The organism is Paenibacillus mendelii (assembly GCF_024498075.1).
GTDB lineage: Bacteria > Bacillota > Bacilli > Paenibacillales > Paenibacillaceae > Paenibacillus_Z > Paenibacillus_Z mendelii.
Genome location: NZ_JANHOF010000011.1, coordinates 115343 through 219862, shown reverse-complemented (window position 1 = coordinate 219862; position 104520 = coordinate 115343). Strand labels below are relative to the sequence as shown.

Genomic DNA, 104520 nt, shown 5'->3' with positions numbered 1-104520 from the left:
GGAGAGCCACCTAAAGCTGCTGTAATTTAAGAGAAAATACGCAAAGACTGAAGTGAGGCTAGGAGAAATGATCCCCTAGCCTCACTTTGTCAACAGTCCCTTAATTGCGGCTTTCAACTTTATGGATCAAGTTCTTGTCATTGAACGAAATCAAGCTCGCTTTGCCTCTAAGTTGGGAGTTGACAGGTGATGAAAATGTATATATTATAATGTCAGTAACCACTGACAGACACGATGAGAAAGCGAGATGATCGGAACATGGACATCAGCAAGCAGGGAAGCAGTGACCGGCTGTTGCTGGCTGCGATTAATCTGGTCTCGGAAAGGGGCTACAATGGCGTTACCACGCAAGAGATCGCTGAGACTGCCGGCCTGAGCGAGAAGACATTGTTCCGGCACTTCGGCAGCAAGCAGAAGCTCCTTGAAGCCGCCTTCGACCGGTATCACTACGCCGAAGAGATGAGAAAGATTTTCGCGGAGAAACTGGTATGGGAGCTAGAGGAAGATCTCTTTACGATCAGCAGGACGTACCACGAGATTATGGGCCGCAACCGCAAATTGATCCAAATCAGCATCAAGGATGAAGGCCAGATGCCGGGCTTCAAAGAACGGATGCAGCAGCACCCTCTGCAGTTGCTTGAGTTTCTGACGAATTACTTCAACGTCATGAGCGAGAAGGGTAAACTGCGGTTGACGGATCCGAAGATGCAGGCTTTTACGTTTATGATGTCGCAGTATGGGGCGTTCGTGAACGACTTGGAAACCGGGAAGAACTACCCGGATATCGCACTTAAACCTTTTGTCGAGGAAAGTGTCAGACTATTCGCTAGGGCTTTAACCCCCTAGCTTTTTTTACAAATAGAATGTCAGTAAGTACTGACGAACAAAAGGAGTAGGATCGAAATGACAGGACTAGGCAACAAGTATGAAGCTGCAGTGATAGGCGGAGGACTCACAGGGTTGACTGCCGCCGTATATCTGGCAAGGTCGGGGAAATCCGTTGTGGTGCTTGAGAAAGATAGCCGTTTGGGCGGGCTTGCCCAAACGGCACGGATGAATGGTGCATTGTTCAATCTGGGGCCTCATGCGATGTATGAAGGTGGGACTGCGCTTCGCATTCTGAGAGAACTGGATTGCCTGCCTGACGGAGGATACGCATCCAAGAGCGGCTTGATCGGCATTTTACAAGGAAAGATCGTAAGGGTTCCTGCCGATTTAACGCCGGAGGAGAATGCGGAATGGAGCAAGCTGATGAGCGGATTGAGCCAAATCGATATTGAGTCGATTCGTTCGATTAGCCTTCAAGAGTGGGGGGTTCAACACATCCGACACGAACAGGTGCGCCTCTTCTTCCACGCCATGTGCCGGCAATGGTCCTATTGCGACGATATGAGAGTGTTAAGCGCCGGTTACGTGATTGAGCAGGGTCAGCTTGCCGGGCAAGGCGTCCGTTATGTGGAGGGTGGCTGGCAGACCGTTGTGGAGAACTTGCGACATGCGGCTATTCAGGCCGGAGCTGCTATCGTTACCGGTTACAGCGCCGAGCAAATCCTGCTAAAAGACGGTAGCGTTCATGGGCTGGCGCTGTCAGATGGGGCGGAAATCAGAGCGGATGCCGTTATCGCAGCAAGCGGTCTGAATGAGGTATGCCAGCTAGTCAAGGGTGCGGAAAGGATGTCGATCGGGAGATGGAAGAATGAATCGCGCCCTCTGTATGCTGCATGTCTGGACATTGCGCTGAGACAACTGCCTAATCCGGAGCGTATTTTTGCACTTGGACTGGATCAACCTTTATATTTCTCCAAACATTCGGGGGCTGTCCAATTGAGCGATAACGGTGCACACGTACTCCATGTAATGAGATATAACGACAACGAGGCTGCAAGAGACGGCAAGGCAGATGAAAGAGAGCTCACTCGCCTCCTTGATCTGCTGGAGCCTGGCTGGGAGCGGGAAGTCGTTGCCGTTCGTTTCTCGCCGAATGTCCTTGTCGCCCATGATTCACGCACGATCCGTCATCATGGGGTGGGGCCGGCCCCCGACCCGATCGTGCCGGAAGTCCGCGGTTTGTACGTCGCAGGCGACTGGGTCGGTTCGGAAGGTCGGCTCGCTGATGCAGGCATGGCAAGCGCCAAGCAGGCTGCTCAGGAGGTGCTGCGCTATATCTGAATACACTTCGACGATCTCGTCGAAAGGGGTAAGGCTCGCCTACTCGCTAGCTGTCGTCAACGCCGTCGTAATCGGGATATCGTTCTTATTTATCAAAATGTCGCTTGACTACGCAAGCCCAATCGATACCCTGACGTTCCGCTTTGCCGCAGCATTCGCCATCCTATCCATCATGGCAGCGTCTGGCCTGGTCAAGCTGAACTACCGCGGCAAACCGCTATATAAATTGCTGATGCTGTCCAGTATGTATCCGCTCGGATTTTTCACCTTGCAAACGTACGGACTGCAGTACGCAACTTCCGCAGAGGGAGGTATTATCAATGCGCTAGCGCCGCTCGCAACGATGATTCTGGCTACCGTATTTTTGAAAGAAGCGACGTCCCAGTTGCAGAAGCTATCTATTGCAGTGTCTGTGTTCGGCGTTGTCTTTATTTTCGTCATGAAGGGAAACGGCATCGGCATTTCCAATATGAAAGGTGTTCTGCTGTTGCTGCTGGCTTGCTCGGCTTTCGCCGGGTACAGCGTGCTTGCCCGTGCCGTTTCGAAATATTTTAGCCCGGGGGAAATCAGTTATTTCATGGTAGGGATCGGATTTGCCGCATCGCTGATATTCTCCCTCACCTCCCATGTGTCAGATGGAACGCTAAGCAGCTTGACGGCGCCGTTTGCGAGCATGGCATTCGTGATGCTGATTCTTTACCTCGGAGCGGTTCAAGTCGCCACCGCGCTGATGGGAAACTATATCCTGTCCCGCATCGAAGCCTCGCGAATGAGTGTATTTATCAACTTATCAACGGTTGTCTCCATCGTCGCCGGCGCCTGGGTCCTCAGCGAGCCTGTTACCTGGTATCATGTGGTCGGTTTAGCGCTCATTATTGCCGGAGTCATTGGAACGAATCTACGGATACGGAAGGAAGGATTGAACTTATGGCCTGGTATGCGGGCCTGTGGCCAAAGCCGCCGAGGTGGGTCTTGGAAAAGGGCTTGGAAACGGCAGGTTCGGCCCTGATGGTAGATGTAGGTGAACGTGAGATTGTGATCATCCGTGTATTTGATGCTCCACGCGAGCTTGTGTTTGATGCTTGGACGAAAGAGGAGCACCTGTCGAAGTAGTGGGGACCTCGAGGTTTCAGGGGTCACCTCACGAAACGGAAAAAATCGTACGCTAAGCAATTTGTTACATGAAAAAACCGGTCCCTTTACACTACAAGGAATCCGGTTTTCGTAATTACGTACCTAGAGCGAAGTTGTTGAACTAACATTTCCGTTAGTGAAATGAGCAATTTAACTCAAATTATTAAAACTTACGTTTATGATAGGAGAGACCTTCACCCTCTTCACAATAGGATTTGAGACTATAAAGGAAAATAGCCCAGTTGTAGTTACAAGAGCGATAAAATGGCGTTACTTCTTTCCAGTTCATATGACGTAAAGTAATAAAAGATTTCCCGTTCTTCTCATCAATATCAAAGGAAATAATTGTACCAATCCATTCTGGATCTGAATCTATACACTGCCACACGACTTTTTTATTAGTGATCAATTCCTCTATTTTCATCTTAGTTATGTCATTGCTGCCGAATCGAAATTCATTAATAAAGCCAATCTGATTATTGATAATGAGTTCATTGGTCCATATTTCCGACAGTCCATCAGCGGTGGTTAAAGTTTCATACACCTTCGACGCTGGAACATGTACGGTTTGCAAGTGCTCGATATTTGCCATGTCTTACCCCTTTCTATACCTTGGATATGATACTAACAGTTGATATTTACCTGTCTGCAATAATTTATGCTTGATGCTTATGATAACATATGATGAATATAATAGTTTCTTTTGGATTGCTATGTCGCAATTATTGCAATTATTTGTTCAACCAACCTGCACGTTAATCCCCCACTGAGTCTGTTGACAAATTGCGTCTGTACTCCCGTATTGGACAGGCGCTTGTAAGTAGCCAAACAAAGTCGAAGTGGGACCCATTCGCAGCTATCGAATCAATCTTGCCATGGAGAAATTTACCGAAAGCGTCACCGAGACGGAGAAATTAGCGCAACCATCAAACTTCGACCACCTTCCGCTGATAGGTAACGGGTTCCCCCAACTTCGACGATATACCTCTTCGTTACTAGAATCGCTTCAACTCAAGGCAGCACCAACCGCACAAGACATTTTAGATGGAGTAGACACGATTAAGGGAATGAATCATCGACAGGCGCGTAAAGTGTCAGATGATGCGCCTACAAGTTTTGTTCGCAAACGTTGGGAAAGTGTTGTCTGGAATGAGGATGGTCTCGACCGGCGTTTTTATGAACTCTGTGTGTTATCAGAATTGAAGAATGTGCTTCGATCCAGTGACATCTGGGTGCAAGGATCGCGTCAGTTCAAGGATTTCGAAGAATATTTGATACCTAAACCACGCTTCACGGATTAACGTAATCGACAAGAACTTGACCTATCTGTAGAATCTGACTGCGATCGTTTCCTTAAAGAGCGGCTGACAGTATTAGAATGTGAATTGGAAAAAACGGAACATCTTGCTTCGCAAAACGAATTACCGGATGCAGCTATCACAGATAGCCGACTTAAAATCACTCCACTCTCTAACGCAGTTCCAAAGGAAGCGGACATACAGATGCGTCAAGCGTATTCTTTGCTTCCACACCCAGGACATTGATCAAAGTCGACTTCCCTGACCATGGCTAAACTGACTTCATAATTCAAGGTCAATGAGGACAGGACCCTGTCTGTGGTGTTCAGTGAAAATAAAGTGTCAGACTGAAAAATATAGTTGTAGACTGAGAAAATAAAGTATTAGACTCACGCGGCGGCGCTGAACTAAGGGCGGGGTGCTTGGAGAAACAGGAAAAGAAATTTACATTCTCAAAAGAGATTGCATTTTGCTCAATATACGGTAGTAGGGTATTCTAAAGAAGTGTGAGCAGTATGGATAGATAGCGAGAGGAGGTTGATAATATGGACATAATAAATCCATCTATAAATCAGTTTCTGGAACAGATGAAATTTGCTTATCGGACCAAGGATCAAACGGAGCAGATGAGATACAAGGGGTCAGCGGGTGATGGGTTCGTTATGCGATTGGTTCCCAGGCCTGATATGCTGATCATGATAACCAATTGCACATTAGCTGAGCATACGCAGGTCAACTTTTCTTTTGAAGAAGCGATGGTCGAGTTGATGATATGTTTTCAAGGTGAGGGAGCGGTTCAGGCAGCAGGAGTGCATGGCACAATGCGTCCCAATACGTTAACGCTTGGGCTTATGAACGGCATAAAGGGAAAGTACTTTTTTGCCGGAGAACGGTCGATGATTACGTTAGGCATTTATTTCAGCTGCTACATTCGATCGTTATCTTACAGGGTTAGACGGATCTCAATCGACGGATTTCAAACAATTGATCGGCAGTCGGCCGCTGCTTCAGCTCCAGCAATCTATTCTTGATACGCCGATCTTACAGTTGGCCAGTCGAATTATGAATATTCCCTACACCCATAATATCCGTAATATTGAGCTGGAGAGCCTAGCTCTGGAGATATTATCCTATTCTTTGCAGATCTTCGTATATGATTCGAATCGTACTAATCTGCCGGCTGCGATAACCAAAAGCGAATTCCAGAGGCTGCAGCATGCGAAAGAGGTGTTGCTGCAGCAGATGGATAATCCGCCCTCACTGCTGGAGTTGTCCCGCATCATTGGGATGAATGATTTCAAGCTGAAGCATCATTTCAAAGCAGTATTCGGAACGACAGTATTTGGTTATCTGCGAGATATACGGATGGAGAAGGCTATACTGCTGCTGCAAGATGGAATGACGAGTGTAAGTATGGCCGCGGCGCATGTAGGGTATACCAATGCGAGTTATTTTGCAAGTGCATTTCGTAAACGGTATGGGATGAATCCAAGCGAATTCCTTCATTACGCAAATAATATCCGCTGAGCATTGCTGCTATCCGTGAGGAGGTAGCATCCATGTTATCCGTATTCTACACTAAAGCAACAGGTAGAATATGCGTAGACAAGGATGGAATAAGATGGAGAAAATAATGGCTGACGATGCAGCGGTTTATAAACTTGACGGGAAGAAAGCTGTTCCATGGATTTTGTTCGTGATGTTCTTCGGCGTGTTAAATGAAACGGTGTTTAATATATCAACACCCAAGGTAGTGGCTCAATATGACTTGTCACCTACAGGAGTCAGTTGGATTATTACAGTCTTCTTTATTACCTTCGGTATCGGAACAGTCGTATACGGGAAGCTTGCCGATATGTACAGCGTACGTTCGTTAATTACGAATGGGCTTGTCATTTATGCTCTCGGCGCTTTGGTTGGATTTCTTATGCAGCAGTGGTATGCGGCTGTCATTATTGGAAGGGCTATTCAAGGTGTAGGAGCTTCGGCAATTCCGGCGTTGATTATGATTGTGACAGCCAGATATTTTACACCGTCGGATCGGAGCAAGTTGTTTGGCATTCTGGCTTCGACCTCATCTTTTGCCATCGGCATAGGTCCCGTTGTAGGCGGCATCATCTCAGCCTATATTCATTGGTCAGCTTTATTTCTTCTTTCGCTCATTCCGCTGTTATCCATCCCGTTCTTCCGCCGAACGTTTCCTGTTGAGGTGAAGCGAGCAGGAAGTATGGATATACCGGGACTTCTGATGCTTAGCGTGAGTGTGACCGCATTTGTATTCTGGTTCACAGATCCGTCATGGCTGTTGCTGCTGTTGGGAATAGCGGCACTAGGCGCCTTTATATGGCGGATACGCACAGCGGCAGAACCCTTCGTACAACCTGAACTTTTCAGAAGCCGTTCTTATCGCACGGGACTGCTGGCAGGAACGCTCTTGTTCGTTGTAATGACCGGAATGCCATTTGTTCTTCCGCTATTCTTAAGCGGAGTACATGGATTCAATACAGATCGGATCGGCCTCATGTTGTTCCCGGGTTCGATAAGTGCGGTCGTCTTTGGAACGATTGCCGGACGGTTGGCGGCGAGCAAGGGGGCCAACTATGTAGCGTATATCGGACTACTGCTTGTTGGAGCAGCACTGCTCGGAGTCATGTTTATGATGACACAATGGATTTGGTATATCGCGTTCATGTTGATCCCCCTATATATAGGTTTCGCATTCGTCCAAACCGGACTCTATGACAAGTTGGCCCAAGTTATTCCACTGGAGCTGATGGGTGTTGGAATGGGGCTCTTCGGGCTTGTTTCTCAAATATCTGGAGCGTTCGGAACGGCTGCGATTGCCCAGGTGTTGAACAAGGATTGGCTTGGCCACAGCATTGTTCCGATGTTTGAACTGGGAGCATCGACAGCCTACTGGAATTTGTTAATTGGATTTATAGTGCTGATTATCGTAGCCTGGCTGCTATATCGGTTGGCATTCGGTTACAAGAGGGATGTTAGTTGATTGTGTTTTCATTCTTACATCCCCAAAATGTATCTGATAAATAATGGTATTAAAGTAAACCTTAGAAACTGAATTTATAGATTTAGAGACAGATCACGATTGAGTCTCAAAAACGAAACAGGCTGATTGTCCACTATTTGTGGCCTCAGCCTGTTGTTTTTGTTGCTTCTCATTCCAGTTTCATATGTTCCACCGGGCTGTATCGATAATGCTGCTCTCTAATCTCGTTGCTAAAGAGCCATACATAGGTGTGAACCATTTCCAGCGAAGAGTGCCCCAAAATTTGTTGGAGCAAAACGGATCGCCGCCGTTTCGGATATATTTTTGCCATCGTGTGTCTGAAGGTATGAGGCGATACGCGAACGACAGCGATTCGGGCCATTTTTCCGTAATCCGTAATCCGATCCTGGATGCTGCGGATATGCAGTGGCCCATTTTCCAGCGAAACGAATGACCTGGCTGTACCACGTTCTGTAATGTATGATTGCAGCACTTTGGCGCATGTTTTTTTGAAAAGGTACGTTCCTCGCCTTGCCGCCCTTCCCTGGAGCAATTCGTAGTTCCCTCTCCTTGAAATTAATATCCTTAAGCGTCAGTGCAAGAAGTTCCCCGATTCGAATGCCCGTCTCCAGCAGCACGATGATTCGGCATACGCAGCAGCTGAAGAACTTGATCGTGCGTAAACGTATGAATCGTATCTTTCGGCGCTGTGAGCAAAGTCAGTTCTTCCGCGACGTTGACCACTACATAGTCATGTTACAACAGGAAGGAAAAGAAGGCTTTGCAGCTCTTCAAACGTCCATTGATGGTATGGGGAGTCAGTGCCTTGTCAATCATAGGACCAATAAAATAAGTTTGTAGATCTTGGAGCGATACAGAATAGGGATCGAGGGTTTGATTTTTCTCTACAAACCCTTTGTTCATTTGTTGAAGACTGCATTCATAAAACGCAATGGTTCTGCGGGACAGATTCCGATGCTTGCAGTCAAGCAAAAAGCATAGAGCAAATCATCAAACGAGGGACGAGTTTTTATTAAGAGATACCGCCAGCAAATCTGGATTGCTGGCGGTATCCCATGCCCATCAAGCTAAAAACAAAATAATCCCCCAAACCGAAAAAAACACACTTTTCTTTCTTTAGGGCCCAGTGACAGGGTTGCTGCTCTAGTCCGCAGGATTCATCAAGCTTTATTTGATACAGCATCGCTTTTTCGCCAAATCGGGGCACAACTAACCCCTGAAAATGCTTGCAAAATAATAATTAGCTTAAAAGTGATACGATTGGACAAAAAAAAGGGGCTATGATCTTCACTGATCATGGCTCCTTTACGCTTATTCCGGTTTTCTGTTCGACTGCTCCCTAAACCCCGAGTACGAAGTGGAAGGGAGAGAAGAGGAGAAGAAGCCATCCAATCCCAAGCAGGAGCGTGAGGCGATCCTCAAGATGATTGCCGAGGGGCGCATCACACCACCATCTCGGTATCCCCAGAAGCATCGATCCCATGTGCTAACAGATCGAGACCAGCCGTGACCATAGCGGAGAGACCAGCATGAATCTCCTCGGAAGATTCGCCTTTTAATCGCCGCCTCGCGTATTCCGCAAAGATCCTCGCATAAAGGGTCAGGATCAGATGCGCAACGAGGCGAGGCACGATATCATCCGATTCTGTGCCCATGTCTTCGGCAAAGGCATGGGCCAGATCCTCTTCAACAGACTCAGTCATTTGCCGACCCCGAGCTTGCAGGGTAGGGCTTTCCCGAATCACCCGGAAGACCTGCTCCCGCGTAGAATCTTGCTCTGGGGACGGTATCGCTTTCATAGGTTCGAGACTGCCGAGCAGCAATTGGCGAAGAAAAGTGAGCAATGATTCGCCTTTCTCACGCTGACGAACGATTCCGGCCAGGGAAGCCTCCATAGGTTGGTTGAGTCCAAAAAAGAGGTCCTCTTTAGTTGGAAAATAATTATAGACGGTATTTACCGACACATCAGCTGCTTCAGCCACTTCGGTCACTGTCACCTGCTCAAAGCCACGCTCAATAAAGAGCTCTAAAGCCACTCTTGCGATCTTCTCCCGTGTCTGCTGCTTTTTTCGTTCACGTCGTCCTAGTGTCTGTATCATAAACACATTGTAGTTCTTTTTGCAATGGACCGCAAGATTGGGGTTGACTTTATTTCTGCATCACGTATATTATTGGTGTAACTTAAATATTAAAGTTAATTCAAAAAATGTACGAAATGCAGAAAGGAAGAACAATAATGGAAGATGTCTCTGTTCCGGTTTTGATAGTTGGTGCCGGACCAACCGGCCTCTCGACCGCGCTCTTTCTGGCGCAGCAACAGATCCCGTATATACTCATTGAGAAACATCCAGGCACAGCGATCCATCCCCGACCGATTGGCCTGGGAGCGCGGACGATGGAGGTATTTCGGGCGCTAGGGCTGGAAGAGAGAGTCAGGAAAGCCGCCGAGCCGCTCAGCAGGAGCCGAGGTGAAATTTTTGTCGAGACCCTTGCCTCCGCCAACATGGCACAGGTCAAACGCCTGAACCTGGATGGGAAAGATCTTGAGACGTTCGATCAGATGAAAGAAGCAGAGAAGGCTATCAGTCCTGCCACAGGCTGTCTGATTAATCAAGCTGCTCTGGAGCCCGTGTTATTTGAGGCGGCGCGGGAACGAGGCGGGGATCTGCGCCTTCAGACTGAATTGGTGTCTTTTGAGCAAGATGAGACGGGTGTGACTGCTCTCGTTGTGGATCGCAAGACGGGAGTGCAGCAGCGTATCCGTGTTGACTACCTGGTTGCCGCGGATGGGGCTAATAGCCTTGCACTGCGCACTCTTGCAATCCCGACGAAAAGCTTTACGTTGTCAGAGATGCATACACTTGCAATTGACTTTCGTGCAGACCTGAGCGAGCTGGTACGAGGCCACGAGTTTATACTCTGTACGATAGAGACCCCTGAAGCTCAGGGCCTGCTCATGGCAGTCAATAATAGTGATCGCTGGCTTTTTCAGATGCCCGGGAATCTCGAAAATGGAGAGTTGAAGGCCCCATCTGTCAAACGCTGCCAGGATCTGGTGCGCAAGGCTATCGGGATACCTGACCTCGCGGTAGAAATCATGGGTATTCGCCACTGGAAGCCGCAGGAGAGGCTGGCTGAGCGCTACCAAGTTGGGCGAGTTTTCCTGGCTGGCGACGCGGCTCATGTCATCCTGCCCACAGGCGGCGTGGGTGCGAATCTGGGCATCCAGGATGGACAGAACCTTGCCTGGAAGCTGGGCGCCGTCCTCCAGGGTTACGCTGATTCCACCTTGCTCTCGACCTACGAGACGGAAAGGCGTCACGTGGCTGGCTTTGCTGCAGAGCAGGAAGAGGCCACCGACCGAGAAAAAACGACGGATAACGAACTACAGGCTCTCTTTGGATTCTACGCCTCGTCAGCTGTGCTCTCAAATGAAGAAGGAATCACACCAGACTACACGGAGCTGAAAGGGCAGTCCGGCTCACGTGTGCCTCACCTGTGGGTAGAGTATCAGGACCGATGCATCTCAACTCTTGATATTACCAGTCGTCATTTCGTCCTGCTGACAGGTCCAGAAGGGAGAAGCTGGCAACAGGCTGCGCGGGAATGTGCTGCTCACTTTGGCATCGAACTGCCCGTCTATAGTGTTGGTTCTGAAGGAGAGCTTTTAGCAAGCAAGGAGAGCTGGCAACGGGTTACCGGCCTGCCTGATCATGGCATGCTCCTGGTTCGGCCTGACGGCTTTGTGGCGGCTCGTGTGAGCGCCCTTGATGAGGATAGGGGTCGGCAGCTTATGGGGATACTCTCGGCGTTGCATTTGTGTCCGAGGGTGCACACTTAAAGAGGGATTGGAGAGCAACAAGGGAAGATGGGTGGAGGGGGCAAAACGGACTTGTAAACGGAACGTAGATAGTGTGGATCGTCAAGGGGGGGAGGTAGCTGGTCGCTGACGAAAAAACGAGTACAGCTTCTCCCCGCGCTGTGCCTGCGGCACAGCGCCCCGATGAGGCCAGAAGTCAAATCCATCTTCGATGGGAGTGATTTGTGTTTTTTCCTGTGAAAGCCTAAGACCCCGTTCTGTCAGAAATTCTTGAACGAGTGGTGTTACTTCTTTTTCCAAGATTTCTTTGGACTTTCCGGTGATGACGAAGTCATCACAATAGCGAACGAGATTCACTTTTGCTCCTTTTGTTATGGGAAACGGGGAGAACTTTATCAAAAATATCGAGAAGGACAAGAGGATCAGCTGGGAGCCTTGGGATTGGTGGTAAATGCTATTGTCGTTTGGAACACCAGATACATCGAGGCTATATTGACTCTTATTTCCGAAATGGGAGAACAGGTCGAAGAGTCGGACGTTCAACGTCTCTCTCCTCTCGGTCATGAACATATTAATAACGTGGGCAGATATTCTTTTACTTTGCCTGATGAGGTTGTGAATGGGAATCTACGCAGTCTGATACAGGACTAGAACAGTGATTTTACATTCGCTGTTCTTTTTTTATTGCCAGTAACGCTTATTCCGGTTTTTTTGTTCGGTTGCTCCCTAAACCCTTTTCTCCTCACGATCTACGACATTTCTTTTGCTCCAATGCATTAGAAAAGGGATTAAATGTACATGAAGTGGCATCCATCGCGGGACATAGTAACATCCATACCACTCTGCTTTATACTAATCCTAATCGGAAAGCCATGCTAGATAAGCTGAACCAGCTTTAAATAAAGGGCTGGTTCTTCGCTTTACATATTTAGTAAATAATCCTGCGGACTAGAGCAGCAACCCTGTCACTGGGCCTTTAGGATTATAAAAAAGAAAGGATGGCGTTTTTCTGTGAAGGTAACCACCAAAGAGGAACTTCATTTGTTTTCACAGGTATTGCAAAAATATCTTTCTCCTACAGAAGTCGAACGGTTGGCTAGAACAACTGAATTTGTAAGACGAACGAGCAAATATCGGGGACAAGAACTGGTGACCTTGTGTGTTTGGTTGAGTCACAATCTAGCGAGTACCTCGCTCACTCAACTATGTAGTGAACTAGAAGCCACAACAGAGATCAGCATGAGCCCCGAAGGGCTGAATCAACGTCTGAACGAAAAAGCAGTCGCCTTTCTTCGGGAACTTTTTGCCCGTCTACTGAAAATAGAATTAGGTTCATCCAGTAGCATCCCAAGTGTTTATCAGAACCACTTTTTACGGATTCGTATCTTGGATTCTACCACGTTTCAAGTTCCAGACTCTTTGACCGAACATTATCCGGGAGCAGGTGGCTGTGGCCATACGGCTGGAGTGAAAATCCAACTGGAATACGACTTACACAGTGGACAGTTCTTGAATATGGACATAGGGGCTGGGAAAAAGAACGACAAAACTTTTGGTACCACTTGCTTATCTACCCTTCGACCTGGAGACTTGTGCATACGAGACTTAGGCTACTTCTCGTTAGAAGACTTGGATCAGATGGATCAGCGAGGTGTTTCGTATGTCTCTCGTTTAAAGCTAAATAACCGAATCTATCAAAAAAATTCAGAACCTGCGTTTTTCCAAGATGGAACGATCAAGAAACAAACCGAATATCTTCCCCTGGATTTGGAGGAAATCATGCATGGCATGCAGCCTGGAGAAACGGTGGAGGTTCGGGATACGTATATCGGAAGATACCAAAAGCTACCCGCTCGAGTCATTTTGTATCGGCTTACCGAAGTTCAAGTAAAGAAAAGACGAAAAGATCAGGCTTACAAAGAGAAGAAAAAAGGGATGAAGTATTCGGATAAGAGCAAGCGGTTAACGGAAATCAACGTATATATCACCAATATTGCTTGGGAGATCGTTCCCAAAGAACATGTTCACGATCTCTATTCCTTGCGGTGGCAGGTGGAGATCGTATTCAAAACATGGAAATCTTTTTTTCAAATGGATCGATGCAAGGATGTGAAACGGGAGAGATTGGAATGTCATCTGTATGGACAACTCATTGCCATCCTTATTTGCTCGTCTACCTTGTTTCGGATGCGAGAGTTGTTGTTACGAGAAAAACAAAAAGAGTTAAGTGAATATAAAGCTTTTTATACGATCCAAACCTATTTTCCTCTGTTCCACCAAGCCATACAACAACAAAACACCCAAGCATATACAAAGATCCTCCTTCGCCTATTCCATCTGCTAGGAAAAAATGGGCGAAAATCTCATCGATACAAGAAAAAGACGATCTTTGACATATTGGGTGTTGTTTATGAGTATACCATTTCGAATGCAAAGGTAGCTTAATTTTTAAAAACAAGCCTATCTAGGCTTGTTTGGTGTGCCATCCTTTTCCACATACCAAGATTCCTCTATGTTATTACTCCCTTTTCATCTTTCGCTTTTCTTAGCTTGATGGGCATGTGAGGTGACCCCTTTCACGACGACTTTTCAGAAGTTTGAAATGAAACCGGGCGGTACATGGGAGTTGCGCTGAACATATCGCCATTCGATTACCTGAACCGGCTACGGATCGAGGAGGCTGTCGAGCTGCTCGGCGGCATCGCCTTGCCAATCATTCGTTTTACAGGAATTCTAAACATTCTTGAGAAAATATAACTTGCAAATTGCAAATATAAGCTGTATAACTAATAACGAGAGGTGAAAGCGATGGAACACGAACCTAGAGAATTACTACAAATCATGGCGCGGCGCTTTGGATTACTTAATAAAAACTGCTGCAGCATAGGGAACAACGATATTTCCTTGATTCAAAGTCATATTCTTTACGAAATCGCTCGTCAACATCAACCATCCATGCAGCAGGTTGCAGACACACTTGGAATGGATATCACAACATTCAGCAGACAAGTTCAAACATTAATTAAGAAGAAACTTGTTAAAAAGACACCTCTGCCTGAAGATCGAAGAGTATATATACTAAGCTTAACGGTTGAAGGTACATTTGTCACAGGTGCAATCGATCAAATGATGAACGATTATCTAGAAGAAGTTTTCTCATTTATGAATGATTTCGAAAAAGAAACTGTGATGCGATCCTTAAAGCTGCTCAACGATAGTATGCTGAAGTCCAAAATGTGCTGTACACCTATGGGGTGATGTCATCATTGCTCCAATTATTTTCTACATAACTTGCAAATTACAAGTAATGAGGAGCCGCAAAACATAAAATCACGATGGATTCATAAAGGAGAAATATCCGATGACGATAATGGATATAACGACAGATCAAATCGAGCTTATAACATTACATTGTTTTCAGACTAAAGATAAAGAAGAAAAAATAATAAGAATTGAAACTGGAGGAAATTATTATGAAAAAGATTGAACTTAAACAAACAAGCTCTTGTTGTGGATCGCCTCACCTTACGCAAGAAATAAATATGCAACCACAAGGCAAATCGAATCATTTACCTGTAGCAATCATTGGTGCCGGTCCGATAGGCTTAGCCGCAGCAGCAAATTTAACGGAACGCGGTGAGAATTTCATACTCTTAGAATCAGGCTCACAAGTAGGACATAACATTTCGGATTGGGGACATGTTCGATTGTTTTCACCATGGCAATACAATGTAGATAAAGCAGCGGAAAGATTATTAACCAAACATGGTTGGAGTGCGCCTGCTCCTGATGAATTGCCTTCGGGACAAGAGTTAATCGAGCAATATTTGCTTCCATTAGCTGATCTTCCGGAGATTAAATCCCATCTTATTTTAAATACTAAGGTACTAGCGATTAGCAGAAAAGACACAGACAAAATGAAATCAGATCTTCGAGAGCACAATCCTTTCGTTATTTATGCAGAAGTAAATAATACTACGCAGCGCTATGAAGCAAGAGCAGTAATCGATGCTTCTGGAACGTGGGGACACTCGAATCCCCTCTATGCAAGTGGTGTCCTGACGAATGAAGAACGATCACTGAGTGAACATATTTATTATGGTATCCCAAATATTCAAGGTAAAGACAAGGAAAGGTATCTAGGCAAAAGTATAGCTGTAGTCGGTGGAGGGCACTCTGCTTTAAATACATTGTTAGATCTTGCTCAGTTAAAAGAGACTGATCCTGATATGAATATCGTGTGGATCATGAGAAAGAACAGGGTAGAGGACGCCTATGGCGGAGAAGCGAATGATCAACTTGAAGCTAGGGGAGAGTTAGGCAGCCGTATTCACCAATTGGTTAACTCTAAACAAATTCAGGTTGTTACTCCATTTAAAATCCAAAAGATAAGTCGAACAGATGGGAAAATGATAATAAGCGGTAAAAATAGGGAGGGAAGTAGTGATTTACCAGGGATTGATGAAATTATAGTCAATACAGGAAGTCGACCGGATTTTTCATTCTTGCGAGAACTACGACTAAGCATTGATCAAGCCACAGAAAGCGTAGAGACTCTTGCTCCGCTTATCGACCCTAATGTTCATAGTTGTGGAACGGTTCGACCTCACGGAGAAAGGGAACTGCGGCATTCAGAAAAAGACCTTTACATCGTAGGGATGAAGAGTTATGGTCGCGCTCCAACATTCCTTATGGCAACCGGATATGAACAAGTAAGGTCTGTTGTTGCTTATCTTGCGGGTGATTATGAAGCTGCTCTTAAAGTTGAGCTTGATTTACCTGAAACTGGAGTATGTCGTATAAATAATTCGCCAATGAAGAAAGATGAAAGCTCCTGTTCAACCATTCCAACAACAAATTCTTCTTGCTGCAGCTAATAGAGATTTGAATGGGCGGGAAGAGAAGCTCTCTTCCTGACTGTTTTTCAAGCTAAGTTTCCGAGTATTCCTAGGATCATGCGAGGGTATACAACAAATGAAACGCCTGCTTAATTACCTTGATCATTGCTAATGGGCCGTTTGGGGATACAGAAAGCAGAATATAGAATACAGATTAAGGAACTAGGTCGACCCATTCATTCTGGTTGGCCTATTTTTTATAGTCCTATAGGTTCAACAGACGATCCATCTCTAGTTGAAAAGTAATAAACGAAGCCACAACTAGCCCAAACAATTATGGACCTCCGGCTGATATGCGTTACATTCATATCGTGGTAGGGTAAAGGCTAGGATAAGACACATGGTAAGTAGAAATAAACGATGCCGCCGTCCAATCCTCCTTTTATACCGTAAAATGACCATATTACGATATTGGTCAATTGGTACTGAGAAGAGAACCATCCCGCCCAAACGAAGGGCCGCTTACAGAGAAGACATGGATTATGGAGGGAGATCGCATGACACAAACGATGCAAGTGCCTCAACCTAAAACCTACGGGCCGCTGGGCAATCTGCCGCTACTGGATTCCGCAGCACCGATTCAATCGCTTGTGAAGGTCGCTTCGGAACTCGGGCCGATCTTTCAATTTCAATTTCCCGGCGGTCGCAGGGAGCTGTACCTCTCCGGCCATGAATACGTTAAGGACGCGTGTGACGAGAAGCGTTTTGATAAACGAATCTGGGCGCCGCTCCAGAATGTCCGTCCTTTCGCGGGTGACGGTTTGTTTACGAGTGCTACGCAGGAGCCAAACTGGAAAAAAGCCCATAACATCCTGCTCTCCAGCTTTAGCCAGCGTGCGATGCAAGGCTACCACACCAAAATGGTGGATATCGCGATACAGCTTATCCAGAAATGGGCTCGGCTCAATCCGGACGAAACCGTTGACGTTCCTGCCGACATGACGCGTCTGACACTGGATACTATCGGCCTGTGCGGATTTAATTACCGGTTTAACAGCTTCTATCGCGAAGACAATCATCCTTTTATCGGCAGCATGGTGCGGGCGCTCGATGAGGGCATGAACCAGCTTTACCGTCTGGGCATACAAGACATGTTTATGATTAAAAAGAAACGGCAGTTTCATGCGGACATACATGCCATGTTCTCCCTTGTGGATGAGCTCATTCAAGACCGCAAGAAGCATGGCGGTGAAGAAGGGGATTTGCTTGCGCTTATGCTGGAAGGTATCGATCCCGATACTGGCGAGCGTCTCGATCATGAGAACATCCGTTACCAGATGATCACGTTTCTTATCGCGGGGCATGAGACGACAAGCGGATTGCTTTCCTTTGCCATTTACTTTTTGATGAACAATCCGGAGACCTTACATAAGGCGGTCAGCGAAGTGGACCGCGTTCTGAAAGATCCCGTTCCGACCTACAATCAGGTGAGGGAACTCAAATACGTCCGCATGGTTCTCAGCGAGTCGCTGCGATTATGGCCAACGGCGCCTGCCTTCTCGTTATATGCAAAAGAAGATACGGCGATCGGCGGAACCTACCCGATCAAGAAAGGAGACAGCGTGACGGTCCTGATTCCGGGACTGCATAGAGACTCACGCGTGTGGGGAGACGACGTGGAGGCGTTCAGACCAGAGCGCTTCGAAGATCCGAGCAAGGTGCCACATGACGCGTACAAACCATTTGGTAATGGACAGCGCGCTTGCATCGGGCAGCAGTTTGCGCTGCAGGAGGCAACCTTGGTGCTTGGCCTGGTTCTCAAATATTTTGAACTGATCGATGACCAGCGCTATGAGCTGAAGGTTAAGGAGACGCTCACTTTGAAGCCGGAAGGGTTCCATATTAAAGTTCGAAGCCGTCAAGACGCGACCGCCCTCATGTTTCCGGGAGGAGGTAAGGCTGCATCAGCCGAATCGGAGAAGCGGGAATACGCCAAGTCCGATATTTCTGCGACAAATGCTCATCATACACCGCTGCTTGCTTTGTACGGGTCCAATTTGGGCACGGCTGAGGGAATTGCCAGAGAGGTGGCGGATGCTGCGAAGCGCCAAGGGTTCGACAGCCAGGTAGGCGCACTGGACGACTTTGCCGGAAGGCTTCCGAAGGAAGGGGCCGTAGTGATTGTTACTGCCTCGTACAACGGACAGCCGCCTTCCAATGCTAAAGCTTTTACGGAATGGCTGGAGACTGCGGATGAATCCGAAATCCAGGGCGTTCGTTATGCGGTATTCGGCTGCGGAGACCACAACTGGGCAAGCACGTATCAGCGCATTCCTCGCTTGATTGACGAGCAGCTTGCGGTGAAAGGGGCGCAGCGATTGCTTCCGAGGGGCGAAAGCGATGCGAGCGGCGACTTTGAGCGGGAAGTCGATGAGTGGACGGAGCATTTATGGCCGGATCTGATGCAAACGCTCGGATTGCCGGTCATGGCGGACAATCAGCCGAAGCTCAGTGCCTTGTCCGTCCAGTTCGTCCAGGGAGCGGCCGCCGTTCCGCTGGCCGAAACCTATCAAGCGGTGACCGGGCGCATCGTTCACAGCCGCAATCTGCAGCATGCGGACAGCGGAAGGATCACGCAGCATATTGAAATCTCGCTACCGGAGGGAACGGGTTACCGCGAAGGAGATCATCTGGGGGTCCTTCCGGTCAATTCGGCTGTGCTGGTTCGACGAGTACTCCATAGATTCAATCTGGATGCGGACGCCCACCTCATATTGTCTGCGGAAGGAAGAAGCGGTGCGCATTTGCCGACTGGCGTTCCTGTCCGTCTGGACGACCTGCTGTCCCGCAGCATAGAACTGCAGGAGCCGGCCACACGGGCTCAGATTCGGGAGATGGCCGCTTGTACGGTATGCCCTCCGCATGTCAAAGAACTGCAAGGTCTGCTTGCGGAAGCGACCTATCAGACCGGCGTGCGGGCCAAACGGATCACCATGCTTGACCTGCTGGAACAGTATGAAGCCTGCGAGCTGCCGTTTGAGAGATTTCTAGAGCTCCTGCCTCCGTTGAAGCCGAGATATTATTCGATTTCCAGCTCACCGAAAGTTAGCCGCAATACGGTAAGCATTACGGTCGGTGTCGTTCGGGACCGTGCATGGAGCGGTCAGGGAGAGTATCGGGGCGTTGCTTCCAACTATTTGGCCCAATTAGGGACAGGTGCGGAGGTATTGATGTTTATTCGTTCTTCTGAATCGGGCTTTGCACTGCCGGGGGATCCGGCAACACCAATAATTATGATCGGACCGGGTACGGGTGTCGCTCCGTTCAGGGGATTCATCCAAGCGAGACAAGCGCTTCGCGAGGCAGGGCAGGAGCTGGGTGCTGCTCATCTGTACTTCGGCTGCCGCAATCCGGAGCACGACTACCTCTACCGCGAGGAATTTGATGAGGCCGAGAAAGAGGGTCTGGTGACCCTGCATACCGCCTTCTCGAGATTGGTGGGTAAGGAGAAATGTTACGTCCAGCATTTGTTGAAGCAGGATGGGGAAATGCTGCTGACTCTGCTTGAGGCAGGAGCTCGAATGTACATTTGCGGCGATGGCTCCCGGATGGCGCCGGAGGTGGAACAAACGTTGATCGGCTCCTATCGGGATCGTCATGGCGTGAATACAGAAGATGCTGCCGCCTGGCTGTCCGGATTGGAATCAGCGGGACAATATGTGAAAGACGTCTGGGCCGGATGATTACTATCCCTGCGGGAATTCGTTCTCAAACTCTCTATTTAGGATTGTTTTTGTGATAAAATGATTCGTACACGAGTAACGAAACCGTTCAGAAGGAGAGTGGAGCTTGTGCGCGAAACCGAAACCTGTGTTCCGACAGGCGTAAACCCCCAAGACACCGGCTTTGGGTATACGTTATCCCTGATCGGAGGCAAGTATAAGATGATCATCCTGTACTGGCTGTCTGAAAATAAGGTGATGCGGCATAATGAGCTAAAACGAAGTATCGGCTCCATATCCTTTAAAACGCTAAGCATCATGTTGAAGGAGCTGGAGGCGGATGATCTTATCGTTCGCACGGAATATCCTCAAATTCCCCCCAAAGTCGAATACACCTTATCTGAACGCGGACTATCCCTCATTCCTGTCTTGCATCTATTGTGCGAGTGGGGAGAGAAGAACAGTATGAGCAAGCCGGCTCCGGAAGCGGTACTGCTGGAAGCGTGACGTCATGTTATATCCAAAGAAGTATTTCCTAAACAAGGGAATACTTCTTTTTTATACCTTCATTCATGTAGCCCATCACAGGCCGTCTATGAACTTCAAATAATCTTGCACATTTGTTTCCAATGCGCTAGGCCCTTGTTCCATACCGGGCACGTTTCCGCCGGGTTCATCCTCTTGGCCATAATAAGCATAAAATGATCGATAATCTGCACCGCAATAGAGGAAGGTCGTTTCAAACGGAGTTAGTATCTGTGCGAGCGTGTAGCGATACCTTCCGTCTTCCCGATAATCTTCTTTCTTAATGCCGGCTGATACCGCTAATGCAATTTTACGGTTCTTTAATTTATCGCCTCCATTTGAACCGTAAGCCCATCCATAAGCCAAAACATCGTCAAGCCATTTTTTTAGGAGCGGCGGACAATTAAACCAATAGACCGGGAATTGTAAGACAAGATTGCTGTGCAATTCAATGAGCTGCTGTTCTTTTTCCACATCAATGATTCCGTTCGGATACACCTTGTGCAATTCGTGAACGGTGTACTTATCCGGGTATTGCTTGAGTTCTTCTACCCATCGCTTGTTGATGACGGATGTTTCCAGGCTTGGGTGCGTAACGATTACAAGAGTATTCAAAGATTCGTCCTCCTTGAGCATGATTTATTTATTGAGTATAAAGTGGTCGCTGCGATATTGTAAGTATGCACTTTTAGTACAGGTACTTACCAAAAGGTGAGTGTAACGTGGAAATAGCACATTGTTGGTTCTCGCGATCACGCATTACATCATTTCGGATGCAGCACCAGCCCGCCGGCTTGACGGAAGAGCGGGAGCAACGGCATTCACCACGCACTCGAAAAAAGCGAACGAGCTCTGCAGGACCTATGCCGGCAGAGCTTTCTTCATAGGTCGGCATTCGCCACCCGGGATCGCAGTCGCCGGGCATGGCGGGTCAAACGCGAAAGCCGACGAAGCCGGTCTCCCATAACGATGGTCGGAATCCGCCACCTATTATCGTTCTCGGTATACTGCAAAAAAAGGGGACAGGTGATATCTTTAGGGGGCATTTATCTTAATCATAAACAGGAGGTCATGGGATGCGAGTAAAAATGAAAGCCGGGATGCTGGTTGCGCTGGTTTGCCTTGTCTTGAGCCTGATGGCGGGATGCGCGGGAGCGGCCGGAGGGAAGGCGGGCGACCCCGGCAGCACGACGAATCGGGCAGAAAATGAAAGCGCTTCGAAGGAGAGCTCGAAGGAAGCCGTCAAGATCAAGTTTTCCTACTGGGGCGGTCCCGAAGAGAAAAAGTCGATGGAAGCGATGCTCGACAAGTTCAACGGGGCGCACCCGGACATCCAGGTGGAGGGGATGCACATCGCGCAGGATTACGTGACGAAATTGAATACGATGGCATCCTACGATACGCTGCCCGATCTGGGCTATTTTCCATCCGGCAATTTGGCGGTTTGGGTGAAGAACGGCAAAATAGCCGATCTTTCCGATCTCTACAACGGCGGTAAAATCGGCAAAAAGCTCGATTCCGTCCTCTTCCGGAAAAGCGACGGATCGATTATCGGCGCCGGCGTCGCCAATGAAATTCTGATGCTGAACTACAACAAGGATCTGTTCGACGAAGCGACCGTTCCGTATCCTCCGGCAGCTGCGGATACCGCCTGGACCTGGGACGAATTCGTGGCGGCCGCTAAGAAGCTGACGACGGACCGGAACGGGAAGCACCCCGGCGCGATGACGGCTTCGATGCGGACAATATCCGGACGTTCGGCGTCAACATCCAGAACATCGGACAATTTTACCCGGCGGCCCTGTTCAGCAACGGCACCGGCGTCGTGTCGGACGACGTCTCGGCGTTCGGAATCGGCTCCCCCGAATCGATCGAGGCGCTACAGGCGATCGCCGATCTGATGTATGTTCACCAGGTGATGCCGAAGCCGTCCCAGATGTCCACGATTCCCTCGGAGGACACGGCGTTGCTGACGAAACGCATCGCAATGTCGATCAGCGGCCAATGGTCGCTCCAGGTGCTCGGTAAAGCGATGACGGACAAGAAGCTGAACCTCGGCATCGGCGTGCTGCCGAAGTTCAAGACGCCGGTCACGACGAATTTCGGCGAGCCGGTCATCGTCTTCGACACGGAACGGACGAAGAAATACAAGGCGCAAGTCGAAGAGGTGTACACCTACATCATGAATCCCGAGAACAGCATCGATTTGATCGCCGGGGGCTTATGGATGCCCAACGAGGAACAATGGTATACGGATGCGGAACGGATCAAGCGATGGATGGACAATCCTGTTCATCCCGACGAGTACAAAACGGCCGTCATCGACTATGGATTGAACCATACAAAACAAAATCACTCGTATTATTGGGAAGACATGGAGGCTTTCATGGTCATCAATCCGGAGCTTGATCAGCTGTGGCTGGGAAAGAAACGGGCGGAGGATATCGTCAAAAACGCCATCATCCCGAAGCTGAAGAAGGACAAGTACCTGTATGAATAAAGCGCCGAGGAGACCGCAGTTGAAGAAGAGGGAGGCCGTTGCCGGTTATTTGTTCGCCATGCCGGCCATTCTCGGCTTGCTCCTCTGGACGATTGGTCCGATGGTCGCCAGCTTGGCGATCAGCCTGACCGATTGGGAGATTATCGGCGGCGCGCAGTGGGTCGGCCTGGACAATTACCGGGAGATATTGACCGATGATCTGTTTTTCAAAAAATCGCTGCTCGTCACGGTCTATTTTGCCCTGGGCAGCGTCTTGGTCACAATGCTGGCTTCGATCGCCGTCGCCCTGCTGATGAATATGGAGATCAAAGGCCAGGCGATCTTCCGCACAGTATTTTATCTCCCAACCATCGTGCCCGCCGTCGCTGCCAGCATGTTGTGGGTATGGCTGTTCAACCCGGATTTCGGTTTGTTCAACGCCATCCTGAAGACCGTGGGGCTGCCTTCGTTAATGTGGATTTATGACGAAACGACCGTTATTCCCTCGTTGATCCTAATGGGGGTATGGGGCTGCGGGGGAGCGGCGCTCATTATACTCGCTGGCCTGCAGGACGTTCCGAAGCATTTGCTTGAGGCAGTGGACATCGATGGAGGCAACGCTTGGCATAAATTTCGCTTCGTGACGATTCCGATGATTTCACCGGTCATCTTCTTTAATCTGATCATGGGGTTGATCGGTTCTCTGCAGGCGTTCACGCAAGCGTTCGTCATGACCGGGGGAGGACCGAACAACGGAACGCTATTCTACGTTTATTTGATTTACAGGGAAGCCTTTCAAAGCAATCATTTCGGCTATGCGAGCGCCTTGGCCTGGATCCTGTTCCTGCTGATCGCCCTGCTGACGGCTGTCGTATTCAGAAGCTCGAACAGCTGGGTTTATTACGGAGGTGGCAAATAACGTGAAGCTCGGACGGATATTCGCCATGATTCTGCTCGTCCTGTTTGCCTTGCTTGCCGTCGTTCCGTTCTTCTGGCTGATCCGCAGCTCGCTGATGCGAACCGACGAAATGTTCCTGTTTCCTCCCAAGCTGCTGCCCGATCAATGGCTGTGGCAAAATTACGCCGACGTTTTCTCGATCATTCCGTTTGGCCGCTATTTGAAAAATACGGTCTTCATCCTGATTCCGGTCATGGCGGGCGTCGTCGTGACGAGCAGCATGTGCGGATACAGTTTCGCGCGTCTGCGGTTTCCGTTCAAGAACGTCTGGTTCGCGCTCATCTTGTCGACGATGATGCTGCCTTCCGCCGTCACGCTTATCCCGACCTTCATCCTGTGGTCCGAGCTGAAGGCGATCAATACGTTCTGGCCGTTAACGCTGCCGGCCTGGTTCGGGGGAGGGGCATTCAACATCTTTTTGATGCGGCAGTTTTTCATGGGCATTCCGAAGGAATTGGATGAGTCTGCGCTGATCGACGGGGCGGGTTTCACTCAAATTTATGTCAAAATCATGCTTCCGCTCGTCAAGCCGGCGCTTATCGTCATTTCGTTCTTTACGTTCATGAGCGTCTGGAACGATTTCTTCGGACCGCTTATTTTTCTGAACGAGGAAAGCAAATTTACGCTCGCGCTAGGCCTGCTTCAATTGCAGGGATTGTATTCGACGGATTGGAACCTGGTCATGGCTGCATCGGCTATAATGGTAGTGCCGGCCATCGTCGTCTTCTTTGTCGGCCAGAACTATTTTATCGAGGGCATCAGCTTGACGGGAATTAAGGGATAGGCCGCGCCTCAATGAGGGAGGGCGGATTCGATGAGGAGGACAACGCTTGTATACGATTGGTTATGATTTCGGCGACACGCTCGTCGCTTTGGGAGAGCTGCGGTTTGCCGTCCGGTTATACACGGAATCGAACGTCTACGCTCCCGATCCCGATCGCGTCGCGATCACCGGGGACGAGCGCCGGACCGTGATGAGGGCGGACGGCTTGTGCTGGGCGGGCAACCAACGGAAGGCGGACGGGGAAATCGAGCTGGAAATCGTTCGCGGCCGGGACGGACGCTATATCATAAGCGCCAGGGGCAAGCATGGCGGCGAAGTCTGCAAATCGATGCTGGTCGAGGTATTCGGCATCGATATCGCGGCATTGACCTACGACCAGGATAAGCGGGAAGCCATCGGACCCCATCGCGCCATTCGGGCGAAACGGTATCCCGGCTTCGGCATGAAGATGCCGCTTGTCTTCGCAGAAGAAGCGTCGGGCGCCGAATGGTACGCCATGACCAAGGACGACCGGGTGAGAGGAAAAGGTTTTGCCGTACATTACGATCCGTATCTGGAGACGTACGTGCTTGATCTGGCTCATGAGGAAGACAAGCGTTTCCGGAGCCAAGAGATCGTCTCGCCGCCCTGGCATATCGGCCGATGCGCCAATCGGGCCGCCGTCATCGCTGAACGATGCCGCGATCTGGAGGATCGCTTTCATCTGGTGCCGTTTGAAAGGCGTACCGACATTCCGGACTGGCTGGGCGGTATCCGCTTGATCGTGACGCTGCACGGCGAGCATTGGACAGGGCATGTGTTCAACACGTACGCCGATATGGAACGCGCGCTGGAATGGATCGCGGAGCGGATCCCCGGACGTGAGGTGCTCGCGTTTCTGCCGGCCTGGGACGGCCGTTATTATTATAATTATCCGCAATACGAACCGAGTCCGTTCATGGGCGGGGCGGAAGGATTCAAGCGTCTTACGGCCAAAGCCCGTCTCCTGGGCATCCGCGTCGTGCCCATGCTCGGAGCGAACGCGCTGAATTTGCGGTTCGCCGAGCAGCTGGGCTTGCAGGACGCGGCCGTGCGCGACGAATGGGGCCACGAATGCCGGATTAACTGGGTGGACTGGGATTACGACCTGGCCGTTGAGAACGACAGCGCGCTCGCCAATATGGGTCATCCCGACTTTCGGCGGCATATGATCGAGCGAGCCACTCAATTGGTGGACGAATACGGGGTCGACGGCATCTTTCTGGATATCTCGAGCTTCTGGGCGAACGATCCGCGGTATTCGCCTTACGAGGGGACGGTAGCGTGGGCAGACGAGATGAAAGCCCGCTACCCCGGCTTGCTGCTGTTCGGGGAGAACAGCTACGATGCGTTATGGGGAACGTTCGGCTTGTTCCATGAAGCCGGAGGTCCCGGAGCGTACGAGCAGGCGCTGTACCGATATGCGAGGCAATCGCATTATCTGGCCCATCCGGCCCCGGGCCGGGGATCGGCCGGCGTGCACGAGTGGTCCTGGCGCTGGGCTGTCGGGCTGCCCGAAGGGGAGTGTCCGGAATTGATCCCGACGCTGTCCATCGTTTCGGATACGATCGCGGAACATGCCGAGGCCGCGCAAGCGGTAATCGAGCAAGCGCGGAAGTGGAAGCAGGCGCTGCCCGGCATCGCCGGCCGGCCCAGCTTGTAAGTGCAAGAAACGAACAAGCGCCATCCCGTTCCATGAACGGGATGGCGCTTGTTTCTTAAGTAACGCGTTTGTTCTACCGAACTTTCAGCACGATGGAGACCCGTTCTCCCGAGCCGATCGCGAATGAAGCCTTCGCTTCATGATCGGCTATTTTACGCAAAAGTGTTCTCTGGCCGTTCACCGTCAGCTCCATGTGCAGAGGTATGGGGAGCATGAACGCGATTTCGTTGCGATATGCATACGAAGTGTCGTTATGCACGTCAATCTCTATCGTACCGGCTCGCCGGTTCCATAGCAGCCGCTCGATGAAGCCTGCCGTCAGAGCGACTCTGCCTCGACTTGCGCCGCCTTCCGCATCCGCAAGATGCCACGCGATCCGATTGCCCGCTCCGCTCGCCGGTCTAACGTCGAGCATGCCGCTTTCCGCGTCATCGCGCGCATCGCATAAGTAGCCTTGCGATGCCTCGCCTGCCGGTTGGTATACGTAGGCGCCGAAGTCGGTCAACGCCCCAAACAGTCCGAGACCGATATCCCCACTGAAGGCATGGAATCCGAAATTGGATGATTCCTGCTCCCAACAGTAGCTCATGCTCCCGGTCCCGTCGGCGTGGATTTTGCTGAAAGCTCCCAGCGTACCGCCGTGGATGGTGGATAGCGTCTCATGCCCGATCGGCAGAAGGCCGCGCTCCAGCGCCCGAAGGAGACCGCCGGAGTTGAGCGGAGACGTATAATGATGGCAGCACTCGCTAAAGTCCCGCTCCGCGTCCCACCAGCGGATATCGCTTCCGTGCCACCACCAGACGGGCTGTTCGCCGCGGACTGCTAGCATGATCTTGGCGAGCCGTTCCATCCAGGCGGTATCGTCATAGGCATCGGCCATCGTCATGGCCATCTCATAGCCGGTGTTGTCGTAGGCGCACTCAGAACCGAAGGGTACGTTGTGCTCGAACAGATTACGTTGAAATTCGTTGACCCGAAGCAGCAGCTCGTAATACTCCGCAACGTAGATATCCTCCATGGCGTGAAGCGTGCGGAACATGACATCTCCCCCCATGTTGCCGACGACAAGATCCATCTTCCGGGCCCGCTCGAACATCTTCATCAGCGTGGAGTAGGCCAGCAGCAAATACTCGTTCGAGTCGTATAATTCGGTCGCTTGATAAGTTTTGGCGATGACGTGCATGTAATAGTACAAATTCGCGACATGCATGTAATCGAAGGAGCGGACCGAGTTGAAATTGCCGCACCACCAGAACACTTCATTCGTCTCGGGGTTCTGCAAATAGCGCCGCACGTAGTCGCGAACATAGGCTTCAAGGACCGCGATCTCACCCGGCTCCGGGTCGGTCGCATTCTTGATCGCCACGAACATCGCTTCGGTAATGCCGCCCTCGTAGGAGCCACTGCCCCAAATATCGTCTTCCTGAGCCAGAATGCCCTGGGGATAGGGCCGATTGCCGATGAACTCCCGTCGGCTGTAGCATAGAATCGCGCCGTTCAGCGCGTCGCCTTCCTTACGGTAAACCTGATGACGGGCGATAAAGTCCGCGCGTCTACGAACAAGCTCCTTCACGGGCTCGGTAATGCGGATGAGGACCGGAGCGGAGCCGCCTTCAGCATGACGGATCGTTATCGCATGCTCGCCTGGCTCGTGGAATTCCAGCCTGAACGAATGCCGGTCGCCGCTGCTGCCTAAGAGAATGGCCGAGTAGCGGTCCGAAGGCTCCAGCGAGACGGTGGATCTCGACCGGACGAGAAGCGTGAAGGGACTGTCGATCGGCGATACCATCGCCGGAATGGCGGTCACGGCAAGCTTTCCCCGTTCGGCCAGAAGGGAGCGAAAGCTTTCCATGCCGTCGGTCATGCCGATCTCAATCAGATAGGACGCTTCTTCTCCGGGAAGGAGCAGCCGGCTTGTGGCGGTACCGCGTCCCATGATTTCCTGGAAGCCGTTCCTCTCCATATATCCTCCGGCATGCAAATAAATGACGCTGCTGCCCGGCCAGGAATGATTGGGAATGCCTTCCCTGACAAGCGCGGTCGTTCCGGGGAGATGCGCGGTATGCTCGAAAGAAGTTTCTTTCAACGGGATGGCGTACGCCAGCGGAGCTTCACCGTTTAAACGCTGCATAATCTGGTAGCCTGAGGTGCCGCCGGGATAAATATGCTCGTAAACTCTCTTCTCGTACATGTAAGAAGGCCTGTAGCGAAAATCGGTATAGTTGTTGTTCACGGGCACGGAAACGGCCAATTCATCGATGCGCAGCGCGGAGGATGAAGGATTGGAGAGGACGATTTCCATATAGAGCAGGTCATCCGATTGCCGAAAAGACTTGCGGACGGCAAGGCCGCCGTGATCGCTCGCATAATCGTCCGACTCACCGACGGGCCGGAAATCCAGCCATCGCGATTCGGAAGCGGCCGAGGCCAGGGATGATTGCTCTTGCCGACAGGCTACGAACACGGAGCCATAGCCCGGAACCGGCAAGGAACGGTCGCGATCGTCAACGACGCCGAGCTCCGTCGGACTGGCCACGAAATTGCAGGAATCATCGCCGGCATGGACGCCGAAGTAATACAGGTTGCCTGTAGCCCGGTCGATCAGGCGGGCGGTACGGTTCGGAGGGAACATGGGAAATCTCCTTCTCTCTTGGATTTCTAAGGTTCGAGTCCAAGATATCACCTTAACCGTTTGCCCGTCAGTATGCGGCCGGACAGAATAGGTGGACAATTCCGACCATCTTTACCGAATGTTCATATGCGTGCGGTAATAGGCGCTGCGATATTCGCTGGGCGTCAGGTTTTCATGCTTTTTGAACAGCTTCATGAAGTATTTCTCGTCCTGAAAGCCGAGAGCATAGGCGATTTCCTTGATGCTGAGCGAGGTCTGGTACAGCATTGCCTTCGCCTTCGAAACTTTCAGACGGTGAATGTATTCCTGCATGTTCATTCCCGTCTTCAGCTTGAACAGGCGGGTCAAGTAGTCCTTGTTGTATTTGAATTCCAGCGCCACGTCCTGCACGGAAATGTTTTTGTCGGAATGGATTCGGATCCATTCCAGCATTTTATTCAGCTTCTTGTCTGCCGTATCCAGAATCGCCTCGTTTCCCCCGCGGGCATTATAGTCGGCTAGCGTCTGTTCGGACAGCTCAATCAACAGGGAAGTGACCGCGTAATCCATCCCATGTCGGGTCGTATAGCGGGACTCCATAATATGGAGAAGCTGGTGGAATAAAATATGAATCCGCTCCATTTCCAGAGGCGAGGAATGAAGCGGGATATAGGCGTATGCGCCCAATTCGTTAAAATAGGTGTTGGCGTTCAGCCTGTGCAAATCAGCCTGGAATTCTTTCTCGTCCAACAGGACATAGTCGGTTTGGCAATAAAAGTGAAGCCAATGAAAAGAGCAGTTCTTATCGGAGTAAGCATAGCCGCGATGGGGGGAATTCGGCGGAACGATCAGCGTTTGCTTCGGTCTCATCACATACTTGCCGCCGTCGATATCCATATAGACGGCATCTCGAATGCCAATCATAATCTCGAAGCTGTTATTCGTCCGCTGTTGGTGAATCCACTGGCGGTCGGCGGTAAAGCTGCCCGCGGACGCGAACATGACCGGCTGTTCAATGCTGAGCTTGACGATTTTCAAGGCGATTCTCAACTCCCGGAACGGTTTGTCGAGGTATGGCTATTAGACCAAACACTCAACCAGCTTTAACGATGGGTGCCTTATTGGAACATAAGGATAAATAAGAAGCAGTGAAAAAGAAGACTGGGTATAAAGATTATTCCGGGGGACTAGAACTTGTATGCAAATGGAGTCACGCATTGTGCGACATTCCGCAAAGGGTAAGGGATAGAATTTCCCTGTCAGTTAATTATTTATCACGAGTGGTAGTTTTGTGTTTATTGCCTTGGCTGTCATAGGTGACCCATTCACCAGTAGGCTCGCCCATGTCAAAATAACCTGAACGCTTTATTGTTCCATCGGGACGATACCATTCCCAATAGCCGTCTGGCTTATCATCAATCATTTTTCCCTTTGACCATATTGTTTTCCCGTTTGCATGGTACTTGATCGTACAGCCATCAATAACTTCCAGCTTCTTTTCCTTGACACCGTTTGGGTGTATCAAATCACATTTTTCATTTTCCATGACTTGCCTCCGATAATCAGTTTTTGTTAATTATATCACATTTCAATAATTATGATTTTTCACCAATAGTCTTTGAATATGTTAATACGAACGGGAGGATAGTGAGAAAGCTAGCGGATAAATGTTATAATATGGACAAAATAATAGGAGGGATCATGATGCAGCAGCTCTTTAACGAAATGATTAAGCAGGATGTAAAGCCGTTCCTTTCTAAGCGTGGCTTCACAAAGAAGAGTTTGAATTTCTATACGATAACAGAAAGCCTCATCTATATGTTCAATTTCCAGAAATCCTCAGGCAATGCAGCGGACAATGTAATGTTTTATGTGAACTGCGGTATTTATGCAGCGGAGTTGGCCCAGATACAATCGAGAGAGATTCTGACAGCACCCCAAGAAGCGGAGTGTCACTTCAGAGCAAGAATTGGGGAAATTGCCCAGTCTGTTCCAGATCGATTTTCAATCACTCCTGATACGAATATGGATGATTTAAGAAAAACGCTGCTAAATGGATTAGAAGAGGTTATTCACTTCTATGATACTATGATCAGTGCCAGATCCCTTGTTGATTATTACACTTCAGGCCCATATTTACATCTGGGCGAAGAGAGCTTTCATTTGCTATTACAATCCAATGATGTAGCAGCGGCTAATCATTATTTGAAGGCTTTGCGGGAAAAGTACGGAACAGAAAAGCGATGGACCATATTCGAAAATAAATACAGTGCCATCTTCAATAAATACGGAGTGGAATTTGATAAGCAATAAGTCAGCATAATGAACGTAAGTGAGAAATGATGTGGTGGCAAAAAAACTGAAAGTTTAGCAGGAGGGATTACAATGCTGTTGAAAGATACCGATCAACTGGACGATCTAAAGGATTTTCTAATCAACTGGTACGGAAGGTACGATAGCTCCTACGGTGTGCCAGTGGACGAGATACCAGCATATCTGCCAAAAGCGTTGCATGAATTATATGCGTTTGCAGGACGCTGGAAAGATGGTTCGGACGATCACCTCGAGAACTCTCCAGAGATATTTCAACAGCAGGATTGTCTTTATTCGGTGGAGCGACTGAAGAAGGATGGGGATAAGGTTACGTTTCTTGAGGAAAATCAAGCAAACTGGACTTGCCAAGTGGAGGCAGGCAACAACGATTCTCCTGTCTACTGCGATGAGCGCTTGCTATGGGATGACAATGCAGAGGGATATCTCATCGTTAATGACTCTTTATATCATTTTCTGAAAAGTTTTTGTTTACAGGAGGTTGTTTTTGGCTGCAAACATCTTTATCTAATAGAAGGAAAACTAGATCATATACAGATGTTATTTGATAAGCCGATGGAAGATGTGTGGACAAAGGGGTACTATATTAGCCCCAAAGAAGAGGGGCCTACTCATACATTTTACCAGAGCGGGGACATACTGGTCATGGAGCGCTATGGTGACTTTTGGTTAGGTTCTAACTGTGATTTGCCTGCAGCATTGAATGATGATGTCCTGTCTTCAATCAAACGGAGAAAGATTAAACCAGATTGAGTCGGTCACGAAAATCGTAAGTTCTTGAGATTTTTATCATCGTCAACAATATACCGATGGTGCAACAATTGATGAACTCTCTGATCAAGTTAGGTTAATGAATCGATCATGTATGATGTATTGGCATTATAAAGCAGACCAGAATGAACAGAGTCTCATCGAGTCGATAGGGATGGACCAGGTTGAAACTGGGCTCCATCCCGATGGATTCGTGAAGGCTTTCTTTTTTTCAATAGAGCACTTTAAATAATAAGGGTTATAACCCGCGAAATTAATATAATCAATTGATAAATTAAATTTGTTGATTCTAAGCATTTCTACAGCGGATGGTCACATACGGGACACTGTGTGATGATGGGATGTTTCATGGTTAAGAGAAAAGAGCACGCTTTTACGATTCCGGACCCTTATGCCGTATCGCGCATGGGGAGCGGTATCATGACTTCCAATTTAATCCAGCGCATAGTGAAGGACTGGCTGAACAAGCACGGCGGACATGCGGGTGGGCACTCGAGCCAGAAGCATGATTACGATTCGGACAGCAGCCGGTTCGGGATTGAACTGATGCTGTCGATTCTCGAAAACCGAAGCACGAAGCAAGCGATCAGGCAGATCATCAAGGAGTTGCAACGTTGCAAAGGGACGGTTCTGGTCGATGTCCAGGCTCAGGACGGCACGGAAGTGTTGATTAAATTGTAGGCGAAGCTTTCATTTACAGCAAGATCAAGAGCAAGATAACGATAATCAAGATTCTCACCACATCCGCCGCAGCCCCTAGTCTAAATTTCATCGGACACCCCAATCAATGGACGAGCAAGCTCGAAGAAGCATGGATATGTTCGACATATCTTTTAGCTTCTTGGGAGAGATAGGTATCGTTACCTAGAGAAGCAGCATCATAGGTAACAAAAGCAGGAAGATAAATTCCATTACATTTGGTAATCGTTCTTTGGATAGGTTTTAAAAATTCACTGATCGTGAACCAATTGTCTCCGCCCGCTCGATAGCAATTTTCCGGACCTCCCGTTGTTGTTGCAAGGATAAACTCTTTACCTTTCAAATAATAACCTTCCGGTCCAAAGGCCCAGCCATAAGTAAATACATCATCGAACCATTTTTTTAATAGTGACGGACAGCTATACCAGTAAAACGGAAATTGAAAAACTATCCGATCATAGGCTAAGAGCAATTGCTGCTCCTTATCCACGTCAATATTCCAATTCGGATACTCTCGATACAGGTCTCGGACATCGATGTTTGCATGATTACTAATCTCAAGCATGAAAGCTCGATTAGCCCGGGATGTCTCTAGATTCGGATGGGCGACGATCACCATAATGTTCATTTCATGATCCTCCTAGAATTTATCAAGTTAGGTTAGTTACACCTCCAATTATTGAGTCGAATTAAATTTTTGAAAAGTACGCTTTTTATTCATACTTAGTCTGGAAAAACGTACGATAAAGGCTGATTCATTGTAGCGGGGTAGTACGTTTCACCATACTAAGTACGATAATAAATAGTACTGTTGAAATTCGCTATACTTTGGTAAATTGGAGTAAGAGATTCGGATATTGCGTAGTCAGGAGTTGAACTCATGGATGCGGGTGTAAACCAATCGTATCGAAGACAAGGGATATTGACCACATTGCAAGTCATAGGGGGGAAATGGAAACCCTTGATATTATTTATTTTGATGAAGGAGGGAACCAAACGGTTCGGTGAAATGAGACGCTTGCTCCCCAATGTTACACAAGGTATGCTTACCAATCAGCTCCGTGAGTTGGAGCGGGATGAACTCATCGTTCGGAAAGTTTTTCAGACGATCCCTCCAAAAGTCGAATATTCGCTATCTGACCATGGAAGAACACTATGTTCTATTTTGACCGACATGTGCGGGTGGGGGTTCCACCATATCGAATATATGAACAACACTACTGTCATTCATGAAAGTAAACGGTAAACCGTAAAAAAAGGGCGGCTCCGTGGCCGTTAGGGGAAAGGCGAACCGTATCACAGATGCGAGTTGAGGTCATTTCACTAAGGGAAACGATAACTCAATAAAGACAAGATGTTGTTGATGGACGAATATTAGATATCGAGTTTTGTCGCTGCTATTAGCGGCTTTTTTGTTTAAACGATTATGACTAAACTAAGACGACAAGAACATGAAGAGACTTTGACAACGCATAAAATACGGCTTTTAGCCAAGCGCGAGATCTCGGCGGAAGCAAGCGATCCGCCCCGAATGCCTTAGTGCCGGCCGAGGCGGTGTTCACGCGTGAATTGAGCCAAATACAAGTTCATTGGAGGGATTCGAATGGGAAAACAATATCCGGCCATGCTCCCCGAGCACACGGCCTTTATCCGAAAGCAGCACCTGTTCTTTGTCGGAACGGCGCCCATGTCGCGAGATGGGCATGTCAATCTGTCGCCGAAGGGATATGATACGTTCCGGATTTTATCCGAGCGTCAGGTCGCATATTTGGATTTGACCGGGAGCGGCAATGAGACCAGTGCCCATCTCGAAGAGAACGGTCGAATAACGATCATGTTCTGCGCATTCCAGGGGCCGCCGAATATCCTGCGCCTGTACGGAACCGGAACGGTAGTTCTCCCGGAGGACAGTGAGTGGGAGCGGTTGTATGGAATGTTCGATCCGCTGCCCGGAGTCCGGCAGATTATTGCGGTCGATATACATAAAGTCCAGACGTCCTGCGGCTATTCGGTGCCGTTCATGTCGTACGAGAAGGAGAGGGACACGCTCCAGCGGTGGGCGGATCAAAAAGGTGAAGAAGGTCTGCACAGTTACTGGCAGGAAAAGAACATGAACAGCCTCGACCAATTGCCGACGTCACTAGGGAAACGCATTGGGACATAGCCGCCACCTGCTGCCATAGGATCAATTCGTGTGGTTAGCTCATATTAACGGATAGCCAGTGGGCATTATCGAATTAGCGGTACCGGCTGCACATAAAAAGACGATCTTTAACGTTGCGAATACAATTGTAACCGGCGAGGACCGGAATTACGTGCACGTACAGCCACGGATTATGGCGCGGTCGTCGGAGTTCATCGATTTCATACCGTGTCCACAACTTTTGACGGTAAAGTCGGGGTAGTAATTCCGCCGCATCGTACGCTAAGTCCGCGTCGGCGTAATTCGGCGAGGCACTTTTCAGGACGCAGTCTGTTTGACCGGGATTCGACTTTATTGCTCCTCATGAGTCATTATTAGTAACAAGAGCCGAGTGTATTTTAGCGGTGATAGTGGGTATGGTCCGCATTTTCAAGAGATTGGCGAAAATACGGCCCATTTGATTTGACACTCATGGAATGCGGTCAATACGACAAGCGTTGGGCTAATATTCATATGATGCCTGAGGAGACAATCCAGGCTCATCTGGATGTGAAGGGGAAATTGTTGCTTCCCATCCATTGGGCAGGATTTATGTTAGCCCTGCATGATTGGAAAGAGCCAATCGAACGTGTGACGAGAGCGGCTAAGGAAGCGCAAGTGAAAATCGTTACTCCCTCAATTGGGGAGTCACTAAGAATACCTTCATTTGAATCTCTGGTATATGAAAATGTTACTTGGTGGAAGAAAAAAAACAGCGGCATTTTGGTGCTGTTTTTTTAGAGATACATTGGGGAACGTACCCAAAGGCAGCCGGCCGATGATTGGCTGCCTTTTCTCATTAAAGTAAGGGCAGTTATCTAGAACCGAGTGACATTAAACATGCAGTCCTGACACGCAACAAAACTTAGCCATGATCATAAGCTTCGGTATTTATCGTACTGAGGCTATTGAACACGTTGAGTTTAAAATGTTGTTGACACGACACCGAACGGTGTCCTATAATCAAATCGACACCACATGGTGTCCAATCAGGAGTTAATCATTTTGAACGTTTGGGATCAGAATAAGTTACACTAAAAACAATTATGAGGAGGAAACAAATGAATAAGATTATCGGTGCGGAAGCAATCGCGAAAGTAGAAACCCAGCCCCAAGTAAAAATGATTGCTTATTGGACAGTCACATCACTACTCGCAGCAGCTGTTATGTTAAGTGGTATCGGGCAATTGATGCAATATGGGGGAAACCTCGAGTTAGTAACGAATCTTGGTTACCCTATATACGTCATGACCATTCTCGGAATTTGGAAAGTGCTTGGAGCCATCGCTCTCGTCGTGCCAGGTTTTCCTCGGCTTAAAGAATGGGTTCACGCTGGCATCTTCTTTTTAATGACTGGTGCGGCTTTATCTCATGCGTTTGCTAACGATTATGGTGATAGCGGTTTTCATATTATCCTTCCGCTTTCATATGCTGCACTAAATATCGCCGCGTGGGCGCTGCGTCCAAAGAGCCGCAAGCTTTAAGGATGTGGTGAATTTAACGGATGTCCCTTCGTTCAATCTACTCCAGAAATTAATAATTTTGGAGGGAGGATGCTATGAGTGAGAATAACCCATTGCGGGATGTGTTTGACGCGATTGCAGATCCAACTAGGCGCCGATTGATTCGTCTGTTAGCAGAGGCAGAGGAGGTACCACTTCATGAATTGTCGGCACAGTTTCAAATGGGCCGTACAGCGGTATCCAAGCATCTGACAATCCTTAAAGAAGCCGGACTGGTACTTGACCGAAAAGTCGGCAGAGAAACGCGATTTAGGCTCAACGCCTCTCCACTCAGAGAAGTGCAAGATTGGTTGGCTTTCTACAGTAAGTTCTGGAGTATGAATATGTTGCGCTTGAACCAGCTATTAGAGGAGGAAGAAGAATGAGTTTAACATTATCTATGGATTTTCAGTTCACGACATCAATCAAGAAGCTTTGGTCTGCCTTAACCGATTCCAGCAAGCTTGCCAAGTGGGTGGCCAATATCCATACTGGTCAAGCGATGGAAAATGATTTTAAGCCCGTCGTAGGACATCGGTTTCAGTTTCGCACTCAGCCGTCCGAATATTGGGATGGCATTATTGACGGCGAAGTGCTTATCGTGGACGAACCAAACCGGGTGTCCTATACTTGGGCCAGCGGAGGAGAGAAGCACACGGTCACCTGGACGCTCCAGGATTTAGGGGACGGAAAGGTTAACCTACATCTCGAACAAACCGGACTCTCAAATGCTCATGCACTCAATGGAGCCAAGTATGGATGGAGTAAATGGTGCGGCGAGCTTGAAAAGTTGTTGGAACAATAACCGCATTTTACAGAAGGAATTGAAGAAATTGAAAGTGATCATTCTTGACTATAGCCGATGAGGAGTGTTCCTTTATGACAACAAGTAGAATGAATCCTAAGGTTGATGGATTTTTAAGAATGGCTAAAAATTGGAAGGAGGAATTTGAGGAATTGAGAAAAATTGTTCTTGACTGTGAGCTGACCGAAGATATTAAATGGATGCATCCTTGTTACACGTTTCAGGGTAAAAACATCGTGTTAATACATGGGTTTAAAGATTACTGTGCGCTTCTGTTTCACAAAGGCGCCTTGTTGAAAGATGACCATGGGATCCTAATCCAACAAACGGAGAATGTACAGGCGGCTCGCCAAATTCGGTTCACCAGTGTTCAAGAAATAGATGAGATGCAGCTGATCTTGAAAGCTTATATTGATGAAGCCATTGAAGTTGAAAAAGCCGGCCTGCAAGTGGACTTTAAGAAGAATACAGAATACATCATTCCTGAAGAATTACAAAATAAATTCGTAGAAATTCCTGACTTGAAAACTGCTTTTGAAGCATTGACGCCGGGACGGCAAAATGCGTACATTTTTCATTTTTCTGAACCCAAACAATCCAAAACTCGAGAGTCAAGGATTGAAAAATATTTGCCGCATATTCTCAATGGAAAGGGATTAAAAGATTAATAGAAAAGTTGAAGATTAGGAGAAATAAGGGACGAAGTTAGCTTCTATCGCTATAATATAACGCAGCCAGATAAGGCTGCGTTTTTTGCGCGCGGTTATTACAAAAGCATCATCGGGCTGATGGTAGCTGCTCTTCCGGTAGGGCATGTTTGGGAGATTGCACAGCAAATAACTTAAAGATAGTATGCAATTTATCGCTGCTAAGGCGGTCTGTTGTTGTGATAACGGGCAGAAGAGTTGAAAAACACGATTCAATCACACATCACCGCAACCTTATTTGTTGGCCTGGCGTCTATACCGACAATAAGATAATCAGGAGGAACGGAATGTTCAAGCTCATACTGTGCTGCTCCGTGGTTGTGAGTATGTTGACGGGTTGTGGCGTTAAATCTAAACCTTCAATAGTAGTTACAAATATTCATGCAAATACAGAAATCGATATTGAAGATCATGTTGCCTTTGAACGCAAGTACCTTCCGATCGTTCAAGAGCGATAAAGGAGATCTTTTATGATGGCTCAAGGTTTGAAACATTCGGCGCTTACTATATTGATGACTCAGAGAAGAGTTTGAAGATCGTTTTTCTTCTGGACCAACCCGACGCAAATGAAGTGAAAAAACTGAAGGCCGTTTTGGAAGCTGAAATGGGCGATTACGTGGAGTTTCGTGTATCTAAGTACTCACAAGAAAAACGAAATGACATCCAGAATGAAATTTCCAGCACATTAGAAGGTATGGAACTCCGCGGTGGGTGGAGCGTTGGCTATGTTATGAAGAAACAAAAAGTAGTGGTCGAGGCCCATTTAACGGAACAGCAGAGAACACAATTAATAAATCATTATGGCGCGGATTTAGTTGAGGTCAAGATCAGTGGGGTAGTAACGGCAATGGTTGGGTATGTTGTTAAGGAAAAAGACGGAAAAATTCTCGTTGTGGACCCGAATGTTCAAGACTATGGTGCACAAGGAGGCGAGAAATTTCACTATAATGCATCATGGTATTCGAATGTGCCTCCTGGAATTAGGATTGGTCAGAAAATTGAAGTTAAAGTAATTGAAGGGCCTACAACTGCACAATACCCTGGAGATAACTCAGCAGAGGAAGTAATCATTATCCCAGGCATTCAACCAGACAACGCTAAACTATTGGAAGAAGAAGCTATTAGAAAAGCAATGGCTTCCAACGAGTATGAACAATCTATCGCGGCTGCAGATGGTTGGCTGCCGGTTATTAAAGAAGCAAAATATAACGATAAGCAATCGTCTTGGTCTGTAGTTTTCACAAATGAAAGTACGGATCAAGTAGTATCGATCCATGTTGAAGACAAATAATATGACTATACTTGCGCTTCCTTCAGGTCCGTCCATTTTTCTGTGTGAAACGGAATTGCACCAGGGAATGATGTCTGTCATTATAGGTTTGAAGCAGATGATATTCGGAAGCTAGATTTTGACTTCTTTGATCCCAGCGGGGATAAGTTGGTGGCACATGGCACTCCAAAGTTCGTTGAGTAGTGCCAAGTCCAGCGAACTCTGGGTGCCGTGGCAGCTGTTCCAGATTAGCACAACAAAGAAAGGTGCAGGATTGTTTGATCATTTCTCGAATAATCTAGGTATGGAGTATTGCGAAGTTCGGAGTTAATGAAGACAGACTTCCAAATTGATGAAGAATCTTCGTATCAAGTAACAGTATAAGTCTATAATATGGTATTCTACTTACGAATCTAATCGGGACATGAAACCGTCGAGTCGGTTATGGAGGATCCTATGAACATTACAGGTATACAATCTGATTGGAAAGTGGAAAAAATTGAATTCGCCAAGTTAACGGGAGAACGAGCCAGAAGCGCAGGGGCCAATGGCCGTATCGGCATTCATGGCAAAAGCTGCACAGTGGATATCGCCAGAATTACGATCGATGGGCAAACGGGTTACGGCAGCTCGATTCATATGACGCCGGAATGGGCCGAAAACCTAATAGGCCGCCGATTGCTTGACTTATTCGACGACCGGGGCAGACTGCGCGGAGCATATCGTTTGCAATTGGAATATCCAATTTTCGATTGGTTAGGGCAGAGACAAGGCATACCAGTGTATGACTTGGTGTCGGGTGCCCACATGGAAAGGGGAGTCCCATTGGTTGTCCCCTGCTATGATACCTCTCTATACTTCGACGATTTACATTTGCCCGATGAGAGAACCGCGGTCGCGTTGATGCAAGAAGAAGCGATACAAGGTTACGCGAAGGGCCAGCGTCATTTTAAGATTAAGGTTGGCCGAGGCGGACGCCATATGCCACTCTGGGAAGGGACGAAACGAGATATCGCGATCGTACGTGGGATCTCGGAAGTAGCAGGTCCCACAGGCAAGATCATGATCGATGCGAATAATGCATATAATTTGAACTTAACCAAAGAGGTCTTGGCGGCTTTGGCGGATGTGAATCTCTATTGGCTGGAAGAAGCGTTCCATGAGGATGAAGCCTTGTACGAGGACCTGAAGGAATGGCTCCGGCAGCGTGGGCAGAATGTGCTTATCGCGGATGGGGAAGGGCTTGCCTCACCGCATCTTATTGAGTGGGCGACTCGCGGCCGTGTCGATGTGCTGCAGTACGATATCATCTGGCCCGGCTTCACGCATTGGTTGGAATTAGGCGAGAAGTTGGATGCGCATGGTTTGCGGTCTGCGCCTCATTGTTACGGCAATGCTTATGGCATTTACGCGTCGGGACATTTGTCAGCCGCGGTGCGGAACTTCGAATTTGTGGAATACGACGACATTACAATTGAAGGAATGGATGTATCTGGGTATCGAATCGAAAACGGAGAGATTCATATTCCAGCCACGCCGGGTTTCGGAATCGTCTTCGACGATGAACTTGTAACAAACCTTATAAAGCGATCCGGCTGGTCCCGGATAAGCCGATAATAAGCCAGAGAATTGAACGATTGCCTCATTGCTTGATTGTTTGAGAAAAGTTTCGGAAGCCAAGAACTTTGTCGCATAACAAGCCGCTTAATTAGCGGCTTTTTCTTATTATGGGATCAAGTTCTTGTCATCACTTGGTGTCAAGAACTTTGTCCCATTCCCGTTTTGTGACAAGAACATTGTCCCATTCCCGACGGCATCAACCAGAGTGGGGGAAGGGGGATTAAGCTAACGGACACTTAAAAACAATAAACTGGGGGGAACAACAATGAAAATTGATTCAAACAAGTTTGAGTTTGGAATCGAAAAGGAATATGCAATAATTTATAAGGAACGTGACTTCATAAGTTACTTATTAGCATCACAACAGATCGTAAATAATATAAAGTCTATGGCGGACGTTCATGAAAATATAGTAAAAAAAGTGAATGAACTGTTTACCAAAGGTTGGGAGATACATCCTGAGTATTCCAATGCCTTGATAGAAGTCGCGTCTCCTCCCTACACCTTAGATGATTTTGATGAAATTTTAGAAGGTTTTCAAGTATTTGAGGAAGTTATACGTTATTTATTGATTGACTTCAAAGTTAAAAACACAAATCTAAAAGGAGAGATTTTATTAACAGATAAATATAGTTCTTCGACAGATACGTTCATTAACTTCAAAAAAGAAAAAATCACTGATATTAAACAAATAATACTTACAAATGAAGTAGTTACTTTTCTAGGAAGTAAGGATCAAATTCCCAATTCCTTTAAGAAAATTAAAGATTTAAATTTACTATATGCGGGGTTTATTTCTACTCATGTTACACTACATCCTAAGTATTGTTCAAAATGGGATATTAAGCATGAGGCAGAATACTTCTGGAGCTTATTAACCCTTCTGTTTTTGTCTGAATACGATATAAATGACTGTACCTTTTATTATAAAGGTACAGATGAAATCAGGTGTTCAACAACACCCAGAAGCGAACTAATATCATGGGCGGATAGGACAAGTATCTTCTATGAAAGAAGTATTAAAGAAATAATGGAGAGCGATGTTCAAGAGAAAGTTGATAAATATAATCTTTATTTAGATGAACAAGACAAAGGCAACCGAACTTATTTAGCTAAAGTAAAACATATTGAAGAATATCCATTATTTGAAATTAGAAGGTTTCATAGTGGAATATCACTTAACCATATTAAAGAATTTTTGTTAAGAGCAAGTAAGATAAAATTGGATACATAAAATAATGTGGTACGACTGGAACTACCGGCTCAATGATACCAAATTTAGTGATTGGATCATGTGTGATGATGAAAGGATTGGCGGCGCAATTATCAACAATGGAACGGTTATGTATCCATTTTTGATATCGCCTTTCGCAGACAGAACTGTTTTTTGGGAAGCATTATTTAGTTGTTGCAATGATATTATACAGATTATTGGGGACTGGGATTATCGCTACAAGCAGGGGATACCAAGGGATGGCGGTTACGGATGAAGTAGTAATCCGTTTCATGTTCAAAACGGGAGTGAGCATATCCGAGATATTAGAACAAACCGGAACCATGGTTTTTGATGTGACTAATGATAGCGGGAAATCAAAAAAGAACCTGAGTAGTTTAATCAGGTTCTTTATATTGCATATAAACAGACACGATGATATAATCGGATTACGACTCCAAACAGTCACATGAACACAATCGTTTCATCTTACAATTTAATTGTACCATGCCGGAAAACTCTTGTCAAATGTTTTCTAAATTAATGGTTAGGAGAGATATTGAATGAGTTCTTTGGTTCTCGGTTTTCAGGAAATGGAAAAAACGCCGCTTTTGCTCGTAGGCGGAAAAGGGTTAAATTTAGGGGAATTATCAAAAATCAAAGGAATACAAGTACCAGAAGGATTTTGTGTTACAACAGTGGGATATCAAAAAGTCATCGAACAAAATGAAATGTATCATGCTTTGTTGGATCGTCTAACTATGCTAAAAGTAGAAGATCGAGATCAAATTGGTGAAATCAGCAGGAAGATTCGACAAATCATTATGGATGTAGAAATTCCTTCCGATGTTGTGAAAGCAGTTACTCACTATCTCTCCCAGTTTGGTGATGAACATGCTTATGCAGTGCGTTCCAGTGCGACTGCTGAAGATTTACCACATGCCTCTTTTGCTGGTCAACAAGACACCTATTTAAATATCATCGGCGTCGATGCCATCTTGCAGCATATCAGCAAATGCTGGGCTTCCCTATTTACGGATCGCGCGGTAATCTACCGTATGCAAAATGGATTTGACCATAGTCAAGTTTATTTATCCGTTATCGTTCAAAGGATGGTTTTCCCGCAGGCTTCAGGGATTGTATTTACCGCCGATCCGATTACCTCTAACCGAAAGCTGCTATCAATCGATGCCAGTTTTGGACTTGGAGAAGCACTCGTCTCTGGCTTGGTATCTGCCGATTGTTATAAAGTACAGGATGAGGAAATCGTCGATAAGAGGATAGGAACCAAAAAATTGGCTATCTATGGACGAAAAGAAGGCGGAACAGAGACACAGCAGATCGATCCTGATCAGCAAAAGACTCAAACACTTACTGAACAACAAATTTTACAACTGGCACGCATCGGAAGACAGATCGAGGCTTATTTTGGTTGCCCACAAGATATCGAATGGTGTTTGGTTGATGATACATTTTATATTGTCCAGAGTCGGCCAATCACTACTTTATACCCGATCCCTGAAGCGAATGATCAAGAAAATCACGTCTATGTATCTGTCGGTCATCAACAAATGATGACCGATCCCATGAAACCACTGGGATTGTCTTTTTACCTGTTAATTACTCCTGCACCTATGCGTAAAGCCGGTGGGAGGTTGTTTGTTGATGTTGCACCTAGGCTGACTACACCTGACAGCAGAAAAATGTTATTAGATGCCATGGGACAACACGATCCGCTCATGAAAGACGCACTTATGACCATAATAGAGCGAGGAGATTTCATAAAGCCTTTACCAAATGATAAGCAAGAACAGAGTTCCGGCAAAAGCAATAAAAGTGTGTCGTCTGCGGATTCTACGGTACAATTCGAAAACGATCCGACAATCGTTTCTGAATTGATTAAGCGTAGTCAAACATCGATAGAAGAGTTAAAACAAAGCATCCAAACGAAATCAGGATCGGATTTGTTTGATTTTATACTAGAAGATATCCAGGAATTAAAGAAGATCTTATTTGACCCAAAAAGTTCGAGTGTGTTTATGGCTGCTATGAATGCTTCATCATGGATCAATGAAAAAATGAACGAGTGGTTGGGTGAAAAGAACGCAGCAGATACGCTTTCTCAATCTGTACCCAACAATATTACTTCGGAAATGGGTCTGGCGCTATTGGATATCGCAGATGTGATTCGTCCTTATCCGAAAGTAATTGAATATTTACATCATGTAAAAGAGGATAACTTTTTGGATGAACTGGTTAAGCTTGATGGCGGGCAGGAAACCCAAGACGCTATCTATGATTATCTTAACAGATACGGAATGCGATGTGCCGGAGAAATCGATATTACTAAAACTCGTTGGAGTGAAAAACCAATTACACTTGTCCCGATGATTCTGGGTAACATCAAAAACAGTGAGCCTCATGCCGGCAATCGTAAATTTGAGCAAGGGCGACAGGAAGCTTTAGAAAAAGAACAAGAGTTATTAGATCGATTAAAGCAATTACCGGATGGTGAACAAAAAGCCAAAGAAACAAAAAGAATGATCGACCTCATCCGGAATTTCATCGGTTATCGGGAATATCCCAAATACGGCATGATTAATCGCTATTTCGTTTATAAGCAAGCTTTACTGAAAGAAGCCGAACAACTCGTACAAGCGGGCGTTATTCATGAAAAAGAAGATGTATACTATCTCACTTTTGAAGAACTTCGCGATGTCGTACGCCATAATAAGCTGGATTACCAAGTCATCACCAAACGAAAAGACGAGTACAAATTATATGAAAAACTAACTCCCCCACGTGTTATTACGTCTGATGGTGAAATCATTGTAGGTGAGTACAAACGAGAGAATCTCCCAGCCGAAGCTATCGTAGGTCTACCTGTTTCTTCCGGCGTGATTGAGGGACGAGCGCGTGTCATCTTAAGTATGGAAGATGCTGATCTAGAAGATGGAGATATATTAGTCACCCACTTTACTGACCCTGGCTGGACACCATTGTTTGTATCCATTAAAGGACTCGTCACCGAAGTTGGTGGACTGATGACCCATGGAGCAGTTATCGCACGTGAATATGGCTTGCCAGCAGTTGTCGGAGTGGAGAATGCTACCAAACGGATAACAGATGGGCAACGAATTCGCGTCCATGGAACAGAAGGGTATATCGAAATATTGTAATGGCTTTAAATACTTGGTGTCATGTATGGATCCGTCATTTTACCGATTATTTCGTGCCGAGCCAGACAGAGGCCGAGCACATTTTCGGGTCCCCAGACCCTGTTGGGATGACGAAAGCCATTCCTGAGAAGCGGGGGCTTATGGCTTTGAAGCGCGGGAGCGAGGGGCGTCTTTGTTGGAGCCTTCGGGGACATGGATTCATGCGGAAGCGTTACACGTAGCGCCGATTGATATGACAGGCGCGGGAGATTCCTTCAATGCCGGATTTCTGTATACAACCTTGCACGGAGTGTCGGCCGAGGAGTGTCTCCGTTTCGGGTCGGCTTGCGGCGCAATGGCGACTCTGCGGATAGGAGGCGTCAAGGGAGCGCCAACGACGGATGTAGTGCGGCAGTTTATGGCGGGGCAGCAGCGTTGATACTGCCCCCACGGAAGCGGGGAGATTGCACCGATATGGAAATATCTGTCCATTATTGGGACCTGTGATATAGACGGAGAATATGCCATTAGCTGAAAATACCTATAACTGGTAATTGAAGTTAAATAAGGAGGATGATGTCTCTAAGCTAAAAAAATCGCCTTTGCCACATGATGACAAGAAAAGCTGACGATCTGATCATAAACGGTTGTAAAAAACATCGCCCATATTGCTGGCGATGTTTTTTATGTTTGGTTCATTGTTCATTAAGCTCTTGTGAATTGGCGATGACAGAACTTTATCTCATTCCCGATTAAGACAAGGACATGATCCCATTACCGTCAGTTCACTGCTAATGGGAACGATAAGGTTAAACTGTTGCCGCTTTCGCCGCTAATACCGGTTTTGCTTGCGGAATTCGGACGGGCTCACGCCCATTACCTTGCGGAACACCCGGCTGAGATAGAAGCCGTTCTCGTAGCCGCATCTTCCCGCTATGACATCGAGCGTCCACTCCGTTACCAGCAACAGCCTGCATGCCTGTTTTACTCGAATCGACGTTAGATATTGCAGAGGGTTGACGCCGTAGGCGTTTTTGAATCTGCGGATAAGCTGCACGGGTGTCATGCCGAAGCGCTGCGCGACATCCCGGATTTCGATCGTTTCATGGGCATGGTGATTCAAATATATCGCGACATCGCGAATGAGTTCGTCATGCTCCAGTAAAGGTTCGGTATCGGGGGATTCCATCGCCTGCTGCGCAATCATCAGCCAAATGTCCGCCAAATAGTGCTGCTTCAGCCTTTGATTATCGAGGCTATAGGACATTTGCTGATCCGCCTGCCTTAAGCAGCTGTAGTTTTCGGACAATCGCCTGATCTGCGGCAGCCTTATTTTCCGCTGCGCTAGAAGGGGCTGAAGCTTTTGCGGTTCTCCTTCGGGGAGGAGGAACGTAATGGAATGAAAGCTTAAGGGCGTCAGCACGTTTCGATGAAAAGCGATCTGGGGCGGGCACACTACCACGTCTCCGAACTCGGCCACTCCGTAATTTTCTCCAATTTGGTACTCGAATGTCCCTTCCTCCACCGCAAAAAGAACCCAAGTCACGTAGATATCCTTCTCTAATAGAAATTTATTTTTTTTGAGCCAGTACATATGATAGACGAATTCGGGCAAACCTGCAGGCATCTCGCTTCACCTCGTCCGACGTGAAATTTTGGATATGAAAAAGAAATTTTATGAATTCTAATACGCAAATGTAAGATCGTAATATGTAATTAAAGATATCATAGAATGCAGAGGAGTCAATGGATGATGGGGAAGACTGATACGAAAATGTTGGACACGGACATTTTGATCGCCGGCGGAGGGATGACGGGGGTGGCGCATTGGCTGCGGCTCGCAACGGAGCCCGGGTCATTTTATGCCAGGACCGTTCCGTTCTTGGCGGAAACGCATCGTCGGAGATTCGCATGAATATATCTGGCTCATCCACAATCGGGAAGGAATTGGAGACGGAGCGCAGAGAAAGCGGCATAATCGAAGAAATCGTGCTCGAATGCTCGGTCAGAAATCCGCAGCGGAGCGCGAGCATGCTGGACTTGATCTTATATGAAAAGTGCCGCGCTGAACCGAATTTGACGCTGCTTCTGAACACGACGGTTGTCGAAGCCGATGTCGAGGGCTCATGTATTCGTTCCGCTTATGCGGTGAGAGAAAGTACGGAGGAAAGCTTTACGATTCGTGCTGACATTTTTGTGGATTGTACGGGCGACGGCAGACTGGGATTTGAAGCGGGGGCCGCTTTTACGACAGGCCGCGAAGCGACCCATGAGTTTAACGAGTCCGGCGCGAGCCTGAACAGGGACGCTTTTCGTCTCGGATCCTCCCTTTTGTTTACATCGAAGGATATGGGCCGCCCGATGCCGTTTACCCCGCCGAAATGGGCCCGCAAGTTTACGGAGGAAGATTTGAAGTTTAGAAACCACGACGCCTGGGAGTTCGGCTATTGGTGGGTGGAGTTCGGCGGCACGCTGGATACGATTAAGGATAACGAACATATCCGTGACGAGCTGCTTGCGATCATGCTGGGGGTGTGGGATCACATCAAAAATAGCGGCAATCACCCCGATTCCGAAAATTGGGCGTTGGACTGGTTCGGCTTCCTTCCGGGCAAAAGAGAGTCCAGACGATTTATCGGCGAGCACGTACTGACCCAAAACGATATTCAGCAGGCCGTCGATTTTGATGATGTAATCGCTTACGGCGGCTGGTCGATGGATACCCATCCTCCTCAAGGCATCGATGCGAAAGACGAGGAGCCGTGCAATCAGCCGTTTACGCCTTATCTTTACGGCATTCCGCTGCGTTCGATGATTAGCGGGAACATTTCGAATCTGATGTTCGCAGGCCGCAATTTATCGGCTACCCATATCGCGTTCTCCAGCACTAGGGTCATGGCGACTTGCGCGGTCATGGGGGAAGGGCTTGGAACGTTCGCGGCAACGGCGGTGAAGCGCAAGCTTCCGCTGGAACAAGCGTGGCGCGAAAGCGGCGTCGTTAAGGAGGCTCAGCAGCAATTGCTTCGGCAGGGGGTTTTTTTGCCCGGCATGAAGCTGGAAGGAAATCTCGCGAAGCTTGCCAGGATTTCCGCATCGTCCGAGCAAAAGCAAGGAAAATGTAGAAATGTTGTGGACGGGCATACTCGCGCGGTCCATGGGGAGAAGGGGGTACGTCCCGACCTTACGTCAGCCGGCACGCATCGCTGGATGACGGAGCCGGGAGACGGCAGTCCTTGGCTGGAGCTGGAGTGGGAGGAGCCGGTATCGGTTTCCCGGATTACGATCGTACTGGATACCGGGCTTCACCGTTTATTGATGCTATGTCATTTGGACGTGCTTCAGAATCATATGCAGTGGGGGCGGCCGCAAGCCGAAACGCTGAAGGAGTTTAAGCTGATTGCGCATGGTGAACAAGGGAGGACGGAAATCGCACATATCAAGGACAATTATCAACGAATGATTCATCTGCCGGCAACGCTGAAAAATCTGAAGACGCTCCGTCTGGAGATCATCTCTACGAACGGGTTGGACCATGTGCGAGTGGTCGAAATCGTTTGCGAGTAACCTGGCTTGCGATGCGCTCTCGGAGGCATCGTCATTGCGTTCCAGGATTTTAATTTGCTGAAGGCATATGGGGAAGCGAATGGGTTGGTTTCGAAAATTTCCGCTATCTTTTCCAGTCGGACGATTTCTTCACGATTTTACGAAATTCGTTAATTATAAGCTTCTATCAAGTCCTGTCGGATTTCCCGCACCGATCTTGCTGGCTATCCTGCTGAACGAAATTCGGAATCTGCTGTTCAAAAGAGTCGCCCAAACGGTGCTGTATTTGCCGCACTTCATATCGTGGGTCGTTATCGCCGGCATCATTATCAACACGCTGTCCCCATCGTCAGGCTGGGTTATCCGGCTGGTCGTCGATTTCGGCGGAGAGCCGATTCATTTCCTGCTTAAGCCCGAATATTTTCGGACAATACTGGTTTCCGCGGAAATATGGAAGGAGCTCGGATGGGGAACGATTATTTACCTGGCCGCGCTTACGTCCGTGGACCCGTCCCTTTATGAATCGGCCACGATCGACGGGGCCAACCGGCTGCAAAAAATATGGTATATTTCGCTTCCCAGCATTACTACGACGATCGTCATTTTTTTGGTTTTGCGGGTCGGCAGCGTTTTGGATATCGGCTTCGAACAAATCGAAGTAATGTTGAATGATTGTTCACACTCCCTTTATCGGGGGTGAAACAATAAAAATTCTGGCCATCAGGCCGAGCCTTCCGGAATGACCATTCCGGGAGGCATCAAAAAAAGGAGGAATCAATTTGATTTTGAAAGGAAAAAGGTTCGTTTTGCTGTTGATTTTTGTTTTGGCCGTAACCCCGCTGCTTATGGCGGCTGGACAGGCGAGCGCCAATAACCAGAGCTTGGCGGACGAGACAACAACGAAGCATGGGCAAGATGGCGCAGAACAAGGCGTTATGCTTGTGAGCGACGGCAACCCTTCAGCAACCGTTGTGACGACGGTATATGCTTCGGCATTGGAGAAGAAGGCGGCAACGGAGCTGGTGAATTACATCAAAAGCATATCCGGGGCCGAGCTTCCCATTGTAACGAATGAGGAAGAGGCAACCGGAACGAAAATTTATATCGGAGGGGCAACACCCGAAATCGACTTGAATACCATCAGTCAAGGCGGAGATGATCCCGCATCTTTCCGTTTAGCAGCGGCGGCGGATTCCATCCAATTGTATGGGCTCTCGGATCAAGGAACGTTATTCGCGGCCTTTGAGCTTCTTGAGCAAATTGGCGTACGATGGTTCATGCCCGGAGACATTGGCACGGTAATCCCGTCGAAGAAAACGATAGCGCTTCCAATGCAAGATACGATTCAGCACCCGGGTTTTTCGGTCAGGGCGATGCAAGCAACCGAAGCCTATCAGAAACCTCCCGGACTTCCGAACGGCGTCAATTTGAATGAAGGCAAGCCTTGGGTTGAGCATATGAGGCTGAATCAAAAGTTTTACGGAACGCATGGCATTCCGTGCACCATCAGCGCAAAGGATCGGCCCGATTTGTATCTGCCGAACGAGAACGGACAACCGACGAATCAATTTGACGTCACGAAGCCTGACGTTCTGGCCTGTGTCGTACAGAGCTCGCTAAAGAAATTGCAGCAAGATCCCAATCTTAAAGTGTTGAGTATGGGACCGAACGACGGTCTTGTAAAGGTGCTTCAGCCTCACCCTGAATGGGATGGGAATGACTTGGATGCAACGCACGACACCTTGTCGTTAACGGATCGGTACGTGAAATTTATCAATCTTGTTTTGGAGCAGCTTGAGCAGGCCGGATATTCGGATGTCAGCATCGGCTTTACCGCTTATGACACTTACTACCAACCGCCGGTTCGGTGGAAACCGCATCCCAGACTCATCCCGGTCATCGCTTCGATTACGGTAGACCGCTACCATGCCATAGACAATCCACTTTCTTGGGAGCGCGGTCACCTAAAAGAGATAATCGACGGCTGGCGGAAATTAGGGGTTGAACCGCAGATTTACCAGTATCTCTATAACCTTGCCGATCCGGGCCTTCCCTTTTCGATGGTCGATCAGGTGTCCAGCGAGTTTAAGTATTACAAGCAGAACGGCATCGCCGGCATTCGCGCCGAAAACTTGCCGGCTTGGGCCTATCATGGTCCAGGGCTTTATCTGGCGGCCAAGATGATGTGGAATCCGGATCTGGATGTCGAGGCTTTGCTGGACGATTACTATACGAACTTGTACGGTCCAGCGGCCGAGTCGATGCGGGAGCATTTTGAAACGCTTGAGCAGGCTTTTGCAAACGCCGATTACTTTGTCGGAAACATCTATGATTTCCCTCACATTTTGACGGACAAGGTCAGGAAGGAAATGGAGAAAACGCTAAGCATGGCCGAGAAGGAAGCGAATAAATCGAACGATCCGGTATACGGCAAACGCGTTGCGATGGTGCGGCTTGCTTACAGCTTCGGCGACAACTTCCTCGGCATGATGGATAACATCAATCGCTTGGATTTTGTGAAGGCCAAAGAGCAGTTTGACCGAATTTATGCGCTCCGGAATGAAGCCGTATTCCATTCGCCTGTCATTTTAAATCCGTGGGCATCATTTCTGTATACCGATATCTTTTGGAAGAATTTAGTGACGGAAGGAGAACAGCGCGTTACCGGAGGAAAGCGGGTAGTCGCCCAAATGCCCGACGAGTGGAATGTTATGCTGTTCCCGCACGATAACGGAGATCTGTTAGGTTTGTGGAAACCCGGCTTGGGAACGAAGTCGTGGATGAAGCTGAAGACGCATTCCGAAACCTGGTCCAGCCAAGGACTGCGCTATTACAAAGGCCACGCATGGTACCGGACGGAAGTACAGGTAGACAAGAATTTCGACAACGGCAATCCGATCCACCTTTGGTTCAGCAGCATCGACGAGACGGCCAGGGTTTGGATGAACGGGCAGGAGCTGCCGTTAGTGAAAAAGGGCAGCGGGTTAACGTCGCCATGGGAGTTTGATGCAACGAACGCTATCGAATTCGGAGAGTCCAATTTAGTCGTCGTTGATGTAGGCAATGCGATATTGGATGAATTGGGCACAGGCGGGATTACGGGACCGGCAATGCTTTGGGAGGTTGCATCCAACTAATCTGCCGTTAGCCGGTAATGAAACCCTGATAGGAAGCCCGTCAAGGTAATGAATACCATGGCGGGCTTTTCCTTGTACCGGATTGGCGGTTTTTCACCTTTTTGCCTGTAGTGGTCATATGCCGAGAGGCTATTCAGGGAGGAGTCGTCCGTCATGACAAAAAAAGTTTCCATTCATAATCAAAAAGAAGTACAGGAATGTCATAAATATAGAAATTCCTCCTACGTTACGTAGGAGGAATTTCGTTCCACTGCTCCAGGGAAACCTTCTTTTTCAATTGCCCCAGCGAATGCCGCAGGCCTATTTTATTAGTTAGAGGCGCTGTAGTTCTTAAAATAGTGCACCCCGTCGTGAGCGGTATCCCCCGGTTTCGTTCTTCGATTGGTGTTGAACCAGAGTTGATCCCCATTGGCGATTCCGACACCCTCAATCTCAAAAAGATCTGAGTATGCAGAGGACGTAATACGGAACGACAGATTATCATCCGCTTGGATCGTTCCCGATGCAGTAGATATATTACGATAAACAAGTACAATGCTGATGTTCTTATAGGTCATCGGTATGTATATGGTATTGTTATAATAACCGAAACCTTGGAATGCATACGAAGAGATGTTGGAGATCCTCTTGCCGTTTACCAGCGCATCTTCTATATTTAAGCTAAAGCTGTTAGTTACATTAATTGTGCCGCTGTTGGCAGTCAGTGGAAGGGTTCCTCTGTAAAGGGTTCGACCGGATTTGAAGAGAAAGCTGATGTTGCTAGTATTCTTGCTGGTAATTTTCACCCCTGACATTGCCTTGTTTGCACCATTGTATTTAATGGTGTAGTTACCAACTTTGTAATATTTCGTCCCAACATACTTCAATTTTACGAGACTCATGCTTCCGGCGTTCATGGTAACGATAAACATATAATAATCTCCGTCGATTGTGCTGAGTACCACATCGTTTGCATGGCCGAGATAGGTGGCGTATGTTTTTCCATTATCACCGTTTGTCATGAGCGTAGTGCTTCCGTCGCTCATTTTGGTGCGGTAAATAACTGCTTTCGTGTTGTCACTGTTAACTTTTACGGAATAAGTGTAGGAAGAACCTACGGCGAATCCCTGTGCTGCGTAAGCGCTATTTGCATTGTTGAGCTTTGCGACGTCGGTGTAAGTGTTGTAATATGCTGCACTGGCAATGACAGGCATCAACATTGACACACAGAGGAGATAAACGACAGATAGGGTCAAACGTTTTCCCAATCCCATGCTTGTAAACACACCTTTCATATAAGATACCTTCATAAATATACTTTACGGACCTTTATTTATTTAAACAAATTTAATAATGGTTCAAACAATTGTAAACATACGTATATTACATTTAATAGGAATCATTCACGAATTCCTGAATTTCGATGTTATCCTTTCCTCGTCATCCAGCTCTCTAAATACTTGAAAGTCAAGCAAACCTTCTTTTGCCCGTTCGGCGACGTTCCGGATATAGCTGAGCTTGTTCTTGGATCGTCCCGCTGAACGCAAGAGTTCCTCTTTGTTAGCTTTTGCCGACTAAACGAAACTCTTGCATTCAGGTCTCCAAACAACCATGGTATTCCGGAAAGACTTGATCTAGAACAGCCTGAAATTTCAGCTTCGCTTGCACATACATATCCGTGATCGAGTCGTGCTGCTTTGAGAAAAACCAGATAATCCCCAAGTTGGTAGGCGCGTCAGCGAACGTGATGTTCTACTTTATTGTCGATTACGATGAAGAGAAGGGCGGCGCTTCTTGTCGTAAACCCATAGCCTTTCTAAGTGTCCACTTATTTAGCAAAGGGTGGGTTGCCCGTTGTATGTTCACATAACGGCAACAAGCCTGGGAGAGATTTCAAGAGGAGTGCTTAGCAGACACAAGCTTTCGTAGTTTGCGTTTCTAATCCCTTACATGGGTAATAACTCATAATTAATCATATTATTTTAACGAAACACAAAATGAAGTTGCCGCAACAGTACTCAATGGACACTATTCGAAAGCAGATATCGTGAAAGCAGTGGTGATCTAATCATCGACTGCAATCATGAATTGTGCATGGACTAAAGAAAGAAAGGCGTGATCAAACATGAATCAAAAGGCTCCTGCTTTCACGAAAATCTCGATTTTCGTCATGGTTCTATCGCTTACAGCATGCTCAGGAGCAACTGAGCCTTCCGCCGGCCCTGAAACATTATCACCGACTAATGAGGCGGTCACGGCTCCTGCAATTGAGAACGAGCAAGCTCCCGCAGCAACACGTGCCCAGAGCGAAACCTTTGATTTGATGACTGGTGAGGGTAACCAGTCACACACGGCCGCTTTGCATCAAGGTGAAGGCTTTTCCTTATACGTATTCGAAAAGTTTTCTTTCGATACTGCCAAAGGACGTCTGTCTCTCAGCAGCAATCCGGAATACTATGTCGACATTGAATCGCTACCTGCAAATTATGATCTAACGCAGCTTGAAACTGCTGGAAAAGAGGAATTGGAAGAGCTCGGCGAAGTATCCGATTTTAGTGGAGAGCTTGTCGAGCATCCGCTGGGTTCCGCCGAGCTCTACCTTCACTTACCGCTCGATAGGCTTGAAGCTTCTTGGACGCGATTTGAGTAAGCGAGACGACTAGAACGATGGGCAGGAAAACAAAACAGGTTATTTGCACATCCACTAGCAGAAGAATAAAGATCGCGGTACCCGCAAACAGAGTCTTACCGATCAAGTCGAGCGTCCAGCTGATCGCATTCTCCGCTTGCTCCGCATCGTCTCGAAAGGATGTAATGGCTTCGCCGGGGGAGCAGGGAATCGCAGAAGCGGCCGGCTGCTGCAAAATCCAATGAAGCATATTCCGCCTGATTAAAGCGCTGATACTGTATCTGTGGATGGTATCTGTGAATGCTCCTGCATAGATGTTAATGATCCGCGCGGATGCTGTCACCATTAATAAAACAGCTAATCCGGCGGCACTGAATGACCAGGTTGCCTTGCCCGATAAAGTATCGAAAAACTGCTGAATGATCAATCCGGGAAGAAGCGGAATTAAATGTACACCCGCCCACAGAACAGCATTAGCGGAATAGAGTATGGGACGATAGCGAATGAGTCTCCATAAGTAGCGCCAGGTAGACAATTCCTTCATACTAGCACCTCCCCCGCACCAGTCTGGAGCAGCTTGTATAATCTTGATTCGGGACTAGCTGCAAGATCTGATCTCGGGCCGAATTCGACAGGTGCCCCTGCATCAAGAATGAGAATGTTATCCGCACGATTAATCGTCGACAGCCGATGAGCAATGATGATGGCCGTCCTCCCCGCTAGCAGCTTATCGATCGCCTGTTCGATTTGAGTCTCTGTGGCGGGGTCAAGCCTGGACGAAGCTTCATCGAGGATAACGAGGTCCGGTTCGCTAAGAAAGGCCCGTGCGAATGCAAGCAGCTGCGCTTCTCCTGCGGACAATCCTACCCCGGATACAAGCAGCGTATCAAGCCCTTCTTCAAGCGAATCGACCCAATAACGGAGTCCCAGCTCTGTTAGGATATCGTACAGCCGTTCATCCGAGACCGATTTGTCGTAGAGGGTTAGGTTATCGCGGACGGACGCTTGGAACAGCTGGATATTCTGTGTCACCATCGCGATTCGGCTCCTTAAGTCAGACAAAGCGACATCGCGGATGTCGGTTCCATTCAGGCTGATTGAGCCTGCACCTGTATCGTAAAATCTAACCAGCAGCCGAGCAAGCGTGCTCTTGCTGCTTCCTGTACGCCCAAGCAATCCGAGCACCTGACCTGGATGGAGCTCGAAATCGACATGCTGCAATACGTCTTCACGGTCATCGCCCTTATACGCGAATGAAACATCGGTGAACTTGACTGAGAGCGCACCTTCCGGGAGCCGTAAAGGAGCAGCGGGTTCTTTCAGTGCGGTTTGGGTTTCAAATAATTGATTTACCCTTATTATACTGGCGTCAGCGTTCTGTAGATCTTGAATCTGATTTCGAATTTGTTCTAGCGGATGATTGAGCAGCTCGGTATAGGTGAAGACCAGATAGATCGTACCAAGACTCATCGAACCGGTCGCCCACAAATAACCACAGAAAAGTAAGGCCATTGAACGTCCGAGTGAAAACATAAATATCGTGGACACCCACATGGAATATCCGCCTAACGAGGCTTTGAAAATGATAGGAAATCTCTTTTTCAACAGCTGATGAAAGCGGTGCATGACATATCCGCTTGCTCCATTCGCACGAGTGTCCTCCGTTCCAGCAAGGTGCTCGCCGAGAAAACCATAGAATTCAGCCTGTACCTCGCTTAACTTGACCCATACGGGTGTGTATTTCGCTCGAATTCGCTGTAAAACAAATAGGGACAGCAGAACAAATCCGCTCATTCCTATGCCCAGATACAGATTCTCGCGAAACAATAACGCAAGCACGCCCATAATCAGGAGAAGGTTGGCAATCAGAACAAAGACAAAGCTCGAGAAGAAATTAGATAGAGCGTTCACATCGCCGTCAATGCGCTGTATCATTTCACCGCTGGTTGTTTCTTTATGGAAGGATTGATCCAGGTTCAGGCAATGCTTGGCGAGATCGCTGCGAAGCCCATTCGTTGCTCCCCATCCAATCTGTTCGCCAAGATAGCTAGCCGATACAGAGGTGATCTGATTCATAAGTGCAATCACAATGAAAAGCAGGGCACTTCCGATTAGGTAGCTGACCGAGACGTCAGGTTGTAAGGCGCTGTCGATAAAGTTTCGTACGATTTGAGGATTCCACAGCTGCAGTGCAATTCCCAGCAGAAGAAGAAAAGCAAGCAGGACAAGCTTACGTCGCTGGTCTTGTAAATAGTTGCGCAGCAGCCGCCAATACTGTCGCAGAGGTATGTTCAATGCACTTCACTCCATAACCAGGCATATCATCCACTTATTTCTTGTTTCATCATAGGGGCAACAATCTGATAACAGCAAGGTAAAGAACAGCTATACTCTAGTCTTGCTGCACAGCTTCATAAGGCAGGCTAAAAATATATTGTATAAAAATACATATGTGAGTATAATAATGCATTATCGCGTACAGGAGTTGAAGGTGACATGGATATGAAGGGGAAAGTGGAGACGGCTCAGCTGCTCTCCGATGCAAAGAACACGATCTTATACACGGCCGTTCGGCCGGAGCTGGTAATGGAGCGCGGGGATGGCATGTATTTGTGGGATATGGAAGGCAACCGCTATTTGGATTTTATCGGGGGATGGGCAGTAACTTGTTTGGGACATTCTCCAGCGGTTATTCGCGATGCGTTGACTGCTCAATCATCTCTGCTGGTGAATGCAAGCCCGTCCTTCCTCAATAAACCGATGATCGAGCTGGCTAAGCTCTTGACCGATGTTTCTTGCTTCGACCGCGTGTTCTTCGCCAGCAGCGGTGCGGAAGCTAATGAAGGTGCTATTAAGCTCGCACGGAAGCACGGCTCCATCAACCTTGGCGGTGCCCATGAAATCATCACGACAGTCAACGGCTTTCATGGGCGTACGCTTGCCATGATGTCCGCGACCGGCAAGAAGCAATGGGAGAAGCTATATGAACCGAAGCTGCCTGGCTTCCGCCACGTTCCCTTGAATGATGTTGAAGCGGTTCTTGCTGCGATCAATCCGAACACGTGTGCCATCATGCTGGAGCTCGTGCAAGGCGAGGGCGGCGTACATGCTGTCGATGCGGATTACTTGGCCGCCTTGCGTCAAATATGTGATAAGCATGGTATTATGCTGATCTTCGATGAGATTCAGACAGGAATCGGAAGAACGGGTAAGCTGTTTGCCTACGAGCATTACGGTATTCAAGCTGACGTGATGACACTTGGCAAAGGCATCGGCGGCGGTTTCCCCTTGTCGGCTTTATTAGTGAAAGAAGCATTCAATCTATTCGAAGCCGGCGATCAGGGGGGGACTTACTCCGGACAGCCATTGGCAATGGCGGTGGGCCTTGCTGTCATGAAGGAAGTCATCGACAAGCAGCTGTCATTGAATGCGGACATTCAGGGTCAATATATCCTAGAACGGCTGCAGAACGTTGCCGATCAATACCGGCTGACGAATATCCGCGGCAAAGGTTTGCTGCTGGCCTTCGATATGGAAGATAGAAAGGCCCCCGAGATCGCGGCAGGCTGCTTGAAGGAAGGGCTGCTCATTAATGCGCCTAACCCCTCAACCATTCGGCTCATGCCGCCATTGATTGTCACCAAAGAGGATACCGATCTTATGATGGATCGACTGTGCCGGGTGTTGGATCATGAATTCTCTTTGCGGTAACAGGTTGGGCTGCTGCCGGTCACTTTTCGAAATACGTTGCAAAAATAGTTCTGGTCCTCATAACCGACCATTTGGGAAATGAGATTAATCCTTAGTGTCGTCGTTGCGAGCAAATCCTTGGATCGCTCGACACGTATCCGGGTCAAGTAATCATTGAAGCAGCTGCCGGTGATTTGTTTGAAGCGCCTGGAGAAATAATTCGGATGAATGAAGTAAGTGTCCGAGACCCACTGCAGGGTCAGTTCTTCAGCGTAATGCTGGCTAACGTACTGACGAACACTATCAATAATGGCATCGGATGAACGGTCTCCGAACCGGTCCGTTGTCAGCTCCGCCAGACCGTTCAGTTGATCTTCCAGGAGGGCTTTCACATCCAACCAGTCCGATGCAAACTCCAGATCGGCTAGTGGGGCGGAGAGAGCTGTTATCGGAAGCTGGACGCCGCTTTTATAGGCATGCTTTCGAATGATATGGATGACTTCTGTGTATAAATATTCAAAATGCTCATAGCGGTTATCCGAATCCAGCGATCCCCGCATAAGCTCTTCTACAGCATTCATAAACGTGATATGCTTACCGGCTTCTAGTAAACCAAGCAGCATTCGCCCGGTATGTTCATTCAGCAGGGGAGAAGCAGTGATGGGAGCCGGTCTCGCATCATCTGCACAGTACAGCTTGCCGTCTCCATCCAGGAGACGGTTCTTTAACATTTTCTGCGATTCCATATAGGCGAGTGGAAGAAGCTGGTATGATTCTTTGGCAGCTCCAATGCCAATGGATAGATGGATTCCGAGATTTTCTTGAATCCATTCCAAGAGAAGATGCAAATTCTTCTTCACCTTGTACATCGTCACTTCTTCTTCATACCCGAAGAAAAGGATGACCTCGTCGAGTTTATGAGCATGCTTAAAGACGGTGAGACTTGCTTCTTCAGGGGATGCAGCAGAGAGTCCATTCTGCATAACATTATGAACCGAGAAACGAGCTAACGAACAATCCTGCTCCCATTGATCCTGCTCATCCCGGCGGTAAGCAATCTTGGCTGTTGCAGCTGTGAAGTACCTTCGCTTAGTGAGGCTCGGCGGTAGACCTTCCAAGGAATGCTCCAGATCCGGATCGGTAAGGAAGCGGGTCAGTATGTGATCCGTTGATTGCAGGTTGCCGCGCAAATAAAGCTGGCCAAGCTCTTCTAGATGGATGCGGTTATGATCCTCGATTTGCTCCCTATGGAGCTCTTCGCGAAGCTCGAACAGCAGATGATTCAGCATCTCGCCATCAACAGGTTTGAGCAAATAATCCTTCACACTGTGCTTCATGGCCTCACGGACATAATCAAATTCGCCATAGCCGCTAATTATGACGAATTTGATGCGCGGATAGTCCTGACGAGCTCTCTGGATAAATTGCAGGCCATCGATGCCTGGCATCCTCACATCGGTTAACACGATATCCGGCTTACATTCTTCAAGCTTATGAAGAGCTTCAATCCCATCGCCGGCTTCACCCTCGAGCTGGAGGTTGAGGGACTGCCATTTGATTTTGCTTATCAGCCCTTGACGAAGCAAGGGTTCATCCTCGACGATCATGACCTTCATGTAGAACGCCTCCTGTCATTTCCTTCGGGATTCGAAAGCTAATGCTGGTGCCCACATCGGGTTTACTCCTGATTTGAACGAAGGGATCGCATCCGTAATACATCTTGATTCGGCTCATCACATTCGATAACCCTATCATCGTCCGGGAGGATGTGCGCGCCGGAATGAAATCGGTCGATGCCGTCAAACGCTGCTGCAGGGATTGAAGCGACACAGCATCGAGGCCAATGCCATTATCGCTGATCATGAACTCGATTCGATCATCATCCACATGCTGAATACGAATGCTGACCTGTTTATAGCCGATTTTCGGCTCTAATCCATGAATGATCGCATTCTCGATGAGCGGCTGAAGCAGAAATTTGGGAATCGTAAGCTCTTGGATCCCATCGTCGACCTGCATCTCATAGTGGAATTGATCAACGAAACGTATGCGGTATATGGATAAATATTGATTAAGCTGAAGGAGCTCTTCCCGTATCGTTGCGAAGCTCCCGCCATTGAGATTATAGCGGAGCATGCTGCCCAGAGACTGGCAAATATGGCCGATGCGCGTCTCGCCGTTGATGGCTGCAATGCTGTCAATCGTTCCGAGCGTATTATATAAGAAGTGGGGGTTGATCTGTGTTTGCAGCGCCTTGATCTCAGCTTCCTTCTTAAGCAATTCGGTTTCGTAGACCTTGGTGATAAGCGCCCTGATTTCGGAGGTCATCTTGTTGAAGCTATGCTGAATCGTTGCTAATTCATCGCTGCCCTTAACGGCGATAAACGCTCGGAGGTCGCCCATTTCAACTTGCTTCATTTTTTTGTTTAATAATTTTAAGGGACGGGTAACGCTTGCGGAAATGATCGACGCCAGCAGCATCGCGATCAGGAAACTGACGAATGCAATAAGAATGACAGTCTTGCCGAACGTGTTGACCTTCTGCATAATGCGATCGATCGGCGCTCGTCCTAGAACGATCCAGTCATCATAGTTTATTTTGCGATAAAAGCCAATATAGGTCTTGTTATGCTCCTGAAAACGGTAGTGGATTGTACCGCTTTGACCCGCGGACTTTCTGTAAGCTTGAAAAATCGGTTCTTGGGCAATCGATTGTCCAATAAGCGAATCATCTTCCGCAAAGATAACGATACCCTCGGAATCGGTTATGTAATACGTGCTTCCATCCGAATCGCTTAAGCCGGCTAATGCATTGCTTAATATAGCAGGGTTCATATCAATCTTTAGAATGCCTACGGGATGCTGGGAACGGGATGTGATCCGTTTCAGCTGCTGTACGTAGCTGACCGTCTTGACCGGTTTAAGCGAGCTTCTCGTTGTCGTGAGGGACACCATCCACAAGGGGACGCCATCCTGCTGATGTGCGAGCTCTCCGACTCGATTCAACTCTTCCTTCATGAGGGTGCGTAATTCGGGTTTGTAATAGTACGTGCTGGAATACTGCTCGCCGTCTAATCGGGCGACTGTAATGGATGAGATGAGCGGATTTTGAATAAGCTGTCCTTCGAGCTTATTGCGGTAATACTGCTGTTCTTCAAAGGTGGGCGGGCCTTCCAGAAACTTTTGCAAGGAAATATCCATGAAATAGCCCAGACCGATGTTGCCTACGGTCTTCAAGTGCAGGTTCAGTGTGTTAACGGCTTGCTCGGTCAGCCGTTCCAATCCTTGCAAGGTCGATGTCTTCCATTCATCGCTCATGATTTGATAATACGAATAGCCCATAATTGCGGCTGTTAGACTAATGACAACAAAGAAGGACAGAATCATTTTGCTCCGAAAACGCAAACGACACCTCCTAATCATTATGAAGCGATAGCTTACCGATACTGTACCATAAACCTCCACATTCGTGAATGCGCTTCCATTACATATTAAAATATTGCTAATCGAAGGTTTGAAATTTATATAGTAAGCGCTATCATTTATTTCTATACTGACGTTGTAGCTGCATGGAGCGGCTGCAGCGCGAGGTCAAAAGCAATCAATCACGAGGCGGAAATGCGAAAATCGAAAAACTTTAGCTTATGTTTCCGAGGCCAGTTTTCTTCTTTCGCTCCATCGGAAGCGAAAATCCAAAAACGAAGTGTATGCTTCCGAAGTAAGTTTTCTTCTTTCGCTCCTTCGGAAGCGCGAAAATCCAAAAACGAAGTATATGCTTCCGAAGTAAGTTTTCTTCTTTCGCTCCTTCGGAAGCGCGAAAATCCAAAAACTTTAGGAGGGATCGGTTTGAGAAGTAATTCTTGGCTTGGCAGACGGATGTTTATTGCTGTTGTTCTGGTATTTGTTCTCGTTATATCGGCTTGTTCGAGTGGAGGGGGGAATTCACCTTCCACATCGAATGGAGGCACAACACCGCGGGCAACGAATGACAAACCTGATGATACGAATAAAGAACCGGCGGGCAATTCCGGAGAAGGCAGCGGACCGATCGTCGAGTTGACGGTTTGGGATGCTCCAAAACCGGAGGACCCGCAGAAGTCGCTCACGGAAGAGGTCTTTAGCGAATTCGAGAAACAGAATCCGAATATTAAGGTGACGCATGAGCTTATGCCGCAGGGGACGAACGATCGTGAAGTATTCGTTACGGCAATGGCTGGCGGCAACGGGCCGGATGCCTACCATGCCGCGCATTTTCCGATTATCGGAGACTGGGTCGGACAGGGGCTTGCGCTTGATTTGACCTCTTACTGGGATAGTTATGCGGATAAAGATCAATTCATCGAATCCTCGCTGCAAGCCGGGACGATAGATGGCAAGGTATATGGATTTCCCAATGACATGTATGTTACCGGGCTGTTATGGAATAAGAAGCTGTTCGAGGCTGCCGGATTGGACCGCAACACGCCTCCTGCCAACTGGGATGAGGTCATCAGTTTCGGCAAGAAGCTAACCAATACGGACAAGAAGCAATATGCCTTGACGCTGCTGGGCATGGAATGGGCGGATTGGTGGTTTGAGTATTATGTCTGGCAAGCCGGAGGGGACCTGACGGAGCTCCAAGCAGACGGTACGGTGAAACTGACGTTTACCGATGAACCTACCGTTCAGGCGCTTCAATATTACAAGGACTTGAAGTGGACGCATAAGATTGTGCAGAACAACGTGCTGCAGAGCTACCAGGACAATATGAACGATCTCTTTCAAGGACGGGCCGCGATGACCAATGGAGCTTCGGGCAGCTTCGGCGAATATGCGGCGAACGGACTCGATCTGAATGATCTTGGCTTCGCACCATATCCGGCTGGTCCTTCGGGCAAAGGCCCATCTCAGATCGGCGGCGCGTACTGGATCCTCAATCCGAAGTCTTCCAAAGAGAAGCAGGATGCTGCATGGAAGTATGTGACCTATATGATGTCTAAGGAAGTACGGGAGAAGTATTACCAATTCCAGATGGATAACGGCATATTCCCGAACCTGTTATCCGTGCGTAAAGACGTTGACCCTGGACAATATACGACCAACGTCCCGCAGGACTTGATTGATGGCGTGACGAAGGCGGCAGCCGAAGCGCGGCTTGAGTATTATCTGAAGGAGCGATTAACGCCATATGTCGTGAAGGCGGTTCAACAAGCGTTGACGGAGGAGAAGTCTGACGTCAAGGTCCTTCTTCAGAAAGCGCAGGAAGCGGCTCAGAAGGAAGTTATCGATGCGTATAACGCATCGGTGAAGTGATTCGATGCAGGCGGGGGAGAGGGCAGACCAAGCAGGTTAAACGAAGCGGTTTCTCCCGCCTGCTTCAACGAAAGGATGCGGATCGATGAAACCGATTATGGAGCCGAAACCGCAGCTAAGGCCCGTCATTTCGTGGAGGATGAAGATTCCTTGGACGCCGATCCTCTTTCTGACGCCGGCTGTTATTGCTTTCTTGCTCTTTAAATATTATCCGTTGGTGCAAGCCATCTATATGAGCTTCTTTGATTATAAGGTTATTGATCCGCCAGGCCGGTTTGTCGGCTTAAGCAACTACAGCTACTTATTTCATTCATCCGAATTTTGGAATGCGCTGCGGAACACCTTTGCCTTCTTCCTCATTTATTTTATCCTGACGTTCTGGGTTCCGATCGTTCAAGCGATTCTACTCAATGAAATCCGTTTCGCGAACAAGACGATTCGCGTATTGTATTTGCTTCCCACAGCCGTACCTGCCGTAGCCGGATTTCTGTTATGGAAGTGGCTCTATAATCCGGACTATGGGCTGCTCAATTATTTGCTGGAATTTATCGGTCTTGGTTCGTTCGGCTGGTTGAACGATCCTGCGATGGCCAAATGGGCGATTGTCATACCGGGTATATTCGGTTCTGGGATGAGCATGCTGATCTATTACTCTGCTCTTCAAGGCATTCCGAGCGAGAATATCGAAGCTGCCAAAATCGACGGTGCCGGACCTTGGAAGCGAATGATCTCCATCGTGTTCCCGAGCCTGAAATTCGTCATCGGCATTCAATTCATCGCGTTTATATCGGGCGTCTTCCTAACCTTCGATCCGATGTACATCATGACCGGCGGCGGACCCGCGAATTCGACCCGGACGTTATCGATGCTGGTGTTCGACAGTTCCTTCAAGGAGTTCCGGTTCGGAGTGGCAGGGGCGATTTCATTCGTTATGTTCATTATCATCGCCGTCATCACTTATATACAAATTAGAGTATCCAGAACGGATTGACGCTGGAACAGGGAAAGGAGCTGCCCAAGTGGCTGCAAGAAGTCGAATACGGGAGCGTGGAGAGTTAACGGTTCGCATCGTCTCCTATTCCGTCGCTGCATTGTTCATTGTGGTATCCGTCATTCCTCTGATCTGGATGATCGGATCCTCGATGAAGGACAATATTTCGATTTACCGCTTTCCGCCTACTTGGATCCCCCAAACGCCGCAGGCGGTCACCGTCACACTGAACTATGATGACACGGATCTTAGCAAGCCCGATGAATATGAGCTGGATGCCATGAAGGCGATCTGGTTCACTTGGAAAAAAATGCAGAATGACGCCATCGGATCGCTTGCCATTACAGGCGTTAAAGAAGGGATCGTCGTCTATAAAGCCGACATGCCATCGTATAAATTTACGGCAGGCCGGCCAGAAATCGTGCCCACACAGCTGTTCAACGATACCACCATTCGCAATAAGCTTCCCATTATTCGCGAACGAGGATTAACGAATTTCGAGTGGATGGAGAAGGGGGAAAGCTACGACGGGAATACAGTGCTTTCACCTGAGCTTCCGGAACTCTCGACTGCTGTGCTCAGTAAATTCACCGATTCCTCCCATATTACCGGACAAGTGATGGACATTGCGGAGAAGAAGGATTGGCGTAGATTATTCGACAATTATCTCGTGCTGGCTCAATTTGCCGGAGGCAGCGAGGGCTCGTATGGGTTTCCGCACTTCCTGATGAATAGCGTCATCGTGACGTTCGCCTCTATTCTCAGCCACCTCATAATCGGCGGAATGGCAGGCTTCGCACTGGCACATCTGGTACGCGGACGCATAGGGAGCGGGCTCACGCTGTTCTTCGTTGCGACGATTATGATTCCGGAGATCGCGATTCTGGTTCCGCTATATTTAACGATGGATAAACTCCATCTGGTCAATACGCTGTGGGGGATTATTTTACCGCATACGGCGTGGGGAATCGTAATATTTTTATTTAAGGGCTTCTTCGAACAGCTGCCAGGCGAGCTGCTGCAGGCAGCAAGGATTGACGGAGCCTCGGAGTTCCGCATCTATTGGTGGCTGATCGTACCGATGTCCGCACCCATCTTCACTGTCGTTTCGGTCATGACCTTCATCGCGGTATGGAACGAGTTTCTATGGCCGCTGGTCATTGCCCGGTCGCCGTCCGTATGGACCTTTACCGTCGCGCTTAATGACTTCCAGAATCGACAGAGCATGGGGGCCAATGTCGTCATGTCCAGCCTCGTGATCGCCACCATTCCGTTAATGATCATCATCATTACATGCCAGAAGCTGATCGAGAAGGGCGTTTCATTCACAGGGCTAAAAGGCTGATCAGGCACGCATTTCCCGTATGTTACGGCAGATAGGAGCTGAGCAAATGGACAGGAAGGTTGCTCTCGTCACGGGGGCAGGAAGAGGGATTGGAAGAGGGATCGCACTTGCTTTCGCTCGAGCCGGCTATGACGTATGCGTACATTACAACCAAAGTGCGGTTATGGCAGAAGACACGGTGAGGCAAATCCAAGAGACCGGGGTGCATGCAGAAGCGCTTCAAGCGGATATATCCGTCATGGAGGGAATACAAGCCCTATTCCAACAGTTCTCCGAACGCTTCGATCGATTGGATATCCATGTCAATAATTCAGGCATCACGCGCATGAAGCCTTTTCTAGAGACGACGCCAGAGCTGTACGACGAGGTCATGAATACCGACTTGAAGGGGCTTTATTTCTGCTCTCAGCATGCCGCGAGGCTGATGGTGGAGCGGGGCACAAGGGGGGCGATTATTAACATCAGCTCCAATCATTCCATGGGCACATGGTCCAACTCGACCGTGTATGCGGCGGCCAAAGCAGCTGTTAACAAATTAACGATGAATATGGCGCTCGATCTGGCTGTCTATGGAATACGGGTTACTGGCATTGCGCCCGGCTATACGATGATCGAGAAGGTGGATCCCGTGAAGGCCAAGCCTTATATCGAGTCCGTCTCGTCACGAATACCAATGGGACGGTTCGCGACGCCGCTGGAGGTCGGAGAAGCAGCCGTGTATCTCGCTTCGGATAACGCCGGGTACATTACAGGAACCACCTTGTATATGGATGGCGGGGCGTTATTGCCCGTATGGGCGGAACGATCGTGATGGATTAAGGAGGAAGATTATCGTGAAAATAACCGATATGAAGCTGTATCATGTTAAGCCGCGGTGGTTGTTTCTGAAGATCGAGACCGATGAGGGCATTGTCGGCTGGGGCGAGCCGATCGTCGAAGGACGCGCGTTAACGGTAGCAACAGCAGTTGAAGAATTGAAGCGCTATTTAATTGGAGAGGATCCGCTGCGCATCGAGCATCACTGGCAGGTCATGTACCGGAGCACGTTCTATCGCGGCGGACCTGTATTGGTTAGTGCAATTAGCGGTATCGAACAAGCCATGTGGGACATCAAGGGGAAATATTACAATATGCCGGTCTACGAAATGCTAGGCGGACGCTGTCGTGATAAAATTCGCATGTACAGCCATTGCGGAGGCGCGACGCCAGAGGAAATGGCAGCCAATGCCGTCCGCAAGGTCGAAGCCGGATTTACGGCAATCAAGATCGGTGTCGATGCTCCGGTCAGAAACGTGGATACCCTCCGATTCGTCGAAGGCCAAGCGGCCAAGCTTGCTGCTATTCGGGAAGCCGCAGGCAATGAGCTTGATATTGCGATCGATTTTCACGGACGCGTGAGTCCAGCTATGGCAATACGGTTGGCACAGGCCTATGAGCCCTATTATCCGATGTTTATCGAGGAGCCGTGCTTGCCCGATAACGTCGACTCTCTGCTTCGCATTGCACAATCCACCTCGATACCGATTGCGACCGGTGAGCGATTGTTTACAAGGTGGGGCTTCCGGGAGGCACTTGAGAAGCAAGCGGTTGCAATTGTTCAGCCGGATTTATGCCATGCAGGCGGAATCTTTGAAGCGAAGAAAATTGCGGCTATGGCAGAGGTGTATTATGCATCCATCGCACCGCATAATCCCTTGGGGCCAATCTCACTCGCCTCTTGTCTGCAGCTCGACGCTTGCACACCCAATTTCTTAATTCAAGAGCATCCCTCTATGGCCGAGCGCTGGGATCTTGGAGAAGGGTACTTGAAACAGCCTTTTGTCATTCAGAATGGTTACGTGTCTCTGCCTGAGGGGCCAGGATTAGGCATTGAAATGAACGAGGAGGCCTTAATTGAACGGGCACACGCCGGCGACTGGGATACACCGAAGCTTTACTATGAAGATGGTTCGTTCGCTGAATGGTGAACGAATGAGAAGGGGCTGTCCTGAATGCCAATAAGGCAAAGGGACAGCCCCTTTGACGTGATGAAGAACCGATAGAGTGCCCGACAATAGACTTTATTAACTTAATTTATAAAAATAATTATGTATGGTATAATGTGATATTAAAACGTGGAGAGGATGGGCGGAGAATCATGAAGGCTAGTCCGTCGGAAATATCGGTATTGCAATGGATCCAGAACAGCGACGGAGTTTCGCGCAAGACGCTGGCTGAGAAGCTTCAGCTGTCACAAGCGTCCATCACGATAATTACAAAGACACTCATCGACAAGGCCTTTATCGTGGAGGGTGATCGAATCGGAAAAGGGTTGGGAAGAAAAGAAGTGATGCTCTATCCCAATCCTGATAAATTCAGGTTTCTTGGTATCGATATCGGGGGTTACCGGATTCGATTGGCATTATCGGATAACAGCTTGCAGCTCCTCCATCAAGTCGAATATTTAATGGAGGAGCTTGAAGAACGTTCAGACATGATGCAGGTTCTCCTTAATCACATCCATACGTTCTTTGCGCAATGCAATATCACTGCCGTCGATGCGATCGGCATCGGGGTAACCGGCATCATTGACAAGGAGCATAAGCGGGTAATGAATATTCCCAATGTAAACAATTGGGACGATCTCGATATCGTTGACCGGTTAAGTGCGCAATTTGAGTGCCCAGTTTATTTGGATGAAAGCGGCCGGGTTATGGCTCTCGCAGAGAAAGTGCTAGGCAAAGCTAAGGACGTGGATGATTTTATAGTCGTACATATTGCCTACGGCGTCGTGGCGGGGGTTATGATTAATGATGCGCCGCTAAGAGGTGCTAACAATGTGGGCGGATTGCTCGGACACATTACCGTTGACGAACGTGCAGGACGCTGCTTATGCGGCAACTACGGCTGCCTGGAGAATATCGTGACATATCCAATGATCGAAAAGGAATTTCGCAAGAGAGAACATCATGCTAATTCCATGGCAGCTAATTATGCGCTGAATAACAAAAACGCCATAGACGTTTGTATAGATGCTGGAAAGGCATTGGGAATTGCACTGAGCAACGTTGTTAATTTATTTAATCCGCAAATCGTTTATTTGGGAGGTCCTGTTTTTGATGATTTCCCGATCGTGTTTGAAGAGACGAAACGAACCATTCTATTGCGTGCCAATCGATTCGCAACGATAGGCATGAAGCTGGAGTATAGCTCCTTTGGCAATCAGCAAGGCATTCTAGGTGCGCTGACTCTGGCACGTGCTTCGTTTACTTCTTAACATATCGGATAACCAAATTTACTGCGACAATAGGAGCTGCAGAAGCATAAATAACGGTCAGCTCTGCTTGATAATCACTCGTGTACAAGCAGAGCCTCCTTTCTTTAATGTTCAATCTAACGAATTGGAATTTCGGATACAAAGGCCGTCGAGACAGACTCGAACGGCTATTTGTGCTGTAAAGCCAATGCAGTCTATTAATTAAATTAACGTCATAAATTAGTTTAACATACTGATAACATCATACATTAACCTTCAAAATAGAGGGTTTACAAACATGGATACTGCTGATATATTTTAATTGTTAAATTAAAAGGCCGTGAGCGTTGCCTGACAAGGTTACCGACAGAAGAAACAACCATGACTACGTTGAAGGAGTGAAACGATGTTGAATAACAGCCCAGTAAGAGTGAAGCCATGGGAATTCGGTCCTTTGAGCACGGAAGAATTCGGTGATGAAGAGAAAGAGCTGGTCATGCGGGTCTTGGACAAGAAGCGTGTATTTCGTTTCTACGACTCTGGTCTGGAGCAGTCGGAAACCCGGTTATTGGAGGACCTATACCGGGAGAGAATTGGAGTCAAGCATTGTCTTGCGGTTAATGCCGGAACATCCGCATTAATTGCCGCACTAATCGGCGCAGGAATCGGACCGGGAGATGAAGTTATTATTCCTGCCTATACCTACATCGCCACGGCATCCGCAGTTCTGGTCGCCCGCGCCGTTCCGGTCATCGTGGAGGTGGACGATAGTCTAACCATGGATCCGAAAGCTTTCGAATCGGCGATAACTCCTTATACGAAAGCCGTCATACCGGTCCATATGAGGGGAGTTCCTTCCCGGATGGATGAGATCATGGAAATTTCCCGGAGGCATCAATTGATCGTCATTGAAGATGTAGCCCAGGCCAATGGAGGATCCTACAAAGGAAAGCCGCTTGGATCAATCGGGCACGCGGGATGCTTCAGCTTTCAGCAATTCAAATTGATTACTGCCGGAGAAGGCGGGATGGTCGCTACCCAGGATGACAAGATCTTTGCCAGATGCAGTGTGTACCACGATTCCGCCTTTGCCTACTGGGGAGACAACATGAAGAATAATTACGAAGCGTTCCCGGGCGAAAATTTCCGTATGAGCGAATTGAACGCTGCTGTCGGGCTGGCCCAATCACGACGGATCAATGGGCTCGTAAGCAAATTGCAGAACGTGAAGAATAGGATCGTGGACGGTATACAAGATTTATCCCAGATTCAATTGCAGTCCATTCCGGATCCGCAAGGCGACGTATCGTACAGCCTAATCTTTTATTTGCCAACCATCGAGCAGTCGAAGAAGTTCTCGGCACTCTTATCCCATGAAGGGATTCCTAACGGGACCATAGATAACAACGGATTCGCAGACAGACATATCTATAAAAACTGGACCTACGTGATGGAAAAGAGAGGGGCCTCTGTTCATGATAATCCATGGAACTGCGCCAGTTATAAGGGCAATGTGGAATATTCAGCAGATATGTGTCCCACTACAATCAATTTGTTAAGCAGGGCGATAGCAATCGGGCTGCACCAGAATATGACGGAAGAAGATTGCGACGATGTAATTACCGCTATACGTAAAGTAGCATCCCGTCAATAAGAAGAGCAGGCGGCTGCGATCAGTCTGGCTGAAGAAAAACATGAGAAGGAGATGACGAAACATGGACTTCATAGGAAAAGTTGCCGTTCATGCAATCACATGGGGACAAGACCATCATAGGGCGTTGAAGGAAGCTTCAGAATTGGGCTATCAAGCCATCGAACCATGGGCAGCATTTGCTCTGCAATATGAGAACCGCGAAGAACAATTGTTGGAGGAGCTGGCCCGGTTCGGTCTGACCATCACCGGGTTGTATGGGGGAGCATCGGGAGAGCTGGGACGCCGTTTCGGTGATCCGACTAAAAAGGATGACATTATCGCATATAACATACGCTTGGCGAAGCTTTTATCAAGGTGTGGAGCAGATTCCAGCTATATTGTGCTTGGACCCGGCGGACCAAGGGAGAATCCGAGCAGCTTGGCTGACATTCAAGTGATGGCCGATACGATCAACGAAACAGCCAAACGCACATTGGAATATGGTGTTAAATCCTGCGTACATCCCCATTTGTGGACGGAGATTCAGGATGAGAATGAGCTGCATGCCTTGATGGAGTTAAGCGGTCCTGAAGTATACTTCGCACCTGATACCGCACATCTGACTGGTGCAGGCATGGATGCCGCTTCGATAATTAGCCAGTATAAAGACCGGGTGGCCTACGTGCATTTGAAGGATTTAACGCCAAAAGAAGCTAGAGTGGAAGACTTCCCTATGCTTCTGGGCAATGAAGCTCTGCCGGTTTTTTGCGAGCTCGGACTCGGTACAATCAATTTTCCGCCCATCCTTGAAGCATTGGTCAACATCGGTTATACAGGCTGGCTGACAGTAGAGATCGATCAATCCACGAGCACCCCTTATCAGAGTTTGCAAATATGTCGAGACTTCGTGGAGCAAAAACTGGGTATCGCGATCCGGGGAAACTAACACAGTATCAACAATGGAATCTTGGAGTTGGGATAACTCGCTGCGGATCGTGAATCGAATAATTGAAACCGGTTACATACAACAATGGACTAACCTCGCACACTCGCACAATTGAAGCATTCCACACAATCAAGATTCGAGCCCAACGCGCAAGACTGGATCAAAGCTTGTGAATGAGGTATCAAACTACCTATACGCATGGAGATAGTGGTTTGACATACAAATTTCGTTTGGGGGCGTGTACATGCTGAAGAAGTTAGGTTTGTTGATGCTAATGTGTGTTCTTGTCACGGGAGTAATTGCCGGCTGCAGCAGCAAGGGGGATGATGGTTCAAGCAATCAGGCATCGGACGGAAAAACGGATGGCGGCAAGAAGGTGAAGATCACGTTCTGGAAAGCGCCGCACATTAAGACGGAGAAGGATGTATGGTCGACCATAATCAAGAAGTTTGAAGCAGCTCACCCCAATATTCAGGTGGAGTTTCTAGAGACGCCATGGGATGGCTGGGATCAGAAGTACACCGCTGCATTTGCAGGCAGCAGTCCTCCGGATGTCTCCTATCTGTCCGAGTATTTCGTGAAATTTGCAAAAAACGGTAAACTTGCAGATCTAGGCCCGTACTTTACCAATGAAGAACGTACCAAGTACTCCCAAAGCGTTATGGACTATCTTACTGTAGATGGGAAAGTTTACACGATGCCGTTTCTAGCCGGTACTTCCGTCGTGCTTTACAACAAAGATTTGTTCGAGAAAGAAAACATTGAGATTCCGACAACCTGGGACGAGCTGCTGGAAGCGGCGAAGAAGCTTACGAAAGGGCCTGACCAGTGGGGAATCGGCGGGTTGGATACTTTAAATACGGTCGCATTCATGGGCCAAGCGGGCTCAGACTTATATGCCGGCAATAACAAAGATGTATCCAAGCTCGGCATTGATTCACCGGAGGGCATCAAAGGATTTACCTACTTGACCGAGCTGGTAACGAAATATAAAGTTGCGCCTTCCATCGATTATTACAGCAAGCCCGAGCAGGAGAATCAAGCCTTCTATGACGGCAAAATCGGCATGTATTTCGCACAGGTGAGTTTTACGGGAACCATCAAGACCAATGCGCCGAACCTGAACTATGGAGCTTTCATCAATCCGGCAGGACCGGCAGCCGATTCGGCTAAGCAGAGGGAAGCCTATGCAGGCATTGGGTCACTTGCCATTGCGGAAGCATCCAAGCATAAAGATGAGGCTTGGACGTTCATTCAATATGTGACATCACCGGAAAATGCGAAAATGTATCTCGAACCCGCAGGTTTCTTCTCACCGATGCCTGAGGCAAACGCGGATATGTACGTTGGCGACGAGGTCATGGCAGAAGCGAAAAAAACGATTGAAGGCATGATCCTCTGGACCCCTAATGATAAGTTCGGTAAATTGCTGGACATTATCAAGATGATGAGAGAATCGGCATTTCGGGGCGTTAAATCGCCTGAAGACGCGATTAAGGATGCAGTGAAAGAATACGAGGCCCAGTAAGCGCAATCGCAAATGCCGCAAGGTTGAGAAGCCCTCAACCTTGCAGCCATTTTATTCGTTGAAAACGAAGGAGATCACGTTTATGAATGCGAGGTTAAAAAGCCAGCTTATTTCCTATTCGTTCATTCTGCCCTATATGCTCATTGCGGTTGTATTTGCCTTCCTGCCCTTTCTGATCGTCATTATGTTGAGTTTCTATCAAGGGACACTCCTGGACCTGAACAACTTGAAGTTTGTCGGACTGGACAATTTCAAGAAGGTGTTTATGAATGCCGATTTGTACTTAAGCGCTTTTTACAATTCCCTCTTTTATGCAATCGTCATTATCCCAGTTGGTCAGATTACCGCGCTTACCCTTGCGCTCCTTATTCGTCGCAAGAGCAGAACGAATGCGATATTCGAAACGGTATTTTTCAGCCCAATTATTATTTCGATGACTGCGGCAGGCGTGATTCTCGCCTATGTACTGGATAAAATGGGTCCCCTGAATTACTTGCTGGCTTTATTCGGAATACCGGAAATCAACTGGTTCGGCGATAAAATCATGTCTAAATTGGGTGTGGGCATTCTCGAAATCTGGAAGGGCGCCACGTTCTACACCTTCATCTATATTGCGGCCTTGCGCAATATTCCTGCCGACTATCTCGATGCAGCCAAAATCGACGGAGTAACCTGGTGGCAGGAAATTTGGCATATTTTGCTGCCGCTTATTAAGAATGCGATTCTGTTAGGCGTTGTCATGACGACGATCTTTATGTTTCAAATCTATGATTCTATTTATATCCTAACAGGCGGCGGCCCGTTAAGAGGCAGTGAAAGCATCGCCTTCTTAATCTATCGGGTGACGCTCCTGGATGATCAGATCGGACTCGGTGCCGCACTTTCTATTCTATTCTTGCTCTTTGTCTTGCTCATTTCCTTCATACAAATGAAGCTTCTCAAATCAGAAACGGAATACTAGTGGGAGTAGAGGTGGATCATGGTGCGGGATAAGATTGGAATTCTTGCAATTGTAAAATATATCGTGCTTGTTGTTATTAGCGGCGGGATTGTAATCCCGATCTGGCTGTTGTTCGTATCATCTTTCCGGCAAACAACGAATGTGATGACTTATCCGCCGAAGCTGTGGCCAGATGACGGCGACTTTGCCAATTACATCGAATTGTTCTTCGGGACAACCTTTTCCTTTGGCAGGTGGTTTCTTAATAGTCTGATCGTAGCGGGGCTTAGTACGGGTCTTACACTCCTGGTATGTTCACTTGCCGGATATGCGTTTGCCAGAAGAGAGTTTCCCGGGAAGAACATCATGTTTGTACTCATTATCTCAACCATGATGGTGCCTTCAATTGTCAGCTTAATTCCTAGCTATCTCATCGTAGATAAGCTGGGCTGGACAAATTCCTATCTGGGGCTGATCATACCAACGGTCGCCAGCGCTTTCGGGGTTTTCTTGCTGAGGCAGTTTATACAAGTTCTGCCTAAGGAACTGGAGGAGTCTGCGAAATTAGACGGCTGCGGCGATTATGGGATTTTTTTTCGAATCATTTTTCCGATCATCGGTCCTTCGCTGGGCGTATTGGCGATCTTTCACTTTGTCGGGAACTGGGGCAGCTTGATCTGGCCCTTGATCATCACGACGGATGCCCAGATGCAAACCTTACCCGTAGGAATTGCCGGGATGAAAACATACGGCTCGAACACGTCGGGGGAAATCATGGCCGCTACCTTCCTATCCTTTATTCCATTATTCATCGTGTTTTTGTTCGCAAGGGAGAAATTTATTGAGGGTGTGACCGCCGGGGCTGTAAAAGGCTAATTGAACGTTGCTCGGTAGTGGTTGGACAGGCAGATGCAATGCCTTGTTCAACCGCTTTTTCCTATTTATAAGAGTTCACATGAAGCCTCCATCGCGCGAGGCTTCTTATGCTGAGCTATGTTTCCAGGTATTCTATGGCAAACAGCAGGATTTCACAGGTTCGTGTGGAATATCCCCGAGAGGATCACGGTATAAATCTGACAACGGGCTTAGCCTTAACGACGAGAGACAAGCAAAAGGAGGATTTTGCGATGAACGATCGTTTGGATTGGATTCAAGCTTGTACGTTGGAAGAACTTCAAGAGAAAGGCGTCACGGTCATCAAAGGCGCAATCGCTGTGTTTTATTATGAAGATCGAGTATATGCGGTTGACAATCGTTGTCCGCATCTGGGCTTTCCGCTGCACAAGGGCAGTTTATGCGACGGCATATTAACATGCCATTGGCATCATGCCCGGTTTGACATATGCAGTGGCGGTACGCTGGATCCATGGGCGGACGATGTACCCTCTCACGCTGTGAAGATCGTGAATGACGTGGTATGGGTGAACCCCAAACCGAGCACGGCAGGAGGCATTCAAACCTATAAAGACCGCTTGCATGCAGGTCTCGCGCAGAACATCGGAATCGTCATTGCTAAAGCGGTCGTCGGTTTGGTGGAAGCGGGTGTCCCGGAGTCTGATATTGCGCGTATCGGGATTGAGTTCGGCACTGCGAACGGACCTGGCTGGAATTCTGGCTTAACAATCCTGACTGCTATGGCTCGAATAGCTCCGAAGCTGGACAAATCCGGTAAGATCCTAGCCCTTTATCAAGGTCTGGTGCATGTGGCCAGGAACAGCTCGGGACGGGAAGCCCGGCATATGCTTGATGAATTGCCCTCATCGGGCGTTCCATATGAACGGCTGGCCAAATGGTATCGGAGCTGCATCGAGGTGCGGGATACCCAAGGTGCGGAGAAGGTGCTGTTAACGGCGGTCCATCAAGGATCCAGCATGGAGCAGCTGTCAGATCTGATGCTTATTGCCGCAACGGATCATTATTATTTGGACGGCGGTCATGTGTTCGACTTTCATAATAAAGCGTTCGAAGCCGTAGAGCTTGTGGGCGGGGAACATGCCAAGAGCGTACTATCGTCATTGGTGCCCATGATGGGGAGAGCCGCAAGAAGCGAGGAGCAGCATCAATGGCAGGCTCCCATTCAATTAGTCAAGCCCATTGAAGAAGCTTTAGAGGTATTGGCTAAGGGGCACCCTACGCAGTCTGACATCGCAGTGGATGAGGGAATTATTCTAGAACAGCTGCTTAGCGATGAGCCTCTTCAAACCATATCGATGTTGAAGGATTTATTGATTGGCGGAATGCGGCCCTCACAGCTGGCTCAGCTGATCGCCTTGGCAGCATCGGAACGCATTGTCCGGTTTCATGTACAGAACGACTTTGGTGATTGGGTTGCCGTGCTGCACACGTTTACGTATGCCCATGCGGTTCACACACGATTGGATAAGTCGAATGAGCCCTTAATTACGCGAGCCCTCTTTCATGGTGCCATGCGCATCTATCTCGACCGATTCTTGAATGTACCTGCGGCAGCACGGCCCAAACCGATATCCGCCTCGCCATCCTCGAATCTCGATGATTTGCTGCCGATGCTGGATCAGCGGCAGCAGGTTGCATCCGCCGCGCAATGGGTATTCGACTATATGCAAAGCGGGGGCTCGGTAGATGAGCTCTGGAATACGCTCGGTCATGCACTTTTGAGGGAGGATGCGGATTTTCATACGTTTCAGATGTTTGAAGCATCCGTCATGGAATACGAGGGATGGCATTCACGAACGGATACATTCGCAATGCATGCGCAAGAGACGATATTACTTGCTTGCACCCGTTATTTGGCCGCTCATGCGCCGACGGCCCGTGAGCTTCCTCATACAGCGCGAATCGCGTGGAGGCTGCACCGGGGTGAACGGCTGTTCGAGGAATAGCGGCGCTTGGCAGTAGAACAGGGATGTATTGAAATTAGTCATTTTTTCTTCATTTTGAGAGGAGTATACACATGGTAGTCAATCCGTTTCCACGAAGTCGTCCTGAGGAGCAAGGAGTCTCCTCCGGCGCTATATCCAATTTTCTGGATGCTGTGCACGAAAAGGGATTCGAGCTTCATAGTTTCATGCTGGTCAGACACGGCCATGTCATATCCGAAGGCTGGTGGTCGCCGTACGAAGCGAACCTCCCGCATATGATGTTCTCGCTCAGTAAAAGCTTCACCTCTACCGCGATCGGACTTGCGGCTGCGGAGGGGCTGCTATCTCTGACTGATCGGGTTGTATCCTTCTTTCCGGAAGATACACCGGAGGACATCTCTGCCCATTTAGCCGATATGCAGGTTCGCCATCTACTAATGATGGGCAGCGGGCATGCGCAGGATGTCACGGATTGGATGAAGAAGGAGCAGGACGGCAATTGGGTCATAGGCTTTCTCGCAGCCCCGGTGGAATATGAGCCGGGCACCCATTTTGTGTATAACAGTGCCGCAACCTACATGCTGTCCGCGATTCTCAATCGAGTGACGAAGCAATCTCTGCTCGATTATTTACAGCCCCGGTTGTTTGAGCCGCTAGGAATCGAGGATGCAGCATGGGAGAGCTGTCCACGCGGTATTCATGTCGGGGGCTGGGGTTTAAGTATCCGGACCGAGGATATTGCGAAGTTTGGACAATTGTATTTGAATAAAGGCCAATGGCATGGACAACAGATTCTTCCTGCACAATGGGTAGAAGAGGCGACCTCCAAGCATATATCCAACGGTGATGGGGGAGAAAGTGATTGGGCACAAGGCTATGGCTACCAATTCTGGCGGTGTAGACAGGGCATTTATCGTGGGGACGGGGCATTCGGCCAGTACTGCATCGTCATGCCGGACCAGGATGCCGTTCTTGCAATTACGGGCGGCACGAATGAGCTTCAGGGCGTATTGAACCTTGTGTGGGAGAACCTGTTGCCGGGAATGAATTCAAACACTCTTCCTATCGATGAGGCAGCCGCTTCACAGCTGGAAGCTCAAGTGAAGCAATTACAGCTGCGTCCGTTACTCCAGCCTGCCTCTTCCCCTCGAGAAGAGTCCTTGTTTAGCAAACGGTATTCACTTGCTGAGAATCCACACCAATGGAAGTCGATTTCGATACGATTTGAAGCTCATGAAGCCATTGTCACAATTCGCTTCCTCTCGGAAGAATGCTTGATTCGTTTTGGACGCGGTGTATGGGTGGAGAAAGAGACCCGTTTCAGTCAAGAGGAGGTAAGCCGTGCTGCGGGATGCTTTACCTGGCTGGATGCGGATACGTTAGAGCTGACTGTGCGCTTTGTCGAGAAGCCGTTCTGCCAGGTGATCCGCTGTCATTTTGAGGGAACTAACATCGTAGTTGAGCAGGCGCATAATGTCGCGTGGGTCCCTGTGGAGTATGCACCGATTCGGGGAGTATGTTAGAACGAACAAACAGACGTTTACATAAGGCGGTATATCGATAAAATGAACCCCCTATAGGGAATGGGAACGTCCGTCGCGTGCGCGGCGGATTAATCCCGTTTTAGATCGAAATGGTTGTATTTCTCATTATTTAATGACATTAATTAAATGCTGCGAAGAGTGGGGACTCGGTACAGCATAATTTAGAGGGACGGCTCTCACTTAAATTGATATGAGGAGAAACGACGATGAGCTCACAACAGTTCTTCGGTCCATGGGATATGGAGAGTTTGATAAAGGCGCCTGCCGTGCAATGGGAAACAATCGAACACTATCCAACGTATACGTTGAAGCAATTGTATTACGAGAATGAGCAATATAACGGTGAAAGCACTCGAGTATTTGCCTATTATGCGGTTCCTCTAGAGGCTGCTGAGCCGCTTCCCGCGATGGTTCTTGTGCATGGCGGAGCCGGCAAGGCGTTTCCGGAGTGGGCCGGTCAATGGGCGGAGCGTGGCTATGCGTCGATCGCTATGGACCTGTTTGGCAATGGCCCCAGCGGCGAAAGGATGTCAGATGGCGGGCCTTCGCAGACCGATAACTCTTTATTTCTGGAGTTGGCTGCCGACTCATTGACGCGGATGTGGTCGTATCATGCTGTTGCTGCCGTCATTCGAGCGATCTCGCTTCTTTCTTCGCAGCCGGAGGTAGATGGTTCACGAATTGGCCTTATGGGCATTTCCTGGGGCGGCTATCTGAGCGAAATCGTATCTGGTCTTGATTCGCGCCCGGCTTTTGCAATGACTGCGTATGCGGCCGGATATTACAGGCAAGGCTCTTGCTGGATGGACATCCTATCCACATTGGACGAGAGTCAACAGAAGCTGTGGGATCAAACCTTTGATATCGTCCCGTATATTGGACAATCAACAATGCCGATGCTGTGGGCGACATGGACGAACGATCCTTGCTTCTACTTGGATAACTGGGCGATGACCTACCGACAAGCACAGGGACAGGCGACGCTGAGGTTATTGAAGGACTGGGATCATAACTATGAGGTACCTTGGGGCACCCGTGAGTTTTTCATCTATGCGGACTCCCACGTCAATGGTGGGCGGTCGCTGCCGAGAATTCGAAGTACTGGAGAAGATCAAATGACCGCATGGGCGGAATTTGAGAAGGGTGAACGAATCCGCAAGGCGACCTTCCTGCATACGGCCGATAACGGCAGCTCTCCTTCTCGTCGTTGGGAAGAAACGCCTGCCGAGCTCGACCCGGCTTCGTGCCTGGTGTCATCCCGCATTCCCGCGGACACAACGATGTATTGCTTTAATTTGGAGGATGAATTCGGACATATCATCAGCACGGATTTGATCATGCTCTGATCAAGCGGCTTGTCCAGGGGGGCTGCAGCAGAAGCTAAAAGGAAGGCTGGCGAATCGTCGGCGCTTCCTTTTTTGCTAGATAAGGAAGCAACTGACATAATTTTTGTTGACAACGCTTACATAACATAGTAATTTGATAACAAAACGTGATTGCAAAAACGTTTTTGATCTTGAAAGTTTTGTTCCTTGAAAAGGGGTGATAAGCAAATATTTGATTCTCCGTCCCACCTACACTTGACGCAGTCATCAGAGTTACTTTTCCATTAGGAGGATGTAATTGACGATGAAACGATCGGGAAAGATGAGGAGTTTTGTTGGAGCAATCGTATTTGCTATGCTCTGCACAAGTGCTCCGGCAATCCATTCGGCAGCAGCTGGTCCAGAGCCGGTGAATTCAATCGGCTTCGAATTTAATGAAGATGGGAACCTGGAAGGCTGGGGGGGATTTCATAACGGGATTGAGGATATGAAGGTGGAAGACGGTTCTTTTCATCTGAAAGCGACCGGCGAAGATCCTAACTGGTTCGCGCCACCGTCAATCGGTCTGCAGACATCGCCCGAACAGATCATCTCCTTTCGGATGAAAGCGACAAAGGGAGACTCCGTTGCGATTTACTTCGATACGGATGTCGCTCCCGGCTTAGCTCAGTTTAAGCGAATCGTCGTTCCTATTCATGCGGATGGAGAGTATCACGACTACACCGTTAATCCATCTTTGAATGCTTATTGGACGGGTATCGTTCAAACGCTCAGGATGGACCTGGAGCCTTCCGGCAGCTATCCCGCTGATGTTAGTGTCGATTATTTCCGTGTTGGCGAGCGGGTAGATTTTGGCTTCGAGTTTAACGGCTCGACAGACGGATGGTCTGCGGCACAGGATCTCTCCGAGCTGCAAGCAGGGGCTTCAAGTATTACGGCTTCTGTAACAGGAGCTAACCCGGCACTCCTATCCAGTCCGATTAACGAACAAGCGGAGAAGCTGGGTGAAATTAAAATAAGAGCCCGGGTTAGCGGGGGAACGGCTTCCTCGATGACGGTCGGATTCACAACGAATGCATCGCCAGACTTTACGGAGGAGCAGCAGCTGGTAATTCCAATCACCTCCGACGGTGATTATCACGAATATGCCTTTTCTTCATGGGAGCATCCTTCGTGGAATGGTGAGATCGGTCAGCTGCGTCTTGGCCTGCAAGGAGCCTTGCAGCTGGAAGGCACGCAGTTGGAAGTGGATTATATTCGCTTTCAGAGTGTAGCGCCGCCTATTTATGATTGGAACGCGGGCGGAGATGCGCAAGGATGGCTGCTGAATGATCTGACTCTGCTGCAATTGTCGGATGGCGTTCTTCGAGCGAAGGTCAGTGGCGGAGATCCGTACTTCGGGAATGAAAGCTTGGAAGGGATCATTGGAGAACGGGACAAAACGTTAACCGTTCGAATGAGCGCGACAGCCGGTGACTTTGTTTCCATTTTCTTTGCAACCAACACCTCGCCGATGTACGCTGAAGTTCAAAGGCTGGACTTCCCGATCATCGCTGATGGAGCCATGCATGATTATACAATTGATACAGGTGACCACCCGGAATGGAAGGGGAAGATCATTAAGCTGCGGATGGACTTGGAGGGTGGCGATCGATCCAATGCCGAATTCACCCTGGACGAAATTCGCTTTCTATCCAGCCCTGCAAGCGCCAATCTGACGGTGAAGCGTTCGCAGCCCGCTCTTCGGGTAGGAGAAGAGGCCGATATTTCGCTCGAGATTCGCAATTCTGGAGGTAAGGCCTTCTTCAATCCGCAAGCGGAGCTGACGGTGACCGAAGGGCTGCAGGTTATCGGCGGGGACTCGAACGTACCCTTAGAGAAACTAAGACCTGGAGGGACTGCTACCGTCACATGGAAAGTAAAAGGGACGTCAGAAAGTCCATCTCATGTCCAAGTGAAGCTGCATACTTCTGGATACGATCAGAGCTATTCGGTCGCGCTGCCCGTTCTGAAGGCTCATGCGGCATCACAGCAAGTGAAGAAACCGAAGAAAGCGAATGCGTATATTGACCGTGGCAGCGGTGATGCGATTCTGGAGAATGAAAACACGCGCATCGTCGCAACCAAATCGAGTTTCGGTTACGGTCAATACCAGGTCTATACTTGGGACGGTTCACAAGGATGGAAACAGATGGCTAGCGTGCAGCCGTTTGCCGCAGCTATTGTCAAGCTTGCGGATAACGGCGCGGTAACCGTATCCTTCCACCCGCAGCAAGCATCAGCCGACACTAGAGGCAGATCGGCGAGCCTGCATTTTCAAGGAAAAGTCACGGACTCCTCAGGAAGACAATGGAGTTATGAATTTGATTTCAGCTTGCAGCATGATGATCTTCAAGTTCAAACGAGTCAAGTCGTTCATGCTGATCGTGATGCGGAGCTGCTCAATCTGATTGGACCGGTACTTACAGTAGGTCAAGGGAGCTTCGGTGCGTCGAAGGATGAAGCCTTGTTCCCGGGATTGGAGTGGCTCGTAGGGGATGAGACGTCATCCAGTAAATTGGATGTCCATACGCCCGCGTATTTGCGTCTTGTTCCCCATCCTTACAAAATTACGGTTCCATTGATGGCAGTAAGGCAAGATGATCATATTGTCAGCTTAAGCTGGGATCCGAAACAGAAGTGGGATGGCGTGCATGATCTGCCGGCAGCCAAATTCGCTTCCCCGAACTGGGTGGAGAACCAGAATAACCATGTGATGGGTCTGTTGGCTCTGGGCGCTGCGAACGGAGCGAAGGAGAATGAAGAATTGGCGCAGACCGCTTATTCGTTAACCGCGAACAAACCGATCACGCTGAACGCTGATATTACAACGGCGGAGGCGGACTCCGTCTCTGAAGCTGTAGCCTTGTATGTGAAGGAAGAAGGCATTCCGGCTGTGCCTCAAGTTAACGCCTTCGCCAAGCAGGTTGACCTTGGTTTGGACGCTTATCTGCGTACCTTCTGGGATCCGGTGACGAAGGGATGGCTTCACGTCAATATCGAATCGTGGGGAACGAATCAGTATCCTTCGGATATGACGAGTCTGAAGCTGCTTGGCATGTACGAACCAGGACGGAAGGCAGAAGTTGAGGACGTGATTTCACAAGCACTAAGTGCGGTATCGGATAAGAAAAAGCTAGGCGTTCCCGATTATCATATTGCGCAGTCTCAAGCTTCTTTCTATGTGGGTTATCTGGACGAAGCGTTAGCTGGGCTGGAGAATAATATGAACGGATTAATCAACTCCCAGCACACTTCGGGGGCTTGGCTGTACAATAGTGAAGGGGCGTATAACCCACCGCTTGGCAGTAACGGCACACCGATGCTGGGACAGACCGCATTGAATGCCAAGCTATTGCTGAAATATGCGGCAATGAACGGGAATGAACAAGCTAAGGAAGCCGGTTTGAAAGGCTTATCCGCTGTGGAAGCCATGGGCAGCGTCCCACGTGCCAGCCAGCCTTGGGAGGTCCCGCTGCATACCCCTGACATTCTCGCATCCGGCCATACCGTAGGCGCTTACGTGCAGGCTTACAAGCTGACAGGGGACGATGAGTATCTCGACAAAGCCATTGAATGGGCGAAGACCGGCTTGCCGTTTGTGTATACATGGGGTGTAGATGATCGTCCTGTCATGGAATACTCAACGATACCGATCTTTGGTGCATCGGCATATAACAATCCTTGGTTTGCCGTACCTGTACAATGGAATGGTCTCGTGTATGCTTATGAGCTGTTGGAACTGGTTCCATATGACAAATCAGGCCCATGGAAGAAGGTTGCGGACGGTATACTCGCCAGCGCTGAGCTGCAGCAAGCGTCTGAGGCCGATGAGCCATGGAGGGGCAGTTACCCGGATAACTGGAGACTGATAACAAACAGTCGTTCGGACACGGTTATGCTCAACCCTGAAGAAATCGTGAAGACGCTCTTCATGAAGCGGTTTATCGAAGGGAAAGGACCGAAACCTGATGTTCAATCCACGGCAATACCAAGCTGCAACAATCCGAAAAAACAAAACTGCTCAAGCACGTATGTAACCACACTTGCGAAGGTAAAGGATCATTCAACATCCAATTCGCAGCAGAAGGTTACATTCGAGCTTGTGTATCCAGCCGGGGAAACAACCTATGTTCTGGTAGCGAACCGGGAAAAGCCGAAGAGTGTGTCCATCAATGGTAAACAGCTTCACCTGCAGGAGGATCTTAACGGAGCGACAACGGGTTGGAAATACTTTGAAAGCACGAACTATTTGATTCTCAAAGTGAAACATGCCAAGCAGGATAGCGTGAAGATCCAGTATTAATCCATTTTCACCCGAGATGAGCGGTTAATTTTGCTTAGAAAATCCCGCTCATCTCTTCCCAAATTGACCTGAAATAAAATGTCGTAATATACCAATATTAGTATTGACAGCGCTTGCATAATCAAGTATCTTTATAACAAAATCACTTTTGTAAAAACGTTTTATACATCATAGAACACCGACAACTTATGAGCAAGGAGAGTCAATTATGGCAGCAACCATTAAAGATGTGGCACGAGAAGCGGGGGTCGCGGTTTGCACGGTATCCTTCGCTATGAATGGTTCTGCACACGTGGCGGAGGCGACGAAGAAGAGGATATTCGGAGCGGTTGAACGCTTAAATTACAGACCGAACCAATCGGCTCGCGGTTTAGTTACGAAGAAGACGAACAATATCGGCTTGGCTGTAGCGGAAACCGCTGATGGACTGGAGAATGGCATCCTTCTTGAAGTCATTCAAGGTTTGGGCAGGGCAGCAAGCCATAAGAATTACGATTTGCTCTTATCGTTTCAGAAACAACAGACGGATAAGCCGGACGAACATTTGCTCGACGTCTACCGGAAACAATCTGCAGACGGCCTGATTCTTATGGGGAATAAGATGAGTGAACGGCCGTACAAGGATTTGCTTACGAACCGGTTCCCATTCGTTCTTCTCGGCCGTCCTTATAAGGATAACCTGTGTCATAGCGTCAATGCGGACAACGAACAAGGCGGTTACTTGGCTGCACAGTTTTTATTGAAGAAAGGCCATCGGCGAATCGGTTTTATCACCCCTTGCTCGCTCGAATTCGATGCAGCGATTGACCGTCTCAATGGATATAAACGTGCCTTAACGGAATTCGATATTGAAGTAGACGAGAAGCTGATTGCTCTAGGCAGCTTCGAGCCAGACAGCGGATATCAAGAAACGGAAACGCTCTTAAGCTTGAAGGATCGTCCTTCCGCAATCATTGCCGGACGCGATGTCATTGCTGCAAGAGTGAATGAGAAGGCCGTAACGCTTGGTTACCAAGTGCCGGATGATCTTGCCATTGTCGGCTTTGACAATACAATCGTTGCACAGTTAGCTCGCCCGGGCATTACGTCCGTCGAATTACCGATGTTAACAATGGGGCATGAAGCGGGCAAGCTGCTCATCAGTCTAATTGAAGGGGACATCGAATATGATGCCATTCAGAAAATTAGCTTACCATGCGGAATATTTGAAAGAGATACAACTTAGACCGACTAAACATACCAGCAGCTTCTTCCTGAGAATAGATACATGCAAATAGGGGGAAGCTGTTTTTTCGGGAAAATACAAAAACGTTTTTGTACTAGGAGGATCTCATGCTGACAGCTTCAAAAGTTAATCCAGCTCTTGTGCCTTCATGGATATGGCATCCTGAACGAGCTGACCTTAAACAAATTCAATTAAGCAAAACCTTTCATCTAGAGAGCGATCTTGAAGGCTTGGAGCTGTCTCTAGCTTGCACAGGCGCTGCAGATGCAGCAATCGATGGGGTAAGCTTCGGCTCATTAGAGGATCATCCCCGCCATGGAACGATGTTCACGAAACTGACCGTGCCGTTCAAACTTTCCAAAGGAGAGCATACGATAAGCATTAGCGTGAGCTGCAGTCAACCGATGCCTGTAGTACCCATTAGCATTCACCTTGTTAATCGTACTGTTGGGTGTATTGCATATTTGCAGGGAGAAGGCTTGTGGCTTGTAACGGATGCTACCTGGCGTGCGGGTGACCGCAATGCGGATGTCGTGTGCCTGCTTGGTGAAGAACCGTATGGCGATCTGGATCATGGCGCGGAGTGGTTCGTAGCCGGGGGCTATGGCGATATGACTACAGAGCCTGTTCAACAGATTAGCGAGCTATCGTCTTCGCGATTGAATATTGAAATAAGAGATTCTTTGATAGAGCTGAAGGGGAAGGCAGAAGTTGACTTTCACTTTGAGGCGGAACGCAACGAACGCCATCTGTTCTATCATCTTCTGAAACAGAACGAGTGGAAGATTTTCCGCACCGCTCAGAATCAAACCGATCTATCGTCTACACCTACAGCCGTTATCGATCTAAATAAAGAGCTGAATGTCCGTTTTCGGCTGCGGAACCACAACGGTCAGCCTCTGTCACTGCTTCTGAACGGAGCGGAGTCGCTTCATGAGCTCGAACATTATGATTCTTGCATAACCGAATACATACAAATACCAGGAAATGGCGAATATGTCACACTTCCTCAAGGTATGCGGTATGTTCAGATATTCGTGGGCGGTGCATCCGGACAGGATATTGAGATGGAGATCGAGTGTGAGGCAGTTGGCGTACCGCTTGAACAGATCGGTTCGATCCAAACTAACCTGCCCGTATTGGATCAAATCTTCGAAGTGTCCGCCCATACGAACAAAGTGTGCCACCAGGTCGGATTGTGGGATGGAATCAAGCGCGATCGACTCAATTGGGCGTACGATTTCTACATGGCAGGAAAAGCGGACTACATGCTCTGGGATGATTACACCATTCTGAAGCGGGCAATCGGCGAGCTGGGGGATACACCATACGGGTACTGGATGAATTCAATTCCTTCCTATACCTTATGGTGGGTTATCGGGATGTGGGAATATTACCTTCATACCGGCGACAAAGCATTCGTCCTTGAGATGAAGGGAAATCTTCAAACACATGTTAAATGGGTGGAAGACAACGTCGATAAGCAAACCGGACATTTCTATAATCCAAGCCAAGCTTTTATCGAATGGGTTCCAATGAACGAACAGGAGTCATGGGCATGTCTGAATGCGATTCTCAAGCTGATGAAGAGCTCTGTTCAATCACTGGTTGCCTATGTGCCGGAGCTTGAGCTCAATACGGATTGGCCAGATCCGGTGTTCGACGAGGAAGTATTCTTGCAGGACGATTCCGCGCTTATAACGCCATTAATCGGCATATTGTGTGGTTACGTCAGCGACGAGCGTGCGATCCGTTTTCTCGACGGCTATCAAGTTCAGGACCCGATTACACCGTTATCTGCTTATTGGCTGGCGGAATGTTATTCCAAATATGAGCGGCATCAGGAAGCTTGGGAGGTCATCGCAAAGGTTTGGGGCAGCATGCTGAACGACGGAGCTACGACCTTTTGGGAAAGCGTAGTCATGTCACCTCAATCTGATTATCATGACTCGCAGACGACGTATACCAATTACAATTCATACCGTATGAGCTTATGTCACAGTTGGGCGAGTACGCCGGTTACTTGGATTAGCAAGTTTCTCATAGGCGTTCAGCCGGCCAAGCCGGGCTACGAAGAGATTCATTTCCAACCCAATGCGATCCAGGGCTTAACCGAATGCCAAGGCACCATAAGCACGCCAAGAGGGCCATTGGCTGTGGAGTGGAACCTGAAAGACGGCGTAATGGAGAAAACGATGCATTTTGTAAACGAGTGAATGTAAGGGTATTCATTATGGGAGGTGATGCCTGTTCGGACAGAGGATTTTGGGTGTATGTATGATAGGGGTTCAAAGTAAGAGTAGTTCTTCAACTTATGACAACAACAAATTTTTCTAGGGGGAAGAGTATGGTTAAACCATTCGTAATGCGCAAGTTTTTAATGGTCGCAATGATAATGGCATTTGTTTTTGTAACAGCTGCTTGTGGTGGTGGTAACAATAATCCTGCTGCAGAAGATCCTAAACCAAACAATACCGGCGAGAATACGCCGAAGGATGATCCGAAGCCTGAGGATACGCCAAAAACGGATCCGCAAGAAAAAGTGAAAATACGAATTGCTACTTGGGTTGCAGCCGATTCTGCCTTCAAAAAGATTGGTGACGCTTTCACAGCGTTGAACCCCAACATCGAAGTTGAGATTGTTTTCGTCAATGGCAGTGCTGAAGTAATTCCAACGTTAACACAAGCGGTTGCTGCAAACGATCCAATCGACTTGTTCTGGCACGATGAGTTCACGACTCCGATTGTTCAAGGTTTCGCGGATGATTTGACGCCGTTTATCGATGCGGATCCGGATTTCAAAAACTATGAATTCAGCCCAGGGCGTTTGGAGCAGTTCCAATTCAAGGGCAGTCAGTATGCACTTTCCCGTGGCAATGATGCTTTCCTGGTTTACTATAATAAGGATTTGTTAAATAAATATGGCCTGACGGCACCGAGCAATGATTGGACCTTCGAACAAATGGTCGACATGGCGAAGAAAGCGACCAATCCTGCTGAGAAAACGTGGGGCTTCGAAGGAGCAGGGTTAATCAACGAGTTCCTCGGTATGGTAATGCCTGTTGCGAACGGCCATGCACCGCATTCGTTGATGATGAATGAAGACTATACGAAGTTCCTAGGTGACGACCCAGCTGTTCTTGACGATCTTCAATCGGTTGCAGATTTTGTGCAAAAAGACGGCACCATGTTGAATGATCAAGGGAAAGAAGCGAACGGAGTTGCAGGTGTTGATCTATGGAGCAGCGGCCAAGCGCTCTTCACGGTTCACGTTTCACCGTTAATTCCTGGCTGGAAAGAATCGTTGAAGTTTAATTGGGACGTTGCTCCGTACCCTGCAGGTACAGCTAAACAAGTTAACATGATCTTCGATAACCCAATGTTCTTGAGCAAAGCAGGCAAGAATAAAGACGCAGCATGGAAGTTCATGAAATTCTGGGCTGCATCGGTGGAAGGACAAAAGGTTCTAATCGATATCGGGGGATCTTTCCCGAACTCGCCGAATCCTGAAATCGTCGAACATTTCAAAAATGCTGAAATTTATAAAGGCCTTAATACGGATGCGCTAAACTATGCAGCTAGTATCGGTGAAATTCATGCCACAAGAGTCATGATCGGTGCAAATGAGCTTAACGGCTTCATTGCGACTTGGGCACATGGAAAAGCAGTCAGCGAGGGTGTCAGTGCCCACGACTATTTCCCATCCGGTACCGAAGCGCTTAACAAGAAGCTTCAAGAGCTTCAGGAAAAATATAAGTAAATAAGCAAACAAATGAGAGGGCAGGTGCTAGCTTAATCGGCACCTGCCGATTCCTGTCAGAAAGCGGAGACTGGTTTCCTTCAAGATTTAGTAAAGTATTGAACCGTAAACCGTAAAGTATTGAACCATCAGGAAAGGGGTGTCATATGGATGGGAAGTGTATCATTCCAACATGTCAAGAAACAGTATGCCACAGAACGGCGGTACTCGGTTGACGATTTCCATCTGCAAGTGGAAGACGGTGAGTTTCTTGTTCTGGTTGGCCCCTCCGGTTGCGGCAAATCCACGCTGCTTCGGATGCTAGCAGGCTTGGAGGATATTTCCGAGGGCGAAATTTATATTGGAGACCGTATGGTCAATTATGTGTCTTCCAAGGATCGTAATATTGCGATGGTATTCCAGAACTATGCACTTTATCCTCATATGTCCGTATTTGAGAACATTGCCTTCGGATTACGCTTGCGTAAATTGCCAAAGCATGAACTGCAGGAGCGTGTCACAAGGGCTGCCAAAGTATTGGAGATCGAAGCTCTTCTGGATAAGCTGCCTAAGCATATGTCTGGAGGTCAAAGGCAGCGCGTTGCCTTAGGTCGTGCTATTGTTCGTGAACCGGAAGTCTTCCTCATGGACGAGCCGCTATCTAACCTGGATGCCAAGCTTCGCGTTCAAATGCGCGAGGAGATCACGAAGCTGCACCGTAAATTGCAAACAACGATGATTTATGTAACGCATGATCAGATCGAAGCCATGACAATGGGTACGCGTATCGTTGTGATGCGCAGCGGTATCATTCAACAGGTTGGCACTCCCAAGGAAATTTATCAATCACCGAAAAATATGTTCGTTGCTGGCTTCATCGGTACGCCTCCTATGAATTTCATCCATGGGACGATTCAGCATACTTCGGATGGCGTATTCTTCGATACGCGCAGATATCGACTGCTCATTCCGGCGAAGAAAGCCAAGGTGCTGATCGATCAACGTTACCATGATAAGCGTATCGTGCTGGGCGTCAGAGCAGAGAAAATCGCATGCAAGGACTCAGTAGATTGGAGTTTGACCCAAAGTCAGTTTGATTCAACCGTGGATATGCTGGAATTTATGGGATCTGACACATACCTGCATTTGAACAATACGGATCATTCTCTTATTGTCCGTGTAGATCCTCTTCGCCTTGGTTTCCAGGAAGGCGATACGGTCACGGTGGGATTCGATATGAACAATGTCCATTTCTTTGATCCGGGTACGGAGGAGCTATTATGCTAAAGAGGGTACATTCAACGGTCGTACTCACGCTGAGCCTCTGCATGATCTTGTTCCTCTTAGGTCCGGTAACGCCGACGAGCGGGGAGACGACCAGCAGTAATTCGTCCGAAGAGTACAGCAGCGACGATCCTACGACCTATCAGAATGTGATTAAGCCTTACAAAGAGAGCCTCATAGAAGGCTCTGAAATAACACTGCCCGGCGGGTCATACTCTGCCGTGTCCGATCCGGCTCTTTTTGCATTCGATGGCGATGAGGGGCTTTCTTGGAATTCTGAAAAAGGATGGGTTGAATGGGAAATTACAGTTCCTGAAGATGGCCTCTATGAAATTGGACTGACTTATGATTCCAATAGCGATGCTGCGGTTGGTATTGTTCGCGGCGTACAAATCGACGGGGCATTTCCTTTCAAAGAAGCTGAGCGACTTCACTTGAAGCGTCAATTTACGCATGATCCTTATCCTCCGCAGAAGGACGAGTTCGGCAATGACCGCCGGCCGCAATCCGTGGAAGTTACAGGATGGAAGACAGAACCTTTCACAAACTTCGATGTTGAAACAGGACCTCTCCGTTGGCCGCTTACGAAGGGAGAGCACACATTGCGGTTGGTTGGTGAATATCAGCCAATCAAGATCAAACAACTTTATATCGTTCCTTCCACATCACCGGCCAAATATTCTGAGGACACACAGAATGAGGGCGAGCAGAGCGGTGATTGGGTAAGCATCATTGAAGCAGAGAATATCAGCCGTAAATCAGATACGTCGATACAACTGCAGTCCTCTGACGCTCCGCGTATTTCACCGGAGACGAAAGGGCTTATTCGTTTTAATTCTCTAGGCGGCGAGCAATTCCGTACGAGCGGACAATGGGCGGAATGGGATTTTGAAGTTCCTGCTGATGGAACGTATCAGATCGGTTTCAAATACTCGCAAACCTATTTGAATAACACCTTTGCTTACCGCACGATATCCATAGATGGCGAAACGCCGTTTGCTGAGCTAGAGAAAGTTGCCTTCCCTTATGATACGAGCTGGCACAATATGACGCTATCGAATGATGAGGATAAACCTCTGAATCTATCGCTCAAGAAAGGCAAGCATACCCTTCGTATGACGGCGGCAGCTGCGCCGATTAAGCCCGTCTATGACGGAATTCTTCGTAACATGAACCGTCTGTCAGAGCTGGAGGCATCGATTCGCAAGGTGACGGGCAACTTTGACAAGTCATTGACGGAGAATGGCAACATCGATTTGAACCGGGATTGGGAGCTTGAGAAATACATTCCAAATCTTCCGGAACGGTACAATGCCATAATTGACGACCTGCTTAGTCTGTCTGACCATCTGCAAACCTTGTCTACCGGGGGCAAATCGGATGTAGAGAATGCCCTTCGAACGGCAGCGGAAGATTTGGGCGAGATGCGTGATAATCCGCGTGATGTACCGAATGAGCTTGGTCAATTTTCCAAAATGCAAAGCAGTTTAAGCAACTGGCTATTCCGTATGCTCGATCAGCCTGTGCTGTTCGACTACTTGTATATTTTTCAGCCAGGTGCCGATGTTCCCCGGGCAACTCCAGGGTTCTTCGAAAGCTTCGGACATTCAGTTACATCGTTCTTCCGTACGTTCACGATTGATTACGACTTCCGCCGTAATGTGCCCGGAGCAATTGATATTTGGGTCAACCGCGGACGCGACTACGTCAATTTGATTCAACAGCTTGCGGATGAAACGTTCACACCTGAGACCGGAATAACGGTGAATGTCAATATCGTACCTGATCCTCAGATGTTTATCTTAGGCAATGCTGCCGGGATTCAGCCTGATGTGGCACTCGGTATCGATAGTGCGATGCCGGCTGACTTCGCTATGCGGGGAGCGTTATTGGATCTATCGACGTTCCCGGATTATGAAGAAGTTGCGAACTCCTTCCATCCAGGAGCACTGCGCGTGTTCCATTACGATGAAGGCGATTATGCGTTGCCTGAGATTCAAGGCTTCAACGTCATGGCATATCGTACAGACATTCTGGAAAGCCTCGGACTGACTCCTCCGGATACTTGGGAAGAGATGTACAAGATGCTTTCTACCTTACAGCAGAATGGTTATGATTTTTATCTGCCGCCGAAAGACTACAACACGTTCCTGTTCCAGAATGGAGCGGAGCTGTATACGCCGAATGGAATGAAGTCTGCACTTGATAGCGAGAAAGCGTACAAAGGCTTCCGTCAATTGACGGAGATGTTTACGCTGTATCAGCTTCCGCGCGATGTACCGAGCTTCTTCAACCACTTCCGGTTAGGGGATATGCCGGTTGGCATTATCGATTTCAACAGCTACTTGCAAACGGAGTTTGCCGCACCGGAGTTAGCCGGCAAATGGGCGATCGCGCCGCTTCCAGGCATTCGCAATGAAGAAGGCGTGGTCGAGCGGTGGTCAGGCGGACCGATGCAGGCTGGCGTCATTTTCAAAGATAATGATAATCACGATAAAGCGTGGCAGTTCTTGAAATGGTGGACGTCCGATATCACGCAAGAGCGTTTCGGTAACGATATCGAAGCGATATTCGGACCGGAATACCGTTGGAATACCGCAAACATGAAGGCATTCGCAAGATTGCCATGGCCACAGGACGACCTAGATGTCATCAAAGAGCAGCACCGATGGTTCCGTGAAGCACCGCAGGTTCCAGGTGGTTACTTCACTGGAAGACAGCTGGAATTCGCATGGAATAAGGCTGTTATTGAGAAGAAGAATGTTCGCGAAGCGTTAGAGCAAGCATTCATTGATACGAACCGGGAGATGTCCCGCAAACAGATTGAGTTCGGCTTGAGAGAGAAGCACGGTACGATATTGCGTGAGCTGGACATTCCAGCTGTTACGAAGCCATGGGAAGGGGAGGGATCGCAATGAGCGTCGCCACCGAATCGGCGAAGCCGGGCCAACCAACCGTGCGAACTCGGGTAGCCCGACCTGGATTATTATCGCGCATATGGGCGAATCGAATATCCTATATTTTTATCGGGCCATTCCTCATTACATTTGTTCTATTCATTCTCGTTCCCGTAGTTGTTGCAATCGGGCTGTCGTTCTTCTCGTTTAACGCCATCTCTATGCCCAAGTTTATTGGGTGGGATAACTTTCTGGCGATCTTGTCGCAAGACCGGATATTCCTGCAGTATGCCATTCCGAATACATTCAAATTCGCGCTAATCGTCGGACCAGGCGGTTATATGATGTCGTTCTTCCTCGCCTGGCTCATTAATCAGCTGCCCAAAGGAGTCCGCGACTGGTTCACTTTGGCCATCTATGCGCCATCGTTAGCTTCCGGCGTCGCATTTGCGGTCGTTTGGCCTGTTATTTTCAGCGGAGACCGTGTTGGTTATTTGAACAATTTGCTTCTCAATTGGGGAATTCTGGATCAGCCGGTGCTTTGGCTTCAAGATCCCAAATATTTTATGTATATAATGATTGGCATCTCGTTATGGGCCAGTATGGGGGTGGGTTTCCTTGCGATGCTCGCAGGTCTGCAAACGGTGAATAAGGAGCTTTACGAAGCGGGTGCAATCGATGGCATCTCTAACCGGCTTCAAGAAATCTTCTATCTCACTATTCCAGCCATTAAACCTCAGATGCTATTCGGAGCAGTTATGGCGGTAGTCGGTACCTTGAAGGCGGGGGCGATTGGTGCCATTCTCGCAGGCTCGCCTATTACACCGCAATACTCGGGCCATCTGATGATCAATCATATCGACGACTTTGCTATCATACGTTACGAGCTCGGTTACGCAGCTGCTTTGTCGGTGCTGCTCCTGCTGCTCGTATACGGAGCGACCAAGCTCTCATTCCAGCTCTTCGGCAGCAAGGAGGACGAATAGATGAAAACCTTGCAAATGATGACTCGAAGGTCCGGCGTATCTCTGGCTCGAGCTTGGCGGAAGGCGAAGGCTGTCGATTGGTTTCAACGAATCACTTTTCTTGGCCTCTTGTTGCTTGCGGTGTTCATGGCATTGCCGATTATTTTTATTTTCAATCACGCGTTCAAACCAATTAATGAGCTGTTTCTCTATCCGCCGAGATTTATCGTACAAGAACCAACGCTGGAAAACTTTCGCGATTTGTTCTTGAAGACGCAGTCGCTTGTTATCCCGTTTACCCGGTACTTGTTTAACAGTTTACTTACAACAAGTCTTACGATGATTGGAGTAATCGGTGTAAGCTCCATGGCGGCCTATGCGTTCTCCAAGCATGTGTTTCCGGGCAGCAAGTTTTTCTTCGCGCTGACGATCTTCGCGCTCATGTTCGCTCCCGAGGCGGTTGCTATTCCCCGTTATCTCGTTATTGCGAATATTGGCATTATGAATACGTACTTTGCGCACATTATTCCGTTAATTGCTGCGCCAACGAGCGTTTTTCTGATGAAGCAGTTCGTTGACCAAATACCGAACGAGCTTATGGAAGCAGCCAGGATTGACGGTGCGAAGGAGTGGCTGATCTTCTTCCGGATCGTTATGCCCGTCTGTACACCAGCAATCGCTACAGTGGCCATCTTAACGTTCCAAGGTGCATGGTCGCAGACAGAGACTTCCAATCTGTACATACAGGTGGAGTCGATGAAGACGCTTCCTTATTATGTCATGACCTTGACCAATGGTCTGGCCAATAACGTAGTCGGGCAAGGAATTGCTGCTGCTGTAGGTTTGATCATGTTCGTTCCAAACTTAATTATCTTTTTGGTCTCACAACGAAGAGTGCTCGCGACGATGGCACATTCCGGAATCAAATGAGAGGGGAGCCACAATGAAACGTTTCATAATGAAATTCGCAATAATCGCGATCGCTGCGGCTGCCGTTCTCATGACGATACCGGTGCCCAAAGCAGACGCGCAGCTTCCTTATTTCACTTCATCTACCGATGCGAACGGACGCTGGATCCCTTCACCGAATGCATTCGTACCCTGGATGATCTGGGAAGGATTCAAAAATCCGGAAGATTTGTTTATTATGCCTAATGACGATATCTATGTAGCGGACCGCGGCAACGACCGTATCGTACATTTGAATTCGGAAGGCAAGCAGCTTCGAGTGATACCGGCCGAGGGTACGGAGGACAAGAAAATTAAGCTTCGCAGCCCGGAAGGTGTCTTCGTTACGGAGGCCGGCGATATTTATGTAGCGGATACCGGCAACAAACGAATCGTCGTCTACGACAAGGAAGGCCGCTTCGTGAAGGAGATTCTCGCTCCAAAATCAGAGCTTGTTCCTGAAAACTATTTGTTCGTTCCCGTAAAAACCGTCGTGGATAACCGGGGATATGTGTATGTTTCGAACAAAGGCGGTTACCAAGGTCTGCTTCAATTAACTCCAGAAGGAGAGTTCGCCGGATTCTTCGGTGCGAACAAGGTTCCTTCGGATTGGGTAGAGAGACTTAAACGCCGTTATTACACAGAGGAGCAATTGGCGGAGGAACAGAAAAATTTACCGGGTGCCATCACGAACATGACGATGGATTCCCGCGGCTTCATCTACACTGTCAACCGCAACCTGCCGACAGGACAGTTAAAACGTCTGAATGCAGGAGGCAACGACCTGCTCGGTGGCAAAAACTTTGCCCCTTGGGTCGGTAAGCTGGACCGGTTCTCGTTTCTGGACGTAGCTGTCGACAAGAATGACGTCATGACAGTCGTTGAATCCGCAGGCGGCCGGATCTATCAATACGATTGGCAAGGTAATATGCTCTTCCGATTCGGTAATGACTCCGCATTATCGCCGCGGTTCGGGTTGTTCAAGCGTCCGACTAGTGTCGTCGTGAATTCGAAAGGAGATATCTTCGTTGCCGATGGCGAGCAGAGCGTCATTCAATCGTTTAAACGCACTGAATTTGGCACGATGGTTCACCAGGCGATGGCTTTATTTAAGGATGGCAAATACGAAGAAGGGTCGAAGATGTGGCGGGAAATTCTTGTTCAAGACGGCACATTCGACAGGGCTTACCAAGCCATAGCAAAAGCTGAATACAAAGAGGAAGATTATGAGGCCGCTATGGGCAACTTCGAGAAAGCCTATGACCGAACCGGATACTCGGAATCCTTCTGGCAAATTCGGATGAACTGGCTGCTCGATTATTTCGGTTGGTTCATGAGTGCGGTCATCGGAGTTTGGGTGCTGCTTACCGTCTGGTTTATTTACCGGAAGCGCCGCGGCAAAAAGTCCGGCAAGACTGCAAAGGAAAGCGGTCCTTGGATGACCTCACTTCGTGCGGTATACGACGTTCTTCGTCACCCGATCACGGGGATGTATGAGATCGCCAATAATCGCGATATCCGTTTCACCTTCGCAGCGATCATTCTGGTTCTGGGTTTCGTAGTTATGATTATTGGTAAAGCGACAGTCAGCTTCGTATTCGCCAATCAGCGCTTCAATGAACTCAATTTATGGATTGAAGCGGGGCAATATTTTCTATTATGGTTAGGCTGGCTGATGGCCAACTACTTAATTGGCTCGGTGATGAAGGGCGAAGGGACGTTGAAGAAGGTATTCATCGTGAACGCTTATGCACTCGTTCCTCTCGTACTGTTCACACTGCCGGTACAGCTGCTGTCTAATATTATGACACAACAGGAAGCGGTTATTTATGATACGGCCATGAGTGCGATAACATTCTGGGTACTCGCTCTGATCTTTATCGGAACCCTTCATGTTCATAACTACAACCTGAAGGAGACGATCGGGATGACGCTTGTCTCGGTTATTACGCTGACTTGTATGGGCTTGTTCGGTTTTCTTGCCGTGGGGCTGCTTTATCAGGCTGCTGACTTCTTCATCCAATTGGGAAGGGAGTTGATTAACCGTGCTTAAAGCTATTCTGCGCAAGCTCATCTTCCCAGCATCGCTGGTCGCTGTGCTCGGTTTGATCGCCCTCTACATTCTCATGTCTGGAGAGAGCCGGAAAGCGTCGTTCGGGGATTACACGCCTGAGCGTGCAGAAGCCTTCTTCAGCGAGCTTGCCTTCGAGAACGGTAAGCCAGGCGGAGAACAAATGAAGAACGGGAATACAACCTGGTATCAGGTTTCCGAAAACAGCAATGCTGGCTCGCTATGGTTCGAGCCGGAACGCGGATTAATTGCAGTTCAGGATCAGAACGGCAAGATGTGGTATGGTAATCCGACCGATGAGGCGCTGGCAGCCGATGAGGTGAAAGGTCTCTGGCGGTCGAATTTAATGTCTCCGTTCATGTTCCGTTACCTGAAGGAAAAGAGCACGCTTCCGGAGCTAACCAACACCATCGATCATAAAGCAAAGGTACAATGGCGCAAAATCGATAACGGTGTGGGGGTCCGGTATTCGATTGAGGATCTCGGTTTTTCCTTTTACTTTGAATATCAGTTAAACGATGAAGGCTTGCAGTTCCATATGCCGGAACTCGGTATTCTGGAAGAGAAGGAAAATCAAATCGTCACTGTGGAGCCGCTTCCTTTCTTCGGGGCAGCAACTGCAGGTGAAGAGGGCTACTTATTCGTTCCTGATGGCCCGGGTGGTTTGATTCATTTTAACAAAGATCGTCCTGCAATTGTTGGAGCTTACGATCAGCCGGTGTATGGGGATGATGAAGCTATTTTCCCGATCGGGATGTGGTTCCCCCGGGATTCAATCGCCTTCCCTGTCTATGGGCTGAAACGTCAGGACTCCGCTTTTGTCGCTATTATCGAGAAGGGCGAGTTTAAGGCGAACATCTATGCATCGCCAGCAGGATTACAAACCGCATTTAATCATGTGTATTCCAAATTCAATCTGCGCAGGCCTTATCGTCAGCCAACAGGGTTGAATAAATCTGTAGATGCTTATGAATCCAAGCTAACCGTCGAGCCGATCCAAATCCGTTACGAGCTGCTTGGCCAAGAGCAGGCGGATTATGTAGGCATGGCGAAGACTTACCGGGAATACCTCGAGAATAAAGTCGGTGCAGCTAAGCTAGAGAGCAAGACCGGTAAACCGCCGCTCTTTCTCGACTTTATAATGGCTGCAACGGAGCCGGGCCCGGTGGGCGACAAGACCGTAGTAGCGACTACGTTTGATCAGGTGGGCGGTATTGCGGATAAGCTTCATGAGAAAGGCATTACCAACTTGGAAATCGGGGTTGGAGGCTGGATGCCAGGCGGCTTCCAGGGCTCGCTGCCGAAACGATTCCCGATCGAGTCCGCAGTAGGCGGAGTGGATGGCTTGAAGAAACTGGCAGCCGAGCTGAAGGAAAAGGGCAACAGACTGATCATGCATGATACCTATACGCAGGCAACCAATAAGGTAGGCAACGGGTTTTCTCCCTTGAATGACGCCGCCCGCCTTGTTGATGGTACAGCTATCAAATGGGAGAATGCTGGAGACTGGTTTAGTCAAACATCCTATTTCTATCGCCCGAGTGCTCTTAACATGAAGAGCGAGTTCGATGATGCCCTGAAAACCTATGAGAAACTCCCGGTAGACGGCATTTCCTTGGATGAGCTTGGAGAAGTTATTTACAGCGATTTCAGTAAAAGCGAGCCCTATGACCGGAAGATGACAGCCGAGGTTTATAAGCAGATGCTGGATGATGCGCGTAAAACGGCCGGTTATGTTTCGACAACAGGCGCTTTCTCCTATATTCTGGGTCATGTGGATCATATTCAATCATTACCAACCGTGTACAATTATGATTTGATTATTGACGAGCAGGTGCCGTTCTACCCGATCGCCCTGCATGGACTTGTCACGTATACGTCTGTTGCAGGCAATATCCGAACGAATCCGGTTACAGAGTATTTGCGGACCATTGAATATGGCGCGATGCCATACTTTGCTGTAACAGACGCAGATCCGAGGGATTTGAAATTAACCAATTACGTCTATTTATTCAGTTCTAAATTTGATGCTCTGGAGTCATCGATTGTCAAAGAATATGAAGCACTATCTACTGCACTAGATGGCGTATGGGGAAGCTTCATCGAGAACCACCGCAAAATAGCAGATGGCGTATTCGAGACAACGTATGAGAATGGACGCCGGATTTGGGTGAATTACAATGCGGCGCCGTACACGAGTGAAGGCCACACGGTGAACGCCCAGTCATTCGAAGTCGTGGAACAGGGGGTGAGCCGATGAGTGGATTAAATGAGGGAACGCCAACAAACAAGATGAGCCTGAAGGAGCATGCCCGTCAGAAGAGGGCGCAGTCGGCCAGAAGTGCATTGACCGGCTATATGTTTCTGCTGCCTTGGTTCATCGGCGTCCTGTGCTTCATGGCGTATCCGATGATTTATTCACTTTACCTTAGCTTTCATAAGTTGGAGGTTTCGCCTGACGGCAATGGATTACTGTACACGTTCGTCGGTTGGGATAATTTCAAGTATGCCTTTCTGCGCGACAACGTGTTCCCGATCGAGATGTTCAATTTTTGGCGCGAAACCATACTCATTATTCCAGTAACCGTATTATTCGCGCTCATCGTAGCGATTCTGCTGAATCAAAAGTTTCGGGGACGTATGATATTCCGGGCCATCTTCTTCCTGCCGGTAATCTTCGCAACAGGTAAGGTGCTTATGGAGCTGTTCGCCCAAGGGCAAGGAGATCTGCCATTTGCGGAACAGTATGATTTGACCAAAATAATTTATGATACGTTTCCTCCGGCATTAGCTGAGCCGATGGTTGGTGTATTAAACAAAATCATACTCGTGCTGTGGTACTCCGGCGTGCAGGTTATCATCTTCCTGGCAGCATTCAAAACAATCTCGCCTTCTACATATGAAGCGGCGCAGATTGATGGCGTAACACCTTGGGAATCATTCTGGAAAATTACGTTCCCGGCGATCGTGCCTTTCATTTTCCTGAATCTGATCTACACCCTAGTGGATTTATCAACGTATTCGTTCAATCCGATCGTCAATCATATTCTCAGCAATATGATCAACCTCAAAACCGGCTACGGCTACGCTAGCGCGCTGGGATGGATTTATTTCGTAATCATCTTCCTATTGGTTGCTCTGTTAGCACGTGTATCCGCATCATTGAATCAGAGAAAGGGGTGAGTCTGGAGCCATGGCTAAACTAATATTAAAGAAAGCGATCCCTGGCAAGCCCGGTATTTCTGGAGCGTCTCTGGATCGGATCAAACGGCTGCTGTTAGGACAAAGATTGAATGATGGTTTAATATTCAAAATTTTCACGTATATTATGCTCGTCTCCATTTCGGTCTTGTACCTGTCACCGCTGTTCTACATGCTGTCTACTTCTTTCAAGGACATCAGTGATCTGATTGATCCAGCCGTGCATTGGATTCCACGCGTGCTGAAGGTAGAGAACTATACGGATGCGATTAAAGGTCTATACTACTTCAAGGCACTTGGACATACGTTATTCATGTCCGTGTCAGCGGCGGTATTGCAAATGTTTTCCTGCGCGTTAACAGGCTATGCCTTCGCAAGATTACACATACCGTACAAAAACGTGCTGTTTGTCATTGTACTTCTGACCTTCATCATTCCAACACAGACCATGGCAATCCCATTATTCGTTCTGTTCTCTAATTTGGGATGGCTGAATTCACCGCTGCCGTTTATCGTCCCGGCGCTATTCGCACAAGGAATCAAAGGAGCGTTGTTCATCATCATCTTCCGGCAGTTCTTCTCGACGCTGCCTAAGGAGATGGAAGAATCGGCAAGAATGGACGGCGCGGGGGCGCTGCGGACATACTGGAAGATTATGCTGCCGCTCGCGAAGCCGGCGATGTTAATCGTCTTCCTGTTCTCGTTCGTCTGGCACTGGAATACGTACTTCGAAGCCGCGCTTTATCTGAAGAACGAGACCTTCTTGGCCATGTCCATGCAGATGGATTTCATGCAAGGCAGGCTGAATGATTTAACGGTGAGTAAAGACGCTCTAGTTGCAGGTCAGTTCGACATGAATGAACCAATCAAGATGGCAGGAGCATTATTGATCGTACTGCCGCCTCTCGTACTTTATATGTTTGCACAACGTTATTTCGTAGAGGGGATCGAGCGTACAGGACTTGTTGAGTAATTCAGATTTTAAAAATTGCGCTGACCGTGATTATAATCATTCACGGTCAGCATTTTTTATGTCATAATACTTAAGTATACTTATACATAAATAAATCATGTAGGATTGATTTTCGAGAGAAGGAAGTAAAGTGATGATCGAATAGGTATCATTTGATTCTACTACGTATACATGGAGGAGAGCCTATGAAAATCGAGCAGATGCAATCATCGGTTTCCATTGATCAACTAACAGGAACAGACAGCCTTGGAAGAAAGTTACCTCAATACGGGGAAGTTAGCGAGCCGCGGGCAGATCGCTACGTGGGCATCTTCTATTTCCTATGGCTCGGCCAGCACGGAACGAAAGGTCCATTCGATAACACGAAGATCATCGCGGAGGCCCCAGAGGCCGTTCATGATGCGAACCATCCGCTCTGGGGACCGAAGAATGCCTTTCATTTTTGGGGGGAGCCGTTATATGGCTATTACCTGAATGACGATGCATGGGTGCTTCGTAAACATGTGCAATTATTGACCAACGCAGGGATTGATTTTCTCGTCTTCGACACAACGAATGCTGCAACGTATAAGAAAATTTACGATAAACTGTTTGAAATCATGGATGAGGTTAGAATCCAAGGCTATAAAGTGCCGCAAATCGTCTTCTACACAAACTCCAGTTCCGGTGAAACGATCGAAAAGGTATATACGGACTTATATAAACCGGGGCGGCATGCCGAATTATGGTTCCATTGGAAAGGCAAACCACTCATCATCGGAGATCCCGAGGAGTGCAGCGACGAAATTAATGATTTCTTCACGATCCGCCTCAATCAATGGCCGTTCCATGACGTGAAGACGAATGGTTTTCCGTGGATCGAATTCTTCCGTCCGCAGCGGGTTTATTATAACGATGAAGGCGAGAAGGAAATTATCAATGTTGCCGTCGCCCAGCATCCAACCTGTTCGATGAGCGACACACCCTTTTATAATCATGAAGTAAACTGGGGACGCAGCTTTCACGATGGTGTGAATGACGATTCTCCTGGTGCTGAATACGTGGGCTATAATATAGAAGAACAATGGGAATTTGCGCGCAAGGAAGATCCGAGCATCGTCTTTATTACTGGCTGGAATGAATGGATCGCGATGAGATTGGAAGGGCCGCCAGAACGCCCAATCCTATTCGTGGATCAAGCTACATTGAACTTCAGCCGCGATATCGAACCGATGAAGGGCGGATATAACGACAATTATTATTTGCAAATGATCGGTCATATCCGGCAATTTAAGGGGATGGCGAGGCCGCAGTCAGCTGGGGGGCAGCATACGATCGCCATCGGGAATGACTTTAGCGCATGGGCGGCAGTAACGCCAGCATATCATGACTTTATAGGGGATACGGCTGCAAGGAATCATCCCGGGTATGGCGATTTGGTCTATCAGAACGATACGGGCCGCAATGATTTGGATACGATGAAGGTTGCACACGACGAGGACAATATCTATTTCTACGCGCGTACGAGCAGTATCATCACACCACATACCGATAAACATTGGATGATGCTGTTGATCAATGTGAACGGCAGCCGCGGCACGGGATGGGAAGGGTACGACTACATCGTAAACCGTAAGGTCATCGATGCTTCGACTACAACAGTCGAACATTCCTTAGAGGGATGGAACTGGAGCGAACGAGGGACTGTTCAATATGCTGTCCGCGAGAACGAGCTGCAGCTGTCGATTCCTCGAGTGATGCTTGGATTAACCAATACGGATAATCCGCTGCAATTCGAATTCAAATGGGTGGATCATATACAAAACGAAGACGATATCATGGATTTCTATCAATACGGGGACGCGGCACCGGACGGAAGATTGAATTATTTGTATTCGGGAGAGTAAGAGCTGCCCCGATTGCAGAAGAAATATCGGTTTATCCAAAGAAGGGGGAAGGCTGCGTACAGCTTTTCCCCTCCAGTATTCGTCCTCGACTACATTTCACCAGGATTTCTACGGATCTTGGAGGGCGAGACCTTCTTATAAGTTTTGAACAAGCGGCTAAAATAATAAATATCATTGAATCCCGTCGCTAATGCAATCTCCGAAATACTCATCGACGTATTGCGCAATAAGTACTCCGATTTGTTGATGCGCACGAAATTCACATATTCCGAAATCGTCTTGTTTGTGATTTCTTTGAACAACCGGCAGAAATAGAAGCGGCTCATGTTCACCTGCTTCGCAAGATCTTCGACCATGATTTTCGACTGATAGTTCTCTTCAATATACTCATAAATGGGATCGAACCGCTCGAGGTTTTTTCTTCTTAATTCATACTCGTTAGGTTTAAGCAGCCGGACGATATATTTGCGCAGCAGAATGGACAACAAGCGGTACAGATCGGACTTGACCGCCAGCTCATAGCCATATTCCCGTTTCTCATATTCCTCGATGAGCGAGCGGATGCAGGAATTGATCTCGGGATCATTGGTGATCTTATTCTGAAAGGAAATACGGTTCTGCGTAATCGGCGTAATATATTTCATCTCAACGGCGTCCACGGATCGACTATGCAATAGAGAAGGATCGGCAATGACCGCAAAATAAAACAAATTGTCGGATAAGTTGATGCCATGATGGAGATCGGTACTATTCAGGACGACCAGATCGCCGGCACTCACATAGAGCCGTTCCGAATTGCATTCAATCATCGCCTCGCCTTCAATAAAAAACAGAAACTCAATATGTTCGTGCCAATGATGGTTAAATAATAATGATCCATATTCATTCGCGTGGGTCCGATGCAGCTTGATCGGGAATAAAGGATCAGGCATATCCATCGGTTCGCGGTGCGACAACAATTTTTCCAATTCCATCACCTCATTAGAGCACAATAGTACAAAACAATGGCAATGCTATACATGGTTTTCTAACCTCTAGCTATTATAATACAGACATAAGATAAAAAAGTAGAGAGGAGCAATAA

Annotated in this window: 83 protein-coding genes and 6 pseudogenes; 72 read left to right on the top strand and 17 right to left on the bottom strand. The window is 48.3% G+C overall.

Going from position 1 to position 104520, the window contains the following annotated elements:
• Nucleotides 1-258: 258 nt before the first annotated feature.
• The 4 genes and pseudogenes from NNL21_RS26130 to NNL21_RS26115 form a co-directional block, all read left to right on the top strand.
• A complete protein-coding gene (locus tag NNL21_RS26130; protein WP_204821284.1) occupies nucleotides 259-846 on the top strand; it encodes a TetR/AcrR family transcriptional regulator in 588 nt (195 codons plus the stop codon).
• A 57-nt stretch (nucleotides 847-903) separates the two neighbouring features.
• Nucleotides 904-2169, top strand: coding sequence for a phytoene desaturase family protein (locus tag NNL21_RS26125; protein WP_204821283.1), 1266 nt, complete (start codon nucleotides 904-906; stop codon nucleotides 2167-2169).
• A complete protein-coding gene (locus tag NNL21_RS26120; RefSeq protein WP_305880963.1) occupies nucleotides 2114-3178 on the top strand; it encodes a DMT family transporter in 1065 nt (354 codons plus the stop codon). The genes NNL21_RS26125 and NNL21_RS26120 overlap by 56 nt, the downstream gene beginning before the upstream one ends.
• Nucleotides 3178-3279: pseudogene (locus tag NNL21_RS26115) on the top strand (polyketide cyclase); the annotation flags it as partial. The gene NNL21_RS26120 and the pseudogene NNL21_RS26115, both read left to right, overlap by 1 nt.
• A 187-nt stretch (nucleotides 3280-3466) precedes the next feature.
• On the opposite strand, the gene NNL21_RS26110 reads toward NNL21_RS26115, so the two are convergent.
• Nucleotides 3467-3895 (bottom strand): SRPBCC family protein, encoded by a 429-nt coding sequence (locus NNL21_RS26110; protein WP_204821282.1) that lies wholly within the window; start codon nucleotides 3893-3895, stop codon nucleotides 3467-3469.
• Nucleotides 3896-4178: 283 nt separating this feature from the next.
• Between NNL21_RS26110 and NNL21_RS26105 the strand changes: the two genes are divergently transcribed.
• The 4 genes from NNL21_RS26105 to NNL21_RS26090 all read left to right on the top strand — a co-directional run bounded on the left by NNL21_RS26105 (nucleotide 4179) and on the right by NNL21_RS26090 (nucleotide 7608).
• Nucleotides 4179-4604, top strand: a complete 426-nt coding sequence (locus NNL21_RS26105; RefSeq protein ID WP_204821281.1) for a hypothetical protein — start codon at nucleotides 4179-4181, stop codon at nucleotides 4602-4604.
• Between the two features lie 542 nt (nucleotides 4605-5146).
• Complete coding sequence (locus NNL21_RS26100; RefSeq protein WP_204821280.1) at nucleotides 5147-5632, top strand: hypothetical protein; 486 nt, start codon at nucleotides 5147-5149, stop codon at nucleotides 5630-5632.
• Nucleotides 5586-6128, top strand: coding sequence for an AraC family transcriptional regulator (locus NNL21_RS26095; RefSeq protein WP_204821279.1), 543 nt, complete (start codon nucleotides 5586-5588; stop codon nucleotides 6126-6128). The genes NNL21_RS26100 and NNL21_RS26095 overlap by 47 nt, the downstream gene beginning before the upstream one ends.
• Before the next feature lie 94 nt (nucleotides 6129-6222).
• The gene (locus tag NNL21_RS26090; protein WP_204821278.1) at nucleotides 6223-7608 is read left to right on the top strand and encodes an MFS transporter; all 1386 of its coding nucleotides are present in this window, start codon (nucleotides 6223-6225) and stop codon (nucleotides 7606-7608) included.
• Nucleotides 7609-7777: 169 nt separating this feature from the next.
• On the opposite strand, the pseudogene NNL21_RS36870 reads toward NNL21_RS26090, so the two are convergent.
• Nucleotides 7778-8246 (bottom strand): annotated as a pseudogene (locus NNL21_RS36870) (tyrosine-type recombinase/integrase).
• An 825-nt stretch (nucleotides 8247-9071) separates the two neighbouring features.
• The gene (locus tag NNL21_RS26085) at nucleotides 9072-9665 is read right to left on the bottom strand and encodes a TetR family transcriptional regulator (protein WP_204821276.1); all 594 of its coding nucleotides are present in this window, start codon (nucleotides 9663-9665) and stop codon (nucleotides 9072-9074) included.
• A 200-nt stretch (nucleotides 9666-9865) separates the two neighbouring features.
• Here NNL21_RS26085 and NNL21_RS26080 point away from each other — a divergent pair, with 200 nt between their 5' ends.
• Nucleotides 9866-11470, top strand: coding sequence for an FAD-dependent oxidoreductase (locus NNL21_RS26080; protein WP_204821275.1), 1605 nt, complete (start codon nucleotides 9866-9868; stop codon nucleotides 11468-11470).
• An 81-nt stretch (nucleotides 11471-11551) separates the two neighbouring features.
• Here the strand turns inward: NNL21_RS26080 and NNL21_RS26075 are convergent, their stop codons facing one another.
• Complete coding sequence (locus NNL21_RS26075) at nucleotides 11552-11848, bottom strand: reverse transcriptase domain-containing protein (protein ID WP_256555481.1); 297 nt, start codon at nucleotides 11846-11848, stop codon at nucleotides 11552-11554.
• Between NNL21_RS26075 and NNL21_RS26070 the strand changes: the two are divergent.
• From NNL21_RS26070 to NNL21_RS26030, 9 genes and pseudogenes are all read left to right on the top strand, one after another.
• Nucleotides 11822-12100, top strand: a pseudogene (locus NNL21_RS26070) (Tn3 family transposase); the annotation flags it as partial. The gene NNL21_RS26075 and the pseudogene NNL21_RS26070 sit on opposite strands and share 27 nt — an antisense overlap.
• Nucleotides 12101-12177: 77 nt before the next feature.
• Nucleotides 12178-12348 (top strand): annotated as a pseudogene (locus tag NNL21_RS26065) (tyrosine-type recombinase/integrase); the annotation flags it as partial.
• Between the two features lie 112 nt (nucleotides 12349-12460).
• Complete coding sequence (locus NNL21_RS26060; RefSeq protein WP_204821274.1) at nucleotides 12461-13894, top strand: IS4 family transposase; 1434 nt, start codon at nucleotides 12461-12463, stop codon at nucleotides 13892-13894.
• 174 nt (nucleotides 13895-14068) lie between these two features.
• A complete protein-coding gene (locus NNL21_RS26055) occupies nucleotides 14069-14206 on the top strand; it encodes a hypothetical protein (RefSeq protein WP_204821273.1) in 138 nt (45 codons plus the stop codon).
• Between the two features lie 51 nt (nucleotides 14207-14257).
• Nucleotides 14258-14707: a MarR family winged helix-turn-helix transcriptional regulator gene (locus NNL21_RS26050; protein ID WP_204821272.1), complete on the top strand. Its 450-nt coding sequence runs from the start codon at nucleotides 14258-14260 to the stop codon at nucleotides 14705-14707.
• Between the two features lie 103 nt (nucleotides 14708-14810).
• Nucleotides 14811-14936 (top strand): hypothetical protein, encoded by a 126-nt coding sequence (locus NNL21_RS26045; RefSeq protein ID WP_256555480.1) that lies wholly within the window; start codon nucleotides 14811-14813, stop codon nucleotides 14934-14936.
• Nucleotides 14923-16326 (top strand): NAD(P)-binding domain-containing protein, encoded by a 1404-nt coding sequence (locus NNL21_RS26040; protein ID WP_204821271.1) that lies wholly within the window; start codon nucleotides 14923-14925, stop codon nucleotides 16324-16326. Before NNL21_RS26045 ends, NNL21_RS26040 begins: the two co-directional genes overlap by 14 nt.
• A 518-nt stretch (nucleotides 16327-16844) precedes the next feature.
• Nucleotides 16845-20030 carry a bifunctional cytochrome P450/NADPH--P450 reductase gene (locus NNL21_RS26035; RefSeq protein WP_204821270.1) on the top strand — a complete coding sequence of 1062 codons (3186 nt, stop codon included), beginning with the start codon at nucleotides 16845-16847 and terminating at the stop codon, nucleotides 20028-20030.
• A 108-nt stretch (nucleotides 20031-20138) separates the two neighbouring features.
• On the top strand, nucleotides 20139-20516 hold the full coding sequence (locus tag NNL21_RS26030) for a winged helix-turn-helix transcriptional regulator (protein WP_256555479.1): 378 nt from the start codon (nucleotides 20139-20141) through the stop codon (nucleotides 20514-20516).
• 75 nt (nucleotides 20517-20591) lie between these two features.
• On the opposite strand, the gene NNL21_RS26025 is transcribed toward NNL21_RS26030, so the two are convergent.
• Nucleotides 20592-21149: an NAD(P)H-dependent oxidoreductase gene (locus tag NNL21_RS26025; RefSeq protein ID WP_204821268.1), complete on the bottom strand. Its 558-nt coding sequence runs from the start codon at nucleotides 21147-21149 to the stop codon at nucleotides 20592-20594.
• A 121-nt stretch (nucleotides 21150-21270) separates the two neighbouring features.
• Here NNL21_RS26025 and NNL21_RS26020 point away from each other — a divergent pair, with 121 nt between their 5' ends.
• The 6 genes from NNL21_RS26020 to NNL21_RS25995 all read left to right on the top strand — a co-directional run bounded on the left by NNL21_RS26020 (nucleotide 21271) and on the right by NNL21_RS25995 (nucleotide 26436).
• A complete protein-coding gene (locus NNL21_RS26020) occupies nucleotides 21271-21501 on the top strand; it encodes a hypothetical protein (protein WP_204821267.1) in 231 nt (76 codons plus the stop codon).
• Nucleotides 21502-21610: 109 nt separating this feature from the next.
• A complete protein-coding gene (locus NNL21_RS26015) occupies nucleotides 21611-22435 on the top strand; it encodes an extracellular solute-binding protein (RefSeq protein ID WP_204821266.1) in 825 nt (274 codons plus the stop codon).
• Nucleotides 22360-23034, top strand: coding sequence for a type 2 periplasmic-binding domain-containing protein (locus NNL21_RS26010; RefSeq protein WP_204821265.1), 675 nt, complete (start codon nucleotides 22360-22362; stop codon nucleotides 23032-23034). Before NNL21_RS26015 ends, NNL21_RS26010 begins: the two co-directional genes overlap by 76 nt.
• Nucleotides 23027-23932, top strand: a complete 906-nt coding sequence (locus tag NNL21_RS26005) for a carbohydrate ABC transporter permease (RefSeq protein ID WP_204821264.1) — start codon at nucleotides 23027-23029, stop codon at nucleotides 23930-23932. Before NNL21_RS26010 ends, NNL21_RS26005 begins: the two co-directional genes overlap by 8 nt.
• Nucleotide 23933: 1 nt before the next feature.
• Nucleotides 23934-24755: a carbohydrate ABC transporter permease gene (locus NNL21_RS26000; protein WP_256555478.1), complete on the top strand. Its 822-nt coding sequence runs from the start codon at nucleotides 23934-23936 to the stop codon at nucleotides 24753-24755.
• Between the two features lie 46 nt (nucleotides 24756-24801).
• Complete coding sequence (locus NNL21_RS25995) at nucleotides 24802-26436, top strand: putative glycoside hydrolase (protein WP_204821263.1); 1635 nt, start codon at nucleotides 24802-24804, stop codon at nucleotides 26434-26436.
• 73 nt (nucleotides 26437-26509) lie between these two features.
• Here the strand turns inward: NNL21_RS25995 and NNL21_RS25990 are convergent, their stop codons facing one another.
• The 3 genes from NNL21_RS25990 to NNL21_RS25980 all read right to left on the bottom strand — a co-directional run bounded on the left by NNL21_RS25990 (nucleotide 26510) and on the right by NNL21_RS25980 (nucleotide 30593).
• Nucleotides 26510-29068, bottom strand: coding sequence for a DUF5695 domain-containing protein (locus NNL21_RS25990; protein WP_204821262.1), 2559 nt, complete (start codon nucleotides 29066-29068; stop codon nucleotides 26510-26512).
• A gap of 111 nt (nucleotides 29069-29179) precedes the next feature.
• Entirely contained in the window at nucleotides 29180-30085 is a 906-nt protein-coding gene (locus tag NNL21_RS25985; protein WP_204821261.1) for an AraC family transcriptional regulator, read from the bottom strand.
• Between the two features lie 229 nt (nucleotides 30086-30314).
• Nucleotides 30315-30593 carry a toxin-antitoxin system YwqK family antitoxin gene (locus NNL21_RS25980; RefSeq protein ID WP_204821260.1) on the bottom strand — a complete coding sequence of 93 codons (279 nt, stop codon included), beginning with the start codon at nucleotides 30591-30593 and terminating at the stop codon, nucleotides 30315-30317.
• A 155-nt stretch (nucleotides 30594-30748) separates the two neighbouring features.
• On the opposite strand from NNL21_RS25980, the gene NNL21_RS25975 reads away from it, so the two are divergent.
• The 3 genes from NNL21_RS25975 (at nucleotide 30749) to NNL21_RS25965 (ending at nucleotide 32830) form a co-directional block, all read left to right on the top strand.
• The gene (locus NNL21_RS25975; RefSeq protein ID WP_204821259.1) at nucleotides 30749-31360 is read left to right on the top strand and encodes a DUF4304 domain-containing protein; all 612 of its coding nucleotides are present in this window, start codon (nucleotides 30749-30751) and stop codon (nucleotides 31358-31360) included.
• Between the two features lie 72 nt (nucleotides 31361-31432).
• On the top strand, nucleotides 31433-32131 hold the full coding sequence (locus NNL21_RS25970; protein ID WP_204821258.1) for a hypothetical protein: 699 nt from the start codon (nucleotides 31433-31435) through the stop codon (nucleotides 32129-32131).
• 366 nt (nucleotides 32132-32497) lie between these two features.
• Entirely contained in the window at nucleotides 32498-32830 is a 333-nt protein-coding gene (locus NNL21_RS25965) for a THUMP domain-containing protein (RefSeq protein ID WP_204821257.1), read from the top strand.
• A gap of 103 nt (nucleotides 32831-32933) precedes the next feature.
• Here NNL21_RS25965 and NNL21_RS25960 read toward each other — a convergent pair whose 3' ends face one another.
• The gene (locus NNL21_RS25960; protein ID WP_204821256.1) at nucleotides 32934-33476 is read right to left on the bottom strand and encodes an NAD(P)H-dependent oxidoreductase; all 543 of its coding nucleotides are present in this window, start codon (nucleotides 33474-33476) and stop codon (nucleotides 32934-32936) included.
• 252 nt (nucleotides 33477-33728) lie between these two features.
• Between NNL21_RS25960 and NNL21_RS25955 the strand changes: the two genes are divergently transcribed.
• From NNL21_RS25955 to NNL21_RS25900, 12 genes and pseudogenes are all read left to right on the top strand, one after another.
• Nucleotides 33729-34094, top strand: coding sequence for a winged helix-turn-helix transcriptional regulator (locus NNL21_RS25955; protein ID WP_204821255.1), 366 nt, complete (start codon nucleotides 33729-33731; stop codon nucleotides 34092-34094).
• A 357-nt stretch (nucleotides 34095-34451) separates the two neighbouring features.
• Nucleotides 34452-35012 (top strand): pyridoxamine 5'-phosphate oxidase family protein, encoded by a 561-nt coding sequence (locus NNL21_RS25950; protein WP_204821254.1) that lies wholly within the window; start codon nucleotides 34452-34454, stop codon nucleotides 35010-35012.
• A gap of 285 nt (nucleotides 35013-35297) precedes the next feature.
• A pseudogene (locus NNL21_RS25945) lies at nucleotides 35298-35771 on the top strand (MBL fold metallo-hydrolase); the annotation flags it as partial.
• Between the two features lie 320 nt (nucleotides 35772-36091).
• On the top strand, nucleotides 36092-36514 hold the full coding sequence (locus NNL21_RS25940; protein ID WP_204821253.1) for a DoxX family protein: 423 nt from the start codon (nucleotides 36092-36094) through the stop codon (nucleotides 36512-36514).
• Between the two features lie 74 nt (nucleotides 36515-36588).
• On the top strand, nucleotides 36589-36918 hold the full coding sequence (locus NNL21_RS25935; RefSeq protein ID WP_204821252.1) for an ArsR/SmtB family transcription factor: 330 nt from the start codon (nucleotides 36589-36591) through the stop codon (nucleotides 36916-36918).
• Nucleotides 36915-37337, top strand: coding sequence for an SRPBCC family protein (locus NNL21_RS25930; protein WP_204821251.1), 423 nt, complete (start codon nucleotides 36915-36917; stop codon nucleotides 37335-37337). The genes NNL21_RS25935 and NNL21_RS25930 overlap by 4 nt, the downstream gene beginning before the upstream one ends.
• 74 nt (nucleotides 37338-37411) lie before the next feature.
• Entirely contained in the window at nucleotides 37412-38005 is a 594-nt protein-coding gene (locus tag NNL21_RS25925) for a YdeI/OmpD-associated family protein (RefSeq protein ID WP_204821250.1), read from the top strand.
• A gap of 568 nt (nucleotides 38006-38573) precedes the next feature.
• The gene (locus NNL21_RS25920; RefSeq protein ID WP_204821249.1) at nucleotides 38574-39335 is read left to right on the top strand and encodes a DUF3221 domain-containing protein; all 762 of its coding nucleotides are present in this window, start codon (nucleotides 38574-38576) and stop codon (nucleotides 39333-39335) included.
• A gap of 435 nt (nucleotides 39336-39770) precedes the next feature.
• Nucleotides 39771-40931, top strand: coding sequence for an enolase C-terminal domain-like protein (locus NNL21_RS25915; RefSeq protein ID WP_204821248.1), 1161 nt, complete (start codon nucleotides 39771-39773; stop codon nucleotides 40929-40931).
• Nucleotides 40932-41199: 268 nt separating this feature from the next.
• Nucleotides 41200-42168 carry a hypothetical protein gene (locus tag NNL21_RS25910; protein WP_204821247.1) on the top strand — a complete coding sequence of 323 codons (969 nt, stop codon included), beginning with the start codon at nucleotides 41200-41202 and terminating at the stop codon, nucleotides 42166-42168.
• Between the two features lie 542 nt (nucleotides 42169-42710).
• Nucleotides 42711-45326, top strand: coding sequence for a phosphoenolpyruvate synthase (gene ppsA, locus NNL21_RS25905; RefSeq protein ID WP_204821246.1), 2616 nt, complete (start codon nucleotides 42711-42713; stop codon nucleotides 45324-45326).
• 172 nt (nucleotides 45327-45498) lie between these two features.
• Entirely contained in the window at nucleotides 45499-45744 is a 246-nt protein-coding gene (locus NNL21_RS25900; protein WP_204821244.1) for a carbohydrate kinase family protein, read from the top strand.
• 393 nt (nucleotides 45745-46137) lie between these two features.
• Here the strand turns inward: NNL21_RS25900 and NNL21_RS25895 are convergent, their stop codons facing one another.
• Entirely contained in the window at nucleotides 46138-46932 is a 795-nt protein-coding gene (locus NNL21_RS25895; protein ID WP_204821242.1) for a helix-turn-helix domain-containing protein, read from the bottom strand.
• Between the two features lie 123 nt (nucleotides 46933-47055).
• Here NNL21_RS25895 and NNL21_RS36625 point away from each other — a divergent pair, with 123 nt between their 5' ends.
• The 4 genes from NNL21_RS36625 (at nucleotide 47056) to NNL21_RS25875 (ending at nucleotide 51985) form a co-directional block, all read left to right on the top strand.
• Nucleotides 47056-47220 (top strand): hypothetical protein, encoded by a 165-nt coding sequence (locus NNL21_RS36625; RefSeq protein ID WP_256555485.1) that lies wholly within the window; start codon nucleotides 47056-47058, stop codon nucleotides 47218-47220.
• Nucleotides 47163-48869 carry an FAD-dependent oxidoreductase gene (locus NNL21_RS25885; protein ID WP_256555484.1) on the top strand — a complete coding sequence of 569 codons (1707 nt, stop codon included), beginning with the start codon at nucleotides 47163-47165 and terminating at the stop codon, nucleotides 48867-48869. Before NNL21_RS36625 ends, NNL21_RS25885 begins: the two co-directional genes overlap by 58 nt.
• 79 nt (nucleotides 48870-48948) lie before the next feature.
• Nucleotides 48949-49548, top strand: a complete 600-nt coding sequence (locus NNL21_RS25880; protein WP_204821239.1) for an ABC transporter permease subunit — start codon at nucleotides 48949-48951, stop codon at nucleotides 49546-49548.
• Between the two features lie 79 nt (nucleotides 49549-49627).
• On the top strand, nucleotides 49628-51985 hold the full coding sequence (locus tag NNL21_RS25875; protein ID WP_204821237.1) for a DUF4838 domain-containing protein: 2358 nt from the start codon (nucleotides 49628-49630) through the stop codon (nucleotides 51983-51985).
• A gap of 308 nt (nucleotides 51986-52293) precedes the next feature.
• Here the strand turns inward: NNL21_RS25875 and NNL21_RS25870 are convergent, their stop codons facing one another.
• Together NNL21_RS25870 and NNL21_RS25865 are read right to left on the bottom strand one after the other, a co-directional pair.
• Complete coding sequence (locus NNL21_RS25870) at nucleotides 52294-53259, bottom strand: hypothetical protein (protein ID WP_204821235.1); 966 nt, start codon at nucleotides 53257-53259, stop codon at nucleotides 52294-52296.
• Between the two features lie 284 nt (nucleotides 53260-53543).
• Nucleotides 53544-53665 (bottom strand): annotated as a pseudogene (locus NNL21_RS25865) (IS110 family transposase); the annotation flags it as partial.
• 424 nt (nucleotides 53666-54089) lie between these two features.
• On the opposite strand from NNL21_RS25865, the gene NNL21_RS37060 reads away from it, so the two are divergent.
• Nucleotides 54090-54614: a DUF8580 domain-containing lipoprotein gene (locus NNL21_RS37060; RefSeq protein ID WP_507176568.1), complete on the top strand. Its 525-nt coding sequence runs from the start codon at nucleotides 54090-54092 to the stop codon at nucleotides 54612-54614.
• Here the strand turns inward: NNL21_RS37060 and NNL21_RS25860 are convergent.
• Nucleotides 54517-55137, bottom strand: coding sequence for an ABC transporter transmembrane domain-containing protein (locus NNL21_RS25860; protein WP_204821234.1), 621 nt, complete (start codon nucleotides 55135-55137; stop codon nucleotides 54517-54519). The genes NNL21_RS37060 and NNL21_RS25860 overlap by 98 nt on opposite strands.
• A complete protein-coding gene (locus NNL21_RS25855; RefSeq protein ID WP_204821233.1) occupies nucleotides 55134-56888 on the bottom strand; it encodes an ABC transporter ATP-binding protein in 1755 nt (584 codons plus the stop codon). The genes NNL21_RS25860 and NNL21_RS25855 overlap by 4 nt, the downstream gene beginning before the upstream one ends.
• A 201-nt stretch (nucleotides 56889-57089) precedes the next feature.
• On the opposite strand from NNL21_RS25855, the gene NNL21_RS25850 reads away from it, so the two are divergent.
• Nucleotides 57090-58304, top strand: a complete 1215-nt coding sequence (locus tag NNL21_RS25850; RefSeq protein WP_256555477.1) for an aspartate aminotransferase family protein — start codon at nucleotides 57090-57092, stop codon at nucleotides 58302-58304.
• Here the strand turns inward: NNL21_RS25850 and NNL21_RS25845 are convergent.
• Together NNL21_RS25845 and NNL21_RS25840 are read right to left on the bottom strand one after the other, a co-directional pair.
• Nucleotides 58283-59899 (bottom strand): response regulator, encoded by a 1617-nt coding sequence (locus NNL21_RS25845; RefSeq protein WP_204821231.1) that lies wholly within the window; start codon nucleotides 59897-59899, stop codon nucleotides 58283-58285. The genes NNL21_RS25850 and NNL21_RS25845 overlap by 22 nt on opposite strands.
• A complete protein-coding gene (locus tag NNL21_RS25840; protein ID WP_204821230.1) occupies nucleotides 59874-61688 on the bottom strand; it encodes a sensor histidine kinase in 1815 nt (604 codons plus the stop codon). The genes NNL21_RS25845 and NNL21_RS25840 overlap by 26 nt, the downstream gene beginning before the upstream one ends.
• Nucleotides 61689-62129: 441 nt before the next feature.
• On the opposite strand from NNL21_RS25840, the gene NNL21_RS25835 reads away from it, so the two are divergent.
• The 27 genes from NNL21_RS25835 to NNL21_RS25705 all read left to right on the top strand — a co-directional run bounded on the left by NNL21_RS25835 (nucleotide 62130) and on the right by NNL21_RS25705 (nucleotide 103436).
• Nucleotides 62130-63575 carry a sugar ABC transporter substrate-binding protein gene (locus NNL21_RS25835; RefSeq protein ID WP_256555476.1) on the top strand — a complete coding sequence of 482 codons (1446 nt, stop codon included), beginning with the start codon at nucleotides 62130-62132 and terminating at the stop codon, nucleotides 63573-63575.
• An 85-nt stretch (nucleotides 63576-63660) separates the two neighbouring features.
• Nucleotides 63661-64566 (top strand): carbohydrate ABC transporter permease, encoded by a 906-nt coding sequence (locus tag NNL21_RS25830; protein ID WP_204821228.1) that lies wholly within the window; start codon nucleotides 63661-63663, stop codon nucleotides 64564-64566.
• Between the two features lie 28 nt (nucleotides 64567-64594).
• Nucleotides 64595-65911 (top strand): carbohydrate ABC transporter permease, encoded by a 1317-nt coding sequence (locus tag NNL21_RS36620; RefSeq protein ID WP_204821226.1) that lies wholly within the window; start codon nucleotides 64595-64597, stop codon nucleotides 65909-65911.
• A 46-nt stretch (nucleotides 65912-65957) separates the two neighbouring features.
• A complete protein-coding gene (locus NNL21_RS25820) occupies nucleotides 65958-66722 on the top strand; it encodes an SDR family NAD(P)-dependent oxidoreductase (protein ID WP_204821225.1) in 765 nt (254 codons plus the stop codon).
• A gap of 22 nt (nucleotides 66723-66744) precedes the next feature.
• Nucleotides 66745-67878, top strand: coding sequence for a galactonate dehydratase (dgoD, locus tag NNL21_RS25815; RefSeq protein WP_204821224.1), 1134 nt, complete (start codon nucleotides 66745-66747; stop codon nucleotides 67876-67878).
• Nucleotides 67879-68048: 170 nt separating this feature from the next.
• Nucleotides 68049-69167 (top strand): ROK family transcriptional regulator, encoded by a 1119-nt coding sequence (locus NNL21_RS25810; protein WP_204821223.1) that lies wholly within the window; start codon nucleotides 68049-68051, stop codon nucleotides 69165-69167.
• Between the two features lie 385 nt (nucleotides 69168-69552).
• Nucleotides 69553-70800, top strand: coding sequence for a DegT/DnrJ/EryC1/StrS family aminotransferase (locus tag NNL21_RS25805; RefSeq protein ID WP_204821222.1), 1248 nt, complete (start codon nucleotides 69553-69555; stop codon nucleotides 70798-70800).
• Between the two features lie 61 nt (nucleotides 70801-70861).
• Complete coding sequence (locus NNL21_RS25800; RefSeq protein ID WP_204821221.1) at nucleotides 70862-71725, top strand: sugar phosphate isomerase/epimerase family protein; 864 nt, start codon at nucleotides 70862-70864, stop codon at nucleotides 71723-71725.
• A 244-nt stretch (nucleotides 71726-71969) separates the two neighbouring features.
• A complete protein-coding gene (locus NNL21_RS25795) occupies nucleotides 71970-73253 on the top strand; it encodes an ABC transporter substrate-binding protein (RefSeq protein ID WP_204821220.1) in 1284 nt (427 codons plus the stop codon).
• 82 nt (nucleotides 73254-73335) lie between these two features.
• Entirely contained in the window at nucleotides 73336-74214 is an 879-nt protein-coding gene (locus NNL21_RS25790) for a carbohydrate ABC transporter permease (protein WP_204821219.1), read from the top strand.
• 18 nt (nucleotides 74215-74232) lie between these two features.
• A complete protein-coding gene (locus tag NNL21_RS25785) occupies nucleotides 74233-75069 on the top strand; it encodes a carbohydrate ABC transporter permease (protein ID WP_204821218.1) in 837 nt (278 codons plus the stop codon).
• 251 nt (nucleotides 75070-75320) lie between these two features.
• A complete protein-coding gene (locus NNL21_RS25780; RefSeq protein ID WP_204821217.1) occupies nucleotides 75321-77054 on the top strand; it encodes a Rieske (2Fe-2S) protein in 1734 nt (577 codons plus the stop codon).
• A 71-nt stretch (nucleotides 77055-77125) separates the two neighbouring features.
• Nucleotides 77126-78556, top strand: coding sequence for a serine hydrolase domain-containing protein (locus NNL21_RS25775; protein ID WP_256555475.1), 1431 nt, complete (start codon nucleotides 77126-77128; stop codon nucleotides 78554-78556).
• Nucleotides 78557-78783: 227 nt separating this feature from the next.
• Entirely contained in the window at nucleotides 78784-79923 is a 1140-nt protein-coding gene (locus NNL21_RS25770; RefSeq protein ID WP_204821216.1) for an alpha/beta hydrolase family protein, read from the top strand.
• Between the two features lie 283 nt (nucleotides 79924-80206).
• The gene (locus tag NNL21_RS25765) at nucleotides 80207-84247 is read left to right on the top strand and encodes a hypothetical protein (protein WP_204821215.1); all 4041 of its coding nucleotides are present in this window, start codon (nucleotides 80207-80209) and stop codon (nucleotides 84245-84247) included.
• Nucleotides 84248-84455: 208 nt separating this feature from the next.
• Nucleotides 84456-85472: a LacI family DNA-binding transcriptional regulator gene (locus tag NNL21_RS25760; protein WP_204821214.1), complete on the top strand. Its 1017-nt coding sequence runs from the start codon at nucleotides 84456-84458 to the stop codon at nucleotides 85470-85472.
• 107 nt (nucleotides 85473-85579) lie between these two features.
• Complete coding sequence (locus tag NNL21_RS25755; RefSeq protein WP_204821213.1) at nucleotides 85580-87688, top strand: alpha-L-rhamnosidase C-terminal domain-containing protein; 2109 nt, start codon at nucleotides 85580-85582, stop codon at nucleotides 87686-87688.
• 131 nt (nucleotides 87689-87819) lie between these two features.
• A complete protein-coding gene (locus NNL21_RS25750; protein WP_204821212.1) occupies nucleotides 87820-89232 on the top strand; it encodes an extracellular solute-binding protein in 1413 nt (470 codons plus the stop codon).
• Nucleotides 89233-89382: 150 nt separating this feature from the next.
• Entirely contained in the window at nucleotides 89383-90498 is a 1116-nt protein-coding gene (locus tag NNL21_RS25745) for an ABC transporter ATP-binding protein (protein ID WP_204821211.1), read from the top strand.
• Nucleotides 90492-93413: an extracellular solute-binding protein gene (locus NNL21_RS25740; RefSeq protein WP_204821210.1), complete on the top strand. Its 2922-nt coding sequence runs from the start codon at nucleotides 90492-90494 to the stop codon at nucleotides 93411-93413. The genes NNL21_RS25745 and NNL21_RS25740 overlap by 7 nt, the downstream gene beginning before the upstream one ends.
• A complete protein-coding gene (locus NNL21_RS25735) occupies nucleotides 93410-94378 on the top strand; it encodes a carbohydrate ABC transporter permease (RefSeq protein WP_204821209.1) in 969 nt (322 codons plus the stop codon). The genes NNL21_RS25740 and NNL21_RS25735 overlap by 4 nt, the downstream gene beginning before the upstream one ends.
• Nucleotides 94379-95287, top strand: a complete 909-nt coding sequence (locus tag NNL21_RS25730; protein ID WP_204821208.1) for a carbohydrate ABC transporter permease — start codon at nucleotides 94379-94381, stop codon at nucleotides 95285-95287. It begins immediately after the preceding gene.
• Nucleotides 95288-95300: 13 nt separating this feature from the next.
• Nucleotides 95301-97358 carry a YIP1 family protein gene (locus NNL21_RS25725; RefSeq protein WP_204821207.1) on the top strand — a complete coding sequence of 686 codons (2058 nt, stop codon included), beginning with the start codon at nucleotides 95301-95303 and terminating at the stop codon, nucleotides 97356-97358.
• Nucleotides 97351-99636 carry a DUF5696 domain-containing protein gene (locus NNL21_RS25720; protein WP_204821206.1) on the top strand — a complete coding sequence of 762 codons (2286 nt, stop codon included), beginning with the start codon at nucleotides 97351-97353 and terminating at the stop codon, nucleotides 99634-99636. Before NNL21_RS25725 ends, NNL21_RS25720 begins: the two co-directional genes overlap by 8 nt.
• Nucleotides 99633-100559: a carbohydrate ABC transporter permease gene (locus tag NNL21_RS25715; RefSeq protein WP_204821205.1), complete on the top strand. Its 927-nt coding sequence runs from the start codon at nucleotides 99633-99635 to the stop codon at nucleotides 100557-100559. Before NNL21_RS25720 ends, NNL21_RS25715 begins: the two co-directional genes overlap by 4 nt.
• A 10-nt stretch (nucleotides 100560-100569) precedes the next feature.
• Nucleotides 100570-101550, top strand: a complete 981-nt coding sequence (locus NNL21_RS25710; RefSeq protein WP_204821204.1) for a carbohydrate ABC transporter permease — start codon at nucleotides 100570-100572, stop codon at nucleotides 101548-101550.
• Nucleotides 101551-101735: 185 nt separating this feature from the next.
• The gene (locus tag NNL21_RS25705) at nucleotides 101736-103436 is read left to right on the top strand and encodes a hypothetical protein (protein WP_204821203.1); all 1701 of its coding nucleotides are present in this window, start codon (nucleotides 101736-101738) and stop codon (nucleotides 103434-103436) included.
• A gap of 89 nt (nucleotides 103437-103525) precedes the next feature.
• Here the strand turns inward: NNL21_RS25705 and NNL21_RS25700 are convergent, their stop codons facing one another.
• Entirely contained in the window at nucleotides 103526-104404 is an 879-nt protein-coding gene (locus NNL21_RS25700; protein WP_256555474.1) for a helix-turn-helix domain-containing protein, read from the bottom strand.
• Nucleotides 104405-104520: the final 116 nt, after the last annotated feature.

Excerpts from the sequence above, each read along its gene's own strand:
- NNL21_RS26005 (WP_204821264.1), top strand. The coding sequence starts at position 23,027 with ATGAATAAAGCGCCGAGGAGACCGCAGTTGAAGAAGAGGGAGGCCGTT.
- NNL21_RS26125 (WP_204821283.1), top strand. The coding sequence starts at position 904 with ATGACAGGACTAGGCAACAAGTATGAAGCTGCAGTGATAGGCGGAGGA.
- NNL21_RS26045 (WP_256555480.1), top strand. The coding sequence starts at position 14,811 with ATGACGATAATGGATATAACGACAGATCAAATCGAGCTTATAACATTA.
- NNL21_RS25735 (WP_204821209.1), top strand. The coding sequence starts at position 93,410 with ATGAGCGTCGCCACCGAATCGGCGAAGCCGGGCCAACCAACCGTGCGA.
- NNL21_RS25805 (WP_204821222.1), top strand. The coding sequence starts at position 69,553 with ATGTTGAATAACAGCCCAGTAAGAGTGAAGCCATGGGAATTCGGTCCT.
- NNL21_RS25935 (WP_204821252.1), top strand. The coding sequence starts at position 36,589 with ATGAGTGAGAATAACCCATTGCGGGATGTGTTTGACGCGATTGCAGAT.
- NNL21_RS25915 (WP_204821248.1), top strand. The coding sequence starts at position 39,771 with ATGAACATTACAGGTATACAATCTGATTGGAAAGTGGAAAAAATTGAA.
- NNL21_RS25745 (WP_204821211.1), top strand. The coding sequence starts at position 89,383 with ATGGGAAGTGTATCATTCCAACATGTCAAGAAACAGTATGCCACAGAA.
- NNL21_RS26080 (WP_204821275.1), top strand. The coding sequence starts at position 9,866 with ATGGAAGATGTCTCTGTTCCGGTTTTGATAGTTGGTGCCGGACCAACC.
- NNL21_RS26090 (WP_204821278.1), top strand. The coding sequence starts at position 6,223 with ATGGAGAAAATAATGGCTGACGATGCAGCGGTTTATAAACTTGACGGG.
- NNL21_RS25930 (WP_204821251.1), top strand. The coding sequence starts at position 36,915 with ATGAGTTTAACATTATCTATGGATTTTCAGTTCACGACATCAATCAAG.
- NNL21_RS25910 (WP_204821247.1), top strand. The coding sequence starts at position 41,200 with ATGAAAATTGATTCAAACAAGTTTGAGTTTGGAATCGAAAAGGAATAT.
- NNL21_RS26055 (WP_204821273.1), top strand. The coding sequence starts at position 14,069 with ATGGGAGTTGCGCTGAACATATCGCCATTCGATTACCTGAACCGGCTA.
- NNL21_RS37060 (WP_507176568.1), top strand. The coding sequence starts at position 54,090 with ATGAATCAAAAGGCTCCTGCTTTCACGAAAATCTCGATTTTCGTCATG.
- NNL21_RS25785 (WP_204821218.1), top strand. The coding sequence starts at position 74,233 with ATGGTGCGGGATAAGATTGGAATTCTTGCAATTGTAAAATATATCGTG.
- NNL21_RS25780 (WP_204821217.1), top strand. The coding sequence starts at position 75,321 with ATGAACGATCGTTTGGATTGGATTCAAGCTTGTACGTTGGAAGAACTT.
- NNL21_RS25830 (WP_204821228.1), top strand. The coding sequence starts at position 63,661 with ATGAAACCGATTATGGAGCCGAAACCGCAGCTAAGGCCCGTCATTTCG.
- NNL21_RS25870 (WP_204821235.1), bottom strand. The coding sequence starts at position 53,259 with ATGAAAGGTGTGTTTACAAGCATGGGATTGGGAAAACGTTTGACCCTA.
- NNL21_RS25725 (WP_204821207.1), top strand. The coding sequence starts at position 95,301 with ATGAAACGTTTCATAATGAAATTCGCAATAATCGCGATCGCTGCGGCT.
- NNL21_RS25970 (WP_204821258.1), top strand. The coding sequence starts at position 31,433 with ATGCTGTTGAAAGATACCGATCAACTGGACGATCTAAAGGATTTTCTA.
- NNL21_RS25790 (WP_204821219.1), top strand. The coding sequence starts at position 73,336 with ATGAATGCGAGGTTAAAAAGCCAGCTTATTTCCTATTCGTTCATTCTG.
- NNL21_RS26105 (WP_204821281.1), top strand. The coding sequence starts at position 4,179 with ATGGAGAAATTTACCGAAAGCGTCACCGAGACGGAGAAATTAGCGCAA.
- NNL21_RS25950 (WP_204821254.1), top strand. The coding sequence starts at position 34,452 with ATGGGAAAACAATATCCGGCCATGCTCCCCGAGCACACGGCCTTTATC.
- NNL21_RS26120 (WP_305880963.1), top strand. The coding sequence starts at position 2,114 with ATGCAGGCATGGCAAGCGCCAAGCAGGCTGCTCAGGAGGTGCTGCGCT.
- NNL21_RS25965 (WP_204821257.1), top strand. The coding sequence starts at position 32,498 with ATGGTTAAGAGAAAAGAGCACGCTTTTACGATTCCGGACCCTTATGCC.
- NNL21_RS25990 (WP_204821262.1), bottom strand. The coding sequence starts at position 29,068 with ATGTTCCCTCCGAACCGTACCGCCCGCCTGATCGACCGGGCTACAGGC.
- NNL21_RS25730 (WP_204821208.1), top strand. The coding sequence starts at position 94,379 with ATGAAAACCTTGCAAATGATGACTCGAAGGTCCGGCGTATCTCTGGCT.
- NNL21_RS25715 (WP_204821205.1), top strand. The coding sequence starts at position 99,633 with ATGAGTGGATTAAATGAGGGAACGCCAACAAACAAGATGAGCCTGAAG.
- NNL21_RS25740 (WP_204821210.1), top strand. The coding sequence starts at position 90,492 with ATGCTAAAGAGGGTACATTCAACGGTCGTACTCACGCTGAGCCTCTGC.
- NNL21_RS25975 (WP_204821259.1), top strand. The coding sequence starts at position 30,749 with ATGATGCAGCAGCTCTTTAACGAAATGATTAAGCAGGATGTAAAGCCG.
- NNL21_RS25960 (WP_204821256.1), bottom strand. The coding sequence starts at position 33,476 with ATGAACATTATGGTGATCGTCGCCCATCCGAATCTAGAGACATCCCGG.
- NNL21_RS25895 (WP_204821242.1), bottom strand. The coding sequence starts at position 46,932 with ATGCCTGCAGGTTTGCCCGAATTCGTCTATCATATGTACTGGCTCAAA.
- NNL21_RS26050 (WP_204821272.1), top strand. The coding sequence starts at position 14,258 with ATGGAACACGAACCTAGAGAATTACTACAAATCATGGCGCGGCGCTTT.
- NNL21_RS25860 (WP_204821234.1), bottom strand. The coding sequence starts at position 55,137 with ATGAAGGAATTGTCTACCTGGCGCTACTTATGGAGACTCATTCGCTAT.
- NNL21_RS26035 (WP_204821270.1), top strand. The coding sequence starts at position 16,845 with ATGACACAAACGATGCAAGTGCCTCAACCTAAAACCTACGGGCCGCTG.
- NNL21_RS25795 (WP_204821220.1), top strand. The coding sequence starts at position 71,970 with ATGCTGAAGAAGTTAGGTTTGTTGATGCTAATGTGTGTTCTTGTCACG.
- NNL21_RS26015 (WP_204821266.1), top strand. The coding sequence starts at position 21,611 with ATGCGAGTAAAAATGAAAGCCGGGATGCTGGTTGCGCTGGTTTGCCTT.
- NNL21_RS25820 (WP_204821225.1), top strand. The coding sequence starts at position 65,958 with ATGGACAGGAAGGTTGCTCTCGTCACGGGGGCAGGAAGAGGGATTGGA.
- NNL21_RS25925 (WP_204821250.1), top strand. The coding sequence starts at position 37,412 with ATGACAACAAGTAGAATGAATCCTAAGGTTGATGGATTTTTAAGAATG.
- NNL21_RS25710 (WP_204821204.1), top strand. The coding sequence starts at position 100,570 with ATGGCTAAACTAATATTAAAGAAAGCGATCCCTGGCAAGCCCGGTATT.
- ppsA (WP_204821246.1), top strand. The coding sequence starts at position 42,711 with ATGAGTTCTTTGGTTCTCGGTTTTCAGGAAATGGAAAAAACGCCGCTT.
- NNL21_RS25810 (WP_204821223.1), top strand. The coding sequence starts at position 68,049 with ATGAAGGCTAGTCCGTCGGAAATATCGGTATTGCAATGGATCCAGAAC.
- NNL21_RS36625 (WP_256555485.1), top strand. The coding sequence starts at position 47,056 with ATGATGGGGAAGACTGATACGAAAATGTTGGACACGGACATTTTGATC.
- NNL21_RS25775 (WP_256555475.1), top strand. The coding sequence starts at position 77,126 with ATGGTAGTCAATCCGTTTCCACGAAGTCGTCCTGAGGAGCAAGGAGTC.
- NNL21_RS25850 (WP_256555477.1), top strand. The coding sequence starts at position 57,090 with ATGGATATGAAGGGGAAAGTGGAGACGGCTCAGCTGCTCTCCGATGCA.
- NNL21_RS26110 (WP_204821282.1), bottom strand. The coding sequence starts at position 3,895 with ATGGCAAATATCGAGCACTTGCAAACCGTACATGTTCCAGCGTCGAAG.
- NNL21_RS25845 (WP_204821231.1), bottom strand. The coding sequence starts at position 59,899 with ATGAAGGTCATGATCGTCGAGGATGAACCCTTGCTTCGTCAAGGGCTG.
- NNL21_RS25955 (WP_204821255.1), top strand. The coding sequence starts at position 33,729 with ATGGATGCGGGTGTAAACCAATCGTATCGAAGACAAGGGATATTGACC.
- NNL21_RS25705 (WP_204821203.1), top strand. The coding sequence starts at position 101,736 with ATGAAAATCGAGCAGATGCAATCATCGGTTTCCATTGATCAACTAACA.
- NNL21_RS25940 (WP_204821253.1), top strand. The coding sequence starts at position 36,092 with ATGAATAAGATTATCGGTGCGGAAGCAATCGCGAAAGTAGAAACCCAG.
- NNL21_RS25750 (WP_204821212.1), top strand. The coding sequence starts at position 87,820 with ATGGTTAAACCATTCGTAATGCGCAAGTTTTTAATGGTCGCAATGATA.
- NNL21_RS26100 (WP_204821280.1), top strand. The coding sequence starts at position 5,147 with ATGGACATAATAAATCCATCTATAAATCAGTTTCTGGAACAGATGAAA.
- NNL21_RS25755 (WP_204821213.1), top strand. The coding sequence starts at position 85,580 with ATGCTGACAGCTTCAAAAGTTAATCCAGCTCTTGTGCCTTCATGGATA.
- NNL21_RS25770 (WP_204821216.1), top strand. The coding sequence starts at position 78,784 with ATGAGCTCACAACAGTTCTTCGGTCCATGGGATATGGAGAGTTTGATA.
- NNL21_RS25760 (WP_204821214.1), top strand. The coding sequence starts at position 84,456 with ATGGCAGCAACCATTAAAGATGTGGCACGAGAAGCGGGGGTCGCGGTT.
- NNL21_RS26130 (WP_204821284.1), top strand. The coding sequence starts at position 259 with ATGGACATCAGCAAGCAGGGAAGCAGTGACCGGCTGTTGCTGGCTGCG.
- NNL21_RS25800 (WP_204821221.1), top strand. The coding sequence starts at position 70,862 with ATGGACTTCATAGGAAAAGTTGCCGTTCATGCAATCACATGGGGACAA.
- NNL21_RS25765 (WP_204821215.1), top strand. The coding sequence starts at position 80,207 with ATGAAACGATCGGGAAAGATGAGGAGTTTTGTTGGAGCAATCGTATTT.
- NNL21_RS25880 (WP_204821239.1), top strand. The coding sequence starts at position 48,949 with ATGGGTTGGTTTCGAAAATTTCCGCTATCTTTTCCAGTCGGACGATTT.
- NNL21_RS25980 (WP_204821260.1), bottom strand. The coding sequence starts at position 30,593 with ATGGAAAATGAAAAATGTGATTTGATACACCCAAACGGTGTCAAGGAA.
- NNL21_RS26040 (WP_204821271.1), top strand. The coding sequence starts at position 14,923 with ATGAAAAAGATTGAACTTAAACAAACAAGCTCTTGTTGTGGATCGCCT.